This is a genomic window from Streptomyces sp. NPDC002306, assembly GCF_053593435.1.
Genome location: NZ_JBSFCK010000005.1, coordinates 114,601 through 227,983, shown reverse-complemented (window position 1 = coordinate 227,983; position 113,383 = coordinate 114,601). Strand labels below are relative to the sequence as shown.

Here is a 113,383-nt window from a genome sequence, read left to right as displayed (position 1 = left end):
CGGCCCGCCGGTCGGCCCGCCGGTCGGCCTGCCGCCCGGCCGCGACCGACCTGATCCGGACGAAGGGTCCTAACGGCGCTCGTCCGTGCCCGCCACCTTCGCCGTGGACAGGGCCACGCGGTTCCAGGTGTTGATGGCGAGGATCAGGGCCAGCAGGTGGGCCAGTTCGCGCTCGTCGAAGAGGGCCGCGGCCCGGGCGTAGACGGCGTCGGGGACACCGGCGTCGGCCACCAGGGTCACCGCCTCGGTCAGGGCGAGGGCCGCCTGCTCCTGCTCGGTGAAGAAGTGGCGGGCCTCGCGCCAGACGGCGACCATGTGCAGCCGGTCCTCGCTCTCGCCGGCCTTGCGGGCGTCGTTGGTGTGCATGTGGAGGCAGTACGCGCAGTGGTTGAGGTGCGAGGCGCGGATCTGCACGAGTTCGACGAGGGCCGGGTCGAGGCCGTCGCGGGCGGCGGCGTCGAAGCCGATGAGCGCGCGGAAGACCTTCGGAGCGGCCTTCGCGAGGTCGAGGCGGCTCATCGCGTCCGCGTGCGGGCCCACCATCGCGTCCGTGTGCGCGTTCGTGTGCGGGGCGGTGTTCGCGTTCGTGTGCGTCGTCATGTGCATCAACCTACGGCCCGGAAAGACCCCTAGTAGGGTGCATTTCCGTGACGGAATCGTGGGTCAATTCGGCGGAGCGGATCGGCAGTGACCTGCATCTGGAGCTGTCGCCGTCCGGCTCGGGCGGACGGCGGGCCGCACTCATCCGGGCGCTGCGCGAAGCCGTGCGCGACGGCCGGCTGGCGCCCGGCACGCGGCTGCCGCCGTACCGCTCGCTCGCGGCCGATCTCGGGGTCGCCCGCAACACGGTGGCGGACGCGTACGCGGAGCTCGTCGCGGAGGGCTGGCTGACCGCGCGCCAGGGCTCGGGCACGCGGGTGGCGGAGCGGGCCGAACCCCTGCGCCGGGCCGCGCGCGTGCCCAGGAAGGCACCGTCACGCGCGGGTGGTCCACGGCACGACCTGCGGCAGGGCGCTCCGGACGCGTCGTCGTTCCCGCGCGCGGCCTGGCTGGCCTCCTACCGGCGGGCCCTCCAGCAGGCGCCCAGCGAGGTGTTCGGGCCGGGCGACCCCGCCGGCCGCGGGGAACTGCGGGAGGCGCTCACCGAGTACCTGGCACGCGCGCGTGGCGTCCGTACGGAGCCGGGCCGGATCGTGATCTGCTCCGGCTTCGCGCACGCTCTGCGGCTGCTGTTCGGCCAGGGCGCGGGAGGCGTGTTGCGGGGGCCGCTGGCCGTCGAGGCGTACGGGCTGGGCTTCCACCGGGAGGTGCTCGCGGCGGCGGGCGTACGGACCGTGCCCCTGCCTCTGGACGAACACGGGGCGCGCGTGGAGGGGTTGGGGCGTGAGCGGGGCGTGCTCCTGACGCCGTCGCACCAGTTCCCGACGGGCGGGCCCCTGCACGCCGCGCGCCGGGCCGCGGTGATCGACTGGGCACGCGCGCGTGACGGCGTGATCGTCGAGGACGACTACGACGGGGAGTTCCGCTACGACCGCAAGCCGGTCGGCGCCGTCCAGGGCCTCGACCCCGACCGGGTGATCCACATCGGCTCGGTCAGCAAGAGCCTGTCGCCCGCGCTGCGGCTGGGGTGGATGGTCCTGCCGGAGCGTCATGTCGGCGCCGTTCTGGCCGCCAAGGGCGAACGTGAGGCGTGGGCGAGCGTGCCGGACCAGCTGAGTCTCGCCGACTTCATCGTCTCGGGGTCGTACGACCGTCATGTGCGGCGGATGCGGCAGCGTTACCGCAGCCGCCGCGACCGGCTCGTCGAGGCGCTGGCCGCGCGGGCCCCGCAGGTCGAGGTCACCGGGGTCGCGGCCGGTCTGCACGCGGTGCTCCGGCTGCCGCCGGGCACCGAGCGGTCCGCCGTGAAGGCGGCCGCCTGGCAGGGCGTCGCGCTGGACGGCCTCGCCGCGTTCCGGCACCCGGAGACGGACATGACGGCGCCGGACGGGCTGGTGGTGGGGTACGCGACTCCGTCGGACCACACGTACGGGGCGGCGGTCGAGGCCCTGTGCGAGGTACTGCCCCCACCGTGAGCCCGGGGCCCCGCCCCCGGCCCGCCGTGTCCTCCGCCACCGCCACCGCCACCGCGCCCGTGCCCGCGTCCGTACGCCCCTACGCCCCTACGCCTTGCGTCCCACCGCCCCGTACCCGGGGATGATCCCGTCCTCCTGTCCCGGAACCGGGTCGCCCAGTTCCGGGTGCCACTCGGGCACGACCGAGACGCCGGGTTCGACCAGTTCCAGACCGTCGAAGAACCGGCCGAACTCGTCGCGGGAGCGGAGCGCCAGGGTGACGCCCGCCGCGCGGAGCTTCTCGGTCGCCGCCGCCGACTCCTCGGGGGTGAAGTCGGCGGTGGCGTGGGTCATCATCAGGTAGCTGCCGGCGGGGAGTTCGGCCAGCAGCCGGTCGACCAGTTCGTGCGCGCCGTCCGCGTCGGAGATGAAGTGCAGCAGCGCGACGAGGGAGAGCGCGATCGGCCGGTCGAAGTCGAGGATCTTCGCGGCCCCCTCGACGATGGCCGCCGGGTCCCGCACGTCGGCCTGGAGGTACTCGGTCACGCCCTCGGGCGTGCTGCGCAGCAGGGCCGCCGCGTGGGCCAGCACGATCGGGTCGTTGTCGCAGTAGACGACGCGGGCGTCGGGCGCGACGCCCTGGGCGATCTGGTGGAGGTTCGGCTCGGTCGGGATACCGGTGCCGATGTCCAGGAACTGCCGTACTCCGTGCTCGGCCAGCCAGCGGGTGGCGCGGTGCATGAAGGCGCGGTTGACGCGCGCCATGACCGGCACGCGCGGGTCGAGGGCGAGCATCTGCCGGCCCATCGCCTCGTCGACGGGGTAGTTGTCCTTGCCGCCGAGGTACCAGTCGTACATCCGTGCGGGGTGAGGTCGGCTGGTGTCTATCTGGACGGCGCCCGTGGGGTGGTCCTGTCCGGTCATGCGGCACTCCGTAAGAGTCGAACGTGGTAGTGGTCGGTGATCAATTCATAGCCAAAACAAGGTAGTCGGGTCGAACATCCGCTCGGCGGAAGGGGTCGGTCGGCGCGCAACAAGCCAGGTCGTTCAGGACAGCAGGAAGTCCGCCTCACCCGCCTTCGCGCCCTCGATGAAGGCGGTCATCTCGTCGGACGTGTAGATCAACGCGGGGCCGTCGGGGTCGGTGGACTGCCGGACGGCGATCCGGCCGTCCGCGAGCTTCATGGCTTCCAGGCAGTTGCCCCCGTTGCCGCCGCTCCAGGGCTTGTGCCAGCCCTCGCTGCCCAGCTCCGTCGCGGGCATCCCGTTGTAGATCCGTTCGGTGCGGACCCTCGCCTTGGCGTGGGACTTGATGCGATCCATTCACAGCTCCTTGCGGAGATCCCGGAGGATCTCCTTCGTGCGATGTGCAGTAGCGGCCTGCGCCGCCATGCGGTCCATGACCTCGAGGTGGGCCGCCACCTCGGTACGCGCGTCGAGGTAGACGGCGCCGGTCAGGTACTCGCTGTAGACCATGTCCGGAAGTTCGGGCATGGCGAATCGGAACAGCACGAAGGGCCCGTAGGTGCCGGGATGCGGCCCGTTCGCGAACGGGGCGATCTGGAGCGTCACGTTGGGCAGCTTCGTGGCGTCGAGCAGTTTGTCGATCTGGGCCCGCATCACCTCCGCGTCGCCGACCGGGCGGCGCAGCACGGTCTCGTCCATGACGACCCACAGCCGGGGCGCGTCCTCACGGGTGAGCAGCCCCTGGCGCTGCATGCGCAGCGAGACATGGCGCTCGATGTCGTCGGGACTCGTCTGGCCGACGGCGCCCGATTTCAGCACCCCGCGCGCGTAGTCCTCGCTCTGGAGCAGTCCGGGCACGAAGTGCGGCTCGTACTGGCGGATGAGGCCGGCCGCGCCCTCCAGGCTGACGTGCATGGAGAACCAGCCGGGCAGGATGTCGTGGAAGCGTTGCCACCAGCCGGGCTGGTTCGCCTCCTCGGCCAGTTGCACGAAACCCTCGGCCTCGCCGTCGGTGACGCCGTAGGCCTTCAGGAGCAGTTGGAGGTACGGGATCTTGAGCGTGACCTCGGCCATCTCCATGCGGCGCACCGTGGCGGGGGCGACGCGCAGGATGCGGGCGGCCTCCTCGCGCTTGAGCCCGGCGCGTTCCCGCAGATCCAACAGGCGGCGGCCGAGGACGACTTGTCCCACGGTCGGCGCGGACCGCGGTTCGCTCACGCTCCACCTCCACGAAGAGCCCTCACCGGCCGGCCGGTCGCACAGCGCGCCGGCGGCCCGGCCGGTCCGGTGACAAAGGAACGACAAAAGAATCCTGACAGCCCTACGGCGCCATTCGAAGACCCATTCGAAGATCTGGACGGATCTTCGGTGATCCCAACTGGCGCCGCTCGACGTGCTGTTGCGAGCAGTCTGCCACGCCCTTCCACTTCGTCACACAGCACTCTGCATTTTTCAGAGTGACACTTGCCAAGTGTTCACGGCGGGGCGATAGTGGCAAGCGTGATTCCGTCCGCGCCCTTAGGAACAGACGCAGCCGCAGGCCGCCCCCTCGGTCTCGGCGCCACGGTGACAGGACCCGTCAGGGCCGCCACCGAGCGCCGGTTCCGTTTCGAGCTGGCCGCACATCCGGGTTCCCCCGCCCAGGCCAGACGTCTGACCCGGGCCCGGCTGACCGGTTGGTCGGTGTGCGAGGACACCTGCGACACCGCGGCCCTGGTCATATCCGAACTGGTCACCAACGCGATCGTGCACACCGCGAGCAGTCGTGTCGTGTGCGAGCTGTACGACGGCGACGAACGCGTGCGGATAGCCGTGCGCGACGAGGGCTGCACACCGGGTGAGCCCCACCCGTCCCCGCAGCGGCCCGAGGAGGAGCACGGCCGGGGGCTGCTGCTGATAGAGGCCCTGTGTCACTCCTGGGGTGCCCAGGAGCACGGCACCGGCCTGCTGGTCTGGGCCGAGCTCCGCCGCCTGACGGAACCCTCGCACGACCACGCCCGACCCCACGGCGAGCCCCGCCACGAGTCCCACGGCGAGCCTCACCACGAGTCACCCGAGTCACCCGTGTCTCCCGACGAGTCCCGCCACGTCCCGCACGACGAGCCCCGCGGCGACCTCGGCTGGGGCACCCGCCCGAAGCCCGGTGCGCCCGGTGTCCCGGGTGACGAGGACGAGCCGCGGCAGCGGTGGCACGCACCGAGGACCCTGGGCGTCGTACCGCACCAACGAGACCAGGACCGGAGCGACGCGTGAGCGCTGTGCCCGGCCCCGGCCAACTGCTCACCCTGGACACGCTGGTACGGCTGCGGCGCGGCACGCGGAGCTCGCCCGTCCCGCGCCGGCTCGCCGTCCCCGACGGCATGGCCACCCCGCTGGGCTGGGACGCGGTGGCGGTGCCCGCCCGCTTCGGGCCGCAGGTGCTGCCCCGGCTGCCGCGCGTGGGATGCGTCTACGCCGACGGGACGCACTGGTGGTGGATCGTCCCGTCCGACTCCGACCACGCGCTGGAGTGGCCCGCCCCCGCGCACTACGCGACCGGCGCCGTCCTCCCGGACGCCACGCACTCCCCGGTGCTCGTCCACCGGCCGGACGACTCGGTTCCGTACACCCCGCCGATCCCCCTCTACCTGACCCTGTGCCGGCTGACGGGGACCGCACCTGCCTGGTCACGGCCGATCAGCGCGTGAAGCCTCGCGGTCGGCGCCCGCGCGGCCGGTCCCGGGCGGCCCCCGCCTGTCTCCGCACCCTCAACCGCGCTCATCCGGACCGCCGATGCCACCCACCCCACCGGCGTCCCGAGGATGCCGCCGGCGCCGCCCCCCGCGTACGCCCGCGCGCTCCCGCCTCAGGGATGTGCGCCCTGCCCTGAAGAGACACCTCCCGCCATAGTGGCCGTTTGTCCACGTCCGGGGGAGGTCGACGGTGGCAAAGCGGCAGGGCACGGGCCAACCCGAGGTGTCCGAGTCGGAACGACTGCTCTTCGGCGGCGCCCTGCGCTACGACATGGGCTGGAACCAGCACGCGAACGCCTTCCTCGAACTGAACTTCCGCGCCATGCTGACCCGGCTGCCCGCGCTGCTCGCCTCCAGCTTCCGGCTGGCCCGGCAGGCCGACCCCGCCGCCGCGCGGACCGTGCTGGCCGCGGAGGCGGCCCGGGGGCTGGCGCAGGCGGTGGGCCTGCTCGCGGTCAACAGCGTGCTGGGGCGGCTGATGACCTCCGGCCCGATCGAGGACCGGCTGCGCGGCGCCGTCCCCGCCCTGGTCACCATGGCCGCCGTGCTGCTGGTCGGAGCGCTGCTGCGGGCCGCGTCGACGTACGCCACCGGCCGGCTGGAGCCCAAGGTGGAGCGGGTGGCGACCGAGCAGTACCTGGAGCGGGCGGCGTCCGTGGAACTGGCCGCGATCGAGGACCACGCCTTCCACAAGCTGCTGGACACCGCGCAGTACGGCGCTTCCTCCGCCCGTCGGATGATCATGTACGGCACGCGCGTGGTGAACGCGATGATCTCGCTCGTCACCGCGGCCGGTGTGCTGACCGTGCTGCACCCGGCGCTGCTCCCGCTGCTGGTGACGATGACGCTGCCGAGCGCCTGGAGCGCGCTGGTCAACGCCCGGCGCCGCTACGAGTCCTTCCACACCTGGGTGCAGCACGCCCGCGCCGGACAGCTCATCAGCAGTCTGCTCACCGAGCCGGCGGCGGCGCCGGAGATCCGGGTGCACGGGGTCGGCCCGTTCCTGCTGCGCCACTTCCGCGCGATGTCGGAGGCCGCGGAGGCGGAGCAGGCCCGGCTGGCCCGGCTGTCGGCGCGCACCGGCCTGATCGCGGCGGCCTGGACGGGCCTCGCGACGGTGGGGACGTACGCGACGCTCGGCGGGCTGCTGGTCACCGGCACGATGGCGCTGTCCGTGGCGGGCACGGCCGTGATCGCGATCCGCACCGGCTCCGCGAGCCTGGACACGCTGGTCCTGGAGGTGAACGCGCTGCACGAGGAGGCCCTGTTCGTGGGCGACCTGGAGCGCCTGTACGTCGAGGCGGCCGAGCGGGCCATCCCGGCCGGGGGTGCCGCGCTGCCGGAGGATCCGCGGGAGATCAGGTTCGAGAACGTCACGTTCAGCTATCCGGGCGAGTCCGCCCGTCCCGCGCTGGACGACGTCAGCCTCACCGTCCCGATGGGCCGGATCGTCGCGCTCGTCGGCGAGAACGGTTCGGGCAAGACGACTCTGGTGAAGCTGCTCGCGGGGCTCTACAAACCGGATCGGGGGCGGATCCTGTGGGACGGCGTCGACGCGGCGACCGCGGACCGGCACCGGCTGGCCGAGCGGATCGCGATGCTGGCGCAGGACTTCAAGCGGTGGCCGTTCACGGCCCGGGTCAATGTCGCCGTCGGCCGTTCCTCCGCGTCCCCGACCGAGGAGCGGCTGACCACGTCGATCGCCGAGGCGGGCGCCGAGGAGGTGGTCGCCGATCTGCCCCGGGGTCTGGACACCCTGCTGGCCCGCAACTTCAGCGGCGGTCACGAGCTGTCGGGCGGTCAGTGGCAGCGGCTCGGCATCGCGCGGGCCGCCTTCCGGCGTGGCCGCATCCTGATCGTGGACGAGCCGACGGCGGCTCTGGACGCCCGGGCCGAGCTGGAGGTCTTCGAGAAGATCCGGGCGCTGGCCGGCACCGGGCAGACGGTCGTCCTCATCACGCACCGGCTGGCGTCCGTGCGCCACGCGGACCTGGTGCACGTGCTCGACCAGGGCCGGCTGGTGGAGTCGGGCACCCCCGACGAACTGATCACCAGCGGCGGGATCTACGCCGAGCTGTACGCGCTCCAGGCCGAGCAGTTCACGACGAAGCTGCCCGCCCCGAAGGCGGGCTGAGCCGCCTCACTCCGTGTCACCCGCGCGCAGCACCACCAGGAACGTGTCCGTCGCGAGGTCCATGACCACCTCGGCGGGCACGCCCTCCTGACGCCGCGCGTGCGCGAACTCCTCCGCGGGCCACGAACCGCGCGGCCCACCCGCGGGAAAGCGTTCGAGCACTGTTCGCCCGTTCACCACCCTGCACCTCCAGAAAGCGTCGTACGTGTAGGAGTTAACGCTTTCCAGGGGTCGAACGGCTCGCTCGGTGACGGGACTGAGACGTAGCTGACACGCGACCACCGCGGAGTGTGAGGGTCCGGTCACTTGGTGAACGGTTGGACACCGTTCGTGTCAGTCCTCGTACTCGTCGTGATAGAGAACGCGCTCACTGCCCGCGGGAGCGCCGAGAGCCGACGCGCGTCCGGCGGGCTCCTCCCACTCCTCCTGCCGTCCCAGCGCCGTCAGGTCCAGCAGGCTGGTGGTCGAGCCGAGTCCGTCCAGACCGCGTTCATAGGTCGAGTACGTGTGCAGGACCCGGTCACGGTCGCGCAGGAAGCAACTGATGCCCGGCCGCTCGAAGAGCTCCCCGTCGCGCTCCAGGGTCACCTCGAAGTCGTGGTTGAAGTCACCGGGGGCCGCGGAGTACCAGGGCAGGGTCCAGCCCATCCGCGCCTTGAACGGCAGGATGGTGGTGTACGGCGCCCGGGACACGGCCGCGAACGTCGTGCCGCGGGCCCGCAGATGCGCGAGGTGGCCGATCTGGTCGAGGAACGCCGAGCAACTGCGGCAGCCGGCGTCCCACTCGGGCGCGAACATGAAGTGGTAGACCACGAGTTGCTGTCGTCCCTCGAAGAGGTCGAGGAGGGTGGCCTTGCCGTCGCCGCCCTCGAAGACGTACTCCTTGTCGATCTCCACCATCGGCAGCCGGCGCCGCTCGGCGTTGAGCGCGTCCCGCGCGCGTGTCACCACCTTCTCCTTGACCAGCAGTTCCTCGCGTGCCGCCTGCCACTGCGCGCGCGAGACGATCTCCGGAAGCGACATGACTCCTCCTGTGCGACGGTCCGTTCCCAGGGGTGACCGTCGAAGGAAGCGGAACTCATCGCGGCGCCGGAGGTTTTTTCCGCGGCGGCTCAGGACGATCACGGCGCCCTCGCCCGCGCGACGGGCGGGAGCGGAGCCGGTTCCCGCCGCGACGGGAGACGGCGTCATCACGCCGGCGTAGGACCGTGTCGTGCCCGCGCGTGAGCCGGACCGCGCATCCCGCCTCGGCCCTGTCGCGGGCGCCGCCGGCCGGGGCACGCTGGCCTCACCACGCCTCGCCCCGGCCGCTGGAAGGAACCCGGCATGATCGTCGGCACCTGGAACCTGGAGAACCTCTACCGGCCCGCCGGCCCGTCCGGCCCGCGGGACAAGGCGGCGTACGAGACGAAGCTCGCCGCCCTCGCCGCCGTGATCACGGAACTCGACCCGGCGCTGCTCGGCGTGCAGGAGGTCGGCGAGCCGGAGGCGCTGGAGGACCTGGTCGCGATGATGGGCGGCGACCGGCACATCGCCCTCAGCACGCTGCCGGACGGCCGGGGCATCCGCGTCGGCTTCCTCAGCCGTACGCCCCTGACCGTGCTGGCCGACACCGACGCGTTCCCGGCGGGGCTGGGCCCGGTGCAGACGGACGACTCGGGCCTGACCGTGACACGGACGGGACGCGGCTTCCTGGCGGTGCGGACCACGACGGAGGCCGGACCGCTGCGGGCTGCGGTCGCCCACCTCAAGTCCAAGCTGCTGTCGTACCCGGACAATCGATTCTTCCCCCACGACGAGGGTGAACGGGCCCGCTACGGCGCCTACGCCCTCTACCGGCGCGCCGCGGAGGCGACGGCACTGCGCGCGCTGGCGGACGAACTCCTCGCGGACGACGGCCGGACCCACGACGTACTGGTGCTGGGCGACCTCAACGACGAGGTGGGGGCGGCGACCACACAGATCTTGCTCGGCCCGCCCGGCTCCGAGATCGGCACCACCGGCTACGGCAAGCCCGACAAGGGCGACGCGGGCCGCCTGTGGGACGTGGCCCCGCTCATCCCCGCCGACCGGCGCTACTCGCGCGTCGACTCCGGTCGCCGCGAACTCATCGACCACATCCTCGCGAGTCACCGTCTGGTCCACCGGGTGACGGCGGCCGGGACCGGGCTCCCGGACCGGGCCGCGCCGCACCTGCCCTCGATCGGGCCGGACCCGGCGGAGCGACGCGGGGCACCGGGGTCGGACCACGCGCCGGTCTGGGCACGGGTGGACTGAGGCCGGTCGCGGACATGCGAGCGGGTCCGGAGGCGTAGCCTGCCCCCGGACCCTGTGGATGCCGCCCATACGGCACGCCGGCACGCTTGAGGACCCAGGTCAGTCGTTATGTCGCCGCGTCCTGCCTTTGGACCACCACGCATCGAGCTGCGCGGACCGGACTTGAACCGGCATCTCGACGTACTGGGGCCTGGGCCCGGTCGATCCGGCGATCGGCGGCGAATGCTGAGTCTGGAGCAAGAGTCTGAGATTGACGCGGCCGGCTCGATGTCCGGCCGCCACATCACGACAAGCTTCAGCTTCAGCTTGCGCTCCTCGCGCGCCCCGGCCGTGGTGCGTGGTGACCGGGGAGATCTGGAGGCTACCCGAAGAGGTAGCCGAACACGGCGTCGCCGACGCGCTCGTCGACGACTTCGGTGCCGTTCGCCTCCTCGCGGGCGAACTTCACGGCCTGCTGCAACTTCTCGACCCGGGCGAGCAGTTCGTTGACGCGTCGCGCCGGGAGCGCCCCCGAGAACTTCACGGTCGTCCAGTACCCGACCGGGATGTCCTCGTAGTAGACCTCGACCTGCGCCGGATGCTTGTCGGTCGCCTCGGCCTTCACATGGTTGCGGGGCACCTTCTTGGTCCGCAGCGTCCGCACCGGCTCGGTCTTCCAGGCGTCGGTGGAGGGGTCCTGCACCCAGGACTCGGAGGCGTCGAGGACGGGCAGCTTCCGTACGAAGGTGTTGAGATCGACGAGCTGCTTCTCGAGGAAGAGCAGGTAGGACACGGGAACGTCCGCGACGAGCACGCGCCCGTCCACGGCCACGTCCGCACGGGCGGCGCAGTTGGCCCAGTCCTTCGTGGCGGTCACGTCGAACAGCCGGGTCAGGGTGGCCGCGGTGTCCCGCAGCACGTTCTCGGCCTGCACCTGCACCCGGGTCGACTCGGGCGGCAACTGCTCGCCCTCCTCGTCCTTCGGCTGGTACGTACGCGAGATGCCGGCCAGCAACGCGGGCTTCTGCAGGCCGTGATGGGCCGCCGTCAGGTCCTGGTGCGCCTTGGACTTGATGCCCTTCTCGACCGCGATGATCTGATTGAGTTTCGCCACGAGAGGGACCGTAGCAGCGGCAACTCCCGCCTCTCGAATGATTATTCGCCCGCACAGCGGCCGGGGGGGCGCCGCGCGGGCCATGACCGCCGCGAAATTCGGGTGCGGGCGGCGGCGCGGGCGTCGATGATCGGGAGGTTGCCCGTGGGCCGACGGGATCGGCCGGCGCGGGATCCGGAACATCGTCCGCCGCAGCCCTCGAGGAGCCCACATTGATCCGACGCACCACCGTCCCCGGTCTCTTTCCGCCCCCGGCCTACTCCCACGCCTCCGTCGTCGAGACCGGCGCCACACTGGCGTTCCTCGCCGGGTCCGTGCCGCTGGACGCGGACGGGAAGCTGGTCGGCGAGGGCGATCCCGTACGCCAGACCCGGCAGGTGATCGCCAACCTCGAGGCGCAACTGAGGGCCGTGGGCAGCGACTTGACGCATGTCGTGTCGACCGACGTGTACGTGGTGAGCGGTGAGACCGCGGTGCTGTCCGCCGTCTGGTCCGTCGTCGAGGCGTCCGGGCTCAGCGGCGGCCCGCATTCGTCGACGCTGGTCGGTGTGGCCTGTCTGGGGTACACGGGGCAACTCGTGGAGATCACGGCGACGGCCGTCGTGCCGGAGGAGCCGCGGGACCCGCAGGTGGGCCGTGTGCCGGCCGTCGTGCTGCGCCGGGCCGACGCGCGCGACGCCGCCGCGGCGGCCGACGTGTGGCTGCGGTCGTTCACGGCCGCGCTGCCCACGATCGTCAGGCCCCGGTCCGACGACGAGGTTCGCGGCTACTTCCGGGACGTGGTGGTGCCCTCGCGCGAGACCTGGGTGGCCGAGGCCGAGGACGGCATCGTGGGGGTCATGGTGATGGAGGGCGGGCTGCTGTCGCAGCTCTACCTCGACCCGAGGTGGCGCGGGCGCGGCCTCGGCGACCGGTTCGTCACGCTGGCCAAGGAGCGCAGCCCGCGGGGCCTGACCCTGTGGACCTTCCAGATCAACGAGCCCGCCCACCGCTTCTACGAGCGGCACGGCTTCGTGGCCGTCGAGCGCACGGACGGCGCCGACAACGAGGAGCGCGAGCCGGACGTGCGGTACGTGTGGCGGCCGTAGCCCCGCGCTCGCTTCCGTCCCGCCCCCGCGCCCGCGTCCCCGTCCGCCTGGTCGTACCCGCCTCACTCCGGCCGACGTCGGAGAACCGCGCGTGGTGGCCGGGCGCCGAGACCCGCCGCCTCCGCCGCCGTGCCCAGTACCTCGCGCAGCATCTCGGGAGTGAGCCGGCCGGTGAAGGTGTTGCGCTGGCTGACGTGGAAGCAGCCGAACAGCTCGAGACCGCCGAGCGGGACGCGGGCGCCGTGCGCGAAGGCCGGTCGTGGCCGGGGCACCGCCCAGCCCGCAGCGGCGAACGCCGGCAGCGCCGCCTGCCAGCCGAACGCGCCCAGGACGACCACGGCCCGCAGCGTCGGCCGCAGCAGCTCCAGCTCCTGGACCAGCCACGGCCGGCAGGTGTCGCGTTCCCCGGGCGTGGGCTTGTTGGCGGGCGGGGCGCAGTGCACGGGCGAGGTGATACGGACGCCGTACAGCTCCAGTCCGTCGTCGGCGGCGACGGAGGTGGGCTGCGAGGCGAGGCCCACGTCGTACAGCGCCTGGAACAGCACGTCCCCGGAGCGGTCGCCGGTGAACATCCGGCCCGTGCGGTTGCCGCCGTGGGCGGCGGGGGCCAGGCCGACGATCAGGAGCGAGGCGTCGGCGGGTCCGAAGCCGGGCACCGGGCGCCCCCAGTACGTCCGGTCGGCGAACGCGGCCCGCTTGGTACGGGCGACCTCCTCGCGCCAGGCCACGAGCCGGGGACACGCGGCACACCCGGTGATCCGGGTGTCCAGAGCGGCCAGGCTGTCCATGAGTCCACCGTAGACCCGCCCCGGTGGCCACCGGGCTCCACGGACCCGGGGTGACAGCCCCGCCGGGACCGCCGGAGGGCGAAAGAATCCCGGCGGACCGGCGAGGGCCCGGCGGCTAGAGTCGGGACCATGGTTTCTCAGGACTCGGGCCACGGGGCGGCCGACCCGCACGGGGCCGCGGACGCGAGCGGTACCGCGGGCGCGAACGGTGTCACGGACCCGCGGGGCGGCACGGAGGGTGCCGCCGGGGCCGGCGCCGACGCCGACGCGCCGGACCCGCAGGTCGCCGCCGCGATCGCCGCCGCCGAGGCCGCCGGGCCCGCGAGCGGCACGTCCGTGCGCCTCGACAGCTGGATCTGGTCCGTACGGCTGGTCAAGACCCGCTCCCAGGCCGCCACCGCCTGCCGGGGCGGACACGTGCGGGTGAACGGCGAGCGCGTCAAGCCCGCGCACGCGGTCCGCGTCGGCGACGAGGTACGCGTACGGCAGGAGGGCTGGGAGCGGGTCGTCGTCGTCAAGCGGCTGATCCGCAAGCGGGTGGGCGCTCCGGTGGCCGCCCAGTGCTACGTCGACAACAGCCCGCCGCCCCCGCCCCGCGAGGCCGTCGCCCCGGCCGGCGTCCGCGACCGGGGCACCGGGCGCCCCACCAAGCGGGACCGCCGCGAGACCGAACGCCTGCGTGCCCTGAACGGACTGCGTGGCTCGGGCGGCCGGGCCGAGGGACGGTGACCGGGGGCCACGAAGGTCACACCCGGTGCCGCCGTACCGGTCGCAGCAGGTCGGCGTTGTGCCCGCGCCGGGCCCAGGCGATCAGGGCGAGCGGCACGAGCAGGATGAGCGGTGTCGCCGCGTTCTGCCCGTCGAAGACGGTGAGCTGGACGACGAACGCCCCGATCATCAGCGCGCCCAGCGCGAGGGCGGCCACCGACTGCAGCACCGGCACCAACAGGGCGACCGCGCCCGCCAGTTCGAGCGCGCCGATGGTGTACATGCCCGCGCTGCCCCAGCCGATGCGGTCGAACGACTCGGCGGCCGAGGGGTGCGCGATCAGCTTCGGCAGCGCGCTCGCGATCCCGTAGAAGAGGGCGAGCAGCACCTGGAGGGCGCGCAGCGCGATCCGGGCGCGGCGGCCGCGGGCGGTCGCGGACTCGGCCACGACGGCGCGGTCCGGGACGGAGGCGGCGGCACTGGCGGCGGTCTCGGACATGAGGTCTCCTGTGTGAGGTGGTCCGTGGTGCTTTCACAGAGGTAGACCGGGGTGCGGCGCGGAACTCATCGCCGTACGGGACCTGTTGCGACGGCCGCCGGCAAGCAAGCGCTGCCCGGGCGGATGCCCGCGTGGAAGCCCGCACGGCCGACGGACCGGGCGGGCGCCTGTTACAGCGGGAACCAGCCGTAGGGGACGTACCAGTGGCCGCCCTCGCGCAGATGGTCCACGACGACCCGCTCCAGCCTGGTGCGGCGCGACAGTCGCTCCAACGGCACGTCCTCGGTGCCGAAGACGAAACGGACCGGCGTCAGGTCCTCGGGCTCCGTCGGCAGCGGGCCGAGCCGGAACCGCTCCTGGAAGCGCACGATGTTGGAACGCTCGGGCAGGTACGTCCTGAGCTGGGGGTCGAGCAGCCAGGAATCGCAGGTCACGACCTGGTAGGGCTCCTCCGGGTAGTGGCGGGCGAAGAAGTCCCGCGCCAGCGCGAGGGAGCGGTCGCAGGCCTGCGGTGTCAGCGGCCCCGAGAAGTCCGGGATGTGCAGGCCCAGCCCGAGGTCACCCGGCCCGAGGGGAAGTCCCCCCGCGGCGATCGAGTCGCCCGTCCACGAGCCGATCCGGCTCCGCTGGAACTGCAACCGCCCCAGTTGGTAGAGCTCGCCGCGGAAGTGCAGGGACAGCCAGCGGGGGCGCAGCATGCCGCCCGTGCCGTGCCGCCTGCGGTGCGCGGCGACGTTCCGGCCGGTGTCCGCCAGGGTGCGCCGGGCGACCTCGGCCGGGATGCCGCGGTCACGATGGTGGGCGCGCACCGACGGCAGCGCCGCCACCAGGACGAACAGGGGGAAGAACCGCTGGAGGGGGCCCGGCGCCCAGTCGAGGTCGGGCAGATCGGCACCGCCGTGGATCTCGCCCGTCCCCCGGACCAGTTCCTCGACGGACCGCTCCAGGAAGCCCCGCAGCTCCGGGTCGTCCACGACCCGTCGGCCGAGCCGGACCACGTCGTTGATGTCCTCGTGCGGTACGGCGAGGTCGGACAGCACTTCGGCGAGTTCGTCGGTATCGGGCAGCACGCGGTGGACCCCCTCTGCGGACCGCTTGGAGAACGTCCGCACCGAAGAGTACGTTGCAGGAAGGAGTGATGATCCGATGCGTACGGGAAGTGAGCCGACGACTGCGCGCAGTGCGCTGCGGTTGCGCCTGTGGCTGACCGTGTGGGGACTGGTCTGGACGGTCTTCGGGACCGTTGCCTTCACGCTCGCCGGCCGTCCCGGCTGGGCCGCCGCCTGTGGGGCGTTGTGGCTGGTCGTGACCGTCGACCTGGCGATGATCCTCAAGCACCTGCGGCAGGGGCCGCACTACCAGCCGGGCCGCGACATCCCGCCGTATCGGCCGCCGGAACACCGCCATCCCTGACCGCTCCCCGTGATCCGGCTCAGGAGTCGAACCGCGCCGCTTTGAGGTACTGCGGTTTCGGGTCCAGCGCGGCGGCCAGCCGGAAGTGGCGTTTGGCCTGGTCGTGCCGTCCCTGGCGCTCGTAGGTGCGGGCGAGCGCGAAGTGCGCGAACGCGTTGTCCGGTTCCCGCTCCAGGACGATCGTGAACTCCAGCTCGGCGGGCCGCAGTTGCGCGGAGGCGAAGAAGGCTCGCGCGCGCAGCAGCCGGGCGGCGGTGTTCTCCGGGTGCGCCGCGATGACGCCGTCGAGCAGCTTCACCGCGCCCCGCGGGTCCCGCGCGGCGAGCAGCCGCTCCGCGGCGCGGAAGTCGATGACATGCGTCTCCGGAGTACGTCCGGTCGAACCGCTGGTTTCGGGCACGCGAAATTCCTTCCCTCGCTGCCCGGTTTCAACGCCCGGAGCGCGTACCCCTATTCCCCGGCCGGCTCCGGTGCCGGCGCCGGTTCCGCGTGCGCCCCGCGCTCCAGATCCGCCCAGACCTCCCGCACGCGTCGTTCGAGGTCGGCGAGCGGCACGTCGTTGTCGATGACGACGTCGGCGATCGCCAGGCGCTGCTCGCGGGTCGCCTGCGCGGCCATCCGGGCCCGGGCGTCCGCCTCGGTCATGCCCCGCAGCCGGACGAGCCGGTCGAGCTGGGTCTCGGGGCTCGCGTCGACCACGATCACGAGGTCATAGAGACGCGCGAGGCCGTTCTCGGTGAGGAGCGGGACGTCGTGGACGACGACGGAGTCCTCGGCGGCGGCGCTCTCCAGCTCACGGGAGCGGGCGCCGACCAGGGGGTGCACGATCCCGTTCAGGACGGCGAGTTTCTGGGGGTCGGCGAAGACGACGGAGCCCAGTTTCGGCCGGTCGAGACTGCCGTCCTCGGTGAGGACCTCCTCGCCGAAGGCCTCCGCGACGGCCGCGAGTCCCGGGGTTCCGGGCGCGACAACCTCCCGTGCGATGCGGTCCGCGTCGATCAGCACCGCCCCGCACGCGACGAGCAGCCGCGACACCTCGCTCTTGCCGGCCCCGATGCCACCGGTCAGGCCCACTCTCAGCATGAGGCGAAGCTTAGGGCCAGAAGCCGACAGGGCGTCGGGCGGGCCTCAGCTGTCGCCCTCCCGCTCCGCGAGGAACTTCTCGAACTCGCGTCCGATCTCGTCCGCCGAGGGGATGTCGACCGCCTCGGCGAGCATGTTGCCCCGGCTGTCGGCACCGGCGGCCGCGTCGTACTGGTGCTCGAGACCCTGGACGAGGGCGGTGAGCTCCTCGTCGCCCTCCTGGACCTGGCGGTCGATCTCCGTCTGCGTCCGGTGCGCGTCCGTGCGCAGGGCGTGCGCGATGCCGGGCAGGACCAGGCCGGTGGCGGCCGTGACGGACTCCAGGACGGTGAGCGCGGCGTCCGGGTAGGCGGAGCGGGCGATGTAGTGGGGCACGTGCGCGGCGACGCCGAGGACGTCGTGGCCGCCCTCGATGAGCCGGTACTCGACGAGCGCGGCGGCGCTGCCCGGCACCTGAGCCTCGTCGAAGGCGCTGCGATGGCCCGGGATGAGGTCGGTGCGGTTGCCGTGCGGGGTGAGGCCCACGGGGCGGGTGTGCGGGACGCCCATGGGGATGCCGTGGAAGTTCACCGAGAGCCGCACTCCGAGCCGTTCCACGATCTGCTGGACGGCGGCGGCGAAGCGCTCCCACTCCACGTCCGGCTCGGGGCCGGAGAGCAGCAGGAAGGGGGCTCCGGTGGTGTCCTGGAGGAGCCGCACGTCGATGGCGGGCTCGTCGTAGTCCGTCCACTCGTCGCGGCGGAAGGTCAGCAGCGGGCGGCGCGCCCGGTAGTCCACGAGCCGGTCGTGGTCGAAGCGGGCCACGACCTGGTGGGGCAACGAGTCGAGGAGCCGGTCGACGATCTGGTCGCCGGTCTCGCCCGCGTCGATGTACCCGTCGAAGTGGTAGAGCATGACAAGTCCGGCCGACTCCTGGGCGAGCGCCATGTCGACGACGGCCAGGCCCTTCGGCTCCCATGCGTACAAACCCTGCGGATCAAGCACTTGGACCGCTCCTCCTCGTGTTCAAAGGAGTCCAACACCGCGAGCGGCACGGGCATTCCCGGCCTGCGCCCTTGATCAACCGGCTCTCCCCCGGCCCCTGACGCGTGAGTCCGGCGAGGCCGCGGACTCTGGATGTGTCCCGCACCGCAGCGGCGCCGACCGGCCGCCCACGGCGCCCGTCGCGACGGGCGTCCGGCGCGCGCGACACCGCTCGCGCTCGAAGCCCGGACGGGCCGAGGGCCGAACACCGGGCCGGATGGGCCGAGGGCCAAACACCCGGCCGGACGGACCGAACCGGACCGGACAGACCGAGAGCCGGACACCGGACCGGACGGACCGAGAGCCGGACACGGGGCCGGACGGACCGAGGGCCCGCACCCGGTGTGGGTGCGGGCCCTCGGTGAGAGCTACAGCTACTGCTCAGCGATCAGCTCTGGCCGCCGGCCAGCTTCTCGCGCAGCGCGGCAAGCGCCTCGTCCGAGGCCAGCGCGCCGGACGTGTCGGCACCCTCGGAGGAGTACGAACCGCCACCGCCACCGCCACCGGACGCGGACGGAGCGGCAGCCTCGCCACCCTCGGCGGCCGCGGCGGCGTCCGCCTCGCGGGACTTGATGACCTGAGCCTGGTGCTGCTCGAAGCGCTGCTGCGCCTCGGCGTACTGGTTCTCCCAGACCTCACGCTGCGACTCGAAGCCCTCGAGCCAGTCGTTGGTCTCGGGGTCGAAGCCCTCGGGGTAGATGTAGTTGCCCTGGTCGTCGTACGACGCGGCCATGCCGTACAGGGTCGGGTCGAACTCGACCGAGGCCGGGTCGGCACCGAAGGACTCGTTGGCCTGCTTCAGCGAGAGGCTGATGCGACGCCGCTCGAGGTCGATGTCGATGACCTTGACGAAGATCTCGTCGTTGACCTGGACGACCTGCTCCGGGATCTCCACGTGGCGCTCGGCCAGCTCGGAGATGTGGACCAGACCCTCGATGCCCTCGTCCACGCGGACGAACGCACCGAACGGAACCAGCTTCGTGACCTTGCCCGGGACGACCTGGCCGATCTGGTGCGTACGGGCGAACTGCTGCCACGGGTCTTCCTGGGTCGCCTTCAGCGACAGGGAGACACGCTCGCGGTCCATGTCGACGTCGAGGACCTCGACGGTGACTTCCTGGCCGACCTCGACCACCTCGGAGGGGTGGTCGATGTGCTTCCAGGACAGCTCGGAGACGTGAACCAGACCGTCGACGCCACCCAGGTCCACGAAGGCACCGAAGTTGACGATCGAGGACACGACGCCGGAGCGGACCTGACCCTTCTGGAGGGTCGTGAGGAACGTCTGGCGGACCTCGGACTGGGTCTGCTCCAGCCAGGCACGGCGGGACAGGACCACGTTGTTGCGGTTCTTGTCCAGCTCGATGATCTTGGCCTCGAGCTCCTTGCCCACGTAGGGCTGGAGGTCGCGGACACGGCGCATCTCGACGAGGGAGGCCGGCAGGAAGCCACGGAGGCCGATGTCGAGGATGAGACCACCCTTGACCACCTCGATGACGGTGCCGGTGACGATGCCGTCCTCTTCCTTGATCTTCTCGATCGTGCCCCAGGCGCGCTCGTACTGGGCGCGCTTCTTCGAGAGGATCAGGCGGCCTTCCTTGTCCTCCTTCTGGAGAACAAGGGCCTCGATCTCGTCGCCGACCTTGACGACCTCGTTCGGGTCGACGTCGTGCTTGATCGAGAGCTCGCGGCTCGGGATGACACCTTCGGTCTTGTAACCGATGTCGAGCAGGACCTCGTCCCGGTCGACCTTCACGATGACGCCGTCGACGATGTCGCCGTCGTTGAAGTACTTGATCGTCTCGTCGATCGCGGCGAGGAATGCTTCCTCGTTACCGATGTCGTTGACCGCAACCTGCGGGGTGGTGGCGGTGGTCTCGGTGCTGCTCGTCATGTGGGAAAGGGCTCCGGTACGGACATTGAAGTCGTAGGTACTGCTACGCCGGGAGCCCGTATCGCTCTGAAGACGCCGGACAGCCAAGGAAGCGCCACACCGACGAAACTCCGGTGGCGCCTCGAGAACCGAGGGGACATACAACAGATGCGAGCGCAACCTGCTAGGTCTGAGGTGCGCAGGCCCGCAGCGCAACTTGTAGCATACGGGGGCAGCCGGGCAGGGTCAATGCGCGAAGGCGCACACCCGGGGCAGAACGCCCCAATCCCGGCACAATATCCGTCCCACAAGGCCATGCAGGCCGAAAAGACCCCCCGAGTGACACACCCTCGGCGGGTCGCGCGGAAGTGGCCGCAGACTAATACGCGGGAGCCGATCATCCAAGAGCCCGAAGCCTTCGAAGCGGAAGCCACCCGACGCGACTCGGACGCCACGGAGAGCGTCCGGGCCAACCGGGGCTGGTGGGACCGCAACGCGGACGAGTACCAGGTCGAGCACGGCACCTTCCTCGGCGACGACCGCTTCGTCTGGGGCCCCGAGGGCCTGGACGAGGTGGAGGCGGAGCTGCTCGGCCCGCCCGAGGACCTCAAGGACAAGGACGTCCTGGAGATCGGCGCGGGTGCCGCGCAGTGCGCGCGCTGGCTGGCCGGCCAGGGTGCCCGCCCGGTCGCCCTGGACATCTCCCACCGCCAGCTCCAGCACGCGCTGCGCATCGGCGGATCGTTCCCTCTCGTGTGCGCGGACGCGGGCGCGCTCCCCTTCGCGGACGCCTCCTTCGACCTGGCGTGCTCGGCGTACGGCGCGCTGCCGTTCGTCGCGGACCCGGTGCGCGTGCTGCGCGAGGTGCACCGGGTGCTGCGGCCCGGCGGCCGCTTCGTCTTCTCGGTGACGCACCCGATCCGCTGGGCGTTCCCGGACGAGCCCGGCCCGGAGGGGCTGTCGGTGGCGGCCTCCTACTTCGACCGCACGCCGTACGTGGAGCAGGACGAGGAGGGCCGCGCGGTCTACGTGGAGCACCACCGGACCGTCGGCGACCGCGTCCGGGACGTCGTGGCGGCCGGTTTCCGCCTGGTCGACCTGGTCGAACCGGAGTGGCCGGCCTGGAACACCGCCGAGTGGGGCGGCTGGTCGCCGCTGCGCGGGAACCTGATCCCGGGGACGGCCGTCTTCGTGTGCGTACGAGACTGAGCGGGTGATCCGTTACGACGCCCTGGACGCGCTGCCGGTACGCGCCGCCCTGCCCGCCCTGGACGACGCCCTGGCGGGGCACGGCACGGCCGTCCTCGTGGCGCCGCCCGGCACCGGCAAGACGACGCTCGTCCCGCTCGCCCTGGCCGGTCTGACCGGCCGGGGCCCGGTGCGGCGGGTGGTCGTGGCGGAGCCCCGGCGGATCGCGGCGCGGGCCGCGGCCCGGCGGATGGCCTGGCTGCTGGGCGAGAAGGTCGGCGAGCGCGTCGGCTACACCGTGCGCGGGGAGCGGGTGGTGGGGCGGCACACGCGCGTGGAGGTCGTCACCACCGGCGTGCTGCTCCAGCGCCTCCAGCGGGACCAGGAGCTCGCGGGCGTCGACGTGGTGGTGCTCGACGAGTGCCACGAGCGGCATCTGGACGCGGACACGGTGGCGGCGTTCCTGTGGGACGTGCGCGAGACCCTGCGGCCCGAGCTGCGGCTGGTGGCCGCCTCGGCGACGACCGACTCGGCGGGCTGGGCCCGGCTGCTGGGCGGGGCCCCCGTGGTCGAGACGCGGGGCGCCGCCTACGAGGTCAAGGTGGTCTGGGCGCCCCCGGCCCGCCCGCTGCGGCCGCCGCACGGGATGCGGGTCGACCCGGCGCTGCCGGCGCACGTGGCGTCGGTGGTGCGGCGGGCGCTGGCCGAGCGGTCCGGGGACGTGCTCTGTTTCCTTCCGGGCGTGGGCGAGATCGCGCGGGTCGCGGGGCAGCTCGGGAATCTCGAAGAACACGGCGAGGGCATCGACGTGCTCCAGGTGCACGGGCGGGCGCCCGCGGCCGTACAGGACGCGGTGCTGGCGCCGGGCGCGCGGCGCCGGGTGGTCCTGGCGACGTCCGTGGCGGAGTCGTCGCTGACGGTGCCCGGGGTGCGGGTGGTCGTCGACTCGGGGCTGGCGCGGGAGCCGCGCGTCGACCACGCGCGCGGGCTGAGCGCGCTGGCGACCGTACGGGCGTCGCGGGCGGCGGCGCGGCAGCGGGCCGGGCGGGCCGGGCGTGAGGCGCCGGGCGCGGTGTACCGGTGCTGGTCGCAGGCGGAGGACACTCGGCTGCCGCCCTTCCCGGCGCCGGAGATCAAGGTGGCCGACCTGACCGCGTTCGCCCTCCAGACGGCTTGCTGGGGAGATCCGGAGGCCTCCGGGCTCGCGCTCCTCGATCCCCCGCCGGGCGGCGCGATGACGGCGGCGCGGTCCGTGCTGACGGCGATCGGGGCGGTCGACACCGCCGGCCGGGCCACCGCGCGCGGGATCCGGATGGCCCGGCTGGGTCTGCATCCACGGCTGGGGCGGGCGCTGCTGGACGCGGCAGCGTCGGTCGGCGCGGACCGGGCGGCCGAGGTGGTGGCGCTGCTGAGCGAGGAGCCGCCGCGGGAGTACGGCGACGATCTCGCGGCGGCGCTGCGCGCGGCCCGGCGCGGGGGCGACGCCTACGCGGGGCGGTGGCGGACGGAGGTACGGCGGCTGCGGTCCGCGGCCGGATCGGCCGACGGGCCCGCCGGTGGCTCCCCGGCGCCGGAGCGCTCCCCGGCGCCGGTGCGGGACGCCGAGGACCGTCCTGACGCCGGGGAGGACCGGCTCGTCGGACTGGTCGCGGCCCTCGCGTTCCCCGAGCGGGTCGCCACAGCGCACGGCGGGTCCTACCTCATGGTCTCCGGGACGCGGGCCGAGGTCCGGGAGGGCTCGCGGCTGGGCGGGGCGTCCTGGCTGGCGGTCGCGGTCGCGGACCGGCCGCTGGGCAAGGGGCACGCACGCGTGCAGCTCGCCGCGGTGGTGGACGAGGACGTGGCCCGGCGGGCCGCGGCGCCGCTGTACGGCGAGGGCCAGGAGGTGCGCTGGGCCGACGGTGATGTCGTCGCCCGGCGGGTGGAACGGCTCGGCGCGGTGGAGCTGGCCGTGTGGGCCCTGCCCGACGCCGACCCCGCTCTCGTCCGGGAGGCGCTGCTCGAAGGGATGCGGCAGGAGGGGTTCGGGCTGCTGCGGTGGACGCCGGACGCGGCCGTGCTGCGCCGACGGCTCGCCTTTCTCCGGCTGCGCCTGGGCGACCCGTGGCCGGACGTCGGCGACGACGCGCTCCACGCGCGCGTGGACGAGTGGCTGGAGCCGGAGCTCGGCCGGGCGCGGCGGCGCGCGGACCTGGGGCGGATCGACGCCGGGCAGGCGCTGGCCCGGCTGCTCCCCTGGGCCTCCGGGGAAGCCGCCCGCCTCGACGAGCTCGCCCCCGAACGGATCACCGTCCCCAGCGGGTCCAGGATCCGGATCGACTACGGCGATCCCGCGCGGCCCGTGCTCGCGGTGAAGCTGCAGGAGATGTTCGGGCTCCAGGAGTCGCCGGCCGTCGCGGGGGTGCCGCTGCTGGTCCATCTGCTCTCGCCCGCGGGCCGGCCCGCCGCCGTCACCGCCGACCTCGCCTCCTTCTGGCAGGACGGCTACAAGGGCGTACGGGCCGAACTGCGCGGCCGCTATCCGAAGCATCCGTGGCCCGAGGACCCCGCCGCGGCGGAGCCGACCAGGCACACGAGCGCCCGGCTCAGGCGATGAGCGGCTCGGGGGCCGGGCTCGGCTCCGGTGCGGGGCCGGCGGGGCGGCGCCCGCGTGCCTCCAGCCAGAGGGAGAGGGTCAGCAGCAGCGCGGCCAGGGCGAGGAAGCCCCAGGGCAGATAGGACGTCAGCAGCAGGACCAGGGTGCGGTTCGACTTGACCAGGGCGACCGTGTGCTCGATGTAGTCCTCGCGCATCTTCACGTGCCCGGCGAAAGCCGTGACCTTCTCGCGCCCGCCGAGCAGGGTGCCGCCGCGCAGTTCCTCCTGGTGGATCTCCTCGCCGTAGACGGGAGCGCCGGTGACCGGTTCGACCCAGAAGCGGCGGACCGTGGTGTACCAGCGGGTGGTGCCGGTCTTCGCGACCGATTCCGGGGTGACGCCCTGGACGGGCATGGTCTTCGGCAGCGGGACCCGGGTCCAGGGCACGGTCTGTTCGAAGTAGTAGACCTTCAGGCCGCGGAAGGTCCGGGTGCCCTGGTAGTGGATGGGGGCCGAGGTGCGGGTCTGGGCGTCGAAGTACTCGTAGTCCCGCTTCTCCGTCAGGAAGGGCCACTTGAACTCGATGCCCTCGCGCCTGACCGGATCGCCGTCGACCATCTCGCCGGTGGCGTGCACGGGTTCCTGGGTGTGGGCGTCGAAGATGTAGCGCTCCGGCAGCTTGGAGACCATCTTGCCGTCGGGGCCCTGGACGTAGGACAGACCGTCCCAGACCACGACGTCCCGGCCGGCGGTCCGCTCGATCCGCTCCGACGCGTCCACGTCGCCCTTCAGGGTCTGCACGATGGTGACCTCGGAGACCTTGCGGGAGCGCATCGTGCCGTAGTCGAGGAGGGTGGCGTCCTTGGCCTCCAGGACCATGTCCTGGTACTGGTTCGCCGGGATCTTGGCCAGGCGCGGGAAGGCGTACCAGCGCAGGAGCGGGGACAGCGCCGCGAAGAACACAGCGAGCGCGAGCAGGACCAGGCCGGACTTGCGGCGCATCTCGGCCTCCCTCCCGGGTGGACGGCTTCGGCGGACGGAGCACGGCGGACGGCGGACGGCGGACAGAGCACGGCGGACAGAGCACGGGACACGCGGACGCGGGTGTGGCGGCTACGGGTGCGCGGGCACCGTCGTCAGCATGGGTTTCGGGGAGGTGCTGCCGGACGGTGACCCGAGCGCGGTGACGGTGAGGACCAGGGCGAACGCGAGGGCGAGACCGGTCGCGGCGGCGATCAGTGCGCGCATGCGGAACCTCCCGGCGGACAGGATCTGATACCTCGTCAGATCGGGCACCGTAGCAACGGGTGGCCGAGATGAGAACACGTCGGGCACATGCAACAGGGCGCCCCGCCGCCGAAGCGGAGGGACGCCCTGGTCGTGCGCGGGTCAGGCCGAGGGGCTCTCGGAGGCGCTCGGCGACGGGCTCGGCGTCGTCTCGGGCGCCGTGACCGTCAGTTCGACGGTCAGCGTCGCGCCACCCGTGGTGGTGATGCGCAGCAGGAACGTGCCGGTGACGTCGTCCGCGTACAGCTTGGGCAGCTTCAGCAGACCGTTCGCGTCCGTCGTCAGGCCCGTGAGGGTGCGTACGGCCTTGCCGTCCGCGTCCTTGAAGGAGGGACCCTTGTCGTTCTCGGCCGGGTCGTCCGCCGACTTCACCAGCGTGGCGGTGGCCGCGACCTTGCCCGCGGCGGCACCGCCGTAGGTGGCCTTCACCTCGACCTGGTCCGCGAACTCCCCGCCCGAGGTGCAGGTCAGCGCGGTGTCGCTGGTGCGGGTGAGGGCGTCGGCGGCCCGCGCGGTGACGGTGGCCGGGTACTCGACGGCGGAGACCGTGCGGCCTATGAGGACGGCGCGGACGGTGAAGTCGCCCGTCTTCTCGCCCGCTTGGAGCCCGGGCGCGACCGCGAGGCCGACGCTGTTGGTCGCCACCGTGGCGACGCTCTCGCCGCCGGCGAAGGTGGTGTCGGTGTCGCCGACGATGGTGAAGCGGATCCTGACCTTGCCGACACCCTTGCCGGCCTTGGTCTCGGCCCGCGTGTTGATCTTCCTGTCGAACGCCTCGCCCGCCGTCGCGGTGAGCTTCAGCGTGCCGACGTCCTTCAGGTGGTCCACCGTGTCGGTGGGCGTCGGGGCCGGGGTGCCCGGCTTCGACGGGGCCGGGCTGCCGCTGGGAGGCGTGCCGGGCTTGGACGACGGGGGCGCGGTCGGGGCGTGGGTGCCCGGCCCGCTGCCGTGGTCGTCACTGCGGCTGGAGGGCACGATACCGGTGCCGTTCGGGATCTCGTGGGTGCCCTTGCGGTAGTACTCCAGCCACGACAGGACCGTGTTCAGGTAGTCCTGCGAGTTGTTGTAGCTGAGGATCGCGCGGTCGAGGTCGGCCTGGCCGGACAGGTCCCAGTCGTAGCGGCAGAGGTAGTGGCCCGCCGCGAGCGCCGCGTCGTAGATGTTGTTGGGGTTCTCGACCCCGTCACCGTTGCCGTCGCGGCCCGCCCACGCCCAGGTGGACGGGATGAACTGCATGGGGCCCACCGCCCGGTCGACGGTGCTGTCACCGTCGTACGCGCCGTGGTCGGTGTCCTTGATGTACGCGAAGCCGTCGCCGTTCAGCTTCGGGCCCAGGATCGGGCTGAGGGTGGTGCCGTTCGCGTCGACGTTGCCGCCGCGGGCCTGGCCCGACTCGACCTTGCCGATGGCGGCGAGGAGCTCCCAGGGCAGGTTGCAGCCGGCCTTGGACACGGCCAGCTCGGCCGCGGCCTTCTTGTAGGCGTCCAGGACGGTCGCGGGGATGCCCGCCTCGGCCGGGCCCGTGGCGGGGGCCCCGGCGCTGGGGCCGGTGCTCGCGCTCGGCGCGGGGCTCGGGCTGTTCAGCGGCGGCAGGTCCGTGTAGTACGGCGAGTTGCCGGTGGCCGCGCCGTCGTCGGCGGCGACCTCGGGCGAGGGCTGGCTGTCGGCGGCCGCCGTCTGCCTGCCCTGGTCGTCGACCGTCGCCCCCGGCGCCTGGGACGCGGAGAGTGCCGCGACCGCGGCCGCCGCCACGGTGGTGGCGAGCGCGCCCTTACGGAGTCTCCTGCCGAATTGCGCCGCCATAGAGTGCATCCCTCCCGTGGACGCGAAGTGCGTCCGACCGACCTGTTCCTGTGTTCCCGCTGGTGTTCCCGCCCTGGTGTGACGATCGACCCGCAGCGGGGGTTGCCCCCCTGGGCGTGTGACCCAGGCGACCCTACGACAACTTCTTTTCCTCGGGCACCCGTTCGTGCCCGATATTCACCAGTTGGCCAAGTTCGGTTCGCCGGGGTGATCGTCCCGCATACTGGACATCGATGATCACTTGGCCGACCGTTTCGGCCAATATCCGCCCCGGGGGGCCAGGTTGCCGTTCACCCTGAGTCATGCGGCAGCCGTGCTGCCCGCCATGCGCACCGACGGATCCGGCCGCGGTCCGCTGCTGCCGGCCGTACTCGTGGCCGGATCCTTCGCGCCCGACATGACCTACTACGCGGCGAGTGTCCTCTCGGGAGCGATGGAGTTCGGCGAGGTCACCCACTCCTTCCCGGGCGTCTTCACCGTCGACGTGCTCGTCGCCTGGGCCCTGGTGGGGCTGTGGCTGCTGGTGCGCGAGCCGCTGGTGGCGTTGCTGCCGGGCGCCCGGCAGGGGCGCTGGGCGTCGCTGCTGCGCTGCGGGGCCCCACGCGTGCGCGTGCGTCCGGCCTCGGTGGGGTGGTGGTACGTGTCGGCGGCGCTCGGCGCGCTGACCCACGTCGTGTGGGACGCGTTCACCCACCACGACCGCTGGGGGACGCGGCTGTTCCCCGTCCTGGGCCGGAGTGTGGCGGGCTCGCCGCTGTACTGGTACCTGCAGTACGGCAGCTCGGCCGTGGCCGCGGTCGTGATCATCACGTTCGTGGCGCTCGCGCTGCGACGGGCGGCGGTACGCGTACCGCGGTCGGCGGAGGCGGAAAATGCGGCGGTGGCCGGAGTGGCGACCGGTGTGCCCGTCCTGTCGGGGCGGGACCGGTGGTGGGCGGTCGCCGTGCTCGGTGGCTGCGCGCTGGCCGGGGCGGCGCACCGGGTGTCGCGGTGGTGGGCGTACCGGGGTGCGACGGCCAGACCGTGGGAGGTGATCCCGACCGTGTGCTTCGGCGCGGGCGCGGGGCTGCTCCTGGGGCTGCTGCTGTACGCCGTCGGCGTCCGGGTGTGGCGCCCGGCGGCGGGGGCCGCCGCCGGGGACCGGGTGAGGGTCAGCGTGGGGCGGGGCCGTCCGGAGGGCGACGGAGCTTGACGGGCGGCGCGACGAACACGGTGAGGGTGCCCGCCCTGCGCCGCCGCCTGGGCACCCGGGCGACGAGCAGATCCAGGTAGCCCCGGCCGGTCTCGGCCCACAGCCGCCACGCGGGCGTCTCGTGGGCCCGTACGAGGGCCGGTTCTCGGCGGGTGACCCCGCACCGGAGCCGCCGGGCCAGCTTCCTCAGGGCCATGGCCGTGGTGGTGGGGATGCGGACGGTGGCCGCCCCGGCGGCGAAGGCCGGGACCGCCGGAAGCCCGGCGCCGGTAACAGCCGTGCCCGTGCCACCAGCCTGCGCCGACGACTGTCCCTGGGGACGGGCCCGATCGGGTCCCGTCCGACGGTGGAGCATGCGTATACCCATGCCCGCATCCTTACGGGCCCGGGTACCGGCGGGCTCACTCGCGGGGTCCACGCGAGTGACGGGTTGCTGCGGTAGTGCGTCGGACACCGCCCGAACGGCCCGCGCCACCCCACCACCCGACCGCACCGGCCCCGACCACCCAAAACACCCGCCCCGACGCAAGCCCACGGCCCGGCCACACACCACCACCCGACCCCACCGCAGCAACCGACCTCACACACGCTCGACCACGCTCTACGACCGGCAGCGCATCGCTCGGCCGCGCATCGGTCAGCCGCACCTCGCCGACCGATCTCATCGCGCCGCACCGAACCGTTCGGGAATCCCGCCGCGCCGAACCGCTCGGGCGAATCCCGCCGCTCGTCGGCGTGGCGCGCGCCGCCGCCCGCCGACCTCACAGCTTCCGATCGCAGCGTCGGGACACCTTCCCGCCGCCGGGCCGCGTACGGCCACCCGGCCGCACAACACCACACCGCACCACACCGCCCGATCGCGTCGCGCCGGATCGGTCATGTCGCGCCGCTCGGCCGCGCCCCGCCGCCCCCGCGCGCCGCTCGAAGCTCGCGGCGGCCGACGACTGCCCGGCGACCGGGCGCCCGGGGCGAACGGCCGGACCAGCGGGCCGCCGGGCGGACAGCCCGGTAGCCGGACAGATCGTCGGGTGGCCCACGGCCCGGAGACCGCCGGATGGCCCGCGGTACGGACGGCAGCCGGACGCGCGGGCGACCTGATCGACGGTCCCTCGGACGGACGCGCGACGGACACCCGGTCCGACAGGCACCGGGTCCGACGGGCGCATGGCCCGACAGGCGTCCCGCCCGGCGGGACGCCCCCGCGTGTCCGTCTCGTTCCGCCCGGAGGAGGGCGGCCGGCGAGCCCGCGCCGAAACCCTCGGCCGGGGCCGAGCCCCGGCTAGTGCGCCGCCGACTCCCAGTCCGGCCCCACGCCCACCGACACGTCCAGCGGGGCGCGGAGGTGGACCGCGCCCGCCATCTCGCGGCGGACGATCTCCTCGGTCGCCGCGCGCTCGCCGGGGGCGATCTCCAGGACGATTTCGTCGTGCACCTGGAGGAGCATCCGGGACTTGAGGTCCGCCTCCCGCAACGCCCGGTCCACATGGAGCATGGCGATCTTGACGATGTCCGCCGCCGTGCCCTGGATGGGCGCGTTGAGGGCCATCCGCTCGGCCGTCTCACGGCGCTGCCGGTTGTCGCTGTTGAGGTCGGGCAGGTGACGGCGGCGGCCGAAGAGGGTCTCGGTGTAGCCCGTGGCCCGTGCCTCGTCCACGGCCCGGCGCAGATAGTCCCGGACCCCGCCGAAGCGCTCGAAGTAGGTGTCCATGAGCGCGCGGGCCTCGGCCGCCTCGATGTTCAGCTGCTGGGACAGGCCGAAGGCCGACAGGCCGTACGCCAGGCCGTACGACATCGCCTTGATCTTGCGGCGCATCTCCGCGTCGACGGCGGTGCGCTCGACCGAGAAGACCTGCGAGGCGACAGTGGTGTGCAGGTCCTCGCCGGAGGTGAACGCCTCGATCAGTCCCTCGTCCTCGGAGAGGTGGGCCATCACCCGCAGTTCGATCTGGCTGTAGTCCGCCGTCATGAGCGACTCGAAGCCCTCGCCGACGACGAAGCCGCGCCGGATCGCCCTGCCCTCGTCCGTGCGGACCGGGATGTTCTGCAGGTTCGGGTCCGTGGAGGACAGTCGGCCCGTCGCCGCCACCGTCTGGTTGAAGGTGGTGTGGATACGGCCGTCGCCCGCGATCGTCTTGATCAGGCCCTCGACGGTGACGCGCAGCTTCGCCTGCTCGCGGTGGCGGAGCATGATGACCGGCAGTTCGTTGTCGGTCTGGCCGGCCAGCCAGGCGAGGGCGTCGGCGTCGGTGGTGTAGCCGGTCTTCGTCTTCTTGGTCTTCGGCAGGGCCAGCTCACCGAACAGCACTTCCTGGAGCTGCTTGGGCGAGCCCAGGTTGAACTCGTGCCCGGCCGCCGCGTGCGCCTCCTTCACGGCCTGCTGCACCGCGCCCGCGAACATCTGCTCCATGGCCTCCAGGTGGGCCCGGTCCGCCGCGATGCCGTGCCGCTCCAGGCGCGCGAGGAGCGCGGAGGTGGGCAGCTCCATGTCCCGCAGGAGGTCCGCGGCACCGGCCTCCTCCAGCCGGCCCTCGAAGGCCTCGCCCAGGTCGAGGATCGCGCGGGCCTGCACCATCAGCGCCTCGGCCTCGGCTCCGTCGTCCGCGCCGAAGGCCAGCTGGCCGTCGGCCGCGGCGGCCGGGGCCAGCTCCCGGCCCAGGTACTCCAGGGACAGCGCGTCCAGGTCGAAGGAGCGCCGGCCCGGCTTGACGAGGTAGGCGGCGAGCGCGGTGTCCATGCGCACGCCCGCGACGCTCCAGCCGTGCTCGGCGAAGACCCGCATGGCGCCCTTGGCGTTGTGGAAGATCTTCGGGCTGCCGGCGTCGGCCAGCCAGGCCGCGAAGGCGTTCTCGTCGCCCTCGTCCAGCTCGGCCGGGTCGAACCAGGCGGCCGGTCCGCCGGCCGCGGCGAGGGCGACCTCGGAGACCGAGCCGGTGCCCAGCGCCCAGGTGCCGACGGTGGCGACGCCGAGGACCTCGGTGCCGTGCTCGCCGAGCCAGCCGGCCAGCTCGCCGGTGCCGAGCACCGTGCCGTCCAGCTCCACGCCCGGCGCGAGCACCACGGTCTCCTCGGCCTCCTCGGCGCCCGGGTCGACGGCGAGGAGCCGCTCGCGCAGCGAGGGGTTACGGATCTCCAGGGTGTCCAGGATCATCGCGAGGGTCTTGCGGTCGTACGGCGCGCGCTCCAGGTCGGCGACCGTCTTCGACAGCTCGACGTCCCGCACCATCTCGGTGAGCCGGCGGTTGAGCGTGACCGCGTCCAGGTGGTCGCGCAGGTTCTGCCCGGCCTTGCCCTTGACCTCGTCGACACGCTCGACCAGGTCCGCGAACGACCCGAACTGGTTGATCCACTTCGCGGCGGTCTTCTCGCCGACGCCGGGGATGCCGGGCAGGTTGTCGGACGGGTCGCCGCGCAGGGCCGCGAAGTCGGGGTACTGCGCGGGCGTCAATCCGTACTTCTCGAAAACCTTCTCCGGGGTGAAGCGGGTCAGCTCGGAGACGCCCTTCGTCGGATAGAGCACCGTCGTGTGCTCGGAGACCAGCTGGAAGGAGTCGCGGTCACCGGTGACGATCAGCACGTCGAAGCCGGCGGCCTCGGCCTGGGTGGCGAGCGTGGCGATGATGTCGTCGGCCTCGAAGCCGTCCACCGCGAACCGGGAGACGTGCATCGCGTCGAGGAGCTCGCCGATCAGCTCGACCTGGCCCTTGAACTCGTCCGGGGTCTTGGAACGGTTCGCCTTGTACTCCGTGAACTCCTCGGAGCGCCAGGTCTTGCGGGAGACGTCGAAGGCCACCGCGAAGTGCGTGGGCGCCTCGTCGCGCAGCGTGTTGGCCAGCATCGACGCGAAGCCGTAGATCGCGTTCGTCGGCTGCCCCGTCGCGGTCGTGAAATTCTCCGCGGGCAGCGCGAAGAACGCGCGGTAGGCCAGCGAGTGCCCGTCCATGAGCATCAGTCGCGGACGGCTCTCGCCGGGGGTACGGTCGGTCTTCTTCGCTGCTGTCTCTGCCACGTCCCCGATCCTGCCACGCCGCACTGACACTCGGCTCCGCCCACCGCACTCCCACCGCCGCCCCACCCCGGCCCGCCCCGACCGCGCGCCCCGAACCCGGCGGCGCCCCGGCAGGCACGGAAAGAGACGGAACGCGGCACAGTGGAAACAGAGCGCGGCACAGTAAACAGAGCGCGGCCCAGCAGAGACGGCCCCGGCACAGCGGAGACAGGGCGCGGCGGCACAGGGGAAGTGCGGTCGTCCGCTCTCACGCGATCATCGCTCCCGATCCCCGCGTGCCCGGCCGGAAGCGCTGTCACCGGTACGTGCGAGGATCGGAGGAGTCGGGGATCCGCGGGTCCGCGGTGGGACCGCGGCGGCACAGTCCCCGCAGACACAGCACCCGCGCAGCAGAAGGAGAGCGTGCGATGGCGACGAAGCCGCCCAAGGCAGATCCGGTCCAGGACGCGCCGCAGGTCGCGGAGCCGAAGCACGCGGCCGCGGGATTGCCGGCCGTCGGGCACTCCCTGCGCATGGCCCAGCAGCAGATGGGTGTGCGGCGCACCGCCCTGACCCTGCTGCGTGTGAACCAGAAGGACGGCTTCGACTGCCCGGGCTGCGCCTGGCCGGAGCCGGACCACCGGCACGCGGCGGAGTTCTGCGAGAACGGCGCGAAGGCGGTCGCCGAGGAGGCCACCCTGCGCCGGGTCACCCCGGAGTTCTTCGCCGCGCACTCCGTGCCGGACCTCAACGGACGCAGCGGCTACTGGCTGGGGCAGCAGGGACGCCTCACGCACCCCATGTACCTCCCCGAAGGGGCGGAGCACTACGAGCCGGTCAGCTGGGAGCGCGCCTTCGACATAGTCGCCGAGGAGATCGCCGCGCTCGGCTCGCCCGACGAGGCCCTCTTCTACACCTCGGGCCGCACCAGCAACGAGGCCGCGTTCCTCTACCAGCTCTTCGCGCGCGAGCTGGGCACCAACAACCTGCCGGACTGCTCGAACATGTGCCACGAGTCGTCGGGCTCGGCACTGAACGAGACGATCGGCATCGGCAAGGGAAGCGTCCTGCTGGAGGACCTCTACCAGGCCGATCTGATCATCGTCGCCGGCCAGAACCCGGGCACCAACCACCCGCGGATGCTGTCCGCGCTGGAGAAGGCCAAGGCGAACGGCGCGCGGATCATCAGCGTCAACCCGCTGCCCGAAGCGGGCCTGGAGCGCTTCAAGAATCCGCAGACCCCCCAGGGCATGCTCAAGGGCGCCGCGCTCAACGACTTGTTCCTCCAGATCCGCATCGGCGGCGACCAGGCCCTCTTCCGCCTCCTGAACCGGCTGATCCTGGAGACGGACGGCGCCGTCGACCAGGCCTTCGTCGACGAACACACCCATGGCTACGAGGAGTTCGCCGCGGCCGCCCGCGCCGCCGACTGGGACGAGACGCTCGCGGCGACCGGCCTCACCCGCGAGGAGATCGAGAAGGCGCTGCGGATGGTGCTCGCCTCCGAGCGCACCATCGTGTGCTGGGCCATGGGCCTCACCCAGCACAAGCACTCCGTCCCGACCATCCGCGAAGTGGTCAACTTCCTGCTGCTGCGCGGCAACATCGGCCGTCCGGGCGCGGGCGTCTGCCCGGTGCGCGGCCACTCCAACGTGCAGGGCGACCGCACGATGGGCATCTTCGAGCGGCCCGCCCCCGCCTTCCTGGACGCCCTGGAGAAGGAGTTCGGGTTCGCGCCGCCGCGCGAGCACGGCTACGACGTCGTACGGGCCATCCGCGCGCTGCGCGACGGCGAGGCGAAGGTCTTCTTCGCCATGGGCGGCAACTTCGTCTCCGCCTCCCCCGACACGGACGTCACCGAGGCGGCCATGCGGCGCGCGAAGCTGACGGTGCACGTGTCCACGAAGCTCAACCGCTCGCACGTCGTCACCGGCGCGCGGGCGCTGATCCTGCCGACCCTCGGCCGCACCGAACGGGACGTCCAGGGCGGCGGCGAGCAGTTCGTCACGGTCGAGGACTCGATGGGCATGGTGCACGCCTCCCGCGGCCGGCTCGCGCCGGCGAGCACGCACCTGCTGAGCGAACCCGCCATCGTGGCCCGGCTCGCCCGCCGGGTGCTCGGCGCGGACAGCGCCACTCCCTGGGAGGAGTTCGAGAAGGACTATGCGACGATCCGCGACCGCATCGCCCGCGTGATCCCGGGCTTCGAGGACTTCAACGCGCGCGTCGCCGACCCCGGCGGCTTCGCCCTCCCCCACGCCCCGCGTGACGAGCGCCGCTTCCCGACGGCCACCGGCAAGGCCAACTTCACCGCCGCGCCGGTCGAGTTCCCCGAACTGCCCGAGGGCCGGCTGCTGCTCCAGACGCTGCGCTCGCACGACCAGTACAACACCACGATCTACGGCCTCGACGACCGCTACCGGGGCATCAGGAACGGCCGGCGGGTCGTGCTCGTCAACGCCGAGGACGCCCGGGCGCTGGGGGTGGCCGACGGCTCGTACGTCGACCTGGTGGGCGAGTGGAAGGACGGCGTGGAGCGGCGGGCTCCCGGCTTCCGGGTGGTGCTCTATCCGACGGCGCGGGGCTGCGCGGCCGCCTACTACCCGGAGACCAATGTCCTGGTCCCGCTGGACGCCACCGCGGACACCAGCAACACCCCGGCCAGCAAGTCCGTCGTCGTGCGTCTGGAACAATCGGCCACCGACTGAGCGTTTGCTCAGGGACCGTGCCGAGCGGAAACGGCACGGCACCGCCGTACAGATCACGACGAACGGAGCCGGACCCATGGGCGAGCAGCAGCACGTGAAGTTCCCGCAGGAGGTCCTCGACGAGTACGCCGCGCTCGGGGTCGACCTGCCCGCCCTGTTCTCCGCCGGCCACCTCGGCAACCGGATGGGCGTCCAGATCGTGGAGGCGTCCGCCGACCGCGTCGTCGGCACCATGCCGGTCGAGGGCAACACCCAGCCGTACGGCCTGCTGCACGGCGGCGCCTCCGCCGTGCTCGCCGAGACCCTCGGCTCGGTCGGCTCCATGCTGCACGGCGGCAGCACCAAGATCGCCGTCGGTGTCGACCTCAACTGCACCCACCACCGCGGCGCCCGCTCCGGCCTGGTGACCGGGGTCGCCACACCCGTGCACCGCGGACGCACCACCGCCACGTACGAGATCGTGATCAGCGACGAAGAGGACCGGCGGGTCTGCACGGCGCGGCTGACCTGTCTGCTGCGTGACGTGAACCCGAGCGACCAGGCTCGCGTGCACGCGGCGGGCTGAGCACCCGGGGCACGTCGCGGCGTGTGCGGGGCCGTTGCCCCGCGCCGCCGGGCGCCCTAGCGTCGGGGCATGGCAACGGGAGGCCTCTTTTCTCGGCCCGCGGCGGCGCGACTGCTCGGACTCGCGCTCCTGACGGGCACCCTGACGACCGGCTGCGGCGGCCCGGGCGACACGAACGCGACGGGCCAAGCGAGCGGAACGGGCGCCGCCGCCGGCACGGCCGACGCGAAGAGAACGGCCGACACGAACAGAACGGCCGGCGCCAACAGAACGGGCGAAGCAGACAGAACGGGCGAAGCGGCCGGAACGGGCGACGCCGGCGGCACGAGCGGTGCGAGCGGCACCCCCTCCCCCTCACCCACCCCGCCCGAAGACCTGTGCACGCGCATCGTCACCTACTGGGCGCGCGAGGTCCTGGACTCCCCTACCTACGGTGACTACCAGTCGATGGGCCTGTCCAACGGCCAGTACGAGATCCTGCGGACCGTCGTGAACGCCGCGCGAACCGAGAAGAAACGCCAAGGAGCCGACGCTGCAGCCGAGTTGATCGATCGCGAGGCACGCACGGGCTGCGCCGACTGGTACCGCTCCGGCGGCCCCGGCAAGGGTCCCTGGCAGTGAGCGGCGTCGGCCCCGTCGAACCCGGAACGGGCACGCACGCGCAGGAAGAGCCCCCGGCGCCGCCCGCGAAACCGCGTGGCCGGGCCGCCCGCCTCTACGCCGAGCACCGCCGGGCCGCGCTCGCCACCCTGACCGCCGTGGCCCTGCTCGCGGGCAGCGGCTATCTCTGCGACACCCGGCGGACCGAGCGTCAACACCCGTCCCCCGCACCGCCGTTCCCGGCTCAGACGGTGGAGATCACCTATCTCGGCGGCCTCGCCCCGGCGCCCGGGGCGCCACCGAAAAGCTTCGGTTTCGAGGTGCTCCTGAGCGTCGTCGATCCGGGGCCGCCCGTCACCGTGACCCGCGTGACGCAGCCCTACGCCGGACTCGCCCTGACATCGGCCCCGCTGGCCCCTTTTCGGACAGAATCTGGATCCGCCCGCACGATCGCGATCACCATGCATGTCACGGGATGCGGAAAAGTGCCGAGGAACGCCGGACTCCCTTTCCTGGATGTAACTCTACGTAATGTGCGTGCAATACAAGTCCAGAGCTTCATCCTCGGCCCACGGTATGCACACGACCTCTCCGAAGCCCTACAAGTCGCCTGCAGCAACGAATCCGCGTAATCACCAAAACACCTGACACGCCTGAACTCCCCTGGCCCGTCCTGCGAGTTCTCACCATGCGGACAGGGCGAATCGGCTGGAATTCCACTGTTCCACCCTCGGGGTACCGCTCTGCATTACCTCGTGTCATAACAAGAGCGTCACAGCCTTGGTCAGACTCTCCTCCATGTTCTCGCCCCGGCTTAGAGTCACGGCCAGTCACCGCGGCCGGAATATCACTTCGGCCGGCGTTCGACTCGGCCTCTTCCAGGGGGGAGGGCCGCCCAGGGAAAGGACTGGAACGTGCGTCAACGTTCGCTCATCGCCATCACCGCCGCGCTTTCCGCGGGAGCACTCACCCTCACCGCCTGCGGCTCGCGGGACAGCGGCGACAAGAGCTCCGACAGCGGCGGCACCGTCGTCACCATCGGCGTCGACGCCCCGCTCACCGGCGACCTGTCCGCGCTGGGCCTCGGCATCCGCAACTCCGTCGACCTCGCCGCCAAGACCGCCAACGACAAGAAGTACGTCGAAGGCGTCACCTTCAAGGTCGTCTCCAAGGACGACCAGGCGCAGCCCTCCGCGGGCCAGCAGAACGCCACCGCGCTCGTCGCCGACAAGAGCGTCATCGGCGTCGTCGGCCCGCTGAACTCCTCCGTCGCCGAGTCGATGCAGAAGGTCTTCGACGACGCCAAGCTGGTCGAGGTCTCCCCGGCCAACACCAACCCGGCGCTCACCCAGGGCACCAACTGGGCCACCAGCAAGGCCCGCACGTACAAGTCGTACTTCCGTACCGCGACCACGGACGCCATCCAGGGCCCGTTCGCCGCCCAGTACGTCTACAACGACGCCAAGAAGAAGAAGGTCTTCGTCATCGACGACAAGAAGACCTACGGCGCCGGCCTCGCGGGCACCTTCACCGAGGAGTTCAAGAAGCTCGGCGGCACCGTCGTCGGCACCCAGCACATCAACCCCGAGTCCAAGGACTTCTCCGCCGTCGCCACCGAGGTGAAGAACTCCGGCGCCGAAGCCGTCTACTACGGCGGCGAGTACCCGCAGGCCGGCCCGCTCAGCAAGCAGATCAAGGCCTCCGGCGCCAAGATCCCGCTCATCGGCGGCGACGGCATCTACGCCGACGACTACATCAAGCTCGCCGGCGCCTCCGCCACCGGCGACCTCTCCACCTCCGTCGGCGCCCCCGTCGAAACCCTCGACTCCGCCAAGGAGTTCGTCGCCAACTACGCCAAGGGCGGCTACAAGGAGGCCTACGGCGCCTACGGCGGCTACTCCTACGACTCCGCCTGGTCCATCATCGAGGCCGTCAAGAAGGTCGTCGACGACAACGGCGGCAAGCTGCCCGACGACGCCCGCGCCAAGGTCACCGCCGCCGTCCAGAACGTCTCCTTCGAGGGCGTGACCGGCAAGGTCTCCTTCGACGAGTTCGGCGACGCCACCAACAAGCAGCTCACCGTCTACGCCGTCGAGAACGGCGCGTGGAAGGCCGTCAAGTCCGGTACCTACTCCGGCTGACACCACCCGCACCACACCTGAGCCGCGCGGGGCGCTGTTTCCACTGGCGCCCCGCGCGCACTCACATCCGGCCCCACTCGTCGTAACATCCGAACCGTCTCGGAGGACATGCGGTGAACGAACTGCCGCAGCAGCTGGTCAACGGCCTGCTACTGGGATCCATGTACGGCCTTGTCGCCATCGGCTACACAATGGTCTATGGCATTGTCCAGCTCATCAACTTCGCCCACGGCGAGATCTTCATGACCGGAGCCTTCGGCGCTCTCACGGTCTGGCTCTGGCTTCCCGGCGGCACCACGATGTGGCTCGCACTGCCCCTCATGCTCGTGGGCGCCATCGTCGTCTCCGTCACCATCGCCGTGGGAGCGGAACGGTTCGCCTACCGCCCGCTGCGAGGCGCACCACGCCTCGCACCCCTCATCACCGCCATCGGCCTCTCCCTCGCCCTCCAGCAGGCCGTCTGGGCCTGGTACCCCGAGGCCAAGTCCGCCCGCACCTTCCCCGAAATCCCGGGCGGACCCTTCGACATCGGCAACATCACCATCCAGACCGGCGACGTCTTCCTCCTCGTCGCGGCCCCCCTCAGCATGGCCTTCCTCGGCTACTTCGTGATGAAGACCCGCACCGGACGCGGCATGCAGGCCACCGCCCAGGACCCGGACACCGCCAAGCTCATGGGCGTCAACACCGACCGCATCATCGTGATCGCCTTCGCCCTCGGCGCCACCTTCGCCGCCGTCGGAGCCGTCGCCTACGGCCTGAAGTACGGTCAGATCGACTTCAAGATGGGCTTCCTGCTCGGCCTCAAGGCCTTCACCGCGGCCGTCCTCGGCGGCATCGGCAACATCTACGGAGCCATGATCGGCGGCATCGTCCTCGGCGTCGCCGAGACCCTGGCCACCGCCTACATCGCCGACATCCCCGGTATGGACAAGTTCGGCAGCAACGCCTGGGCCGACGTCTGGGCCTTCGTACTCCTCATCCTCGTGCTGCTGTTCCGGCCCCAGGGCCTGCTCGGCGAGCGCGTCGCCGACAGGGCGTGACACCGATGACCACACAGACCACCACAGCCGAAACCCCCAGCGCGCCCGCGACCGCGCAGTCCGGCCTCATCGGCATCCCGCCGCACATCGGCCGCCTCCTCGCCACCGGCGGCGCCGCCCTCACCGTCATCTCCACCTTCCTCGCCTGGACCTGGACCTCCGAGTTCCCCGGCGACCTGACCGTCTACGGCTACCCGGGCGGCCTCCAGGTCCTCGTCCTCATCGGGGCGCTCCTCACCACCCTCTTCGCCCTCGCCTCCCACGGCGTCAAGGGCCTCGGCTGGCTCATCCCCGCCGGCGCCGACGGCGCCATCAAGTTCGCCGCCCTCGCCACCTTCGCCACCAGCTGGTACGCGGTCCTCGCGATCAGCACCACCCTCGGCGGCGTCGTCAACCTCGAACCCGGCGGCTACCTCGTCGCGCTCGGCAGCCTCACCGCCTTCATCGGCGCGCTCTCCCTGCCCTTCGAGCACCCCGAGGCCGACCCGATCGACCCCGACGACACGGCGCGCGAGCACTTCAAGCACAAAGCCGCCCACCAGTGGACCACCGTCAAGGCCGCCTTCGCCTCCGGCACGGCCCGCCCGGTCGGCAAGCTCTCCTCGTACGTCGAGATCCTCATCATCGTCGCCGTCCTCGCCCTCGGCCTCCTCGTCTTCACCTACGGCATCGGCACCGAGTACGACGAACTGTTCATCGGCTTCCTCATCACCGCTGGCTTCGGCTTCGCCGCCCTCAACAAGTCCGGCCTGATCGCCCAGGCGTCCCAGATCACCGCCCGGCACCAGAACATCACCGTCTGCGGCGCCTTCGTCGCCGCCGCGGCGTTCCCCTTCACCCAGACCGACGACCAGTACGCGACCCTCGGCGTCTACATCCTCATCTTCGCCACCGTCGCCCTCGGCCTGAACATCGTCGTCGGCCTCGCCGGCCTCCTCGACCTCGGTTACGTCGCCTTCCTCGGCGTCGGCGCCTACGCCGCCGCCATGGTCTCCGGCTCCCCCAGCTCCCCCTTCGACGTGCACTTCCCCTTCTGGGCGGCCGCCCTCGTCGGCGCCGGCGCATCCCTCGTCTTCGGCGTCCTCATCGGCGCCCCGACCCTGCGACTGCGCGGCGACTACCTCGCCATCGTCACCCTCGGCTTCGGAGAGATCTTCCGGATCACCGCCAACAACCTCGACGGCACCTCCGGCCCCGACATCACCAACGGCTCCAACGGCATCGCCTCCATCCCGAACCTCAACATCCTCGGGTTCGACTTCGGAGCCGTCCACAACATCCTCGGCATCGACATCGGCCGCTTCGCCAACTACTTCTTCCTGATGCTGATCATCACCGCCGTCGTCGTGACCGTGTTCCGACGCAGCGGAGACTCCCGCATCGGCCGCGCCTGGGTCGCCATCCGCGAGGACGAGACCGCCGCCCTCGCCATGGGCATCAACGGCTTCCGCGTCAAGCTCATCGCCTTCGCCGTCGGCGCCTCCCTCGCCGGCCTCGCCGGCACCGTCCAGGCCCACGTCACCTACACCGTCACCCCCGAGCAGTACCTCTTCGCCGGCCCGATCCCGCCCAACTCCGCCTTCCTCCTCGCCGCCGTGGTCCTCGGCGGCATGGGCACCATCAGCGGACCCCTCATCGGCGCCTCCCTGCTCTTCCTCATCCCCAACAAGCTCCAGTTCCTCGGCGACTACCAGCTCTTCGCCTTCGGCCTCGCACTCATCCTGCTGATGCGCTTCCGTCCTGAGGGCCTCATCCCCAACCGACGCCGCCAGCTCGAATTCCACGAAGAAGCGGAAGCGCCCACCGTCCTCACCAAGGCAGGGGCCTGACCACCATGACCACCGACACCACCACCAAGGACACCGCCCCCGGCACCCCCGCCACCGGGGAGACCGTCCTCGACGCCCGCGGCGTCACCATGCGCTTCGGCGGCCTCACCGCCGTCCGCGACGTCGACCTCACCGTCAACAGCGGCGAGATCGTCGGCCTCATCGGCCCCAACGGCGCCGGCAAGACCACCTTCTTCAACTGCCTCACCGGCCTCTACATCCCCACCGAAGGCGAAGTCCGCTACAAGGGCACCGTCCTGCCGCCCAAATCCTTCAAGGTCACCGCCGCCGGCGTCGCCCGCACCTTCCAGAACATCCGCCTGTTCGCCAACATGACGGTCCTGGAAAACGTCCTCGTCGGCCGCCACACCCGCACCAAAGAAGGCTTCTGGTCCGCCGTCCTGCGCCTCCCCAGCTTCCACCGCGCCGAAGCCGCCTCACGCGAACGCGCCATGGAACTCCTGGAGTTCGTGGGCCTCGCAGCCAAGGCCGACCACCTCGCACGCAATCTCCCCTACGGCGAACAGCGCAAGCTGGAGATCGCCCGCGCCCTCGCCAGCGAACCGGGTCTGCTCCTCCTGGACGAGCCCACCGCCGGCATGAACCCGCAGGAGACGCGGGCGACCGAGGAACTGGTCTTCGCCATCCGCGACAAGGGCATCGCCGTCCTCGTCATCGAGCACGACATGCGCTTCATCTTCAACCTCTGCGACCGCGTCGCCGTCCTCGTCCAGGGCGAAAAGCTCGTCGAAGGCGACAGCGCCACCGTCCAGGCCGACGAACGCGTCATCGCCGCCTACCTCGGCGAACCCTTCGAGAACGCCCCCGGCGACGAAGAGATCGCCGAAGTCGAGGCCGCCGAAGCCAGCGCCGGCACCACGACGGACCCCGGCACCACGACGGACGCCGAGACCCCGACGGACGCCGACAGCACGACGGACGCCGCGCCCGGCAAGGAGAACGACCGATGACCGCACTGCTCGAAGTCGAGGACCTCCGCGTCGCCTACGGCAAGATCGAAGCCGTCAAAGGCATCTCGTTCAAGGTCGAGGCCGGCGAAGTCGTCACCCTCATCGGCACCAACGGCGCCGGCAAGACCACCACCCTGCGCACCCTCTCCGGCCTCCTCAAGCCCGTCGGCGGCCAGATCAAGTTCAACGGCAAGTCCCTCAAGAAGACCCCCGCACACCAGGTCGTCTCCCTGGGACTCGCCCACTCCCCCGAGGGCCGGCACATCTTCCCGCGCATGACCATCGAGGACAACCTCCGCCTCGGCGCCTTCCTGCGCAGCGACAAGCCCGGCATCGACAAGGACATCCAGCGCGCCTACGACCTCTTCCCCATCCTGGGCGAACGTCGCAAGCAGGCCGCGGGCACCCTCTCCGGCGGCGAACAGCAGATGCTCGCCATGGGCCGCGCCCTCATGTCCCAGCCCAAACTGCTCATGCTCGACGAACCCTCCATGGGTCTCTCCCCGATCATGATGCAGAAGATCATGGCGACGATCGCCGAACTCAAGTCCCAGGGCATGACCATCCTGCTCATCGAGCAGAACGCCCAGGCGGCCCTCTCGCTCGCCGACCACGGCCACGTCATGGAGGTCGGCAGCATCGTCCTCTCCGGCACCGGCCAGGACCTGCTCCACGACGAGTCCGTCCGCAAGGCGTACCTCGGCGAGGACTGACCCTCCCCGACACGCATACGACGAGGCCCGCGCCCCCATATGAGGGACGCGGGCCTCGTCGTACGCACCCGGGCGGCCAGACTCAGCCCTTCCCGGCCTTCTTCTCCTCGGCATCCGCGATGACCGCCTCGGCGACCTGCTGCATCGACATCCGCCGGTCCATCGACGTCTTCTGGATCCACCGGAACGCGGCCGGCTCCGTCAGCCCGTACTGCGTCTGCAGCACCGACTTCGCCCGGTCCACCAGCTTCCGCGTCTCCAGCCGCTGACTGAGGTCGGCGACCTCCCGCTCCAGCTCCTTCAGCTCCGTGAAGCGCGACACCGCCATCTCGATGGCCGGCACCACATCGCTCTTGCTGAAGGGCTTCACGAGGTACGCCATGGCCCCCGCGTCCCTCGCCCGCTCGACGAGGTCGCGCTGCGAGAACGCGGTCAGCATCAGCACCGGGGCGATCCGCTCCTCGGCGATCTTCTCCGCCGCCGAGATGCCGTCCAGCTTGGGCATCTTCACATCGAGGATGACGAGGTCCGGCTTGTGCTCACGGGCGAGCTCGACGGCCTGCTCACCGTCACCCGCCTCACCGACCACGGCATAGCCCTCCTCCTCCAGCATCTCTTTGAGATCGAGCCGGATCAGGGCCTCGTCCTCGGCGATGACGACACGGGTCGTCAGCGGAGGCACGTGCGACTTGTCGTCGTCGGGCGCGTCTACGGGCTGGGGCGACTCGGGGGCGGTCACGGGGGCTCCTCGTTCAGGGGCGGGGGTACTGCTGACAAGAGCGTACCTAGCTGCGGTAAGCTGAGCGCACGGTGGGTGGTTGCCTGCCTTCGTTTTAGAGGAAGCCTCGGTAGTCCAGCGGTAGAGACACGGTGCTCAAACCACCGACAGCGTGGGTTCGAATCCCACCCGGGGCACTTTTCCTTCGCTTCCAAGATTGATCTCGGAAAGCGGATGTTCCCCTTCACGTGAACATCCGCTTTTCGCCGTATGCGGGCGCGATCACTCCTCCAGAGTATTCACATGTACGACGTGAGCACGCGCAAACAAGCACTGGCGTTGGCCGCACAGGGACGCAGCCTGAACTCGGTGAGTCGCGAGACGGGTATTTCACGCTCCGCGATGCGCTCCTGGCTGGTGCGGCTCGAACCCCTGCCCCGCATGACACCTCCGCCTCCGCGCCCACCGACTGACGAGGCTTCATACGCCTATCTGCTCGGCCTCTACCTGGGCGACGGCTGCATCAGCGCTCACCCACGCGGCACGGGCCATTACCTCCGTATCGCGTGTGCCGATGCGTGGCCGGGACTCATCGACGCCTGCGAGGCCGCCGTGCGCGCGGTCAACCCCGCACACAACGCCTACCGGGTGCGGGCCCAGGGCTATGTCTCCGTGGTCGGCTACTACGCGCACTGGCCCCGCCTCTTCCCTCAGCACGGCCCCGGCAAGAAGCACGAACGCCGGATCGCTCTCGAACCGTGGCAGCAGCGCATCGTCGACGCCCGCCCGTGGGAATTCATTCGCGGCCTCATTCATTCCGACGGTTGCCGGGTCACCAACTGGACGACTCGCCTCGTCGCCGGTGAGCACAAGCGCTATGAATATCCCCGGTACTTCTTCACCAACCTGTCGGGCGACATCACCCGCCTCTTCACAGCCGCGCTGGACCTCGTGGGTGTCGACTGGAAAGTGGCGAACGCGGCGAACATCTCCATCGCCCGCAAAGCCTCCGTAGCCCTGCTCGACGCTCATGTCGGTGCCAAGCACTGACCCGTCAGCTCGGGTTGTCGTCCTCGCCGATGTGGTGGATGCGGACCAGGTTCGTCGTGCCGGCCACCCCGGGGGGTGAGCCCGCCGTGATGACCACGACGTCACCCTTCTGGCAGCGCCCGTACCGGAGCAACAGCTCGTCCACCTGGTCGACCATCGCGTCGGTGGAGTCGACGTGCGGCCCCAGGAACGTTTCGACACCCCAGGTGAGGTTCAGCTGGGAGCGGGTCGCCTGCTCGGGGGTGAAGGCGAGGAGCGGGATCGGGGAGCGGTAGCGGGACAGGCGGCGGGCGGTGTCGCCGGACTGGGTGAAGGCGACGAGGAACTTCGCGCCGAGGAAGTCGCCGATCTCCGCCGCCGCGCGGGCGACGGCGCCGCCCTGGGTGCGGGGCTTGTTGCTTTCGGTGAGGTCCGGCAGTCCCTTGGCGAGGATGTCCTCCTCGGCCGCTTCGACGATCTTCGCCATGGTGCGGACCGTGGCGGTGGGGTATTTGCCGACGCTGGTCTCGCCGGAGAGCATCACCGCGTCGGTGCCGTCGAGGATCGCGTTGGCGACGTCGGAGGCTTCCGCGCGGGTGGGGCGGGAGTTCTCGATCATGGAGTCGAGCATCTGGGTGGCGACGATGACCGGCTTGGCGTTGCGCTTGGCGAGTTTGACGGCGCGCTTCTGGACGATCGGGACCTGTTCGAGGGGCATTTCGACGCCGAGGTCGCCGCGGGCGACCATGATGCCGTCGAAGCAGGCGACGATGTCCTCGATGTTGTCGACGGCCTGGGGTTTTTCGACCTTGGCGATGACGGGGAGGCGGCGGCCTTCCTCGTCCATGATGCGGTGGACGTCCTCGATGTCCTTGCCGCTGCGGACGAAGGAGAGGGCGATGACGTCGAAGCCGGTGCGCAGGGCCCAGCGGAGGTCGGCTTCGTCCTTGTCGGAGAGGGCGGGGACGGAGACGGCGACGCCGGGGAGGTTGAGGCCCTTGTGGTCGGAGACCATGCCGCCTTCGATGACGGTGGTGTGGACGCGGGGGCCGTCGACGGAGGTGACTTCGAGGCAGACCTTGCCGTCGTCGACGAGGATGCGTTCGCCGGGTGTGACGTCGGTGGCGAGGCCCTGGTAGGTGGTTCCGCAGCTGTGGCGGTCGCCTTCGGCGTCTTGTTCGACGGTGATGGTGAAGGTGTCTCCGCGTTCAAGGAGTACGGGGCCTTCGGTGAAGCGGCCGAGTCGGATCTTCGGGCCCTGAAGGTCGGCGAGGAGGCCGACGCTGTGGCCGGTCTCGTCGGAGGCCTTTCGTACGCGCTGGTATCGCTCCTCGTGTTCGGCGTGCTCGCCGTGGCTGAGGTTGAAGCGGGCGACGTCCATTCCGGCCTCGACCAGGGCTTTGATCTGGTCGTACGAGTCGGTCGCGGGGCCCAGGGTGCAGACGATTTTTGCTCGGCGCATGTTTCGAGCCTAGGCCTTACCGGCGGGTAGAGAATTGGCGTGGCATGACTACTCAACAACCTTTGCGTGAAGGGCTATTGACAACTGTTGAAGTGTGCGCCCTCGCGCTCCGATGAGCAGGTGATCGGTTCAGAGGCGGGGTGGGTGCATGGTGAAGCGGGCGTTGACCTGGGCGTGCAGGTGTTGGCGCTGGGGTTCGAGGTCGAGGGGTGCGGCGGTGGTGTCCTCGGCTGTGTCGGCGAAGGCCATGGAGCGCATGCGGGTGGGGGGCTGGGGGTAGGGCGGCGGGGTGTTCTCGGCGCCGATGTCGGCGATCTCGACGAGTGCGGCGAGGGTGGTGTCGAGGGCTTCGGCGTATTCGCGGGCGCGTTGGACGGCTTCTCGTACGGCTTGCCGGCGTACGTGGCTGTAGGCCGGGGAGTCGGGGCGCAGGGCCCACCAGGGTCCGTCGACGCTGGTGAGGTCGAGGTCGGCCAGGCGGGTGATGAGTTCGCCCAGGGCGGTGAAGTCGGTGAGTTCGGCAGTGACGTAGACGTTGCCGTGGTAGGTGCGGACGCGTTCGCCGCGGCCGTGGCGGGTGAGTTCGGGGGTGATGGAGAGGGCGCCGGTCTCCAGGCGTTCGACGGCGTCTCCGTAGGTCTTGACGAGGTCGAGGACGGTGGTGTTGCGGCGGGTGAGGTCGTCGAGGGCGGTGCGCCGGTCTTTGCCGCGGGCGCCGACGGTGACGGTGATGCGGGCGGTTTCGGGGTCGACTTCGAGGCGGGCTTCGCCGCGTACGGCGATGCGGGGGGCGTCGGGGGTGCCGTAGGGGAGGGCGGGTGGTGGGGTGTCGGGGGTGGTGGTCATACGCCCAACTCTGTCACTGGTTGGTGGATTTCGGGTGCTGGATTCACAGGCCAGGTCATCCGATCGCAACCTGCTGGACCTGTTGCGGTCCGTCATGCACGGGTCAGAATCTACGCGCGTTGTTGACCGTTCCCGGAGGAGAACCCGATATGCCGTTGAATCGCCGGAAGTTCCTGAAGAAGTCCGCCGTGACCGGGGCGGGGGTGGCGGTCGCCGGTGCGGCGGCGGCTCCCGCGGCCGAGGCCGCGGAGTCGGGGAAGCCGGGCAGGCCGCCCAAGCCCGCGAAGCGGTACGCGCTGACGGTGATGGGCACGACGGACCTGCACGGCAACGTCTTCAACTGGGACTACTTCAAGAACACGGCGTACGCGGACGCCAAGGGCAACTCGGTGGGCCTGGCCCGGATCTCGACGCTGGTGAACAAGATCCGCAAGGAGCGGGGCCACTGCAACACGCTGCTGCTCGACGCGGGTGACACGATCCAGGGCACGCCGCTGACGTACTACTACGCGAAGGTCGACCCGATCACCGCCAAGGGTGGTCCGGTGCACCCGATGGCGCAGGCGATGAACGCGATGGGTTACGACGCGGCCGCGCTGGGCAACCACGAGTTCAACTACGGCATCGAGACGCTGCGCAAGTTCGAGCACCAGCTCGATTTCCCGCTGCTCGGCGCGAACGCGGTGGACGCGAAGACGCTGAAGCCCGCCTTCCCGCCGTACTTCATCAAGCACTTCCATGTGCCGGGCGCGCCGCCGGTGAAGGTGGCCGTACTCGGTCTGACCAACCCGGGCATCGCAATCTGGGACAAGGCGTATGTGCAGGGCAAGCTGGCGTTCCCGGGTCTGGAGGAGCAGGCCGCGAAGTGGGTGCCGAAGCTGCGGTCGATGGGCGCGGACGTGGTGATCGTCTCGGCGCACTCGGGTTCGTCGGGCACGTCGTCGTACGGTGACCAGTTGCCGTACGTGGAGAACGCGGCGGCCAATGTGGCCAGGCAGGTGCCGGGCATCGACGCGATTCTCGTGGGGCACGCGCATGTGGAGATCCCGGAGCTGAAGGTCACCAACGAGGCGACGGGCCGGACGGTCGTGCTGTCGGAGCCGTTGTGCTGGGGAGAGCGCCTCACCCTGTTCGACGTCGAGCTGGTGTTCGCGAAGGGCAAGTGGGAGGTCGAGTCGGTGGCGGCGTCGCTGCTGAACTCGAACACGGTCGCCGACGACCCGAAGATCACCCGGTTGCTGCGCGACGAGCACGCCAAGGTCGTCGAGTACGTCAACCAGGTCGTCGGCACCGCGACGGCCACGCTGACGACGGTGGACGCCCGTTACAAGGACGCGCCGATCATCGACCTGATCACCAAGGTCCAGGAGGACGTGGTGAAGGCGGCGCTGGCGGGTACGGCGTACGCGTCGGTGCCGGTCATCGCGCAGGCGTCGCCGTTCTCGCGGACGTCGCAGATCCCGGCGGGCCAGGTGACGATCCGGGATCTGTCGAGCCTGTACGTGTACGACAACACGCTGGTCGCGAAGTTGATGACGGGTGCGCAGGTGCGGGCGTACCTGGAGTACTCGGCGGAGTACTTCGTGCGGACGGCGGCGGACGCGGTGGTCGACACGGAGAAGCTGACGAACGCGAACGGCCGTCCGGACTACAACTACGACTATGTGTCGGGTCTGGTGTACGACATCGACGTGGCGCAGGCGGCGGGGTCGCGGATCAAGAACCTGACCTACAACGGTGCCGCGCTGGACGACGCCCAGCAGTTCGTGCTGGCGGTGAACAACTACCGTGCCAATGGCGGCGGTGCGTTCCCGCACGTGGCGTCGGCGACGGAGCTGTGGTCGGAGTCGACGGAGATCCGGACGCGGATCGCGGAGTGGGTGACCGCGAAGGGTGTGCTGGACCCGAAGGACTTCGCGTCGGTGGACTGGAAGCTCACGCGCGACGGTACGCCGGTGTTCTAGAGGCCCGGCAGGCGTGTGGCGGGGTTGTTCCGCTCGTGGATCCGGTCGGGTGCGGCCGGATCCGCGGCGGGTGGGGGCGTCGCCGCCGGTGGTGGGGTGGGCGTCGCCGGTCTCGTCGTCAGCGGCCTTCGACGAGGGGGGTGAGGACCGCCTGTGGCTGTCGGGTCTGCGGGATCCGTGGCTGTGGGGCGAGTCCGAAGGTGGTGAAGGCGGTGCGGGTGGGCAGCGGGTAGGTCTCCTTCCCGGTCAGGGAGTTGAGGATGGTGGCGCTGCGCCAGGCGGCGAGGCCGAGGTCGGGGCTGCCTACGCCGTGGGTGTGGGATGTGGCGTTCTGGACGTGTACGCGGCCGCTGACGGCGGGGTCGAGGACGAGCCGGAAGTGTTCGTCGACGCGGGGGCGGTCGCGGCTGTCGCGGCGCAGGTAGGGGTCGAGGCCGGCGAGGATGCGGTCCAGGGGGCGTTCGCGGTGGCCGGTGGCGAGGATGACGGCGTCGGTGGTGAGGCGGCTGCGGCTGCCCTGCTGGACGTGTTCCAGGTGTAGTTCGATCTTGGTGGTGGCGATGCGGCCGGCGGTGCGGACGCGGACGCCGGGGGTGAGGACGGCTTCGGGCCAGCCGCCGTGGAGGGTGCGGCGGTAGAGCTCGTCGTGGATGGCGGCGATGGTGTCGCCGTCGATGCCCTTGTGGAGTTGCCACTGGGTGGTGACGAGCCGGTCGCGGGTGGATTCGCCCAGGGTGTGGAAGTAGCGGGTGTAGTCGGGGGTGAAGTGCTCCAGGCCGAGTTTGGAGTACTCCATGGGGGCGAAGGCCTCGGTGCGGCCGATCCAGTGGATGCGGTCGCGGCCGGGCGGGCGGTGGCGCAGGAGGTCGAGGAAGACCTCGGCGCCGGACTGTCCGGAGCCGACGACGGTGACGTGTTCGGCGGCGACGAAGGTCTCGCGGTGGGCGAGGTAGTCGGCGGCGTGGACGACGGGTACGCCGGGGGCGTCGACGAGGGGTTTGAGGGGGTCGGGCACGTAGGGCTCGGTGCCGACGCCGAGGACGACGTTGTGGGTGTAGGTGCGGCCGAGGGCTTCGGCTTCGCCGTCGGCGTCCAGGTGGGTGAAGTCGACTTCGAAGACGTCGCGTTCGTGGTTCCAGCGGACGGCGTCGACCTGGTGGCGGAAGTGCAGTCCGGGGAGGCTCTCGGCGACCCAGCGGCAGTACGCGTCGTACTCGGCGCGCTGGATGTGGAAGCGCTCGGCGAAGTAGAAGGGGAAGAGCCGGTCGCGGGCCCTGAGGTAGTTGAGGAAGGTCCAGGGGCTGGCGGGGTCGGCGAGGGTGACGAGGTCGGCGAGGAACGGCACCTGGATGGTGGCGCCGTCGATGAGCAGGCCGGGGTGCCAGTCGAAGCCGGGGCGTTGTTCGTAGAAGACGGCGTCGAGTTCGGCGAGGGGGTGGGCGAGGGCGGCGAGGGAGAGGTTGAGGGGGCCGATGCCGATGCCGACCAGGTCGCGGGGTGCTTCGGGCTCGTGGTGTGGGGGGTGGTTCATCGGGGGGTGGTTCCTTCCACGAGTTTCAGGAGCCCGGCCAGGTCGTCGGGCCGGATGTGGGGGTTGAGGAGGGTGGCCTTGAGCCAGAGCCGGCCGTCGAGGCGGGCTCGGCCGAGGACGGCGCGGCCTTCGTGCAGGAGGCGTCGGCGCAGTTCGGCGACGGTGTCGTCGGTGGCTTCGGCGGGCCGGAAGAGGACCGTGCTGATGGTGGGGCGGTCGTAGAGCTCGAAGTGGGGGTGGGCTTCGAGGAGTTCGGCGAGTCGGTCGGCGTGGGCGCAGACCTGGTCGACGAGGGCCGCGATGCCTGTCGTGCCGAGGGTCTTGAGGGTGACGGCGATCTTGAGGACGTCGGGGCGTCGGGTGGTGCGCAGGGATCGGCCGAGGAGGTCGGGCAGGCCGGCGTCGGTGTCGTCGTCGGCGTTGAGGTAGTCGGCGTGTTGGTGCAGGACGGTGAGGTCGTGGGCGTCCCGTACGGCGAGGAGGCCGGCGGCGACCGGTTGCCAGCCGAGTTTGTGCAGGTCGAGGGTGACGGTGTGGGCGGCGTCGAGGCCGGTGAGCGCGGGGCGGTGGCGGTCGCTGAAGAGGAGGCCTCCGCCGTAGGCGGCGTCGATGTGCAGGCGGGCGCCGTGAGCGGCGCAGCGGGCGGCGATCTCGGGCAGCGGGTCGATGAGGCCGGCGTCGGTGGTGCCCGCGGTGGCGGCGACGAGCAGGGGGCCGTGCAGTTCGGTGAGGGCTTCGTCGAGGGCGGCGGGGTCGAGGGTGCCGGCGGGGGCGGGGACGACGACGGGTTCGGGAAGTCCGAGGAGCCAGGCGGCGCGGGGCAGGGAGTGGTGGGCGTTGGCGCCGTGCACGAGGCGGACGCTGCCGCCGTGTGCTTCCCGGGCGAGCAGCAGGGCGAGTTGGTTGGACTCGGTGCCGCCGGTGGTGACGAGGGCGTCGGCGAGTCCGGCGAGCCGGGCGATCGCGCCGGTCACGAGGGTTTCGAGTGCGGAGGCGGCCGGTGCCTGGTCCCAGGAGTCCAGGGACGGGTTGAGGACGCTGACGGCGAGGTCGGCGGCGGTGGCGACGGCGAGGGGCGGGCAGTGCAGGTGGGCGGCGCACAGGGGGTCGGCGGGGTCGGCGGCGCCTTCGGTGAGGGCGTGGACGAGGGTGCGCAGGGCGTCGGGGTCGCCGTGCTCGGGCAGTACGTCTCCGACGGCGGTCCTGAGGCGGGCGGTGACCGTGTCCGGTCCGCCTGCGGGCAGGGGTCCGCCGCGTGCCCGGCGGCCGTCGCGCAGGGCGTCCAGCACGGTGTCGAGCAGGGGGCGCAGGGCGCTGGAGCCTTCGGGACCTGAGGCGAGCGGCGGCGTGCTCATGGGCTCCTCCGGGGCGCGGGGCGGGGGGAGTTGCGGTGGGTACGCGGATGCGACGGCTCACCCCGAAAGCCCAACGAGCGGGACCGGGGCGGGGGTACTCCCGTGCGGGGAAAACGTGTCGGGAGGTGCGGGTGCGGCGGTGCGGCCGCGGTGTGCCCGGCGCTGTCGGCCACTCCGCCGCCCGGCGCGCCTGCCGTCGGCGGCGGCCCGTTTCGGTTGCGGCCCGTTTCGGCGGCACGGCTCCCGTTTCGGCGGCGCCACGGCGCCCTGCCCCCGGAGAAGGCCCCCGGAGGGGACACACCTCCGGGGGCCACCGGCCCGCGTCCTCCGGGGCCACCGAGCCCCCGGGACCGCCCCGCAGACCCCCTCCGTGGCCCCCTCCCCCGGGCGGGGTTACGCCTCCCTGACCCGCAGGGCCCGCTTCAGGTCGTCGAGTTGGTCGGTGAGCTTGCGGCGGAGAGCGGGGGTCGGGGCGGCGTCGCTCAGGCACTCCTCGCCCAGGCGCAGTGTCTCGGGGTCGACGGCGCAGGCGGGGAACGCCCAGCGGCCGGCGGCCTCGGCGATGGCGGGGCCGCGGCGGGCGGCGACGGCGACCGCGTCCTGGAAGTAGCGCGGCACGTAGTCCCGTACCAGAGCGGTCTGTTCGGGCTGCCAGAAGCCCTGCGCGGTGGCCGTGAAGAGGTAGTTGGAGAGGTCGTCGGTGGCGAACATCGCCTCCCAGGCCAGGCGCTTGGCCTCCGGGTCGGGCAGTGCGGCCCGGCAGCGGGCGGCGCCCTCCTGGCCGGTGGCGCTGGGGTCCTGGACGAGTTCGGCCTCGATGACGGCGTCGTCGATCGCGCCGAGGACGGCGAGCCGGCCGAGGATGCGCCAGCGCAGTTCGGGGTCGAGTTCGGGGCCGCCGGGGACGGTGCCCTCGGAGAACCAGGCGCTGATGGTGTCCGGCCGCGCGGCGACGTCGATGTAGTGGCGTACGGCGGTCAGCCGCAGGCCGGGGTTGTCGCCGTCCTCGGTGCGGCGGATGAGGTCGCGGCACAGGCCGGTGAGGGTGGCGAGGGCGTCGGGGCGGTCCTCGGGGCTGAGGTAGCGGTCGGTGACGTGGGCGGAGGCGAAGGCGAGGACGCCTTGGACGAGCGCGAGGTCGGTCTCGCGCGGGAGGTGGGCGCGGGCGGCCTCCAGGTAGGCGGCGGGCGGGAGTTCGCCGTCGCGTACGGCGTCGCGCAGGGCGTTCCAGACGACCGCGCGGGTCAGCGGTTCGGGCAGGCCGGACAGGCTCCTGAGGACGGTCTCGAAGGACTCGGGGTCGAAGCGGACCTTGGCGTAGGTCAGGTCGCCGTCGTTGAGCAGCAGCAGTGCGGGACGCTTGCCGATGGGCTGCGGGGCGGTGCCGGGGACGTCGAGGTCGAGGCGTTCGCGCAGGGTGAGGCGGCCCGCGTCGGTGAGGTCCTGGTCGTAGAGGCCGACGGCGATGCGGTGCGGGCGGCTGCCGGCGCGTTCGACGGTCAGGGTGCGGGTGCCGTCGTCGCCCGCGGTGACGACCGGGGTGAGGGTGTCGACGCCGGTGGTGCGCAGCCAGGCGTCGGCCCAGGCGTGGACGTCGCGGTCGGTGGCGGCGGCGAGGGAGTCGATGAAGTCGGCGAGGGTGGCGTTGGCGAACCGGTGGCGGGCGAAGTGGGTGTTGATGCCGGCCAGGAAGTCCTTGTCGCCGAGCCAGGCCACCAGTTGGCGCAGCGCGGAGGCGCCCTTGGCGTAGGAGATGCCGTCGAAGTTGAGGAGTGCGGAGGCGGTGTCCTCGACGGCGTCGGGGGCGACGGGGTGGGTGGAGGGGCGCTGGTCGGCGTCGTAGCCCCAGGGCTTGCGCACGACGCCGAAGTCGGTCCAGGTGTCGGTGAAGCGGGTGGCCTCGGTGAGGGTCTGGTAGCCCATGTACTCGGCGAAGGACTCGTTCAGCCAGATGTCGTCCCACCACCTGAGGGTGACGAGGTCGCCGAACCACATGTGGGCCATCTCGTGGGCGATGACCATGGCGCGGGTCTGGCGCTCGGTGTCGGTGACGGCGGAGCGGTAGACGAACTCGTCGCGGAAGGTGACGAGGCCGGGGTTCTCCATGGCGCCGGCGTTGAACTCGGGGACGAAGGCCTGGTCGTAGGAGTCGAAGGGGTAGGGCTCCTCGAACTTCTCGTGGTAGCGGTCGAAGCACTGCCGGGTGATCTCGAGGAGTTCCTCGGCGTCCGCGTCGAGGTGGGGGGCGAGGGAGCGGCGGCAGTGGATGCCGAAGGGCAGGCCGCGGTGTTCGGTGCGCACGGAGTGCCAGGGGCCGGCGGCGACGGCGACGAGGTAGGTGGAGATGAGCGGGGTGGGTGCGGCCCGCCAGTGGCCTTCGCCCAGGTGTTCGGTGACGCCGTTGGCGAGGACGGTCCAGTCCTCGGGGGCCCGCACGGACAGGTCGAAGACGGCCTTGAGGTCGGGCTGGTCGAAGGCGGCGAAGACGCGCTGCACGTCGTCCATGAACAGCTGGGTGTAGAGGTACGTCTCGCCGTCGGTGGGGTCGGTGAAGCGGTGCATGCCCTCGCCGGTGCGGGAGTAGCGCATGACGGCGTCGACGCGCAGTTCGTGCTCGCCGCTGGTGAGGTTCTTCAGCGGCAGCCGGTTGCCGTCGAGGGTGTCGGGGTCGAGGGGCTGTCCGTCGAGGGTGGCGGAGCGCAGCTCGGCGGGCTTGAGTTCGACGAAGGTGTCCGCGTCCGAGCGAGTGGTGAATCCGATGACGGTCACGGACCCGAAGGTGTCGTCTCCGGTGGTCAGATCGAGCTCGATCGTGTAGCGGTGGACGTCGAGGAGCTGGGCACGGGTCTGCGCTTCGTCGCGCGTCAGTACGGACATGAACGACATGCTGCCTGATGGCGTCGTCGAGGCACAGAGGCGGTTCGGTACGCGCCTTATGTCCCTTCTCGCGCCGGAGCCGCCCGGGGGATGTCGCGCTGTGGCGGAACGAGGGCGTCCGTGCGGGGCGGGCCGGTGCGCGGGGGGCGTCGGGTGGCGTCGGGGAGGTCTTTGACGAGGGCGCGCAGTTCGCGTACTTCCTCTTCGAGGGCCTGTCGGCGCTGGTGGGCGTCGTAGAGGAAGCGGATCTTGGTGCGCAGGACCCAGGGGTCGACGGGTTTCATGACCAGGTCGGCGACGCCGAGGCCGAAGGCGGCGGAGGTCAGTTCGTGGTCGGGGCCGAAGCCGGTGAGCAGGACGACGGGGATGTGCTGGGTCTGTTCCACGCGTCGCATGTAGCGCACGACCTCCAGCCCGCTGACGCCGGGCATGCGCACGTCGAGCAGGAGGAGGCCGACGCGTCCGCGCAGTACCTGCTTGAGTGCCTCGTCGCCGCTGGTGGCCCGGCTGACTCGGTAGCCGAGCGGGGCCAGGGCGCTTTCCAGGGCGTACAGCGTGTCCTCGTGGTCGTCGACTATGAGGATCGTGGCATCCGACGGCATGGCCCGACGTCCCTCCCACGGTGGGACCACCAGCTTACGTCCGGGGTGCTGACGCGCAGTGCCCGCCGGTTGACGAGCAGTGCACAGCGCAGCATGCCCCGGACGCGTCCCGGTGTCACTCCCCGGGGGCGTACACCGACGTCAATCGGCCGTCGCGGCGGAGGCGTTCGCCGTGCTGTCGGCGATGTGCTCGTGGTGGCGGATCACCTCGGCGATGATGAAATTGAGGAACTTCTCAGCGAAGGCCGGGTCGAGCTTGGCGCTTTCGGCGAGGGCGCGCAGGCGGGCGATCTGCCGGGCCTCGCGGTCCTGGTCGGCGGGCGGCAGGTGGTGCGCGGCCTTGAGGTGGCCGACCTGCTGGGTGCATTTGAAGCGTTCGGCGAGCATGTGGACGACGGCCGCGTCGATGTTGTCGATGCTGTCGCGCAGCCGGGCGAGTTCCTCGCGGACGGCGGGGTCGACGTCCGCGGTACCGGTGTTGCTGGTGGTCATGAGCGTTCACCCTACGCGGCGCCGGCGGCGGGTGATCCGACGGCCGGGGGCGCGAGGCGGCCGGGCGGCGCCGGGGGCTTCGTCGGCGTCGGCGTCGGGGAAATTCGGTGCGTGTCCTCGTACAGTGGAATCGGGTTCAGGCGTCTTGGGGGTGCGGGCGTGGCGAACGGCGGACCGGTCGAGCACGGCTACCCGCATCTGGAGACGGTGCGGGCCGCCGTCACGGCGTTGTACAAGCGGCTGTCGTACGACACCGTGCGGACGTTCGCGAGCAGTGTGGCGCCGGTCGACGTGGCGTTCTGCGACACCGACGACCTTCATCTGGGCGCTCAGCGGGTCGCGCGGGAGCTGGTGCGGCACTACCGGCTGCCGGACGCGCGCCTGATCGTCGGGTTCCGGGAGATGGAGCACGCGGCGCACATCGAACTCGCGGCGGGCCCGGAGTACTTCGTGGAGCTGAACGACCGGTTCCGTACGCATCGCCGGGACATCGGCGCGGCTCTGGCGCACGAGATCATGCATGTCTATCTGCACCGGCTGGATCTGGCGTTCCCGGGGACGCGCGACAACGAGATCCTCACGGACACGGCGACCACGTATCTGGGTGCGGGCTGGCTGCTTCTGGACGCGTTCCGGGAGGACGCGGTGTCGTCGCAGAAGCTGGGCTATCTGACGCCGGAGGAGTTCGGGTACGTCCTGGCGAAGCGTGCGCTGGTGTTCGGCGAGGATCCGTCGGTGTGGTTCACCAGTCCGCAGGCGTACGAGGCCTATGGGAAGGGGCTGTCCCTGGCGCGCAGTGACGAGCAGCAGCCGCCGCTGCGGGCGGCGGGCTGGGCGGGGCGGCGGCGTTACGCGCGGGACCGCCGTCATGCGCAGGACCAGGTCCCGGAGCATGTGCGGGGTGCCGCGCCGGGTACGCCGTACGCCTTCAGTCCGGACGTCCGGGGTCCGCTTCGGGTGTCGTTCCCGTGTCCGACCTGTCATCAGCGGATCAGGGTGCCGGTGCGGGGGCGGGTACGGGCGCGGTGCGCGTTGTGCCGGACGGTGCTGGAGTGCGACACGTGAGCGGTGGGGGCGGACACGCGGGTGGTGGGCGGCTCCGCCGGGCCGGACCTGGGCGGGGGGACCCCTGGGTGGCGTGACCCGCTGGGCCGACCTCGGGCGGGCGAACCCCTGGGCGCCGTGACCCGGCTGACCGCGAGCCCCCGGGCCCCGTGGCCCGCCGGGCGGCCCTACGTTCCGTACACCGCTTGGCCGGGCGGCCCTACGTTCCGTACACCGCGCCCGGTGGCTCCGCCTCCGCGAGGAGTTCGCGTACGGCGGCTCCGGCTTCCTCGGGTCGCCTGCGTGCCTCCTTGGCCGCCGTGGGTCCCGGCCGCCATCCCTCCATGACGGTGATACGGCCGCCCTCCGTCTCGAAGACGCGTCCGGTGACGCCCGCGCTGTCGGCCGAGCCCAGCCAGACGACCAGCGGCGAGACGTTCTCCGGGGCCATCGCGTCGAACCCGTCGTCCGGAGCCGCCATCGCCGCGGCGAACGCCCGTTCGGTCATCCTCGTCCGTGCCGCGGGCGCGATCGCGTTGACCTGGACCCCGTACCGCCCCAGTTCGGCCGCGGCGACGAGCGTCAGCCCGAGGATCCCGGCCTTCGCCGCGCTGTAGTTGCCCTGTCCGAGTGATCCCAGCAGCCCCGCGCCGCTGCTGGTGTTGACGATCCGCGCCTCGGGCCGGCGTCCGGCCCTGGTCTCCTGCCGCCAGTACGCGGCCGCGTGCCGCAGCGGCAGGAAGTGCCCGGTGAGGTGGACGCGGACGACGGCGTCCCAGTCGTCCGCGTCGAGGTTGACCAGCATCCGGTCGCGCAGGAACCCCGCGTTGTTGACGAGTGTGTCGAGCCGGCCGTACGTCTCCAGCGCGGCCCGGACCAGCGAGGCGGCGCCCTCGCCCGTGGCGACGTCCGCCGTGTGGGCGACGGCTTCGCCGCCGGCCGCCCTGATCTCGTCCACGACCCGTGCGGCGGGGCTGTCGGGTCCCGGCGTGCCGTCCAGTCCCACGCCGAGGTCGTTGACGACGACCCGCGCTCCCGCCGCGGCGAAGGCGAGCGCGTGTGCGCGGCCGAGGCCGCGTCCGGCGCCGGTGACGGCGACGACCCGCTCCGCGCAGATCCCGTTCTTCCCGGTGCTCATTCAGTCCCCCTTGTCGACGGTCGCGGCGTCCACGGCGTCCAGGAAGGCGGGCCGCTCCCCGCCCCCGTGCACGAGCAGGCTCGCCCCGCTGATGTAGGCGGCGGTGTCGGAGGCGAGGAAGAGCGCGGCGGCGCCGATGTCGGCGGGGGTGGCCAGCCGTCCGAGCGGGACGGTGCGGCCGACCGCCTCGATGCCGTCGTCGCCGCCGTAGTGGAGGTGGGACAGCTCGGTGCGGACCATGCCGACGACGAGGGTGTTGACGCGGACCTCCGGTGCCCATTCGACCGCCATGGAACGGGCCAGGTTCTCCAGTCCCGCCTTGGCCGCCCCGTACGCCGCCGACCCCGGCGAGGGCCGGCCGCCGCTGACGCTGCCGATCATGACGACGGCGCCCCGGGCCCGTCGGAGGTGCTCGTAGGCGGCGAGGGAGGCCGTGAGCGGGGTGACCAGGTTGAGCTCGATGACCCGTGCGTGCCGCTCGGCGTCGGTGCCCGCCAGCGGCCGGTGGGGCGTGCCGCCCGCGTTGTTGACGAGCACGTCGAGTCGGGGCAGCGCGTCGAAGAAGTCCCGTACGGCGGGCGGGTCGCGCAGGTCCAGCGGGGCGAACTCGACGCCCGCCGGGAGCCGTTCGGGCGGTGGTCTGCGGGCGCAGGCGACGACCCGTGCCCCCGCCGCCGCGAACGCCCGGGCGATGCCCGCTCCCACGCCCCGGGTGCCGCCGGTCACCACCACCGTCCTGCCGTCCAGGTGCGAGGGGTGCGAGTTGTCCACAGGGCCTCCCGCTGCGATCCGCCGACTGCTAGCTTCGAAGCCTCGCACCTAACAAATGTTTGGTGGAATAGCGGCTGGGTGGAAAGGTAGCTGATGCGTCGATGGGTGTCTCCACCTCGTCCCCGGAAAAGGGGATTTCCGTCGTCACGGTCGACTTCCCGCCGGTGAACGCGGTGCCGGTGGCCGGCTGGTTCGCCCTGGCCGACGCCGTGCGCGCGGCGGGCCGCGATCCGGGGGTCCGGTGCGTGGTGCTGACCGCCGAGGGACGCGGTTTCAACGCGGGCGTGGACATCAAGGAGATACAGGCGCGGGGCCGTTCCGCACTGGTCGGCGCCAACCGCGGCTGCTTCGAGGCGTTCGCGGCGGTGTACGAGTGCGAGGTGCCGGTGGTGGCGGCGGTGCAGGGGTTCTGCCTGGGCGGCGGCATAGGCCTCGTGGGGAACGCGGACGTGATCGTGGCGGGCGACGACGCCGTCTTCGGCCTGCCCGAACTCGACCGCGGGGCCCTGGGCGCGGCCACGCATCTGGCGCGGCTGGTCCCCGCGCACCTGATGCGCGCGCTGTACTTCACCTCGCGCACGGCGAGCGCGGCCGAGCTGCACGCGTACGGCTCGGTGTGGCGGGTGGTGCCGGCTCACGGGCTGCGGGCCGCCGCGCTGGAGCTGGCACGGGAGATCGCCGCCAAGGACGGCGAACTGCTGCGGCTGGCCAAGTCCGCCATCAACGGCATCGATCCCGTCGACGTGCGCCGCAGCTACCGCTTCGAGCAGGGCTTCACGTTCGAGGCGGACGTCAGCGGCGTGGCCGGCCGGGTCCGGGACACCTTCGGCAAGGAGGGGGCACAGGTGGGTGACGCGGATGGGTGACAAGACGATGACCGCCGACGAGGCGGTCTCCCGGCTGGCGAGCGGCATGACCGTCGGCATCGGCGGCTGGGGCTCACGCCGCAAGCCGATGGCCCTGGTGAGAGCACTGCTGCGGACCGGCGTCACCGATCTCACCGTCGTCTCGTACGGCGGCCCGGACGTCGGCATGCTGGCCGCCGCCGGACGGATCCGGAAGCTGGTCGCCGCTTTCACCACCCTGGACTCGATCCCGCTCGAACCGCACTACCGCGCCGCTCGCGAGCGCGGGGCGTTCGAGCTGATGGAGATCGACGAGGCGATGTTCCTGTGGGGGCTGCGCGCGGCCGCGAGCCGGTTGCCGTTCCTGCCGGTGCGGGCCGGCATCGGCTCGGACGTGATGCGGATCAACCCCGCCCTGCGGACCGTCGACTCCCCCTACGAGGACGGGGAGACGTTCGTGGCGATGCCCGCGCTGTGCCTGGACGCGGCGCTGGTGCACGTCAACCGCGCGGACCGCCGGGGCAACGGCCAGTACCTGGGCCCGGACCCGTACTTCGACGACCTGTTCTGCGCGGCGGCGGACGCGGCCTATGTCTCGTGCGAGCGGATCGTGGACACCGCGGAGCTGACCGAGGGGGCCGGTGCGGGCCCGCAGTCGCTGCTGCTCAAGCGGCACACGGTGACGGGCGTGGTCGAGGCGCCGAACGGCGCGCACTTCACGTCCTGCGCGCCCGACTACGGACGGGACGAGGAGTTCCAGCGGCAGTACGCGGGCACGCCCTGGCCGGAGTTCGCGACCCGGTTCCTGGGCGGGGACGAGCACACCTACGGCTCGGCGGTGCGGACCTGGCGGGAGGGGGAGCAGGTGCGGGGGCAGGTGCAGGAACAGAAGCGGGGACGGGAGCAAGGGCGAGAGGAAGGGCGGGAACGGGAGCAGGGGCGGGAACGGGAGCAGGGGCGGGAACGGGAGCAGGGGCGAGGACAGGAGCAGGGGCGAGGACAGGAGCAGGGGAAGGAGCGGGAGATATGAGCGCCCCTGACGGTGGCCCCGCTTCCGCGCCCACCCGTGCCGAGTACTGCGTGATCGCCTGTGCCGAGGCGTGGCGCGGAGCGGGCGAGATCCTGGCGAGCCCGATGGGCGGGGTGATCCCGTCCGTGGGCGCGCGGCTCGCCCGGCGCACCTTCGCGCCGGATCTGCTGCTGACCGACGGCGAGGCGATGCTCGTGGACCTCGACGGCACCCCCGAGGGCTGGCTGCCCTACGGCCAGCATCTGGACCTGGTAAGCGGCGGCCGGCGGCACGTGATGATGGGCGCGAGCCAGATCGACCGGTTCGGCAACCAGAACATCTCCTGCATCGGCGACTGGACCGCGCCGAGCCGGCAGTTGCTCGGCGTCCGAGGCGCCCCGGTCAACACCTTGAACAACCCGACGAGTTACTGGGTCCCGAGGCACTCACGGCGGGTCTTCGTGGCGCGGGTCGACCTGGTGTGCGGGGTGGGGTACGACCGGGCCGCCCGCCATCCGCGCACGGCCCGCTTCCACCGGATCCCGCGTGTCGTCTCCGATCTCGGCGTCTTCGACTTCGCCACGCCCGAGCACGTCATGCGGCTGGCGTCGCTGCATCCGGGGGTGAGCGTCGAGCAGGTGCGGGAGGCGACGGCGTTCCCGCTCGCCGTCCCGGCGCGGGTGCCGTACACCCGGGAGCCCACCGCCGAGGAACTGCGGCTGATCCGGGAGGTGATCGACCCGGCGAACACCCGCGACCGGGAGGTCCCGGAGCGGGCGGTGGGGTGATGGAGACGGCGTTCACCCGGCTGGTCGGGGTGCGGCACCCGATCGTGCAGCCGGGCATGGGATGGGTGGCGGGTCCGCGGCTGGTCGCGGCGGCGGCGAACGCGGGCGCGCTGGGTGTGCTGGGCTCCGCGACGATGACCCTCGACCAGCTGCGGGCGGCGATCCGGGAGGTCGCCTCGCGGACGGACGCGCCGTTCGGGGTGAACCTGCGCGCGGACGCGGGCGACGCGGGCGAGCGGGTGCGCGTGATCGTCGAGGAGGGGGTGCGGGTCGCGTCGTTCGCCCTGGCCCCGTCCCGCGAGCTGATCGCCGGACTCAAGGAGGCGGGGGTGGTCGTCATCCCGTCCGTCGGCGCCTGCCGGCATGCCGAGAAGGTCGCGGCGTGGGGTGCGGACGCGGTGGTCGTGCAGGGCGGCGAGGGTGGCGGCCACACCGGCGAGGTGGCGACGACGGTGCTGCTGCCGCAGGTCGTGGACGCCGTGGACATACCGGTCGTGGCGGCGGGCGGCTTCTTCGACGGGCGGGGCCTGGTGGCGGCGCTGGCGTACGGCGCGGCGGGCGTGGCCATGGGCACCCGTTTCCTGCTGACGTCGGACTCGGCGGTCCCGGACGCGGTGAAGGCGCGGTATCTGGCGGCGACCGTGCGGGACGTGACGGTGACGCGCGCGGTGGACGGTCTGCCGCACCGCATGCTGCGTACGGACCTGGTCGACGCGCTGGAGGAGGCCGGCCGGGTGCGGGCGCTGGCGCAGGCCGTGCGCAGGGCGGCGGGCTTCCGGCGGCTGTCCGGGCTGACCTGGCGGCGGATGGTCCGGGACGGTCTGGCCCTGCGGCACGGCAAGGACCTCACCTGGAGTCAGGTCCTGCTCGCCGCGAACACGCCGATGCTGCTGAAGGCCGCGATGGTGGACGGGCGTACGGACCTGGGGGTGATGGCGGCCGGGCAGGTCGCCGGAGTGATCGACGACCTGCCGTCCTGCGCGGAACTGGTGGAGCGGATCATGAAGGAGGCGGCGGAGGTGCGGGAGCGGCTCACAGCCTCTCGATGACCGTCACGTTCGCCTGGCCGCCGCCCTCGCACATGGTCTGGAGGCCGAAGCGGGCGCCGGTGCGCTCCAGTTCGTGCAGGAGCGTGGTCATCAGCTTGGCGCCGCTGGCGCCGAGCGGGTGTCCCAGGGCTATGGCGCCGCCGTTGACGTTGACCTTCGCCGGGTCGGCGCCGGTCTCCTTCAGCCAGGCGAGGACGACCGGGGCGAAGGCCTCGTTGATCTCCACGAGGTCGATGTCGTGGATCGACAGCCCGGTCTTCTTCAGGGCGTGGGCGGTGGCCGGGATCGGCGCGGTGAGCATGCGGATGGGGTCCTCGCCGCGCACGGAGAGATGGTGCACGCGGGCCCGGGGCCGCAGCCCGTGCTCGTGCACCGCGGCCTCCGAGGCCAGCAGCAGGGCCGCGGCGCCGTCGGAGACCTGCGAGGAGCAGGCGGCGGTGACGGTGCCGCCGTCGATCACGGGCTTGAGCGCGGCCATCTTCTCCAGGGAGGTGTCCCGGCGCGGTCCCTCGTCGACGGCGGCCGGGCCGTAGCGGACGATCTCGCGTTCGAAGCGGCCCTCGTCGATGGCCCGCAGCGCCCGCCGGTGGGAGCGCAGCGCGAACTCCTCCTGGTCCTGGCGGCTGATCCCCCACTTCGCGGCGATCATCTCGGCGCCGGCGAACTGGTTCACCGGCCGGTCCCCGTACCGTGCCCGCCAGCCCTCGCTGCCGGCGAAGGGGCCCTGAGTGAAGCCGAGCGGTTCGGCGGCCTGCCGGGTGGCGAAGGCGATGGGGATCTGGGACATGTTCTGCACCCCGCCCGCGACCACCAGGTCCTGGGTGCCGGAGAGCACGGCCTGGGCCGCGAAGTGCACGGCCTGCTGCGAGGAGCCGCACTGCCGGTCCACGGTCACACCCGGCACCTCCTCCGGCAGCCCGGCCGCCAGCCAGGCGGTCCGGGCGATGTCGCCGGCCTGCGGCCCCACCGCGTCCAGGCAGCCGAAGACGACGTCCTCGACCGCGGCCGGGTCGACGTCGGCGCGGGCGAGGAGTTCCTTCAGCACGTGCGCGCCCAGATCGGCCGGGTGCACCCGGCTGAGCCCTCCCCCCCGCCGCCCCACGGGCGTACGGACCGCTTCGACGATGTAGGCCTCGGCCATGGCGACTCCCCAGTGATTGCGCGTGAGTGACGTGCTGAGCCGTGTGCTGAGCTACGTGCAGGGCCGTGCTGGGTCGTGCTGGGTCGTACGGGCCGCGCTGTGCAGAGCCGTGCCGGGTCGTACGGGGCGCCAGGTCGTACAGGGCTGTACAGGGGCGCCGGGTCGTAAAAGGCTTCGCTGTGCTGGTTCCTGTGCTGGTCTGTCTAGGCGCGTACGGCGATCCCGTCCAGCACCATCGACAGGTACTGCCGGGCGATCTCCTCCGGGCTGTGCTGTCCGCCCGGGCGGTACCAGGACGCGGCGACCCACACCGTGTCGCGGACGAAGCGGTAGGTGAGCCGGACGTCGAGGTCGTCGCGGAAGACCCGGGCGGTGACCCCGCGCTCCAGCGTGGACAGCCATGCCCGCTCGAACCTGCGCTGCGAGTCGGCGAGGAACGCGAACCGTTCCTGCGCCACCAGTTGGCGGGACTCCTTCTGGTAGATCGCGACGGCGGCGCGGTGCCGGTCGATCTCCCGGAACGACTCGGTGACCAGGGCCTCCAGGGTCTCGCGCGGGCCCAGTCCGGCGCTCAGGACGGCGTCGTAGCCGCCCCAGAGCTCGTCGAGGAAGGTGCGCAGGATCTCTTCGAGCATCGACTCCTTGGAGTCGAAGTGGTAGTAGAGGCTGCCCGCGAGCATGCCCGCGTGGTCCGCGATCTTTCGCACGGTGGTGGCGTTGTAGCCCTGCTCGGCGAAGACCTCGGCGGCGGTGTTGAGGAGTTCGCCGCGGCGGGCGGGCGCTGCGGTCACCTGGGGCTTCTTCTTGGTCGGCACGGGTCCATTGTGGTCGGTGCTCCTAGGGGTGCTGACTGCTGACGGAGACGACCTCCCCGGTCAGGTACGAGGAGTAGCCGGACGCGAGGAACACGATGACGTTGGCCACCTCCCAGGGTTCGGCGTACCGGCCGAAGGCCTCGCGGGCGGTGAGCTCCGCGAGCAGTTCGGGGGTCGTCACCCGGGCCAGGTGGGGGTGCATGGCGAGGCTCGGCGCGACGGCGTTCACCCTGACCCCGTACTGTGCCGCCTCGATCGCCGCGCACCGGGTCAGCGCCATCACGCCCGCCTTGGCGGCGGCGTAGTGCGCCTGTCCGGCCTGGGCGCGCCAGCCGGCGACGGAGGCGTTGTTGACGATCACTCCGCCGTCGCCCGCCCGCATCGCGCGCAGGGCCGCCCGGGTGCAGCGGAAGGTGCCGTTCAGGGTCACGTCCAGCACCCGGGACCACTGTTCGTCGGTCATGTCGACGAGGGTCGACGTGCCGCCGAGTCCGGCGTTGTTGATGACGATGTCCAGCCGTCCGTGCCGTGTCGCGGCGGCGTCGAACAGGGCCCGCACCTGCGTCTCGTCGGTGACGTCGCAGGGCAGGGCGGTGACCGCCTCGGCGCCGAACTCGGCGGCGAGCGCGGCCTCGTGCTCCTTCAGCCGCCGGGTGTGGGCGTCGCTGAGGAACACGCGCGCGCCCTCCTCCAGGAACCGGCGGGCGGTCGCGCCACCGATCCCGGCGCCCGCCGCCGCGGTGATGACGGCGGTGCGTCCGCGCAGCAGTCCGTGCCCGGGCGGGCAGGCCGGACTCTCGACGTCTGTCATGGGCCCACGCTAACCTACCAAACACTTGTTAGGGAAGATTCGAGGGAGGGAACGGCGACCGTGGACCTCACCCACTCCCCCGCCGACGAGGCCTTCCGCGCCGAGGCCCGCGCCTGGCTCGACGCCCGTGTGCCGCGTCCGCCGCTGCCCTCGCTGGAGACCGCGGAGGGCTTCGCGGCGCACCGCGCCTGGGAGGCCGAACTGGCCGCGGACCGCTGGTCGGTGGTCGACTGGCCGGAGCGGTACGGCGGCCGGGACGCCGGGCTGATCCGCTGGCTGGTCTTCGAGGAGGAGTACTACGCGGCGGGCGGTCCGGGCCGCGTCGGCCAGAACGGCGTCGGTCTGCTCGCTCCCGCTCTCTTCGCGCACGGCACCGAGGAGCAGCGGGCCCGCGTGCTGCCGCCCATGGCGAGCGGGAAGGTGGTCTGGGCGCAGGCGTGGTCGGAGCCGGAGGCGGGCTCGGACCTGGCGTCGCTGCGCGCGAAGGCGGTGCGCGCGGACGGCGGCTGGCTGCTGAGCGGGCAGAAGGCGTGGTCGTCGCGGGCCGCCTTCGCGGACCGGGCGTTCGGCCTGTTCCGCAGCGAGCCGGACCGGCCGCGACCGCACCAGGGCCTGACCTACCTGATGTTCGACCTGCGTGCCCCCGGTGTCACGGTCCGTCCCGTCGGCCGCCTCGACGGCAGACCGGCGTTCGCTCAGCTGTTCCTGGACGAGGTGTTCGTGCCGGACGAGGACGTCGTCGGTGAGCCGGGGGCGGGCTGGCGGGTCGCGATGTCCACGGCCGCCGACGAGCGCGGGCTCACCCTGCGCTCCCCGGGCCGTTTCCTCGCCTCCGCCGACCGTCTGCTGCGTCTGTGGCGGGCGCGGGGCAGCCCCGAGTGGGCCCGGGAGCGGGTCGCGGACGCGCTGGCCGGCGCCCGCGCCTATCAGCTGTTCACCTACGCGGCCGCGTCCCGCTTCCTGGCGGGTGAGCCGGTCGGCCCGGAGGCCAGCCTGAACAAGGTCTTCTGGTCGGAGTACGACCTCGCGCTGCACGAGACGGCGCTGGACCTCCTCGGGCCCGAGGGCGAACTGGCCGACTCCGACTGGGCCGAGCGCTATGTCTTCTCCCTCGCGGGCCCGATCTACGCGGGCACGAACGAGATCCAGCGCGACATCGTCGCCGAGCGGCTGCTCGGCCTGCCGAAGGGACGGCGCTGATGCGTTTCCTGGTCGACGCCGAGCAGCGGGAGTTCACGCGGTCGCTGGACGCGATGCTGACGGCCGCCGGGACGCCCGCGGTCGTACGGGCCTGGAGCCGCGGTGACCACGCGCCCGGCCGGGCGCTGTGGTCGCGGATCGGCAAGGCGGGGGTGTTCGCGCTGGCGGTCGCGCCGGAGTACGAGGGGCTGGGCCCGCGTCCCGTGGAACTCGCGCTGGCGTTCGTGGAGTTGGGCCGGCACGCGGCGCCGGGGCCGCTGGCGGAGACGGTCGCGGCGGCCGTGCTCCTCGCCGGTGCCGCGCGGCCGGGCCCGGCGCGGCGCTTCCTGCCGTCGCTGGCCTCGGGCGCGACGATGGCGACGCTGGCGGCCGGCCGGGACGCGTACGCGCTGGACGGTGACGCGGCCGGCCTCCGTCTCTCCCTCACGCCCGACGGTCTGTGGCTGGCTCCCGGGGCCGGCCCCGTACGCGCCTCCCTGGACCCGGCCCGCCGTCTCACCCCGCTGCTGCCCGGCGGCGAACCGCTCGGCCCCGGACCGTCCTCGGCGGCGGTGCTGTGGGCCCGGCTCGCCACGGCCGCGCAGGCCCTCGGGGTCGGCCTCGCGCTGCTCGACCGGACGGTCGCCTATGTCGGGCAGCGCGTCCAGTTCGGTGTCCCGGTCGGCTCGTTCCAGGCGGTCAAGCACCGGCTGGCCGACGCGCGGATCGCTCTGGAGTTCGCCCGCCCCCTGGTGCTGGGCGCCGCGCTGACCATGGATCCGGCGGACGTGGCCGCCGCCAAGGTGAGCGCCTGCGAGGCGGCGTACACGACGGCCCGTACGGCGCTCCAACTGCACGGCGCGATCGGGTACACGGCGGAGTACGACCTGTCGCTCTGGCTGACCAAGGCCCGCGCGCTGCGCACGGCCTGGGGCACGCCGGACGAGTGCCGGGAGCTGGTCCTCAGTGGTGGTGATCGCCGCCGCTGATCTCCCGGTACTCCGCTTCGGTGGGCTTGGGGATGTGCGTGTCGGGCCCGAACATCGCCCGGGCCAGCCGCTCCCGTACCCGCTGGGAGAGGGTGACGGGCCGTCGCACCCCGCCCGCGTCGACGCGCGGACCGATCTCGTAGGGCGGGTTCTGCTCGTGCTGGGTGAGGGTGAACAGCCGGGCGGGCGAGAGGGGTTCGTGGACCTCGACGTACTCGCCGTGCGGCAGCCTTCTGATGGTGCCGGTCTCCCTGCCGTGCAGTACGTCGTCCCGGTCGCGGCGCTGGAGGCCGAGGCAGATCCGCTTGGTGACCGTGAAGGTGAGGACGGGCACGACGAAGACACCGATCCGCACGAACCAGGTGATCGCGTTGATGGACAGGTGCAGATGCGTGGCCACGATGTCGTTGCCGCCGCCGATCAGCAGCACGACGTACAGGCTGAGCCAGGCGGCGCCCAGGCCGGTGCGCACGGGGACGTTGCGCGGCCGGTCCAGGATGTGGTGCTCGCGCCGGTCGCCGGTGATCCACGCCTCGACGAAGGGGTAGACGCCGAGGGCGAGCAGGATCAGCGGGAAGAGCGAGAACGGGATGAGGACGCCCGGCACCAGGGTGTGACCCCAGAGGCTGATCTCCCAGCCCGGCATCACCCGGATCAGGCCCTCGGAGAAGCCGAGGTACCAGTCGGGCTGGGCGCCGGTCGTGACCAGGTCCGGCCGGTACGGCCCGAAGGCCCACACCGGGTTGATGCCGGCGATCGCGCCCATGATGGTCAGCACGCCGAAGGTGAGGAAGAAGAAGCCGCCCGCCTTGGCCATGTAGACCGGCAGGAAGGGCATGCCGACGACCGACTTCTGGTCGCGGCCGGGGCCCGGGTACTGGGTGTGCTTGTGGTAGAAGACCAGGATCAGATGGGCCACCACCAGCCCGAGCATGATCCCGGGCAGCAGCAGCACATGGACCGGGAACAGCCTGGAGATGATGTCGTGGCCCGGGAACTCCCCGCCGAAGAGGAAGAAGGAGAGGTACGTTCCCACGATCGGGATCGACAGGATCGCGCCGTCGGCGAACCGGATGCCGGTGCCGGAGAGCAGGTCGTCGGGAAGCGAGTAGCCGGTCAGGCCGGTGAGGATGCCGAGCATCAACAGGGTCCAGCCGAACACCCAGTTGACCTCGCGGGGCTTGCGGAACGCCCCGGTGAAGAACACCCGCATCATGTGCACGAGCATGCCGGTGACGAAGACCAGCGCCGCCCAGTGGTGGATCTGCCGGATCAGCAGGCCGCCGCGTACGTCGAAGCTGATGTCGAGCGTCGACTCGTAGGCCTTGGTCATCAGCACGCCGTTGAGCGGCGCGTACGAGCCGTGGTAGGCGACCTCGGCGCCGCTCGGTTCGAAGAACAGGGTGAGGTAGACGCCGGTGAGGATCAGGATGAGGAAGCTGTAGAGACAGATCTCGCCCAGCATGAAGGACCAGTGGTCCGGGAACACCTTGCGCATGTTGGCCTTGGCCAGCGCGTAGAGCCCGAGCCGTCCGTCGGCCCAGTCGGCGAGCTTCTCCCCCTTGCCGGGCTCCGGCCGCCGGGACGGACTCGCCCCGCGCGCGCCCTCGTTCGCCGATCGTGCGCCGTCCATACGCGGCCTCCCCCTCGGATCGACCTCAGGGTGGCACGACGGCCCGCGCAAGCCAACGGGGCGGACGGCCGTGTGAGCAACTCGCCCCGCGCGAAAGGCCGGTGCCTCCCGGTCCCACGCTACGGCGTGAGTCCGACGACCGCCGTCGGTACGGGCGCGTGCAGCGTCGCGTCCTGCCCGCTCAGCAGGAGGGCGTCATGGCGGCCGAGCCGCAGCCCGGCCACCTCCGCGCCCTCGCCGAGGGCGACGACCAGTGCCCGCGCCGCCCCCAGCCGGAGCCGGCCGCGCACGACCGCGACGGTCGGGGCCGTCGAGCCCCTGCGCCACATCACGTTGAGGTTGACGACGGGTCCGCCGAGCAGCCGGCAGTCGGTGGGCACGTCACCGGGGAACTCCTGGGGCACGTACCGCGTGTCGACACGTCGCCGCCGCCCGCCCACGGTCAGGTCCATGCCCGCGCCCTCGACCAGGGTGAGGGTCCGCTCCACCGCGGGGAACGCCGAGAACGGGCCGTCCGCGGCGACCTCGGCGAGGCTGACCCGCCAGGTGAAGGTGTCCATGCCCGCGCCCGGCGGGAAGGCGGCGATCTCACGGGTCACCCCGCCGCCGTTCTTCCAGGCCACGGCCGGGCGTCCGGCGGCGGGCAGCGGCACGCTCACCGTACGATCCCCCGCGTCCGGGCCGCCACCAGCCACTTGGGGAACTCGCCCAGCAGCCGGTCGTACAGCTCGGCGTCGGACACCTCGCGGGGGTCGGCGCCCGCGTGGAAGAAGCCGGCGTTGTCGACCACCCGTTTCTGCGGCACGGCCAGCTCGTCGAGCTTGCGCAGGAACTCGAACTGCCGGCTCTCCGGATCGCCGAAGCCGACGAACTGCCAGAACAGCGGCAGCGTGGCCGCCTTGCACAGGTACCGTTCCGCGGCGAGCTTGTTGATCGGGCCGCCGTCGGTCTGGAAGACCACCAGGGCGGGGGCGGTGGACCCGCTGTCGAGGTAGTGGTCGATCACGGCGTCCATCGCCAGGTGATAGGCGGTCTTGCCCATGTGGCCGAGCCCGGCCACGATCCGCTCGATCCGCCCCTGGTGGTCGGCGAGCGCGATGTCGGTCTCGGCGTCGACGTCGGTGGAGAAGAACACCACCGGGACGCGGCCGTCGTCGTCGAGATGCGCGGACAGCCCGAGCACCCGGTCCGCGAGCGCCTGGACGCTGCCGTCCTTGTAGTACGGCTTCATCGAGCCGGAGTAGTCCACCACCAGGTAGACCGCGGCCCGCTGTCCGTCCAGGCCGTGCCGGTCGAGCGAGTCCCCGGCCCGTTTGTACAGGCTGACCAGCGCGGGAGCGGTCTCCTCCACCTTGCTGAGACTGATCGCGGCCACGCCGGCTCCCCCTTCGGTCACCCCACTGCGTGCGAGGTTACGGCACGACCGCCCCACCCTCACCGCGTCCACCGGTGTTCGATATTTTGTTCGCCGCCGACCCCACCGGCTCATTGCCTTCGACGTACTTCCCACCCCTTTTCGAGGAGCCGGCCGTGGAGTCCGAGTCCACCGTCACCACCTGCTACCGCCACCCCAAGGTGGAGTCCCACGTCCGCTGCACCCGTTGCGACCGGTACATCTGCCCGAACTGCATGCGCGAGGCCGCCGTCGGCCACCAGTGCGTGGAGTGCGTCAAGGAGGGCGCCCGTTCGGTGCGCCAGGCCCGCACGGCGTTCGGCGGCCGTATCACGGCGGTGCCTCTGGTGACGTACGTCCTGATCGTGCTCAACGTGCTGTTCTACCTCGCCGAGTTGGCGCGTCCGGACTTCGTGGACCGGTTCGGCATGCTGGGTGCGGGGCTCCGGGGCGAGGACGGCGCGCACTACCTGTGGCAGCAGCCCTACCCCGCGGACCTGCACCCGGAGGGTCTCGCGGGCGGCGAGTGGTACCGGCTGCTGACCGGCGCGTTCCTGCACCTCCCGGTCACCGACGGCTCGTTCGGGCTGCTGCACATCGTGATGAACATGACGTCGCTGTGGAGCCTGGGCCGGGTGGTGGAGGGTCAGCTGGGCCGCGTCCGCTACCTCGCGCTGTACCTGCTGTCGGCGCTCGGCGGCTCGGTCCTGGTGCTGCTGATCGCGCCGTACGACCTCACCGTCGGCGCGTCCGGCGCGATCTTCGGCCTGGGCACCGCCTACTACGTCATGGCCCGCCGGCTGGGCGTCGACATGAACACCGTCAACCGGCTCATGACGGGCCTGCTGCTGTGGATGGTGCTCTCCGCCTCCTTCACCTCCTGGGAGGGGCACCTCGGCGGCCTGCTCACGGGCTGCGTGGTGGCACTGGCCTACGCGTACGCGCCCCGGGGCGACCGGCGCACGCTGATCCAGGCGGGGGTGTGCGTGGCGCTGTTCCTGGTACTGGCGCTGGCGGCGTGGGGGAAGGTCAGCGCGCTGACGGGAACGGTCTGAGGCGGCGGAAACGGCCTGAGGCGGCGGGAGGCCGTCGCGGACATGCGGCGGCGCCTGCCCATTCGTCCGGTCGGGGAGTCGGGCAGGCGCCGTCCGGGGGTCTGGGGTGTCCCCCAGACGGCCCGCCCGTACCCCTTTGTACGGGACGTCTCTGGAAACCGTCAGACCATCAGGGACCGGTCCGTCGGGCGGATCGGGGCCGGCAGGTCGCTGGCCCCGGTCAGGAAGCGGTCGACGCCCTTGGCCGCGGAGCGGCCCTCCGCGATCGCCCACACGATGAGGGACTGGCCGCGTCCGGCGTCACCGGCGACGAACACGCCGGGCACGTTGGTCTGGAAGTCGGCGTCGCGGGCGACGTTGCCACGCTCGTCGAGGTCCAGGCCGAACTGCTCGACCATGCCGTTCTCGCGGTCCGTGCCCGTGAAGCCCATCGCCAGCGTCACCAGCTGAGCGGGGATCCGGCGCTCGGTGCCCGGCTTCTGGGTCAGCTTGCCGTCGACGAACTCCACCTCGGCGAGGTGCAGCCACTGGACCTTGCCGTCCTCGTCGCCCTCGAAGTGGGTGGTCGAGACGGAGTAGACGCGCTCGCCGCCCTCCTCGTGCGCGGAGGTGACCTTGTACAGCATGGGGAAGGTCGGCCACGGCTGGGCGACCGGGTTCCGCTCGTCGTCCGGGCGGGGCATGATCTCCAGCTGCGTGACGGAGGCCGCGCCCTGGCGGTGCGCGGTGCCCACGCAGTCGGCGCCGGTGTCGCCACCGCCGATGACCACGACGTGCTTGCCCTCGGCCGAGATCGGCGGGGCCACGAAGTCGCCCTCCTGGACCTTGTTGGACAGCGGCAGGTACTCCATCGCCTGGTGGACACCGTCGAGCTCGCGGCCGGGGACCGGGAGGTCACGGGCGGTGGTGGCACCGGCGGCGATGACGACCGCGTCGTAACGCTTGCGCAGGTCCGTCGCCTTGAGGTCGCGGCCGACCTCGACACCGGTACGGAAGCGGGTGCCCTCCGCGCGCATCTGCTCGATACGGCGGTTGATGTGCCGCTTCTCCATCTTGAACTCGGGGATGCCGTAGCGCAGCAGGCCGCCGACGCGGTCGGCGCGCTCGTACACCGCGACGGTGTGGCCGGCCCGGGTGAGCTGCTGGGCGGCGGCCAGGCCCGCCGGGCCCGAACCGATCACCGCGACCGTCTTGCCGGACAGCCGCTCCGGGGCCTGCGGGGCGACGTCACCGGTGTCCCACGCCTTGTCGATGATCGAGACCTCGACGTTCTTGATGGTGACCGCCGACTGGTTGATGCCGAGCACGCACGCCGACTCGCAGGGCGCGGGGCACAGGCGGCCCGTGAACTCCGGGAAGTTGTTCGTGGCGTGCAGCCGCTCGGAGGCGGCGGCCCAGTCCTCGCGGTAGGCGTAGTCGTTCCACTCCGGGATCAGGTTCCCGAGCGGACAGCCGTTGTGACAGAACGGGATGCCGCAGTCCATGCAGCGGCTGGCCTGCTTGCTGATGATCGGCAGCAGGGAGCCGGGGACGTAGACCTCGTTCCAGTCCTTGAGGCGCACGTCGACGGGGCGGGACCTGGCGACCTCGCGGCCGTGGGTGAGAAAGCCCTTCGGGTCAGCCATTGACCGCCGCCTCCATCATCTTCTCGGTGATCTCGGTCTCGGACAGACCGTCTCGCTCGGCGGCGTCCTTGGCGGCGAGCACTGCCTTGTACGTGCTGGGGATGATCTTGCTGAAGCGCTCCACCGACACGGGCCACTCGGCGATCAGCTTCTCGGCGACCGTCGAGCCGGTCTCCTCGGCGTGGCGGCGCACCACGTCGTGCAGCCACTGCCTGTCGGTGTCGTCGAGTTCCTCGACGGCGCCGATGTTGCCGGGGTTGACGTTGTCGCGGTCGAGGTCGATGACGTACGCGATGCCTCCGGACATGCCGGCCGCGAAGTTGCGGCCCGTCTCGCCGAGGACCACCGCCCGGCCGCCGGTCATGTACTCGCAGCCGTGGTCGCCCACGCCCTCGGACACGACCGTCGCGCCGGAGTTGCGGACGCAGAACCGCTCGCCCGTACGACCGCGCAGGAACAGCTCGCCGCCGGTCGCGCCGTAGGCGATGGTGTTGCCCGCGATCGTGGAGTACTCGGCGAGGTGGTCGGCGCCCCGGTCCGGGCGGACGATCACCCGGCCGCCGGAGAGGCCCTTGCCGACGTAGTCGTTGGCGTCGCCCTCCAGGCGCAGCGTGACACCACGCGGCAGGAAGGCGCCGAAGGACTGACCCGCCGAGCCGGTGAAGGTGATGTCGATCGTGTCCTCGGGCAGCCCGGCGCCGCCGAACTTCTTCGTCACCTCGTGGCCGAGCATGGTGCCGACCGTGCGGTTGATGTTGCGGATCTCGACCTGGGCGCGCACCGGCTGGGCTTCGGTCGCGGAGTTCGCGGCCAGCGCGTCGGCGGCGAGCTTGATCAGCTCGTTGTCGAGCGCCTTCTCCAGGCCGTGGTCCTGCGCGACGACCTGGTGCAGCGCGGCGCCCTCGGGCAGCTCGGGCACGTAGAACAGCGGGGCCAGGTCAAGGCCCTGGGCCTTCCAGTGGTCGACGGCACGGGTGACGTCGAGCGTCCCGGCGTGCCCGACGGCCTCCTCGATGGAGCGGAAGCCCAGCTCGGCGAGAATCTCGCGGACCTCCTCGGCGATGAACCGGAAGAAGTTCACGACGTGCTCGGCCTTGCCGGCGAACCTCTCGCGCAGCTCCGGGTTCTGCGTGGCGATGCCGACCGGGCAGGTGTCCAGGTGGCAGACGCGCATCATGATGCAGCCGGAGACGACGAGCGGCGCGGTCGCGAAACCGAACTCCTCGGCGCCCAGCAGCGCGGCGATGACGACGTCACGGCCGGTCTTCAGCTGACCGTCCGTCTGGACGACGATCCGGTCCCGCAACCCGTTGAGCAGCAGCGTCTGCTGGGTCTCGGCGAGGCCGAGCTCCCAGGGGCCGCCCGCGTGCTTCAGCGACGTCAGCGGGGAGGCGCCGGTGCCGCCGTCGTGGCCGGAGATGAGGACGACGTCCGCGTGGGCCTTCGACACACCCGCGGCGACCGTGCCGACGCCGACCTCCGAGACCAGCTTCACGTGGATCCGCGCCTGCGGGTTCGCGTTCTTCAGGTCGTGGATCAGCTGGGCGAGGTCCTCGATGGAGTAGATGTCGTGGTGCGGCGGCGGGGAGATCAGGCCGACGCCGGGGGTGCTGTGCCGGGTCTTGGCCACCCACGGGTAGACCTTGTGGCCGGGCAGCTGGCCGCCCTCGCCGGGCTTGGCGCCCTGGGCCATCTTGATCTGGATGTCGTCGGCGTTGACGAGGTACTCGGACGTGACACCGAAGCGGCCGGAGGCGACCTGCTTGATGCTGGACCGGCGGGCCGGGTCGTACAGCCGGTCCGCGTCCTCGCCGCCCTCACCGGTGTTGGACTTCCCGCCCAGCTGGTTCATGGCGATGGCGAGGGTCTCGTGCGCCTCCTGGGAGATGGAGCCGTACGACATGGCGCCGGTGGAGAAGCGCTTGACGATCTCGCTGACCGGCTCGACCTCGTCGAGGGGGATCGACGCGCGGTCGGAGGTGAAGCCGAACAGGCCGCGCAGCGTCATCAGGCGCTCGGACTGCTCGTTCACGCGGTCCGTGTACTTCTTGAAGATGTCGTAGCGGGCCGTGCGCGTGGAGTGCTGGAGGCGGAAGATCGTCTCCGGGTCGAACAGGTGCGGTTCGCCCTCGCGGCGCCACTGGTACTCGCCGCCGATGTCCAGGGCCCGGTGGGCGGGCGCGATGCCGCTGGCCGGGTACGCCTTGGCGTGCCGGGCGGCGACCTCCTTGGCGACGACGTCGATGCCGACGCCGCCGATCTTGGTGGCCGTGCCGTTGAAGTACTTGGCGACGAAGGCGGTGTCGAGGCCGACAGCCTCGAAGACCTGCGCGCCGCGGTAGGAGGCGACGGTGGAGATGCCCATCTTGGACATGACCTTGAGGACGCCCTTGCCGAGCGCGTAGATCAGGTTGCGGATGGCCTGCTCGGCCTCGATGTCCGAGAGGAAGGTGCCCGCGCGGACCAGGTCCTCGACGGACTCCATCGCCAGGTACGGGTTGACGGCCGCGGCGCCGAAGCCGATGAGCAGGGCGACGTGGTGGACCTCGCGGACGTCGCCGGCCTCGACCAGCAGTCCCACCTGGGTGCGCTGCTTGGTGCGGATGAGGTGGTGGTGGACGGCCGCGGTGAGCAGCAGCGAGGGGATCGGCGCGTGCTCGGCGTCGGAGTGGCGGTCGGACAGGACGATCAGCCGGGCGCCGTTCTCGATGGCCGCGTCGGCCTCGGCGCAGATCTCGTCGATGCGCGCGGCGAGGGCGTCGCCGCCGCCGTGCACCCGGTACAGACCGGAGAGGGTCGCGGCCTTGAAGCCCGGCATGTCGCCGTCGGCGTTGACGTGGATGAGCTTGGCCAGCTCGTCGTTGTCGATCACCGGGAAGGGCAGGGTGACCGAGCGGCACGAGGCGGCGGTCGGCTCCAGGAGGTTGCTCGCGGGGCCCAGGGACGAACGCAGCGAGGTCACGAGCTCTTCGCGGATCGCGTCCAGCGGCGGGTTGGTGACCTGCGCGAACAGCTGGGTGAAGTAGTCGAAGAGCAGCCGCGGGCGGGCGGACAGCGCGGCGATCGGCGAGTCGGTGCCCATGGAACCGATCGGCTCGGCACCGGCCTTGGCCATCGGCGCCAGGATGACGCGCAGCTCTTCCTCGGTGTAGCCGAAGGTCTGCTGGCGGCGGGTGACCGAGGCGTGGGTGTGCACGATGTGCTCGCGCTCGGGCAGGTCGGAGAGCTCGATCTCGCCGGCCTCCAGCCACTCCGCGTAGGGCTTCTCGGCGGCGAGGGCGGCCTTGATCTCGTCGTCCTCGATGATGCGGTGCTCGGCGGTGTCGACGAGGAACATCCTGCCGGGCTGGAGGCGGCCCTTGCGGACGACCCTGGCGGGGTCGATGTCGAGGACGCCGACCTCGGAGCCGAGCACGACGAGACCGTCGTCGGTGACCCAGTAGCGGCCCGGACGCAGTCCGTTGCGGTCGAGGACCGCGCCGACCTGGGTGCCGTCGGTGAAGGTGACACAGGCCGGGCCGTCCCAGGGCTCCATCATCGTGGAGTGGAACTGGTAGAAGGCGCGCCGGGCCGGGTCCATGGAGTCGTGGTTCTCCCACGCCTCCGGGATCATCATCAGCACGGAGTGCGGCAGCGAGCGGCCGCCCAGGTGCAGGAGTTCGAGCACCTCGTCGAAGGACGCCGAGTCGGAGGCGTCCGGCGTACAGATCGGGAAGACGCGGTCGAGGCCCTTGCCGCCGTGCCCGTCGGCGGAGCCGAACAGGCCGGAGACGAGCTGCGACTCGCGGGCCTGCATCCAGTTGCGGTTGCCCTTGACGGTGTTGATCTCACCGTTGTGCGCGACGAAGCGGTACGGGTGCGCGAGGGGCCACGACGGGAAGGTGTTCGTGGAGAAGCGCGAGTGGACGAGCGCGATCGCGGAGCCGAAGCGGCGGTCGGACAGGTCCGGGAAGAAGGGTTCGAGCTGGCCGGTGGTCAGCATGCCCTTGTACACGATCGTGCGGGCGGAGAGGGACGGGAAGTACACGCCCGCCTCACGCTCGGCGCGCTTGCGCAGCACGAAGGCCTTGCGGTCGAGGGCGATGCCCTCACTGGCGCCGTCGGTGACGAAGATCTGCCGGAACGCTGGCATCGTCGAGCGGGCGGTGGCGCCCAGCAGTTCGGGGGCGACGGGGACCTCGCGCCAGCCGAGGACGGTCAGGCCCTCCTCGCCGGCGATCGTCTCGATCCGTGAGACGGCGTCCTGGGTGCCGTCCTCGGGCAGGAAGGCGATACCGACGGCGTATCCGCCGGCCGCGGGCAGCTCGAAGCCGGTCACCTCGCGGAAGAAGGCGTCCGGGACCTGGGAGAGGATGCCCGCGCCGTCGCCGGAGTCGGGCTCGGAGCCGGTGGCGCCGCGGTGCTCCAGGTTACGCAGAACCGTGAGCGCCTGCTCGACCAGCGCGTGGCTCGCCTCGCCGGTGAGGGTGGCCACGAAGCCGACGCCACAGGCGTCGTGCTCGTTGCGGGGGTCGTACATACCCTGTGCAGCAGGGCGAGCATCCATGAAAGACCAGTTCTGGCCATTCGTGGAGTGCTGGGACGGCTGGCGCGGCGTACGCATCGGCTCTCCCGTCGTCGTCAAGTGGCATATGCAGGTACCGAGGGACGACGTTGGCCCTCTGCGGGGGTGCAAAATTTCGTGCAGGTTACATGATGGAACGGTTCCCGGGAACCGGATACTCCGTTCCAGCATGCGGACGCCAGGGGGTGCGGCGGGGGTACCACGCGGGGTGGCCGAAAGTGTGTGGTGGCCGCGGACAGATCGGTGTCCGTCGACCCAGGGGGCGGAGAGGACGTCGTCGCCCGCCCCGCCGGCGCACCACGGGCTTCGTTGCCCGCGGCGCTTACGGCTCATGCCCAGTGGTTAAGCGTTCGAAACCAGCGGGTAACGGTTACTTATGCGGCCCCTCGCATAAGTTCCATTCGGACTATCCTACGGCCGTCCCGAACAGACTGCCCAGGGCGTACGTCACACCGGCCGCCGCGCCGCCCAGCGCGAGCTGCCGCAGCCCGCTGTACCACCAGGTCCGCGCGGTCACCCTGGCCACCACGGCACCGCAGGCGAAGAGTCCCGACAGGGCGAGCAGCACCGCGGGCCACAGCACGGTGGCGCCCAGCAGGTACGGCAGCAGGGGCAGCAGCGCGCCCAGCGCGAAGGAGCCGAAGCTCGACACGGCGGCGACCAGCGGCGACGGCAGATCGCCGGGGTCGATGCCCAGCTCCTCGCGGGCGTGTATCTCCAGCGCCTGCTCCGGGTCGCGCGAGAGCTGCCGGGCCACCTCGCGGGCCAGTTCCGGTTCGACGCCGCGCGTGCGGTAGAGCGCCGCGAGCTCGGCCTCCTCGTCCTGCGGGTGCTTGCGAAGCTCCCGCCGCTCGACGTCCAGCTCGGCCTCGACCAGCTCGCGCTGCGAGGCCACGGAGGTGTACTCGCCGGCCGCCATGGAGAAGGCGCCGGCGGCCAGGCCCGCCAGCCCGGTCAGCACGAGGGTGTGCTGACCCACCGCGCCGCCCGCGACACCGGTCATCAGCGCCAGGTTCGAGACCAGACCGTCCATCGCGCCGAACACGGCGGGGCGCAGCCAGCCGCCGTTCACGTCCCGGTGCGTGTGGTTGTCGCGGTGCGCCTCGTGCAGCGTCGCCTCGGTGTCGAGGATGGCCATGGAGTTCCCCCAGGAAAGCGTAGGCAAAGCTAACTTTAGATAGCTTCCACTTTTTGACAACGACCACACTAGGTCACCGAATTCCTGGCCGCCAGCAAGGAGAGGCTGGGCTAACCTGCGGCTTTACCGCCATATGCTCATCCGTGTAGAGCTATGCACAGATGTCGACCGGGTGATGCTGAGGCCCCGGACGCTCTGCCTGACCGCTCCGGTGGGACACATCCGCAAAGGGTTCCGCGCCCTGGTCGGAGCCCCCGGAGGAGAGGCCGCGTATGGCATCGACCGCCTGCATTCCCCCGGTCCCGGCAGCCGGCGACGCCGCCGGACTGCGCGACCGGGCCCGCGGCGCACTGCTGGGCCTGGCCGTCGGCGACGCCCTCGGCGCACCGGCCGAGAACATGAAGCCGTCCGAGATCCGCGCCCGCTGGGGCCGCATCAAGGGCTACGTCGCCGAGAAGCCGGCCGGTACGGACGACACCGAGTACGCGATCTTCTCCGGTCTGCTGCTGGCCCGGCACGGCTCCGCGCTCACCCCGGCCCATGTGGAGGCGGCCTGGCACGAGTGGATCGCCGACCGGCACGAGGGGCCCTTCCGGGGCGCGGGCTTCAGCGAGCGCGGCACGCTGGAGAACCTCCGCCGCGGCCTTGCCGCCCCCATCTCCGCCCAGCACCGCCACGCCTGGAGCGACGGCCTGGCCATGCGGGCGGCGCCCTTCGGGGTGTTCGCCGCGGGGCGGCCCGCCGAGGCGGCCCGGCTGGTGGCGATCGACGGCTCGGTCAGCCACGACGGCGAGGGCATCTACGGCGGCCAGGCGGTCGCGGCCGGGGTCGCCGCGGCCATGGCGGGCGCCCCGCCGATCGCCGTCGTCGCCGCGGCCCTCGCCGTCGTCCCCGACGACTCCTGGACGGCCCGCTCCCTGCGCCGCGCCGTGGCCGTGGCCCACCGCGGCGAACGCGCGGTCCGCTCCGCCGTCGTGATCGGCGGCTACCCCTGGACCGACCTGGCCCCCGAGGCGGTGGCCCTGGCCTTCGGCGCGTACGCGGCGGCCGACGGCGACTTCCGGGACGCCGTCCTGACCGCGGTCAACATGGGCCGCGACGCCGACACCACGGCCGCGGTGGCGGGCGCGCTCGCGGGCGCGACCCAGGGCGCGTCCGCCATCCCGGCGGAGTGGGCGGCGGCGATCGGCCCGGCCCGCGGGAGCTGCCTGCCGTCGATGGCCGGGCACCACGTCCTGGACGTGGCGGAACTGCTCACCGCGAGCGAGGGCGGCAAATGGGGCACGACGAGACCGGCCCCCGGAGCAACACCACCGGATCCCGCACACGGCCCGAACCCCACGGACGATCCCGTACGCGCCCCAGACCTCACCGACGATCTTGTACGCGGCCCTGGTCGCACCGAAGACCCCGTACGCGGCCCGGGCCCCACCGACGATCCCGTACATCGTCCGAGACCTGCCGACCCCCTCGTACGGCGGGAGATCTGGCGGACGCCGAGCCCGAACAACACCATGCCACCGACTCCGGCACCGGCACCGGCACCGGCCCTGAGCACGGCCAGCTCGCCGGTGGCGATGGCGGGCACCCTCACCTCGCCCGGGGCGACGCCGGGCGGCAGCATGCCGACACGGAGTCCGGGCAACGTATCGCCGACTCCGGCCTGCGCCCCGGGCCCGAGTGACGCGGTGCCGACGGTGGCCCCGAGGACCCCCACCCCGCCGGTGGTGAGCCCTGGCACCTCCACGCCGGTGACGACCGCCGCGAATGCCACGCCCACCCCGGCTCGGAGCAACACCCTGCGGGCGGCGACCCCGAACACCTCGCCGGTGGCGACCCCCGGCACCCCCACGCCCGTGGCGACCCCGGGCGGCGCCACCCCGGCGGCGCCCCCTCGCACCCCCGCCCCGCCCGCGTCCGCGCCGTGCTCCCCCGCCCCCGCCACCGGGGCCGGCCAGGCGCAGGTGGGGTCGTGACGCCGCCGGGGCCGTGGGACGACGGCGCGGACGTCCGGGTCGCGACCGCGGCCTCGACCGCCGACGACGCCCGCACCGCGCCGGACGCGGTCACGCTCGCCCCCGTCGCCGACACCCGCCCCCGGCGCATCGAGGGCCTGCTCCTCGGGCTCGCCGCCGGTGACGCGGCCGGCTGGCCCGCCGCTCGGCACCGCGCGGCCCGGATGCCGGAGTGGACCCGTCGGCTCACCCGCGAGCTGGACACCTTCGCCGAGCAGAACGCGACGACCACGCTCCCCGTCCCCATCGCCCTCAACCAGCCGCCGGAGCCCCTGTGCCTGGGCCCCTCCGACGACGCGGAGTGGGCGGTGTTCGCGGCCGAGGCGGTGCTGCGCGCCGGGGACGACAGCGTCCTCGGCGACCTCAGCCGGGAGCGCCGCACACGGGCCGCGATCGACCTGACCTGGAACGCCGTGGCCAGCGAGGTCGCGGCGGCGGCCGAACGCGCCCCGGAGATCGAGTCGGCGGTGCTCCCGCTGCGCGCCCGTATCTCCGTGCGGGCCGGACTCGGCAACCTCGCCGCCGGTCTGCGGCCGCCCGCCACCGGCCACGACAACCCGCACTACTTCGACGACGCGGCCTGCGTACGGGCCTGTGTGCTCGCGGTGGCCCACCCGGGTGACCCCCGGCTCGCCGCGGCGCTGGCCGAGTTCGACGCCCGCTACACCCAGGACGGCGACGGCGTGCACGGCGCCAGGGCTATGGCGGCGGCCCTCGCCCTGGCGCTCTCCGGCGCGGGAGTGGAGTCCTGCGTGGCGGCGGCCCTCGCCGAACTCCCCGAGGAGACCGAGATCGGCCGCAACGCCCGGCACGCGCTGCGCCTCGCGCACGACGCCGAGAGCGCCTTCGCCCTGATCCCCCTGCTCGAACACCAGATCGTCGACCACGTCTACAGCTACGGCATCGCCGCCGCCGAGACGGTCCCGGTCGCCCTGGCCCTGGCCGTCGCGGCGCACGGCCGGATCGCGGAGGCCGTCCCCGCGGCGGCCTGTCTGTCCCGGGTCGCGGACTCCGCCCCGGCCCTGGCCGGGGCCCTGACCGGCGCGCTGGGCGGCGGCGCGGCGATCCCGGCGTCCTGGCGCGACACCTGCCGCACCCTCTCCGGCTGTGCCCTGCCCCGTCTCACCGGCACCGATCTGGTGGAACTCGCCGAACTCCTGGAAGCCGCACAACCGGCCCCACCAGGAGGATGATTCGGGGCATGACGCCCAAAGGAGAAGAAAGCCACGCGGCGGCCCTCGACGAGCGGATCACCGGGGCCCTCGTCGGAGCCGCCGTCGGCGACGCCCTCGGCGGCCCGGTCGAGGGCTACTCCCCCGACCAGATCCTCGAACGCCACGGCGGCCGCGTGCACGGCGTGGTCGGCCCCTGGAACGGCGACGCCTGGCGCACCGCCCGCCCCATCGCCCCGTACCACAAGGGCGACGGCCACGTCACCGACGACACCCTGATGACCCATGCGCTGATCCGGGTCTACGCCACGGTCCGCGACCACCTGGACGCGTACGCGATCGCCGAGCACCTGGTCCCTGACCTGATGACCAACCCCCGGTGGATCCCGGAACTGGAGGCGCAGGCGCTCCCGCTCCAGCGGGTGTTCCTCGCGGAGAAGTGGCTGGTGGCACGGCTGCACTACGGCCACGTCGACCCCCGGGAGGCGGGCGTCGGCAACATCGTCAACTGCGGCGCGGCGATGTACATGGCGCCGGTCGGCCTGGTCAACGCGGCCAACCCGGCGGCCGCGTACGCGGAGGCGCTGGAGATCGCCGGCCCGCACCAGTCGTCGTACGGGCGGGAGGCGGCGGGCGTCTTCGCGGCGGCCGTGGCGGCGGCGACCGCCCCGGACGCGACCCCGGACTCGGTCGTGACCGCCTGCCTCGGCCTGGCGAAGGACGGCACGCGCGCGGCGATCGAGGCGGTCTGCGAAACAGCCGCCCGGTACACGGACTTCGAGTCGGCGCTCGTCCCGCTGCGGGCGGCGGTGGCCCCGTTCGACACCGTGGGCGACGACTACCGGGCCCCGTCCCTGGGCGCCCGCCGCCCGTCCCGGCTGCACGCGATCGAGGAGCTCCCCGTCGCTCTGGGGATGCTGCTGCTGTCGGCCGGCGACTACCGCGCGTCGGTCCTCGGCTCGGTGAACTACGGCCGCGACTGCGACTCGATCGCGACGATGGCGGGCGCGCTGGCCGGAGCCCTCGGCTCCCCCGTGCCGGAGGACTGGTCGAAGACCGTCGCGGACGCCAGCCGTCTGGACCTGTGGGAACCGGCCCGCGCCCTCACCGAGGTGACGCGGGAGGTCTTCGCGCGGGACGTACAGCGCCGCCGGGCCCACGAGGCGGCCTTCGCCACGATCGGAGGCCCGAGTTGCTCCGACTGACCTGGGTCCAGCCGGAGGACCTGGTGGGGCACGAACTGCGCCAGGCGACCCAGGACGGACGTGAACCCTCGGCGATCGCCGAACGGTGGCAGGCGGCGGGCGGCCACGAGGCACCCCTGCGGTCGGGAGCGTCGGCGCGGCCCGCGTCGCGCTATCTGCGGACGCTGGCGGAGGACCTGCTGGACGAGCTGGCCGACCTGCCGAGCAAGCTGGCGGACGAGGAACCGACCGACCTGGAGCGGATCAGGGCGAGCTGTCCGGACTGGCCCACGCCCCCCGCGCCCGGCCGCCCGCGGGCCGGGTGCGACCCGCTCCGCCTGGAGGCGGCCTGGCTCGGCCGGGCGGCCGGCTGCCTGCTGGGCAAACCCGTCGAGAAACTCCCCCTCGGCGCCATCCGCCGACTCGCCCGGTCCGCCGGCAACTGGCCCCTGACCACCTGGTTCACCGCCAAGGGCGTCCCCGAGGAACTCCTGCTCGCCCACCCCTGGAACCGCCGCTCGGCCCTCACCTCGCTGGCCGAGAACATCGACGGCATGCCCGAGGACGACGACCTCAACTACCCCCTGCTCAACCTGCTGGTGCTGCGCCGCCACGGAAGGGCCTTCAGCACCGCCGACGTGGCCGCCGTCTGGCTGGACGAACTCCCCGCCGGCCGCACCTTCACCGCCGAACGCGTCGCCTACCGCAACCTGCTCAGCGGCATCGAACCCCCGCACACCGCCCGCCACCGCAACCCCTTCCGCGAATGGATCGGCGCGCTGATCCGCGCCGACGTGCACGGCTGGACCAACCCCGGCGACCCCGGGGCCGCCGCCGAGCAGGCCCACCGCGACGCCACGCTCACCCACACCGCCAACGGCGTCTACGCGGCGATGTTCACGGCGGCCGTCATCGCGACCGCCTCCGGCGACGCCGCTGTCGGTACCGGTACGAACGGGGTCGACATCCACGCCTGCCTGCGCGCCGGACTGTCGGTCGTCCCGCCCCGCTCCCGCCTCGCGGCGGCGATCACCCACGCCGTCCGGCTGGCCCGGGAGCAGCCCGACTTCGACACGGTCGTGGACGAACTCCACGCCCTGTACTCCCCCACCCACCACTGGGTCCACGCCATCCCCAACACGGCCCTCGTCGTCGCCGCCCTCACCCACGCGGACGGCGACTTCACCGGCTCCGTCTGCCGTGCCGTCTCCGGCGGCTGGGACACCGACTCCAACGGCGCGACCGCCGGCAGCGTCGCCGGCCTCCTCGCGGGCACCCCCGCCGGCCTGCCCGACCGCTGGACCACCCCCCTCAAGAACCGCCTCGCCACCTCCGTCGCCGACTTCGACGGCACCGGCTTCGACACCCTGGCCCACTTCGCCCATGTGGAGGCATCTCGCCCATGACCCACATCGTCGTGCTCGGCAGCACGAACATGGACCTCCTCGCCTACGTAGAGAAGGCCCCGCAGCGCGGGGAGACCGTGACCGGACGGGAGTTCCGTACGATCCCCGGCGGCAAGGGCGCCAACCAGGCGGTCGCCGCCGCCCGCGCCGGCGCCACCGTGTCGATGATCGGCGCGGTCGGCAACGACTCCTTCGGCACCCGGTTGCGCTCCACCCTGGAACGCGCCGGCGTCGACACCGGCCCGCTGCGCACCGCCGAGGGCCCGTCCGGCACCGCGCACATCGTCGTCGACGACGAGGGCGGCAACGCGATCGTCGTGGTCCCCGGCGCGAACGGCACCGTCGACCGCCTCACCCCCGGCGACGAGGGCGTGATCGCCTCCGCCGACGCGCTGCTGCTCCAGCTGGAGATCCCGCTGCGGACCGTGGTCGCGGGAGCGCGCACGGCCCGCGCCCACGGCGTGCGGACCATCCTCACCCCCGCCCCCGCCCAGCCGCTGCCGCCCGAACTCCTCGCCGCCACCGACCTGTTGGTGCCCAACGAGCACGAGGCCGCCGCCCTCACCGGCCGCACCGACCCACGTGAGGCGGCCGCCGCCCTGCTCGACCAGGTGCCGCAGGTGGTCATCACGCTGGGCGCCGCGGGCAGCCTGTACGCGGCCCGGGGCGCCGAACCGCTCACCGTCCCGGCACCGCGGGTGACCGCCGTGGACTCGACCGGAGCGGGCGACACCTTCGTCGGCGCGCTCGCGACGGCCCTCGGCGAGGCGCGGCCCGTACGGGAGGCCGTGGCGTGGGCGGCCGCGGCCGCCGCGCTGTCCGTGCAGCGGGAAGGGGCGTCGGCGTCGATGCCCTGCCGCGCCGAGATCGAGGCACGGTACGGCTCATGACCGACGCCCCGCTGACCGGCCTGCGCGTCCTCGACCTCGCGACCCTCTTCGCCGGGCCCATCGCCGCCACCATGCTGGGCGACTTCGGCGCGGAGGTCGTCAAGGTCGAACACCCGGCAAAGCCCGACCCCTCCCGGGGCCACGGCCCGTCGAAGGACGGCGTGGGCCTGTGGTGGAAGCTGCTCGCCCGTAACAAGCGCACGATCACCCTCGACCTGTCGAAGCCCGGCGGTCGGGAGACCCTGCTCCGCCTCGCCGCCACGACCGACGTGATCATCGAGAACTTCCGTCCCGGCACGCTGGAGAAGTGGGATCTGGGCTGGGAGGAGCTGTCGGCGGTCAACCCCCGGCTGATCCTCACCCGGGTCACCGGCTTCGGCCAGTTCGGCCCCTACGCGCATCGCCCCGGCTTCGGCACCCTCGCCGAGGCGATGAGCGGCTTCGCCGCGATCACCGGCGAACCGGACTCGCCCCCGACGCTGCCCCCGTTCGGCCTGGCCGACTCGATCGCGGGGCTGGCCACGGCCTACGCGGTGATGACGGCGCTGGCCGCCCGGGACCGTACGGGTGAGGGGCAGGTCGTCGACATGGCGATCATCGAGCCGATCCTGACGGTCCTCGGCCCGCAGCCCCTCTGGTACGACCAGCTCGGCCATGTCCAGCCGCGCACCGGCAACCGCTCCCAGAACAACGCCCCGCGCGGCACCTACCGCACGGCGGACGGCACCTGGGTCGCCGTCTCCACCTCCGCCCAGTCGATCGCCGAACGGCTGATGCACCTGGTGGGCCGCCCGGAGCTGATCGACGAACCGTGGTTCGCGACGGGCGCCGACCGGGCCCGGCACGCCGACGTCCTCGACGAGGCGGTCGGCTCCTGGATCGCCGAGCGCTCCCGGGAGGAGGTCCTGCTGGCCTTCGACAAGGCGGAGGCCGCGGTCGCCCCCATCCAGGACGTACGGGACGTGATGACGGACCCCCAGTACGCGGCCCTCGACACCATCACCACCGTCGACGACCCCGAGCTGGGCCCCCTGCGCATGCAGAACGTCCTGTTCCGGCTCTCCGCCACCCCCGGCGCGATCCGCTGGGCGGGCCGCCCGCACGGCGCGGACACCGAGGCGGTGCTGACCGAGCTGGGCCTGTCCCCGGCCCGGCTCGCGGCCCTGCGCGCGGAGGGCGCCGTATGAAAGCGACCCCTCTGACCTGGCTCTACGTTCCCGGTGACCGTCCGCGGGTGGTCGCCAAGGCGCTCGTCTCGGGCGCCGACATCGTCGTGGTCGACCTAGAGGACGCGGTCGCGCCGGACCGCAAGGAGTACGCCCGCGCGGCCACCGCGGAGCTGCTCGCCGACCCGCAGCCGGTCCCGGTGCACGTCCGGATCAACGCCCTGGACGGCCCGCTGGCCCCGGCCGACCTGCGGGCGGTGGGCGCGCTGCCGGGGGTGACCGGTCTGCGGCTGCCGAAGGTGACCTCGCCGGAGCAGGTCACCGGCATCGCGGACCGCACGGCCCGGGCCGGCGGCGGTGCCCCGCCGCTGCACGCCCTGCTGGAAACGGCCCTGGGCATCGAACACGCCTACGAGATCGCCCGGGCCCACCCGGCCCTGCGCGGCGTCTCCCTCGGCGAGGCGGACCTCCGCGCCGACCTGGGCGTACGGGGTGACGCGGGCCTCGACTGGTGCCGCGCCCGGGTGATCGTCGCCGCGCGGGCGGCGGGCCTGCCGCCGCCGCCCCAGTCGGTGCACCCGGACATCCGGGACCTGGACGGCCTGACCGCGACCTGCGCCCATGGGCGCGCCCTCGGCTTCCTGGGCCGCGCGGCCATCCACCCGCGCCAGCTGCCGGTCATCGAGCGCGCCTATCTCCCCACCCAGGAGGAGCTCGAACGGGCGGAGGCGGTGGTGAAGGCGGCGGCTCGGGAGCAGGGCGCCCAGGCGCTGCCGGACGGGACGTTCATCGACCTGGCGGTGGTGGCGACGGCCCAGCGGACGCTGTCGCTGGCCCACCGGCGCTGACCGTCGCGGGGCGGCGGAACGACGACGAGGGCGCCCGGGCCGTGCGGCCCGGGCGCCCTCGTCGTCGTGCGAAAGCGGGTCAGCTCTTCTTGGCCGACCCGGCCTCGTCCTTCACGTCCGCCGCCGAGGCGTCCGTGGAGTCGTGCGCCGAGTCGGGCGCGGAGTCGTCAGCGGCTTCGCGCGCGGGGTCCTCCGCGGGCTCGTCCGCCGACCCGGCGGGGTCCTTCGTCGCGTCCTCGGCCCGGTCCTTGTCCCGGTCCTCGTCCTCGGCCTCGTCCGTCGCCCCGGACTTGTCCGCCGCCTCGGGCTCGTCCTCCGTGCCGGGGTCGGCGTCGGTCCCGGCGCCGCGTTCGACCACCGCTTCCCGGCCGGGGCGCTTCTTCGCCGACAGCACGAAGTAGACGACCGCGAGCAGGAACACGACCAGCGCGGTCCAGTCGTTCAGACGCAGCCCCAGGATGTGGTGGGCGTCGTCCACCCGCATGTACTCGATCCAGCCGCGGCCCACGCAGTACGCGGCGACGTACAGGGCGAACGCCCGGCCGTGGCCGAGGCGGAAGCGGCGGTCGGCCCAGATGACCAGGACGGCGACGCCCACGCACCACAGGGACTCGTACAGGAAGGTCGGGTGGTAGGTGCCCGGGACCCGGCCGTCCGTCGACGAGGTGATCTTCAGCGCCCAGGGCAGGTCGGTCGGCCGCCCGTACAGCTCCTGGTTGAACCAGTTGCCCCAGCGCCCGATCGCCTGCGCGAGGGCGATGCCCGGGGCGATGGCGTCGGCGTAGGCGGGCAGCGGGATGCCGCGGCGACGGCAGCCGATCCACGCGCCCACCGCGCCGAGCGCGATGGCGCCCCAGATGCCGAGGCCGCCCTCCCAGACCTTGAAGGCGTCCACCCAGTCACGGCCCTCGCTGAAGTACAGCTCGTAGTCCGTGATCACGTGGTAGAGCCGGCCGCCGACGAGGCCGAAGGGCACGGCCCAGACCGCGATGTCGGCCACCGTGCCGGCCCGGCCGCCGCGGGCGATCCAGCGTTTGTTGCCGAGCCAGACGGCTACGAAGACGCCGATGATGATGCAGAACGCGTAGCCGCGCAGCGGAACGGGGCCGAGGTGCAGCACTCCGCGTGACGGACTGGGAATGTAGGCGATATCCATGGCAGGGTCGACGCTACCGTGCCGGACCGGGCCCACGGCGGGCAGCCCGGCTACGGCTCCATAACAGGGCGGTGAGAAACCCTCACCCCTTGGCCTCCTCCTGCACCATCTGCTTCAGCTTCTGCGGCGTCATCGTCTGGTCCTGGTAGATGTTCTTGCCGTTGAGCAACACGGTCGGCGTGCCGCCGAAATCGCCCGCCTGGAAGGCCTGGTTCGACTTCTCGACCCAGCTGTTGTGCGTGCCGTCCTTCACACAGCGGCGGAACTCGGGCGTGTCGAGACCGTCGACCTTCCCCGCGAGCTCGATCAGCCGGGCGTTGTCGGCGTAGGCGTCGTCGGTCTCCTCGGGCTGGTTCTCGTACAGCACGTCGTGGTAGGCGGGGAACTTCCCGGCGTCCTGGGCGCAGGCCGCGGCGTTGGCCGCGTTGCGGGAGCCGCTGCCGCGCAGGTTGCCGTCGATGAGGGTGGCCAGGTGGTACTCCACTCTCAGCTGGCCCGCGTCGGTCAGCTCGTGGATGGTCGGGCGGTACGCCGCCTCGAAGGCCTTGCAGGCCGGGCAGCGGAAGTCCTCCCAGACGGTGAGCGTCGACTTGGCGCTCTCCTTGCCGACCGGGATGGCGAGGCCGTCCTTGCCCTGCGCCCCCGAGGGCGCCACGGCCGGGCCCGCGGCGTCACCCCCGGTGTCCTTGCCCGCGTTCGCGGCGACGACGCCGATCACCGCCGCCAGACCCAGGACGCACAGGACGCTCACGCCCACGATCAGGGTCCGTCGGCGTTTCTCCGAGGCCTTGTGTTTCTCGCGCTCGACCGCCAGCCGCTCACGTGCGGTGCGCTTTCCCTCACGGTTGTTCTCGCTCACACCCGCAGAACGAACCGGGGAGGCGCAGCGCGCCTCCCCGGTGCCAGGACCACCCGTTCGAGTGACTCGTACGGAATGTCCCTTACCTCACGCCTGTCCGCGCACGCCCTTCGCCAGGTCGCCAGCGAGCGCGCGGACGGCGTCGAGGCCGGCCGCGTGGTCCGGGGCGTCCAGCATCCGCTTGACGAAGGCCGAGCCGACGATCACTCCGTCGGCGAAGGCGGCCACCTCGGCGGCCTGCTCCGCGTTGGACACGCCGAGGCCGACGCAGACCGGCAGGTCCGTGCCGGTCGCCCGGGTGCGTGCGACCAGGTTCTCGGCCTGGGCGCCCACCGAGGCGCGGGTGCCGGTGACACCCATCAGCGAGGCGGCGTAGACGAAGCCGCTGCCCGCCGCGGTGATCTCGGCGAGCCGCGCGTCCTTGCTGCTGGGGGCCACCACGAAGACGGTCGCGAGGCCGTGCTTCTCGGCGTGCTCGCGCCACAGCGCCGACTCCTGCACCGGCAGGTCGGGCAGGATCGCCCCGGCCCCGCCGGCCTCCGCGAGCTCGGCGGTGAAGCGCTCGACGCCGTAGCGGTCGATCGGGTTCCAGTACGTCATGACGAGGACGGGCTTGCCGGTCGCCTCGTGCGCCTCGCGCACCGTGCGCATCACGTCGGCGATCCTGACGCCGCCGCGCAGGGCGATGTCGTCGGCGGTCTGGATGACGGGGCCGTCGAGGACCGGGTCGCTGTGCGGCAGGCCCACCTCCACGATGTCGGCGCCGCCGTCGAAGACGGCCTTGATCGCCTCGATGCCGCCGTCCACGGTGGGGAACCCGGCCGGGAGGTAGGCGATGAGGGCCGCACGGCCCTCCGCCTTGGCGGCGGCGAGGGCGTCGGTCAGCAGCCGGCCCTTTCCGCCCGTCGGTGCGAAGGTGCTCACTTGGCGTCCCCCTCGATCTCGGCGACGTCCGCGTCGGCGTCCGCGGCCACGTCGGCGTCGGTGTCGTACAGGCCGAAGTACCGCGCGGCCGTGTCCATGTCCTTGTCGCCGCGGCCGGACAGGTTGATCACGATCAGTCCGTCCGGGCCGAGCTCCTTGCCGACCTCCAGGGCGCCGGCGAGGGCGTGGGCGCTCTCGATGGCCGGGATGATGCCCTCGGTCCGCGACAGCAGGCGCAGCGCCCGCATGGCCTCGTCGTCGGTGACCGCGCGGTACTCGGCGCGGCCGCTGTCCTTGAGGTAGGAGTGCTCGGGGCCGATGCCCGGGTAGTCCAGGCCGGCCGAGATCGAGTACGGCTCGGTGATCTGGCCCTCGTCGTCCTGGAGGACATAGGAGCGCGAACCGTGCAGGATGCCGGGCTCGCCCGCGGTCAGGGTCGCCGCGTGCTCGCCGGTCTCGACTCCGTGCCCGGCGGGCTCGCAGCCCACCAGGCGGACGCCCGCGTCCGGGATGAAGGCGTGGAAGAGGCCGATGGCGTTGGAGCCGCCGCCGACGCAGGCGACGGCCGCGTCGGGCAGCCGGCCCGCGCGCTCCAGGATCTGACGCCGGGCCTCGACTCCGATGACCCGGTGGAAGTCGCGGACCATGGCCGGGAAGGGGTGGGGTCCGGCGACGGTCCCGAACAGGTAGTGGGTGCGGTCGACGTTGGCGACCCAGTCCCGGAAGGCCTCGTTGATGGCGTCCTTCAGGGTCCGGCTGCCGGACTTGACCGCGACGACCTCGGCACCGAGCATGCGCATCCGGGCCACGTTGAGGGCCTGGCGCTGCGTGTCGATCTCGCCCATGTAGATGGTGCATTCGAGACCGAACAGCGCGCACGCGGTGGCGGTCGCGACGCCGTGCTGGCCGGCGCCGGTCTCGGCGATGACCCGGGTCTTGCCCATCCGCTTGGTGAGCAGGGCCTGGCCCAGCACGTTGTTGATCTTGTGGGAGCCGGTGTGGTTCAGGTCCTCGCGCTTGAGGAAGACCCGGGCGCCACCGGCGTGCCCGGCGAACCGGGGCACCTCGGTGAGGGCGCTGGGCCGGCCGGTGTAGTGGACGAGGAGGTCGTCGAGCTCGCGCGCGAACTCGGGGTCGGCCTTCGCCTTGTCGTACTCGACGGCGACCTCGTCCACGGCGGCGACGAGCGCCTCCGGGATGAACTTGCCGCCGAACGCGCCGAAGTACCCCTCGGCGCTGGGGACTCGACCCTCCGGGTCGGGGAAGAAGTAATCGCTGGGCATGCCGGTACCTCACGGTGAGTGTGCGGAAAAGACACTGATCGCCGTGGGGGGCGGGGATGGTCGGTCGACTGCGGGCCGTCAGTGATGTGTCGCGCCCGCGCGGCGGTGGCCGCGCATTCAGTACTGCCCCGCGCCCCTCAGGCCGGCCGCTGCCATCGCATGCCGTTCACTTGCCCCGGTTCGTCCCCGATGACGTAACGGACCCTGCGGCCGTGGACCCGGCGGGCGGGAGCGCGGCAGCCACGCGGGCGGCAGCCGCGCGCGAGGCGGGCGTACCGGTCCGCGGTCGTGGCGGGGGTCGTGGGCGTCATCGGGGTCAACCCTACCGGGGTGTCAGTCCCGCCCGTGCCGCAGCGCGGGGTGCTCGCCCGCGGCCACCAGGTCGGAGACCGCGGCCCTCGGGTCGCGGCCGGTGACCAGGGACTCGCCGACCAGGACCGCGTCGGCGCCCGCGTTGGCGTACGCGATGAGGTCGTGCGGGCCGCGGACACCGGACTCGGCGATCTTGACGATGTGGGGCGGGATCTCGGGGGCGACCCGCTCGAACGTCGAGCGGTCGACCTCCAGGGTCTTCAGGTCGCGCGCGTTGATGCCGATGACCTTGGCGCCCGCGTCCACCGCGCGCTCGACCTCGTCCTCGTCGTGCACCTCGACCAGGGGCGTGAGCCCGATGGACTCGGCGCGCTCGACCAGGGACTCCAGGGCCGGCTGGTCGAGGGCCGCGACGATCAGGAGGGCGAGGTCGGCGCCGTACGCGCGCGCCTCCCACAGCTGGTACGCCGTGACGATGAAGTCCTTGCGCAGCACGGGGATGTCCACCCGGGCGCGGACCGCTTCCAGGTCGGCCAGGGAGCCGCCGAAGCGGCGCTGTTCGGTCAGGACGGAGATGACGGCCGCGCCGCCCGCCTCGTAGTCGGCGGCCAGGGCCGCCGGGTCGGCGATCGCGGCCAGCGCGCCCTTGGACGGGCTGGATCGCTTGACCTCGCAGATCACCTTGACGCCCTCGCCGCGCAGCGCGGCCACGCCGTCCTTGGCGGCACGGGCCTTGGCCGCGCGCTCCTTGAGCTCGTCGAGGCTGACGCGCGCCTGCCGCTCCGCGAGGTCGGCACGGACTCCGTCGATGATCTCGTCGAGCACACTCACGCGAGCGGCCCCCTTCCTGACGGTTGACTCTTCAAGCGGTGGGGGCTTGTGCCCCGACCCGCCGCTCGAACGGTCGCGGTGGGCGAAACCCATGGTCACTGCGATGGTATCCGGAGGAAGGCGTAGGCCTCACATCCGGTTGACGCCGGTCCCACTACCTGGACGTTCACCGAACGATCAAGGATGAAGCCGGTCTCCGAACGGCAGGTTCCGGACAATGGTGAAGACCAGCAGCAACGCGCCCAGCGTCCACAGCTGGGCCGGCCCGAGGTCGATCCGCAGCGGCCGGCCGCGCGCCGCGCGGACCACCCAGACGGTCCACAGCACGGCGAACCCCAGATAGCCGAGCACGGCCGCCGCGTTGTCCTGGAGCGCCGCCAGGAGGTCCCCGTGGACGAAGGCGTGGGCGCTGCGCAGGCCGCCGCAGCCGGGGCAGTAGACACCGGTCAGGCGCAGCAGCGGGCAGACGGGGTAGTGGCCGGGCTCGTTGGGATCGACGGCGCCGACGTAGGCGAAGGCGCCCACGACGGCCGCGAGGACCCCGGCGGGCACGGCCAGCCGTCCCGCCGTGCTTCCCGGACGAGCGCTCCGCGTCGGCTGGCTGTCGGCGTTCACGCCTCGCATTCTGCCCCGCGCGGGCCGTGGACGCGCGTGAGGGGCGGATCCGCGCCCGTCGGCGCCGGATCCGCCCCTCCACGGGTACCGGGTGGTGCGGCGCTCAGCTCTCGACGCCGGCCGGCCGGCGGGTCGTGGACTGGACCACGAGGGGGACCGCCTTCGGCTGACCCATGCCCATGGCGCGCATCGCACCGCCGACGACACCGCCGAAGGCGATGATCGCCATGCCGGCCCAGAAGCCCGCCGGCTGCGCCATCACCATGAAGGCGCCGGCGACGCAGAAACCGATGAAGGCGATGATGACACCGGTCCAGGCGGCCGGGGTGTGACCGTGGCTGCTGCCCGCCATGACTTGCTCCTCGTTGCTGTGTACGTGGTTGTGTACGTGTCGTACGTGTCGTACGTGTCCGACGTGTGTCCGAGCCGGACGCTCGTGGTCCATTGTTCCGTACCCGCACGTCCGCCGTGAGCGGGGGTGGCTCCCCGTCCCCGTAATGATTCACCACTTCGCGGCCGGGGGCCGTTCCAGGCCGGGGGGCCGGGAGCGGGAACCGCGAGCGGGAGCGCGCGGCCGCCCGCCCGGCGCGGGCCGGTGCTAGGCGGGCCCCGCGCCGGTCGGGTCCTCGCCCCGGTCCAGCGCCTTCCAGAGGTCCTCCGGCCGGTCGGGATCGACGGCGGGCGCGGCGCGGCGCGGCCGGGGGGTGCCGTCGCGCTCGTAGCGGCCGGACATCACGGGCCACAGCGGGCCGTAGCGCAGGGCCAGCAGTCCGGCGAGGAGGATCAGGGCGCCGCCCGCGGCGGCGACGTAGGGCCACGCGGTGTGGGTGAAGGCGTCCACGGCGGCCGAGGTGTCGCCGGAGGCCTCGGCGGCCTTCTCGTCGAGCGCGGAGCCGTCGGAGGCGCCGAGCAGGGCCGCGGCGACGATGCCGGCGCCGGAGAGCGCGAGCAGTCCGGAGACCAGCAGCCGTCCTCCCTTGCGGACGGCGAAGACGGCGACGAGCGCGGCGAGGCCGACTATCGCCAGCGCCGCGGGAACGCCGGTGATGTCGCTGCCCCGCACGGTCAGCGGGAACTCACCGCCGGCGACCGTCGCGGTGCCCTGCGACCAGCGCTGCCGCGTGGCCAGCAGGGCCACGGCGGCGCCGAGCGCTCCGCTCAGCAGGGCGACGGCGAGGCTCCGGCGGCCGGACCGGGCGGGGGCGGCGGCTTGGGCACGGGGGTGAGGGACAGCAGTCACGTAGTCCACTATCGCCTGAACCCCGGGCGAACCGTCACCCGGGGCTCACGTGATCCGCGCCCTACTCGCCCAGCCGGTTCGCGGTGTGCACGGCACGCAGCACCGCCGCCGCCTTGTTGCGGCACTCGGTGTCCTCGGCGACCGGGTCGGAGTCGGCGACGATGCCGGCCCCGGCCTGGACGTAGGCGGTGCCGTCGCGCAGCAGGGCCGTACGGATGGCGATGGCGGTGTCGGAGTCGCCCGCGAAGTCGAGGTAGCCGACGCAGCCGCCGTACAGGCCCCGCCTGGACGGTTCGAGTTCGTCGATGATCTGCATCGCGCGCGGCTTGGGCGCGCCGGACAGGGTGCCCGCCGGGAAGCAGGCGGTGAGCACGTCGAAGGCGGTACGGCCGGCCGCGACCCGCCCGGTGACCGTCGAGACGATGTGCATCACGTGCGAGTACCGCTCGACGGACATGAAGTCGACGACCTCGACCGAACCGGGCTCGCAGACCCGGCCGAGGTCGTTGCGTCCGAGGTCGACGAGCATGAGGTGCTCGGCGCGTTCCTTGGGGTCGGCGAGCAGTTCGTCGGCGAGGGCCTGGTCCTCGCGCGGGGTCGCCCCGCGGTGCCGGGTGCCGGCGATGGGGTGGACCATGGCCCGCCCGTCCTCGACCTTGACCAGGGCCTCGGGAGAGGAGCCGACGACGTCGAACCCGTCGAAGCGGAACAGGTACATGTACGGCGAGGGGTTGGTGGCCCGCAGGACCCGGTAGACGTCCAACGCGCTGGCCGTGCACGGCGTTTCGAAGCGCTGCGAGGGGACCACCTGGAAGGCCTCGCCGGCCCGGATGCGCTCCTTGACGTCCTCGACGGCGCGCTGGAAGTCCTCGCCGCCCCACAGGGCGCTGTACTCGGGCAGTTCCGACGGCGGGAGCACGGCGGGCGGCTGGACGACCGCGCGGGAGAGGTCCGCCTCCATGGCGTCCAGCCGGGCCACGGCGTCGGCGTGGGCGTCGTCGACCCCGGTGTCGAGGTCGTTGTGGTTGATCGCGTTGGCGATCAGCAGGACGGAGCCCTCCCAGTGGTCCATGACGGCGAGATCGCTGGTCAGGAGCATGGTCAGCTCGGGCAGCCGGAGATCGTCGCGCTCGCCGGGGCCGATCTTCTCCAGGCGGCGGACGATGTCGTAGCCGAGGTAGCCGACCATGCCGCCGGTGAAGGGCGGCAGGTCGTCCTGGCCGGGGGTGTGCAGGGTCTCGATGGTGGCGCGCAGCGCGGCGAGCGGGTCGCCGTCGACGGGGACGCCGACGGGCGGCGTGCCGAGCCAGTGGGCCTCGCCGTCGCGCGTGGTGAGCGTGGCGGAGCTGCGGACGCCGACGAAGGAGTAGCGGGACCAGGACCGTCCGTTCTCCGCGGACTCCAGCAGGAAGGTGCCGGGACGTTCGGCGGCGAGCTTGCGGTACAGCGCGACCGGGGTGTCGCCGTCGGCGAGGAGCTTGCGGGTGACCGGGATGACACGGCGGTCGGTGGCCAGCTTGCGGAAGGTCTCGAGGTCCATGGCGGCTGACCCTACTGATCCGCGGCCCGTACGCCGGAATCGGCGTCCGCGACCAGTACGTCCTCGTCGAAACAGGTCCGTGCCCCGGTGTGGCAGGCGGCGCCGACCTGGTCCACCTTGACCAGGACGGTGTCGGCGTCGCAGTCGAGGGCGACGGACCTGACCCACTGGAAGTGGCCGGAGGTGTCGCCCTTGACCCAGTACTCCTGGCGGCTGCGGGACCAGTACGTGCAGCGTCCGGTGGTCAGGGTGCGGTGCAGCGCCTCGTCGTCCATCCAGCCGAGCATGAGCACCTCTCCGGTGTCGTACTGCTGGGCGATGGCGGGCACGAGTCCGTCGGCGGCGCGCTTGAGACGGGCGGCGATCGCGGGGTCGAGGCTGCTGGGCGGCGGCGTACTGGTCATGCCTGCCATTGTGCCGCGCGGCGGGGCGCACCCGGAGCGGCGTCCACCGACCGGAAGGGCGGCGGAAACGGGCCCGTGGTGGGCGGCGGACCGGCACGTGGTGGGCGGTGCCGGACGGGCGGTGGGCGGTGACGGGTGGGCGGACCGGGCGGGCGGTCGTAGGCTGACGGTATGTCGACCTTTGCCAAGCGTGAACGGCTTCTGCTCGCCGACCTCTTGGAGACCGCCGGTCCCGAGGCCCCCACCCTGTGCGAGGGCTGGGTGACCCGTGATCTGGCCGCGCATGTGGTGGTCCGCGAGCGCCGCCCCGACGCCGCGGGCGGCATCCTCGTCAAGCAGCTCGCGTCCCGGCTGGAGCGGACGATGGAGGAGTACGCGGCCAAGCCGTACGAGGAACTGATCCAGCTGATCCGGACCGGGCCGCCGCGCTTCTCGCCGTTCGCGCTGAAGCAGCTCGACGAGGCGTCGAACACGGTCGAGTTCTACGTCCACACGGAGGACGTCCGCCGTGCCCAGCCCGACTGGGCCCGCCGCGAACTCGACCCGGTGTTCCAGGACGCCCTGTGGTCCCGGCTGGAGCGGGCGGCCCGGCTGATGGGCCGCGGGGCGCCGACCGGCCTGGTGCTGCGCCGCCCGGACGGCCGGACGGTGGTCGCGCACAAGGGCGCGCCGGTGGTGACGGTGACCGGCGAACCCTCGGAGCTGCTGCTGTTCGCGCACGGCCGGCAGGACGCGGCCGACGTGGAGCTGGAGGGCGACAAGGACGCGATCACCCGACTGCACGAGTCGCGGGCGCTGGGTCTGTGAGACGTGCGCCCGGTGCGCGGGGCGGCTCGCCGAGCCGCCCCGCGCACCGGGCCCGTGCAGGGTCTCACTGCTTGTGCGTGTCCAGGTACTCCTGTTCCGCGGGCAGGGCGCGGGCTTCCTCGACCTGCACGGTGCCGCCGGTGGCCTGTGCGTCCGGCTTGGTCACGTAGACGGCAGTGGCCGCCGGGCGTGAGGCGTCGGAGAAGTCCAGCGGGGTGCCGAGGCCGTTGTCCACCGCCTTCTGCGCGCGGTGCGCCTTCACCAGGCCCTCCCGGCTCAGGTCCTTGGCCTTGCAGGCGGCCGCCAGGTCGCGGCCCATCAGTACGGCCGCGTTGTAGCCGGAGAGGGTGCCCGCGTCGACGAGCTCACCGGGGTACTTCTTCTGGTACGAGGCAACCATCTTCGTGACGGCCGGGAGATCGGAGCTGACCGGCGGGGCGGCACTGACGATGTGCAGCATGGCGAGCAGCGCGGGTGCCGCCGGTGTCTTGAGCAGCTGCGGCGCGAAGCCGGGGGCGCTGGTGATGACCGGGACCTTCAGCCCGCGCGAGGCGGCGACGCCCACCAGGGAGGCGGTCTGGCTGGGGCCCGCGCTGATCAGGATCGCCTTGACCCCGGCCTTGCGCAGGGCGGTGACCTGCGCGGACAGATCGGTGTCGGTGGCCTTGATCTTCTGTCCGACGACCGTGAGGCCGGCCTGCTCGGCCGCCCAGGTGGACCCCGCAAGGGCGTTGCTGCCGTAGTCGCCCTCGAAGTAGACGTGGCCGATCTTGTCGCCCTTGCGCACCCCCTGCACGCGGGTGAGGAAGTCGACGGCGCGCACCATGTCGATGTCGTACGTGGTGCCGAGCACCTGGACGGACTCCTTGCCGAGCAGGGAGGCGGCCCAGGCCTGCGGGAAGGTGAGCATGTGGTCGCGTTCCACGTCGTCGAGCAGGGCGGCGACCACCGGCGAGCCGATGACCTGGGGCAGCGCCAGGACGTTCGGGGAGATCTCGGTGTAGGCGGCCACGGCCTTCTGCACGTCGTAGCCGTGGTCGCGGACGACGATCTCGACCTTGCGCCCGCAGACCCCGCCGCTCTTGTTGGTCTCGTCGGCCCACATCTGCTGGGCCTGCACGATGCTCTTGCCGAGGGTGGCGTAGGGGCCGCTGAGGTCGGTGAGCGCGCCCAGTTTGATGGTGTCGGCGCTGACGCCGGGGCCGGTCTTCACCCCGTCCGCGGCGGCCTTCCCGCCGGAGTCGGCGGCCTTGCCGCTGCATCCGACACCGGCCAGCAGCAGGGCGGCGAGGGTCGTGGCGAGTGCTGTGCGTCCCGTGCTGTTCACGAGGTGCGCTCCTTGGGTCGTTGATCCGGTGCGGACGCGGCCCCGGGTGAGGAGGCCGGGGAGGAGGGGTCGGCGGAGCCGGGCCGGGCGGCGGCGTCGGACGGGGAGGCCGGGGGGCCGGCGCGACGGCGTCGGACCAGCGCGCCGGCGCGCCGGGCGAGTCCGCCGAGTCCGTCGGGGGCGAAGAGCAGGACGAGGACGACGGCGGCGCCGTACAGATAGCGCGAGGCCTCGGTGGGGCCCACCGCGTGGCCCGGCGCGCCGGGCGCCGCGACGAGCGGCAACTGGTCGGCGTACCGGGCCATGAGCAGCGGCAGCGCGGTGACGAAGACGGCTCCCGCGGCGGCGCCCGCCACCGAACCGAGGCCGCCGATGACGATCATCGCGAGGTAGTCGATGGACAGGGCGAGGCCGAAGTAGTCGGGCACGATCCGGCGGAAGACCAGCGCGAGCAGGACCCCGGCCAGGCCCGCGTACATGGAGGAGACCACGAAGGCGGCCGAGCGCCGGCGGGCGACCGGGACACCCAGCACGGCCGCGGCGGTCTCGCTGTCGCGCAGCGCGGTCAGGGCCTGGCCGGGACGGCCGTTCAACAGGTTGCGGGCGGCGAACCAGCCGAGGCCCAACAGCGCCAGCGCCAGGTACCACAGGCGCTCCTCGGCGCCGAACGGGATGCCCAGGAGCGTCAGTTGGGGGTCGGTCGCGGTGAAGGTGAAGCCGCCGACGGACAGGGGCGGCACGGAGCGCCCGTTGAAGCCGCCGGTGAGGGAGTCGGCGTTGAGCATCACGTGGTGGCCGAGGAAGACCAGGGCGAGGGTCGCCACCCCGAGGTAGACCCCGCGCACCCGGCCGGCGACCGGGCTGAACAGTCCGCCCACGGCGCCGCTCAGACACACCGCCAGGACCAGGGCGAGCAGGGGCGGCAGGCCCGGTCCGGGTTCACCGGCCAGCCACACGTAGCCGTAGGCGCCGACGGCGAGGAAGAAGGCGTGGCCGAGGGAGAGCTGGCCCGCGGTGCCGGTGAGCAGGGTGAGTCCGACGGCGCCGAGCGCGGCGGCCATCGAGAACAGGCCGACCTGGAGCCAGAACGCGTCCAGGTAGAAGGGCAGGACGCAGAGCAGGAGGACGGCCGCGCCGGCCGCGCCGGCACGCCTAGACACGGGCCGCCTCCCGGGTTCCGAAGAGACCGGCGGGCCGGACGAGGAGCACCAGCACCATCACGGCGTACGGCACCACGTCGCCGAAGCCTTCGCCGAGCGCGGAGAGTTCGGACTGGTAGCCGGCCACCAGCGCCTCGGTGACGCCGATCAGCAGGCTGCCGGCGAGCGCGCCGGGGGGTGAGGTCATGCCGCCGAGGATCGCGGCGGGGAAGGCGTTCAGCGCGATCTGTCCGGTGGTGCGTTCCAGGCCGGGTGCCGGGAAGGCGGCCAGGAAGACGGCGGCGAGCGCGGCGAGCGCGCCCGCCAGGCACCAGGCGAGGGTACGGATCCGGGCGAGCCTGATGCCCATCAGCGCGGCGGCCTCGTGGTCCTCGGCGGCGGCGCGCAGGGACAGGCCCCACCGGGTGAACCGGAACACGGCGAAGACGGCGGCGATGACGACCAGGGACACCAGGATCGAGGCGATCCGGCTGTCGGCGACGGTCACGGGGCCGATCTCGGTCACGTCCGATCCCCAGGGGTCGCCGAGGCCCAGCAGATCGCCGCCGATCCGGCGGGTGAGGTCCGTCATCAGCAGGATGTCGACGCCGATGGTGACGATGGTCAGCACGTGCGCGGCGCTCGGGTCGACGCGGCGCAGCAGCAGCCAGTCGATCAGTCCGGCGGCGGCCGCGGTGGCGAGCACCGCGAGGGCGAGGGCGCCCGCGAAGCCGAGCCGGTCGTGCAGCACGGCGGTCAGATAGCCGCCGAGCAGCAGCAGGGAGCCGTGCGCGAAGTTCATCACCGCCGACGCCTTGAAGATGATGACGAAACCGAGGGCGACCAGGGCGTAGACCGAGCCGAGGGCGAGCCCGTTCAGCGCGGTGTCCAGGGCGGTGCTCATGCGATGTGCTCCTGGGGGGTGGTCGGGGTGCCGAGGTAGGCGCGGCGCACCTCGGGGTCCTGGCGGACCTGGTCCGGGGTGCCGGCGGCGATCCGGCGGCCGAAGTCGAGGACGGTGACCTCGTCGGCCAGCCGCATGACGAGGCCCATGTCGTGCTCCACCAGCAGGACGGACAGGCCCAGTTCGGCGCGGACCGTGCGCACCACCTCGACGGTGCGGGCGCGTTCGCCGGAGTTCATGCCGGCCACCGGTTCGTCGAGCAGCAGCACCCGTGGCTCCAGGCACAGGGCGCGGGCGAGTTCGACCCGTTTGCGGTCGCCGTAGGAGAGCAGGGCGACCGGGGTGTCGAACAGGGCTCCCAGGCCGACGAGTTCGGCGATCTCGCGGGCTCGGGCGCGGTGCTCGCGCTGCTCGCGCACGGTGCTCGGCAGGCGGAGGGCGGTCGCCGTGAAGCCCGCCCGGCACAGGGCCTGGCGGCCGAGCATCAGGTTGTCGCCGACGGTGCCCGCCGTGGTGACGATGTTCTGGAAGGTACGGGCGATGCCGAGCAGGGCGATCCGGTGCGGGGGCAGCCGGGTGAGTTCCCGGTCACCGAGCCGGACGCCGCCGTGCGCGGGCCGGCAGAGCCCCGACACGACGTTGAAACAGGTCGACTTGCCAGCTCCGTTGGGCCCGATCAGCGCGTGCACGCTGCCGGGCGCGACGGTGAAGCCGACCGAGTCCAGCGCGACCAGCCCGGCGAACCTGACGGTGACGTCGTCCACGTGGAGGGGCGGGGGCGGGGTGCTCATACGGCGCCCTGCCCGTGCGCCGGGGTGTCCCGCTCGTCGGCGGGAGCGGGCGGGGGTCCGGGGTCCGCCGGCCGCGGGGCCGCGTCCTCCCCCAGGTACAGGCGGCGCACGGCGTCGGTCGCGGCCAGTTCGGCGGCCGGGCCGCTGAGGCGCACCTCGCCCACTTCGAGGACGTACGCGTGCTCGCAGAGCGCCAGTGCCATCGCGGCGTTCTGTTCCACGAGCAGGATCGAGGTGCCCTGGCCGTTGATCTCCCGGATCACCTCGGCGATGCGCTCGACCATCAGCGGGGCCAGGCCGAGTGACGGCTCGTCCAGGAGCAGCAGCCGGGGCGCGGCCATCAGGGCCCGCCCGATGGCGAGCATCTGCTGCTCGCCGCCGGACAGCAGTCCGGCGCGCTGCCCACGGCGTTCCGCGAGCCGGGGGAACAGGCCGAAGACCCGGTCGCGGGCGGCCCCTACGACCGCCGGGGCACGGCGGCCGAGGCCCAGCCCCCCGGCGCGCAGGTTCTCGTCCACCGTGAGTCCGGCGAACACCCTGCGGCCTTCGGGAACCTGGACGACACCGGCGCGTACGGCGGCCACCGGGTCCTGTCCGCTCAGGCGCAGGCCGCCGTAGTGGACGCTGCCCGCGGTGATCGCGCCGCGGTGCAGCCGCAGGGTGCCGGAGATCGAGCGCAACAGGGTGCTCTTGCCCGCGCCGTTGGCGCCGAGCAGGGCGACGGCGCCGCCCGCGGGCACGTCCAGGCGGACACCGCGCAACGCGGTCAGGGCGCGCCCGTAGGCCACGTCGAGATCGCGCACGCGCAGCACCGGCGACCCGTCCGGGGGCGGGTCGCCGGGGGACGGCCGACCGGGCAGGGGGGTGTCCTGCCGGGCGCCGTCCGATGACAGAGAGGGCATCACGACTCCTCGTTCCGCACGACGCGGACATACGGGGGAAGTGGCCCTACGAGAGCACGCGCGCCGCATCGCGTACAGCGCGCGACGACGGCACAGGACCCGCTCCCAGCCACAAGTGCCCAGCCTTGTGCCGCTGCCCAGCTCCCCGTCCTTGACGCGGCAGCCGGGGGTCCGCTTGTGCGGCGGGGGAGACGGGAGGGAGCGGGGAAACGGGGAGGGGGCGAGGGACACGGGGTCCGGGGGCGTGGGGCGGGGCCCGGGACATCGGCGGCCGGGCGTCGGGACGCCGGAGGCCCGAGCCGGGTTCGGGGCGCCGGAGGCCGGGACGCTGGGCGCCGGAGGCCGGGGCGCGGGACACCGCGTTCGAGGGCGCCCGAGGCCGGACGCGTAACGCCGCGAGCCGGAAGTGGGGTGCGCGGCGCCGGGCGCCCGGCGCCGGAGGCGAAGCGTGGGGCGCCGGGGCTGGGGCGCCGGGGGTATCGGTCGCGTGCTTCGTGTGGCGGTCGTAGCGCGCCGTGGGGGCGACCTGTGCCGCCGGCTCGCGGATCCCGCCCCGCCCGGCCGTCCCCGCGTCGGCTGCGGCGGCCGAGGCGGGGACGACAGTGGGCGGGGCGGAAGGGGCGGGGCGGACGGGCGTCCGGGGCCAGGCGCTGTCGAGCGCCTCGGCCGGGGGGTGCGGTCAGGTGCCGAGGAGGCGGCGGGCGGTCAGGGCGAGGGAGGTGTCGACGACGTCCGCGGGCCGGGTGAGGCAGCGGCCGGTGAGCTGTTCGAAGCGCCGCAGCCGGTTGAGGACCGTGTTGCGGTGGCAGTACAGCCGGGTCGCCGCGCGCTGGGCGGAGCCGTCGCTGTCGAGCCAGGCGCTGACGGTGTCCAGCAGCAGGTCCCGGTCGCCCGGATCGAGGCTCAGCAACGGTCCCAGGACCCGGTGGACGAGCGCCGCGCCGAGGGCGGGCGCGGACACCAGCAGCGCCGCCGGCAGATGCTCGTCGAGCAGGACGGTGCCGCCGCTCTCCGGGCAGGCCCGCAGCGCGGTCTCGGAGAACCGGCGGGCGTCACCGACCGCCGCGAGGCCGTCCACGGCGCGGCTGATGCCGACCCGGGACCCGACGGGCACGGTCACCCGCTCGACCAGGTCGGCCGGCTCGCTCTCGCCGAGATGGACGATGCCGTGTTCCGCGTCCGCGCCGGTGTGCCAGTGCACCCGCATGCCGGGCGGCACGGACAGCAACCGGATGCCGGTGTGGGCGGCCGGGTGGGCGGCGGCCACGCTCACCACCGCGTACCTGCCGTGCTCCGGCAGATCCAGCGCGGCGGCGACATCCGGCAGGTCGGCGATGCGGGTCGTGCCGTCGAGCAGGGCGGTGGTCATCAGCCGCAGCCGGTTCTCGCGGCGCCAGGCCAGCTGCCGTTCCACCTGCCGGTAGGCGTCGGCCACCAGGGTGCTGTGTTCGTCGACGAAGTTCCACACGTCGGAGGCCACGTGCACGAGCAGGCGTACGTCGTCCGGGTCGCGCCGCGCGGCCTCCTCGACGAGGCCGCGCCACACCAGGGCTCCGCCGAGCCGGAAGGCGTGCAGCAGCGCGTCCAACGGCAGTCCCTGCTCAGCCCGTTCGGCGCCGATCCGCCAGGAACAGCGCCGGGCGGCGTCCCGGGACTCTCTGGGGCGCAGCAGCGAGCCGACGTTGTGGCGCAGCGAGCGGTGCACCTCCTGCCACAGGCCCGAGGGGTCGGCTTCGAGGGCCGCGCGGTAGGCCGGTTCCTGCTCCTGGAGCACGGCGACCAGCCGGTCGGTGAGTTCGGGGAGGTCGTCCATCAGGACGGCGGCCGCGCGGTGCAGCACGGCGAGGGCTTCCGCGTCGACGGAGGAGCGCAGGGGCACAGAGGGGGGCGGCAGCTCGGGCACCACCCGGACACGGGCTCGTACGGTGTTCGGCATCGCGGTCCTCCACCGGGTCGGTTCGCACCGGTGCGCGGCGCGGCGTTCGTCCTCCGCCGGCGGCTCCGGAGCAGTCCTTGGTCCCGAAGGATGGCATACCGTCCGGTCGGTCCCCAGGGTGCGGGCCAAATTCCCCCCGGCCGCCCGTCGCCCGGTTCCCCGCGCACCTCGCTCCCCGGCTGTCCGGTTCAGTCCGGCAGCGGGACCTCGCGCCGGGCCGGGCCGGGCTCCCGGGGAGGCGCGGCGGGCGCGTCCGCGCGGTCGACGAGCCGGGCCAGTTCCATGCGCGAGCGCACCCCGAGGAGGGCGAACACATTGCGCAGATGGTGGTCCACGGTGCGCGGGCTCACCGACAGCCGCATCGCCACCTCGCGGTTGGTCGCGCCCTCGGCGACGAACCGGGCGATCCGCTGCTGCTGCGGGGTCAGCCGGGTCAGCGGCCCGCCGGAGTCGGCCGCCGCCGGGGCCTCACCGGTGGCACGCAGTTCGGCGCGGGCCTGCTGGGCCCAGGCACGGGCTCCGCAGCGTTCGAACCCGACCAGGGCGTCGCGCAGCCGGCCCCGGGCCTCGCCCGGCCGTCGCCTGCGCCGCAGCCACTTGCCGAACAGCAGCTGGGTGCGGGCGCGTTCGAAGTCGCCGCCCACCAGGTCGTGTCGGGCCAGCGCCTCGGCGTAGCAGGCCTCCGCCGGGTGGCTGCCGGTGTGGTCGTCGTCGCCGGGTTCGGCCCGGCCCTCGACGGTCCACAGCAGGGCGCGGCAGCGCGCGAGCAGGGCCGGGGCGGCGGCGTCGATGTGCTGGCGCGCCCAGCCGGCGTAGGCGTCGACGGCCGCGGGAGCGGCCTCCGGCGCACCGGCCAGCACGGCCGCCTCGACGTAACAGGGCACGGCGAGCATCCGTACCGCGAAGTGGCCTGCGCCCGGACCGGGCCGCACCACGGGACCGAGCCGGGCCGCGGCCTCGGGGGCACGGCCGCGGCTCAGGTCGGTCCGGGCGAGGGCCCACTGGGCGAGTGTGGCGGCCAGCGCGAGGCCGTGCGCGTCGGCGATGGCCGAGCAGGCGGCGGCGTGCTCGGCCACGGTGTCGGCGTCGCCCTCCAGGGACGCGACCAGCGCGAGGACGGCGTGCTGGTGCGCGGCGATGTTGCGCTGTCCCGTGCGCAGGGCGGCGCGCAGTCCTTCCTCGGCGTGCACCCGGGCCCGGAGGTGCCGTCCGGCCCGTAACTCGCCGTACGCCAAACGCTCCAGGGCCACCGGTACGAGCGTGGCGTGGCCATGGGCCCGCGCGACGGCGAGCGCCCGCGCGTGCACCCGGCACGCGGCCGCGAGGTCGCCCACGACCAGCGCCGCGCCGCCGGCGCACACCAGCAGCCCGGGGTCGCCCGCGTGCTCCCCCCGCGCCACGAGCCGGCCGAGCACGTGCCTGCCCCGCGCGGTCCGTCCGCTGAGCAGGTCCGCCATGGCGCCGCGGTACTCCTCCACGAACATCCGCGCCGGTACGACCACTTCGTCCCCCGGGGCCCCGCCCAGGAGGGCGTCCCCGACCCCACCGGCCGATGAGGAACCCGGCACCGAAGAGGCGGACACACCACGCGGACCGACGGCGGCGGACCGGCCCCCGGGACCGGACACTCCGACGGAACCGGACAGCCCGACGGGTCCGGACAGTCCGACGGGTCCGGCAGCATCCGACAGGCCCACCAACCCGAACCGGTCGGACCGACGGACGGACCCGTCGGGCCCCCCGGGACTCCCAAGGCTCCCCGGCCCGATGGCACCTTCAGCACCCGACAGGCCGACCCCACCGGACGGGCCGACGAAACCGCCGACACCAGCAACACCAGCGGGACCAGCAACACCAGCGGGACCAGCAGGACCAGCAGGACCGGCAGAACGAGCCCGGCCGGCCGGACCTGACCGGTCAGCCGGGCCCGTGGGAGCCGGCCGGTCGGCGGGGGCCGGAGTGCGGGCCGGGCCCGGCCACGTGGTGATCCGTAGATAGGTCTCCGCGTCGCCCGCCGCCCAGGCCGCCTCCATGCCGGCGAGCAACGCCGCGTCGGTGCGTGACGGGTCGTAGGGGGCCATCAGTTCCGCCGCCAGCCGCAGCGCCTCGCAGGCGTCGGCCACCGGGCCGTCCTGCAGTTCGAGCAGCCCGCGGACGAGTTCGGCCCGGCCGCGCACCGCGTCGTGGGCCGGCCACGGCCGGGCCGCGGTCAGCAGCTCGCGCGCCCGGACCGGGCGGCCGGCCAGCCGGGCGTGGTCCGCGGCGGCGGCGAGCCGCGCGACCCGGGCTCCGTCGTGTTCCGTGAGGGCGGCCGCGTGTTCCAGGGCCACGGACCGTTCGGCGTGGGTCCGGCCCGGGTCGTCCTCCGCGCTGGACGCGAGCTCGGCGGCCAGGCGCGGGTCGGGTCCCGGCGCGGCCAGCGCCCGGTGCACCAGGCGCGGCAGCCGGCGGCGGTCACCGGCGAGCGCGAGCGCCAGCAGGGTGTGCGCCTGCCGGCGCCGGGAGCGTGAGACCCCGTCATGGACCGCCCGGCGCAACGGCTCACCGGTGAACACCAGGCGCTCCCCCGCGACCCGCAGCAGCCCGGCGTCCTCGGCCTCGCCGAGTTGCGCGCGGCCGACCCCGGCGGCACCGGCCGCCCGCAGCACGAGGACGAGGTCCGCTCCGTGGCCGTACGGGTCCTGTTCCTGCGCGGCCGCGGCCAGCAGCAGGAGCAGCCGGGTGCCGGGCGGCAGGTCGCCGGGGCCCGCCCCGCAGGCCCGGACCAAGACCTCGGGGGCGACCAGCGGACTCGGCAGCGGCACCTCGCCGCCGAGCTGGCGGGGGCTCAGCCCGTTCAGTACGTCGCTCAGCAGCCGCGGGTTGCCGGCCGTCGCGCGGACCAGTTCCCGGCGTACGGCGGGATCGAGGACGCGCGGAGCGAGCTCGTCCGCGAGGGCGTGCGCCGCGGCGGGGTCGAGCGGGCCGAGCCGTACCAGGGGCAGGCCGGCGAGTTCGCCGTCCGGGCCGCCGCGGGCCGCCACGGACAGCAGCAGCCCGATGGGGCGCACCGTGTCCAGCCGCCGGGCGACGAATCCGAGGGCCGCGCGCGACGGCCCGTCCCACAGGTGTACGTCGTCCACGCACAGGAGCAGCGGGCGCCCGGCGGCCCGCTCGCCCAGCAGTTCCAGCAGCGCGGCCGGTTCGAGACCGGCCCCGAGCACCCGCAGGGCCCGCAGCGGCAGGCCCGCGGCCCCGGTGCTGAGCAGGGCGTGCAGTCCGCCGTACGGGATGCGGCGTTCGGCCGGGGTCGCCCGGGTGTGCCATACGGTGCCGTCGTCGAAACCGCGGCTGACCTGGGCCAGCAGCGCGGTGCGGCCGAGGCCGGGGGTGCCGCTGAGGACGAGGGCGCCGCCGCGGTGCGCCCGCAGTCGGGCCAACAGCGCCTCTACGGCTTCCAGTTCCGCGCTCCGGCCGTGGAGTCTGGGCGGGCGGAGCGGACGTGGGGGGATCTGCTGTCCGGTCACGGCGGTCAGGTTACGACCGCGTAACCGACGGCGGAACCGGCGCCCGGGAGCCCCGTACGGGCCTCCGTGGGCCCTGCGACCTCGGGAAACGGGCCCGCCGGACGAGGTCCGCGCTGGGCACGCTCCTACCGGGCGCGAGCCATCCTTGTGCGCCCGCACACGCGACGGCGGCGGCCGCGAGGACGCGGCCGCCGCCGTGCGGGATGCCTGGACGCACGGTGACGAGCGGGGGCCAGTGGTGATCAGTGCCGGGTGACGGCGACCGTGACCGTGACCAAAACCGTGGCGAACGGTCAGGAGGTGTGGGGGCAGTTGCCCCGGTACTCCTCGATCGTGCTGCTCGCCCGCGGCAGCGGGCAGAGGAACTGCTCATAGCGGGTGTCGTTGTCGATGAACCGCTTGAGCCAGGAAATGCTGTACTTCGCGATGGTGGTGTTCGACGAGTTCGGCGTGAAGTGCGTCGCGTTGTTCAGCTTCAGATACGCCTTGTCCAGGGAGCCGGGCAAGCTCTGGTAGAACGGTTCGGCGTGCTGGCCGACGGGCGCGACGGTGTCACCGTCCGCGCCGAAGACGAGCGTCGGGGTCCGCACCTCGGGCCAGGTCTTGTCGAGGTTCCACGGCGTCAGCGGGATCGCCGCCTGGAGCGAGGGCCGGCTCTTGGCGGCTTCGAGTGAGCCGCCGCCGCCCATGGAGTGTCCGATCACGCCCAGCCGGCTGCTGTCGATCCGGGTGCGCACGGAGCTGCGCTGCGTCAGATAGTCGAGGGCGGCGAGGAGTTGGCGGCCTCGGCTGTCCGGCTGGTCGAGGGTGCTGAGGGTGTCGATGGTGAAGACCACGAAGCCCTGCGAGGCCAGGCGCGGTCCGAGCCAGGAGATCGACGACTGCGTTCCGGTGTAGCCGGGCGAGACGGCCACCGCGCCGAAGGTACCGTCGCCGGTGGACGTGGGGTAGTAGATGGTGCCCCCGCCGAAGTCGGTGACGCTGACGGACGACACGGTCGAGCGCGACACCGCGTACGGCCCGGTCGCCGCCTCGATGCTCGACTGCGTCGGCGCCGGCCCGCGTTCGTAGGGGTTGTCGGCGGCCTGCGCGCCGACGGTCTGAGCGGTGAGCAGACCGGCCGCGGCGAGCAGGGTCGCGAGCACCGCCCGGGTCGCTCGCGCTCCGGTGCGGCTCACCCGCGGCCCGCCCGGGGCCGGTCCGCTGTGCAGCTGTGCCATGTGGGGCTCCTCGAGTGGAGGGCGCGGCGACGGCCGTGCGGCGGGCCGCGCCTGGTTCGGCTGACAGCGGCAACTGTGCGGCGCGGCTTGGGAGTCACGCATCGGCAGAACCACCGGTTCCGGCGTAGCACGGGGTCAGCCCCGCCCTCACGCGCCCTCAGCCCGCAGTCACGCGCGGCGCAGCACAACACGACCACACCACCGAGACCGCAAACCCCCGCACTGACGACAAAGACGGGCCCAGCACCCCGTACCAGCCGCCGCACTCACCTACATGCCGAGCGGCCCCGCGCTCACCCCCGGCGCGGAATCACCGCACCGGGTGGCCCGCCTCGCGCAGTGCCTGCTTCACCTCGGCGATCCGCAGGTCGCCGAAGTGGAAGACGGAGGCCGCCAGCACCGCGTCCGCCCCCGCCCCGACGGCCGGCGCGAAGTCGGCGAGCCGGCCGGCGCCGCCGGAGGCGATCACCGGGACCGTCACGTGCCCCCGGACGGCCGCGATCATCTCCAGGTCGTAGCCGTCCTTCGTGCCGTCCGCGTCCATCGAGTTCAGCAGGATCTCCCCGGCGCCCAGCTCGGCGGCCCGGTGCGCCCACTCGACGGCGTCGATGCCGGTGCCCTTGCGGCCGCCGTGCGTCGTCACCTCGAAGCCGCCCGACGGCGTCCGCCGGGCGTCGACCGACAGCACCAGGACCTGCCGGCCGAACCGCTCCGCGATCTCCCGGATCAGGTCGGGCCGAGCGATCGCGGCCGTGTTCACCCCGACCTTGTCGGCACCGGCCCGCAGCAGCTTGTCCACGTCCTCGGCCGTCCGCACCCCGCCGCCGACCGTGAGCGGGATGAACACCTGCTCGGCCGTGCGGCGCACCACGTCGTACGTGGTCTCGCGGTCGCCCGAGGACGCGGTGATGTCCAGGAAGGTCAGCTCGTCGGCGCCCTCGGCGTCGTAGACCTTCGCCATCTCGACGGGGTCGCCCGCGTCGCGCAGGTTCTGGAAGTTGACGCCCTTGACGACCCGGCCGTTGTCCACGTCCAGGCAGGGGATGACTCGGACCGCCAGGGTCATGAATCCACGGCTCCTCGGTATGCTTCCAGTTCCACCTCGACCAGGATGCGCGGGTCGACGAATCCCGCCACGACCAGCATCGTGGAGACCGGGCGCACCTGATCGAAGAACTCCTTGTGGGCCCGCCCCACCGCGTCCACGTCCCGCGCGTGGGTCAGGTACATCCGGGTACGGACCACGGACCCGGCGTCCAGCCCGAACGCGCCGATCGCCTCGATCGCGCCGGCGAAGGCCACCTTGGCCTGCTCGTAGGGGTCGCCCTCCCCGTACAGCACGCTGCCCTTGAAGGACGTCGTGCCCGCCACCAGCACGCGCTCGCCCGCCGCGACGGCACGCGCGTAACCGAAGGACTCCTCCCAGGGACTTCCGCTCTGCACCCGCCGTACGGCATCGGACGTCATCGGGACACCGCCTCCAGGGCCTCTTCCAGGGTGAACGCCTTCGCGTACAGGGCCTTGCCGACGATGGAGCCCTCGACGCCGAGGGGTACCAGTTCGGCGATGGCGCGCAGGTCGTCCAGCGACGACACGCCGCCGGAGGCCACGACCGGCCGGTCCGTCGCGGCGCAGACGTTCCTCAGCAGCTCCAGGTTGGGGCCCTGGAGCGTGCCGTCCTTGGCGATGTCGGTGACGACGTACCGCGCGCAGCCCTCCTTGTCCAGGCGGTCCAGCGTCTCGTACAGATCGCCGCCGTCACGGGTCCAGCCACGCCCGCGCAGCGTCGTCCCGCGTACGTCGAGGCCGACCGCGATCTGGTCGCCGTGCTCGGCGATGACCTCGGCGACCCACTCCGGCGTCTCCAGCGCGGCCGTGCCGAGGTTGACCCGGGTGCAGCCGGTGGCGAGCGCGGCGGCGAGGGTGTCGTCGTCGCGGATGCCGCCGGACAGCTCCACCTTGATGTCCATCGCCCCGGCGACCTCGGCGATCAGGGCCCGGTTGTCGCCGGTGCCGAACGCCGCGTCCAGGTCGACCAGGTGCAGCCATTCGGCGCCCGCGCGCTGCCAGGCGAGGGCGGCCTCCAGCGGAGAGCCGTACGAGGTCTCCGTGCCGGACTCCCCGTGCACGAGGCGGACGGCCTGGCCGTCGCGGACGTCGACGGCGGGCAGGAGTTCGAGCTTCGAAGCCATCAGAGGGTTCCGATCCAGTTGTTCAGCAGCTGCGCTCCGGCGTCGCCGGACTTCTCGGGGTGGAACTGCGTGGCCCACAGGGCGCCGTTCTCCACGGCCGCCACGAAGGGCTTGCCGTACGTCGACCAGGTCACCCGGGGGGCCGTCATGGTCGGGTTGTGCGTTTCGAGGGCCCAGTCCTGGACGGCGTAGGAGTGCACGAAGTAGTAGCGCGCGTCCGCGTCCAGGCCGGCGAACAGCCGGGAGTCGGCGGGCGCGTCGACGGTGTTCCAGCCCATGTGGGGCACGACCTCGGCCTGGAGCGGTTCGACGGAGCCGGGCCACTCGTCGAGGCCCTCGGTCTCCACGCCGTGCTCGATGCCCCGCGCGAACAGGATCTGCATGCCGACGCAGATGCCCAGCACCGGGCGCCCGCCGGAGAGCCGGCGGTCGATGATCCAGTCGCCGCGCGCGTCGCGCAGGCCCTTCATGCAGGCGGCGAACGCGCCGACGCCCGGCACCAGCAGGCCGTCCGCGTTCATGGCCCGGTCGAAGTCACGCGTGATCTCGACCTCGGCACCGGCGCGCGCGAGGGCGCGCTCGGCGGAGCGGACGTTGCCGAAGCCGTAGTCGAAGACGACGACCTTCCTGGGGTCGCTCAATTCCACACCTCCAGCCGCACGACTCCGGCCACGAGACACATGGCGGCGGCGATGGACAGCAGCACGATGAGGCTCCTGGGCATCTCCTGCTTGACGAACGAGTAGATACCGCCGGCGAGGAAGAGCCCCACGACGATCAGGATGGCGGACAGACCGGTCATGGGTTAGAGCGCGCCCTTCGTGGAGGGGAGGATGCCGACCGCGCGCGGGTCGCGCTCGCTCGCGTAGCGCAGCGCCCGGGCCAGCGCCTTGAACTGGCACTCCACGATGTGGTGGGCGTTGCGCCCGTACGGCACGTGCACGTGCAGAGCTATCTGCGCCTGGGCCACGAAGGACTCCAGGATGTGCCGGGTCATCGTGGTGTCGTACTCGCCGATCATCGGCGCCATCTTCTCCGGCTCGGTGTGCACCAGGTACGGGCGGCCGGAGAGGTCGACGGTGACCTGGGCGAGGGACTCGTCCAGCGGGACCGTGCAGTTGCCGAAGCGGTAGATGCCCACCTTGTCGCCGAGCGCCTGCTTGAAGGCGGCGCCGAGCGCGAGGGCGGAGTCCTCGATGGTGTGGTGCGAGTCGATGTGCAGGTCGCCCTCGGTCTTCACGGTCAGGTCGAACAGACCGTGCCGGCCGAGCTGGTCGAGCATGTGGTCGTAGAAGCCGACGCCGGTGGAGATGTCCGTCCTGCCGGTCCCGTCGAGGTCGATCTCGACCAGGACCGAGGTCTCCTTGGTGGTCCGCTCCACGCGTCCAACGCGGTTCATGCGCTCTGCTCCTTCGGGGATGCGGGAGTCTCCCCCGCAGAGCCCATTAGTTCACGTACCGCGTCGAGGAACGCGTCGTTCTCTTCGGGGGTTCCGGCGGTGACCCGCAGCCAGCCGGGCACGCCGTTGTCCCGTACCAGGACACCCTGGTCGAGGATCTTCCGCCAGGCGGTCCGGGAGTCCTCGAACCGCCCGAACTGTACGAAGTTGGCGTCGGACTCGGTGACCTCGCAGCCGAGCGAGCGCAGTTCGGTGACCAGCCGGTCCCGCTCCGCCTTCAGTTGCTCGACGTACTTCAGCAGGGTGTCGGTGTGCTCCAGGGCGGCCAGCGCGGTCGCCTGCGCGACGGCCGACAGGTGGTACGGCAGCCGGACGAGCTGGACGGCGTCCACCACCGCCGGGTGCGCGGCGAGGTATCCCAGACGCAGCCCGGCCGCGCCGAAGGCCTTGGACATCGTGCGCGAGACGACGAGATTCGGCCGTCCTTCGATGAGCGGCAGCAGCGAGTCGCCGTGGCTGAACTCCACGTACGCCTCGTCGACGATCACCATCGACGGCCTGGCGGCCTGGGCGGCCTCGTACAGCGCGAGGACCGTCTCGCGCGGGACCGCGTTGCCCGTGGGGTTGTTGGGCGTGGTGATGAAGACGACGTCCGGCCGGTGGGCGGCGACGGCCCGCTCGGCGGCGGCGAGGTCGATCGTGAAGTCCTCGCGGCGCGGTCCGGAGATCCAGCCGGTGCCGGTGCCGCGCGCGATGAGCGCGTGCATCGAGTACGACGGCTCGAAGCCGATCGCCGTGCGGCCCGGTCCGCCGAAGGTCTGGAGCAGTTGCTGGATGACCTCGTTGGAGCCGTTGGCGGCCCAGACGTTCGCGAGGCCCACCCGGTGGCCTGAGGTGTCGGTCAGGTAGCGGGCGAGCTGTGTGCGCAGCTCCACGGCGTCCCGGTCCGGGTAGCGGTTGAGGTGCCGGGCCGCCTCGCGCACCCGCTCGGCGATCCGCTCGACCAGCGCTTCGGGCAGCGGGTAGGGGTTCTCGTTGGTGTTCAGCCGGACGGGGACGTCCAGCTGAGGGGCGCCGTAGGGGGACTTGCCGCGCAGTTCCTCCCGCACGGGAAGGTCGTCGATGCCGGTCACGTGCTCGGTCACTTGCCCTCGGGGACCTTCCATCCGAACCTCGCCCTGACCGCCGCGCCGTGCGCCGGCAGGTCCTCGGCGTCCGCC

101 protein-coding genes, 1 tRNA gene and 3 pseudogenes (1 of these 105 cut by a window edge) are annotated in these 113,383 nt (G+C 72.5%); 40 read left to right on the top strand and 65 right to left on the bottom strand.

Annotated features, from left to right (window positions below):
• Positions 1-69: 69 nt before the first annotated feature.
• Entirely contained in the window at positions 70-606 is a 537-nt protein-coding gene (locus ACWCQK_RS13035) for a carboxymuconolactone decarboxylase family protein (RefSeq protein ID WP_451155020.1), read from the bottom strand.
• A 41-nt stretch (positions 607-647) separates the two neighbouring features.
• On the opposite strand from ACWCQK_RS13035, the gene pdxR reads away from it, so the two are divergent.
• On the top strand, positions 648-2,075 hold the full coding sequence (pdxR, locus tag ACWCQK_RS13030; RefSeq protein WP_451155018.1) for a MocR-like pyridoxine biosynthesis transcription factor PdxR: 1,428 nt from the start codon (positions 648-650) through the stop codon (positions 2,073-2,075).
• A gap of 87 nt (positions 2,076-2,162) precedes the next feature.
• On the opposite strand, the gene ACWCQK_RS13025 is transcribed toward pdxR, so the two are convergent.
• From ACWCQK_RS13025 to ACWCQK_RS13015, 3 genes are all read right to left on the bottom strand, one after another.
• Complete coding sequence (locus tag ACWCQK_RS13025) at positions 2,163-2,978, bottom strand: SAM-dependent methyltransferase (protein ID WP_451155016.1); 816 nt, start codon at positions 2,976-2,978, stop codon at positions 2,163-2,165.
• Between the two features lie 123 nt (positions 2,979-3,101).
• Positions 3,102-3,377, bottom strand: a complete 276-nt coding sequence (locus ACWCQK_RS13020; protein WP_451155014.1) for a DUF397 domain-containing protein — start codon at positions 3,375-3,377, stop codon at positions 3,102-3,104.
• Positions 3,378-4,238 (bottom strand): helix-turn-helix domain-containing protein, encoded by an 861-nt coding sequence (locus tag ACWCQK_RS13015; protein ID WP_451155012.1) that lies wholly within the window; start codon positions 4,236-4,238, stop codon positions 3,378-3,380. It lies immediately after the preceding gene.
• 246 nt (positions 4,239-4,484) lie between these two features.
• Between ACWCQK_RS13015 and ACWCQK_RS13010 the strand changes: the two genes are divergently transcribed.
• The 3 genes from ACWCQK_RS13010 to ACWCQK_RS13000 all read left to right on the top strand — a co-directional run bounded on the left by ACWCQK_RS13010 (position 4,485) and on the right by ACWCQK_RS13000 (position 7,886).
• Positions 4,485-5,273, top strand: coding sequence for an ATP-binding protein (locus ACWCQK_RS13010; protein WP_451155010.1), 789 nt, complete (start codon positions 4,485-4,487; stop codon positions 5,271-5,273).
• The gene (locus tag ACWCQK_RS13005) at positions 5,270-5,707 is read left to right on the top strand and encodes a hypothetical protein (protein WP_451155008.1); all 438 of its coding nucleotides are present in this window, start codon (positions 5,270-5,272) and stop codon (positions 5,705-5,707) included. Before ACWCQK_RS13010 ends, ACWCQK_RS13005 begins: the two co-directional genes overlap by 4 nt.
• A gap of 316 nt (positions 5,708-6,023) precedes the next feature.
• Positions 6,024-7,886, top strand: coding sequence for an ABC transporter ATP-binding protein (locus tag ACWCQK_RS13000; RefSeq protein ID WP_451155351.1), 1,863 nt, complete (start codon positions 6,024-6,026; stop codon positions 7,884-7,886).
• A gap of 6 nt (positions 7,887-7,892) precedes the next feature.
• On the opposite strand, the gene ACWCQK_RS12995 is transcribed toward ACWCQK_RS13000, so the two are convergent.
• Both ACWCQK_RS12995 and ACWCQK_RS12990 read right to left on the bottom strand, forming a co-directional pair.
• A complete protein-coding gene (locus tag ACWCQK_RS12995) occupies positions 7,893-8,063 on the bottom strand; it encodes a hypothetical protein (protein WP_451155006.1) in 171 nt (56 codons plus the stop codon).
• A 156-nt stretch (positions 8,064-8,219) separates the two neighbouring features.
• Positions 8,220-8,909 carry a DUF899 domain-containing protein gene (locus tag ACWCQK_RS12990; protein ID WP_451155004.1) on the bottom strand — a complete coding sequence of 230 codons (690 nt, stop codon included), beginning with the start codon at positions 8,907-8,909 and terminating at the stop codon, positions 8,220-8,222.
• A gap of 303 nt (positions 8,910-9,212) precedes the next feature.
• Here ACWCQK_RS12990 and ACWCQK_RS12985 point away from each other — a divergent pair, with 303 nt between their 5' ends.
• The gene (locus tag ACWCQK_RS12985; RefSeq protein ID WP_451155002.1) at positions 9,213-10,163 is read left to right on the top strand and encodes an endonuclease/exonuclease/phosphatase family protein; all 951 of its coding nucleotides are present in this window, start codon (positions 9,213-9,215) and stop codon (positions 10,161-10,163) included.
• A 361-nt stretch (positions 10,164-10,524) separates the two neighbouring features.
• On the opposite strand, the gene ACWCQK_RS12980 is transcribed toward ACWCQK_RS12985, so the two are convergent.
• Positions 10,525-11,256 carry a DUF7873 family protein gene (locus ACWCQK_RS12980; RefSeq protein ID WP_451155000.1) on the bottom strand — a complete coding sequence of 244 codons (732 nt, stop codon included), beginning with the start codon at positions 11,254-11,256 and terminating at the stop codon, positions 10,525-10,527.
• Between the two features lie 314 nt (positions 11,257-11,570).
• On the opposite strand from ACWCQK_RS12980, the pseudogene ACWCQK_RS12975 reads away from it, so the two are divergent.
• Positions 11,571-11,801, top strand: a pseudogene (locus tag ACWCQK_RS12975) (RidA family protein); the annotation flags it as partial.
• A gap of 93 nt (positions 11,802-11,894) precedes the next feature.
• Entirely contained in the window at positions 11,895-12,344 is a 450-nt protein-coding gene (locus ACWCQK_RS12970; RefSeq protein WP_451155350.1) for an N-acetyltransferase family protein, read from the top strand.
• A 62-nt stretch (positions 12,345-12,406) separates the two neighbouring features.
• Here the strand turns inward: ACWCQK_RS12970 and ACWCQK_RS12965 are convergent, their stop codons facing one another.
• Complete coding sequence (locus tag ACWCQK_RS12965) at positions 12,407-13,132, bottom strand: uracil-DNA glycosylase (RefSeq protein ID WP_451154998.1); 726 nt, start codon at positions 13,130-13,132, stop codon at positions 12,407-12,409.
• Positions 13,133-13,261: 129 nt separating this feature from the next.
• Between ACWCQK_RS12965 and ACWCQK_RS12960 the strand changes: the two genes are divergently transcribed.
• On the top strand, positions 13,262-13,861 hold the full coding sequence (locus ACWCQK_RS12960; RefSeq protein WP_451154996.1) for an RNA-binding S4 domain-containing protein: 600 nt from the start codon (positions 13,262-13,264) through the stop codon (positions 13,859-13,861).
• A gap of 16 nt (positions 13,862-13,877) precedes the next feature.
• Here ACWCQK_RS12960 and ACWCQK_RS12955 read toward each other — a convergent pair whose 3' ends face one another.
• Both ACWCQK_RS12955 and ACWCQK_RS12950 read right to left on the bottom strand, forming a co-directional pair.
• Positions 13,878-14,339 carry a DoxX family protein gene (locus ACWCQK_RS12955; protein ID WP_451154994.1) on the bottom strand — a complete coding sequence of 154 codons (462 nt, stop codon included), beginning with the start codon at positions 14,337-14,339 and terminating at the stop codon, positions 13,878-13,880.
• 170 nt (positions 14,340-14,509) lie between these two features.
• Positions 14,510-15,409: an acyltransferase domain-containing protein gene (locus tag ACWCQK_RS12950; RefSeq protein ID WP_451154992.1), complete on the bottom strand. Its 900-nt coding sequence runs from the start codon at positions 15,407-15,409 to the stop codon at positions 14,510-14,512.
• A gap of 76 nt (positions 15,410-15,485) precedes the next feature.
• Between ACWCQK_RS12950 and ACWCQK_RS12945 the strand changes: the two genes are divergently transcribed.
• Positions 15,486-15,752: a DUF6343 family protein gene (locus ACWCQK_RS12945; protein ID WP_451154990.1), complete on the top strand. Its 267-nt coding sequence runs from the start codon at positions 15,486-15,488 to the stop codon at positions 15,750-15,752.
• Positions 15,753-15,771: 19 nt separating this feature from the next.
• Here ACWCQK_RS12945 and ACWCQK_RS12940 read toward each other — a convergent pair whose 3' ends face one another.
• The 4 genes from ACWCQK_RS12940 to rpsA form a co-directional block, all read right to left on the bottom strand.
• Entirely contained in the window at positions 15,772-16,152 is a 381-nt protein-coding gene (locus tag ACWCQK_RS12940; RefSeq protein ID WP_451154988.1) for a tetratricopeptide repeat protein, read from the bottom strand.
• Between the two features lie 50 nt (positions 16,153-16,202).
• Positions 16,203-16,835, bottom strand: coding sequence for a dephospho-CoA kinase (gene coaE / locus ACWCQK_RS12935; protein WP_451154986.1), 633 nt, complete (start codon positions 16,833-16,835; stop codon positions 16,203-16,205).
• Between the two features lie 45 nt (positions 16,836-16,880).
• Positions 16,881-17,819: a PAC2 family protein gene (locus tag ACWCQK_RS12930; RefSeq protein WP_451154984.1), complete on the bottom strand. Its 939-nt coding sequence runs from the start codon at positions 17,817-17,819 to the stop codon at positions 16,881-16,883.
• Positions 17,820-18,246: 427 nt separating this feature from the next.
• Positions 18,247-19,752: a 30S ribosomal protein S1 gene (gene rpsA, locus ACWCQK_RS12925; protein WP_385783477.1), complete on the bottom strand. Its 1,506-nt coding sequence runs from the start codon at positions 19,750-19,752 to the stop codon at positions 18,247-18,249.
• Positions 19,753-19,980: 228 nt separating this feature from the next.
• Between rpsA and ACWCQK_RS12920 the strand changes: the two genes are divergently transcribed.
• Entirely contained in the window at positions 19,981-20,940 is a 960-nt protein-coding gene (locus ACWCQK_RS12920; RefSeq protein WP_451154982.1) for a class I SAM-dependent methyltransferase, read from the top strand.
• Between the two features lie 4 nt (positions 20,941-20,944).
• The gene (gene hrpB / locus ACWCQK_RS12915; RefSeq protein ID WP_451154980.1) at positions 20,945-23,515 is read left to right on the top strand and encodes an ATP-dependent helicase HrpB; all 2,571 of its coding nucleotides are present in this window, start codon (positions 20,945-20,947) and stop codon (positions 23,513-23,515) included.
• Here the strand turns inward: hrpB and ACWCQK_RS12910 are convergent.
• The 3 genes from ACWCQK_RS12910 to ACWCQK_RS12900 form a co-directional block, all read right to left on the bottom strand.
• Entirely contained in the window at positions 23,505-24,497 is a 993-nt protein-coding gene (locus tag ACWCQK_RS12910; protein WP_451154978.1) for a DUF3068 domain-containing protein, read from the bottom strand. The genes hrpB and ACWCQK_RS12910 overlap by 11 nt on opposite strands.
• 111 nt (positions 24,498-24,608) lie before the next feature.
• Positions 24,609-24,743, bottom strand: coding sequence for an SPW_0924 family protein (locus ACWCQK_RS12905; RefSeq protein WP_451154976.1), 135 nt, complete (start codon positions 24,741-24,743; stop codon positions 24,609-24,611).
• Positions 24,744-24,884: 141 nt separating this feature from the next.
• Positions 24,885-26,585, bottom strand: a complete 1,701-nt coding sequence (locus ACWCQK_RS12900; protein WP_451154974.1) for a lytic murein transglycosylase — start codon at positions 26,583-26,585, stop codon at positions 24,885-24,887.
• Between the two features lie 283 nt (positions 26,586-26,868).
• Here ACWCQK_RS12900 and ACWCQK_RS12895 point away from each other — a divergent pair, with 283 nt between their 5' ends.
• Positions 26,869-27,777, top strand: a complete 909-nt coding sequence (locus ACWCQK_RS12895; RefSeq protein WP_451154972.1) for a DUF4184 family protein — start codon at positions 26,869-26,871, stop codon at positions 27,775-27,777.
• Here ACWCQK_RS12895 and ACWCQK_RS12890 read toward each other — a convergent pair.
• Positions 27,737-28,144, bottom strand: a complete 408-nt coding sequence (locus ACWCQK_RS12890; RefSeq protein ID WP_451154970.1) for a hypothetical protein — start codon at positions 28,142-28,144, stop codon at positions 27,737-27,739. The genes ACWCQK_RS12895 and ACWCQK_RS12890 overlap by 41 nt on opposite strands.
• Before the next feature lie 912 nt (positions 28,145-29,056).
• Positions 29,057-31,783: a DNA polymerase I gene (gene polA, locus ACWCQK_RS12885; RefSeq protein ID WP_451154968.1), complete on the bottom strand. Its 2,727-nt coding sequence runs from the start codon at positions 31,781-31,783 to the stop codon at positions 29,057-29,059.
• A 407-nt stretch (positions 31,784-32,190) separates the two neighbouring features.
• Here polA and ACWCQK_RS12880 point away from each other — a divergent pair, with 407 nt between their 5' ends.
• The 9 genes from ACWCQK_RS12880 (at position 32,191) to ACWCQK_RS12840 (ending at position 42,332) form a co-directional block, all read left to right on the top strand.
• Positions 32,191-34,470 carry an FdhF/YdeP family oxidoreductase gene (locus ACWCQK_RS12880; RefSeq protein WP_451154966.1) on the top strand — a complete coding sequence of 760 codons (2,280 nt, stop codon included), beginning with the start codon at positions 32,191-32,193 and terminating at the stop codon, positions 34,468-34,470.
• Positions 34,471-34,546: 76 nt separating this feature from the next.
• On the top strand, positions 34,547-35,035 hold the full coding sequence (locus tag ACWCQK_RS12875) for a PaaI family thioesterase (RefSeq protein WP_451154964.1): 489 nt from the start codon (positions 34,547-34,549) through the stop codon (positions 35,033-35,035).
• 69 nt (positions 35,036-35,104) lie between these two features.
• Positions 35,105-35,656: a hypothetical protein gene (locus ACWCQK_RS12870; protein WP_451154962.1), complete on the top strand. Its 552-nt coding sequence runs from the start codon at positions 35,105-35,107 to the stop codon at positions 35,654-35,656.
• Entirely contained in the window at positions 35,653-36,267 is a 615-nt protein-coding gene (locus tag ACWCQK_RS12865) for a Tat pathway signal sequence domain protein (protein WP_451154960.1), read from the top strand. The genes ACWCQK_RS12870 and ACWCQK_RS12865 overlap by 4 nt, the downstream gene beginning before the upstream one ends.
• Positions 36,268-36,549: 282 nt before the next feature.
• The gene (locus ACWCQK_RS12860; protein WP_451154958.1) at positions 36,550-37,776 is read left to right on the top strand and encodes a branched-chain amino acid ABC transporter substrate-binding protein; all 1,227 of its coding nucleotides are present in this window, start codon (positions 36,550-36,552) and stop codon (positions 37,774-37,776) included.
• Positions 37,777-37,889: 113 nt separating this feature from the next.
• Positions 37,890-38,819, top strand: a complete 930-nt coding sequence (locus ACWCQK_RS12855; protein ID WP_451154956.1) for a branched-chain amino acid ABC transporter permease — start codon at positions 37,890-37,892, stop codon at positions 38,817-38,819.
• A 5-nt stretch (positions 38,820-38,824) separates the two neighbouring features.
• Positions 38,825-40,648: a branched-chain amino acid ABC transporter permease gene (locus ACWCQK_RS12850; RefSeq protein ID WP_451154954.1), complete on the top strand. Its 1,824-nt coding sequence runs from the start codon at positions 38,825-38,827 to the stop codon at positions 40,646-40,648.
• Between the two features lie 5 nt (positions 40,649-40,653).
• Complete coding sequence (locus ACWCQK_RS12845) at positions 40,654-41,619, top strand: ABC transporter ATP-binding protein (protein ID WP_451154952.1); 966 nt, start codon at positions 40,654-40,656, stop codon at positions 41,617-41,619.
• Positions 41,616-42,332: an ABC transporter ATP-binding protein gene (locus ACWCQK_RS12840; protein ID WP_451154950.1), complete on the top strand. Its 717-nt coding sequence runs from the start codon at positions 41,616-41,618 to the stop codon at positions 42,330-42,332. The genes ACWCQK_RS12845 and ACWCQK_RS12840 overlap by 4 nt, the downstream gene beginning before the upstream one ends.
• Positions 42,333-42,414: 82 nt before the next feature.
• On the opposite strand, the gene ACWCQK_RS12835 is transcribed toward ACWCQK_RS12840, so the two are convergent.
• Positions 42,415-43,071 carry an ANTAR domain-containing response regulator gene (locus ACWCQK_RS12835; protein ID WP_451154948.1) on the bottom strand — a complete coding sequence of 219 codons (657 nt, stop codon included), beginning with the start codon at positions 43,069-43,071 and terminating at the stop codon, positions 42,415-42,417.
• A 103-nt stretch (positions 43,072-43,174) separates the two neighbouring features.
• Here ACWCQK_RS12835 and ACWCQK_RS12830 point away from each other — a divergent pair.
• Positions 43,175-43,247 (top strand) — tRNA-Leu (locus ACWCQK_RS12830).
• Between the two features lie 106 nt (positions 43,248-43,353).
• Positions 43,354-44,100, top strand: coding sequence for a transcriptional regulator (locus ACWCQK_RS12825; protein WP_451154946.1), 747 nt, complete (start codon positions 43,354-43,356; stop codon positions 44,098-44,100).
• A 4-nt stretch (positions 44,101-44,104) separates the two neighbouring features.
• Here the strand turns inward: ACWCQK_RS12825 and pyk are convergent, their stop codons facing one another.
• Both pyk and ACWCQK_RS12815 read right to left on the bottom strand, forming a co-directional pair.
• A complete protein-coding gene (gene pyk, locus ACWCQK_RS12820) occupies positions 44,105-45,541 on the bottom strand; it encodes a pyruvate kinase (protein WP_451154944.1) in 1,437 nt (478 codons plus the stop codon).
• Between the two features lie 129 nt (positions 45,542-45,670).
• Positions 45,671-46,387, bottom strand: coding sequence for an SIMPL domain-containing protein (locus tag ACWCQK_RS12815; RefSeq protein ID WP_451154942.1), 717 nt, complete (start codon positions 46,385-46,387; stop codon positions 45,671-45,673).
• Between the two features lie 149 nt (positions 46,388-46,536).
• On the opposite strand from ACWCQK_RS12815, the gene ACWCQK_RS12810 reads away from it, so the two are divergent.
• Positions 46,537-48,351: a bifunctional metallophosphatase/5'-nucleotidase gene (locus tag ACWCQK_RS12810; RefSeq protein ID WP_451154940.1), complete on the top strand. Its 1,815-nt coding sequence runs from the start codon at positions 46,537-46,539 to the stop codon at positions 48,349-48,351.
• Positions 48,352-48,469: 118 nt separating this feature from the next.
• Here the strand turns inward: ACWCQK_RS12810 and ACWCQK_RS12805 are convergent, their stop codons facing one another.
• The 5 genes from ACWCQK_RS12805 to ACWCQK_RS12785 all read right to left on the bottom strand — a co-directional run bounded on the left by ACWCQK_RS12805 (position 48,470) and on the right by ACWCQK_RS12785 (position 55,208).
• Positions 48,470-49,882 carry a lysine N(6)-hydroxylase/L-ornithine N(5)-oxygenase family protein gene (locus ACWCQK_RS12805; protein WP_451154938.1) on the bottom strand — a complete coding sequence of 471 codons (1,413 nt, stop codon included), beginning with the start codon at positions 49,880-49,882 and terminating at the stop codon, positions 48,470-48,472.
• On the bottom strand, positions 49,879-51,237 hold the full coding sequence (locus ACWCQK_RS12800) for a pyridoxal phosphate-dependent decarboxylase family protein (protein WP_451154936.1): 1,359 nt from the start codon (positions 51,235-51,237) through the stop codon (positions 49,879-49,881). Before ACWCQK_RS12800 ends, ACWCQK_RS12805 begins: the two co-directional genes overlap by 4 nt.
• A gap of 393 nt (positions 51,238-51,630) precedes the next feature.
• Positions 51,631-54,114, bottom strand: a complete 2,484-nt coding sequence (gene pepN / locus ACWCQK_RS12795; RefSeq protein ID WP_451154934.1) for an aminopeptidase N — start codon at positions 54,112-54,114, stop codon at positions 51,631-51,633.
• Between the two features lie 56 nt (positions 54,115-54,170).
• Complete coding sequence (locus ACWCQK_RS12790) at positions 54,171-54,716, bottom strand: response regulator (protein WP_451154932.1); 546 nt, start codon at positions 54,714-54,716, stop codon at positions 54,171-54,173.
• Positions 54,717-54,857: 141 nt separating this feature from the next.
• Positions 54,858-55,208 (bottom strand): chorismate mutase, encoded by a 351-nt coding sequence (locus ACWCQK_RS12785; RefSeq protein WP_451154930.1) that lies wholly within the window; start codon positions 55,206-55,208, stop codon positions 54,858-54,860.
• Between the two features lie 159 nt (positions 55,209-55,367).
• On the opposite strand from ACWCQK_RS12785, the gene ACWCQK_RS12780 reads away from it, so the two are divergent.
• The gene (locus ACWCQK_RS12780) at positions 55,368-56,273 is read left to right on the top strand and encodes a hypothetical protein (RefSeq protein WP_451154928.1); all 906 of its coding nucleotides are present in this window, start codon (positions 55,368-55,370) and stop codon (positions 56,271-56,273) included.
• 199 nt (positions 56,274-56,472) lie between these two features.
• Here ACWCQK_RS12780 and ACWCQK_RS12775 read toward each other — a convergent pair whose 3' ends face one another.
• Both ACWCQK_RS12775 and ACWCQK_RS12770 read right to left on the bottom strand, forming a co-directional pair.
• The gene (locus tag ACWCQK_RS12775; protein WP_451154926.1) at positions 56,473-57,390 is read right to left on the bottom strand and encodes an SDR family oxidoreductase; all 918 of its coding nucleotides are present in this window, start codon (positions 57,388-57,390) and stop codon (positions 56,473-56,475) included.
• On the bottom strand, positions 57,391-58,161 hold the full coding sequence (locus ACWCQK_RS12770; RefSeq protein WP_451154924.1) for an SDR family oxidoreductase: 771 nt from the start codon (positions 58,159-58,161) through the stop codon (positions 57,391-57,393).
• Between the two features lie 101 nt (positions 58,162-58,262).
• Between ACWCQK_RS12770 and ACWCQK_RS12765 the strand changes: the two genes are divergently transcribed.
• The 4 genes and pseudogenes from ACWCQK_RS12765 to ACWCQK_RS12750 all read left to right on the top strand — a co-directional run bounded on the left by ACWCQK_RS12765 (position 58,263) and on the right by ACWCQK_RS12750 (position 61,852).
• Positions 58,263-59,027: an enoyl-CoA hydratase family protein gene (locus ACWCQK_RS12765; RefSeq protein ID WP_451154922.1), complete on the top strand. Its 765-nt coding sequence runs from the start codon at positions 58,263-58,265 to the stop codon at positions 59,025-59,027.
• A pseudogene (locus ACWCQK_RS12760) lies at positions 59,020-59,856 on the top strand (CoA transferase subunit A); the annotation flags it as partial. The gene ACWCQK_RS12765 and the pseudogene ACWCQK_RS12760, both read left to right, overlap by 8 nt.
• 176 nt (positions 59,857-60,032) lie before the next feature.
• A complete protein-coding gene (locus ACWCQK_RS12755; protein ID WP_451154920.1) occupies positions 60,033-60,803 on the top strand; it encodes a CoA-transferase subunit beta in 771 nt (256 codons plus the stop codon).
• Entirely contained in the window at positions 60,803-61,852 is a 1,050-nt protein-coding gene (locus ACWCQK_RS12750) for an NAD(P)H-dependent flavin oxidoreductase (RefSeq protein WP_451154918.1), read from the top strand. Before ACWCQK_RS12755 ends, ACWCQK_RS12750 begins: the two co-directional genes overlap by 1 nt.
• Here ACWCQK_RS12750 and ACWCQK_RS12745 read toward each other — a convergent pair.
• From ACWCQK_RS12745 to ACWCQK_RS12735, 3 genes are all read right to left on the bottom strand, one after another.
• Positions 61,836-62,993 (bottom strand): acetyl-CoA C-acetyltransferase, encoded by a 1,158-nt coding sequence (locus tag ACWCQK_RS12745; protein WP_451154916.1) that lies wholly within the window; start codon positions 62,991-62,993, stop codon positions 61,836-61,838. The genes ACWCQK_RS12750 and ACWCQK_RS12745 overlap by 17 nt on opposite strands.
• Before the next feature lie 203 nt (positions 62,994-63,196).
• Complete coding sequence (locus ACWCQK_RS12740) at positions 63,197-63,808, bottom strand: TetR/AcrR family transcriptional regulator (protein ID WP_451154914.1); 612 nt, start codon at positions 63,806-63,808, stop codon at positions 63,197-63,199.
• 22 nt (positions 63,809-63,830) lie between these two features.
• Positions 63,831-64,619 carry an SDR family oxidoreductase gene (locus tag ACWCQK_RS12735; protein WP_451154912.1) on the bottom strand — a complete coding sequence of 263 codons (789 nt, stop codon included), beginning with the start codon at positions 64,617-64,619 and terminating at the stop codon, positions 63,831-63,833.
• A 60-nt stretch (positions 64,620-64,679) separates the two neighbouring features.
• Between ACWCQK_RS12735 and ACWCQK_RS12730 the strand changes: the two genes are divergently transcribed.
• Positions 64,680-65,819, top strand: a complete 1,140-nt coding sequence (locus ACWCQK_RS12730) for an acyl-CoA dehydrogenase family protein (protein WP_451154910.1) — start codon at positions 64,680-64,682, stop codon at positions 65,817-65,819.
• Entirely contained in the window at positions 65,819-66,787 is a 969-nt protein-coding gene (locus tag ACWCQK_RS12725) for an acyl-CoA dehydrogenase family protein (RefSeq protein WP_451154908.1), read from the top strand. Before ACWCQK_RS12730 ends, ACWCQK_RS12725 begins: the two co-directional genes overlap by 1 nt.
• Here ACWCQK_RS12725 and qcrB read toward each other — a convergent pair.
• From qcrB to ACWCQK_RS12710, 3 genes are all read right to left on the bottom strand, one after another.
• A complete protein-coding gene (qcrB, locus tag ACWCQK_RS12720; RefSeq protein ID WP_451154906.1) occupies positions 66,762-68,420 on the bottom strand; it encodes a cytochrome bc1 complex cytochrome b subunit in 1,659 nt (552 codons plus the stop codon). The two genes, ACWCQK_RS12725 and qcrB, sit on opposite strands and share 26 nt — an antisense overlap.
• 119 nt (positions 68,421-68,539) lie before the next feature.
• Positions 68,540-69,079, bottom strand: a complete 540-nt coding sequence (locus ACWCQK_RS12715; protein WP_451154904.1) for a HutD/Ves family protein — start codon at positions 69,077-69,079, stop codon at positions 68,540-68,542.
• On the bottom strand, positions 69,076-69,795 hold the full coding sequence (locus ACWCQK_RS12710) for a vWA domain-containing protein (RefSeq protein ID WP_451154902.1): 720 nt from the start codon (positions 69,793-69,795) through the stop codon (positions 69,076-69,078). The genes ACWCQK_RS12715 and ACWCQK_RS12710 overlap by 4 nt, the downstream gene beginning before the upstream one ends.
• A 155-nt stretch (positions 69,796-69,950) precedes the next feature.
• Between ACWCQK_RS12710 and ACWCQK_RS12705 the strand changes: the two genes are divergently transcribed.
• Complete coding sequence (locus tag ACWCQK_RS12705) at positions 69,951-70,868, top strand: rhomboid family intramembrane serine protease (RefSeq protein ID WP_451154900.1); 918 nt, start codon at positions 69,951-69,953, stop codon at positions 70,866-70,868.
• Between the two features lie 161 nt (positions 70,869-71,029).
• Here the strand turns inward: ACWCQK_RS12705 and ACWCQK_RS12700 are convergent, their stop codons facing one another.
• The 3 genes from ACWCQK_RS12700 to ACWCQK_RS12690 form a co-directional block, all read right to left on the bottom strand.
• A complete protein-coding gene (locus tag ACWCQK_RS12700) occupies positions 71,030-72,493 on the bottom strand; it encodes a glutamate synthase subunit beta (protein WP_451154898.1) in 1,464 nt (487 codons plus the stop codon).
• Positions 72,486-77,096, bottom strand: coding sequence for a glutamate synthase large subunit (gltB, locus tag ACWCQK_RS12695; protein WP_451154896.1), 4,611 nt, complete (start codon positions 77,094-77,096; stop codon positions 72,486-72,488). The genes ACWCQK_RS12700 and gltB overlap by 8 nt, the downstream gene beginning before the upstream one ends.
• Before the next feature lie 367 nt (positions 77,097-77,463).
• Positions 77,464-78,195, bottom strand: a complete 732-nt coding sequence (locus ACWCQK_RS12690; protein ID WP_451154894.1) for a VIT1/CCC1 transporter family protein — start codon at positions 78,193-78,195, stop codon at positions 77,464-77,466.
• A gap of 272 nt (positions 78,196-78,467) precedes the next feature.
• On the opposite strand from ACWCQK_RS12690, the pseudogene ACWCQK_RS12685 reads away from it, so the two are divergent.
• From ACWCQK_RS12685 to ACWCQK_RS12655, 7 genes and pseudogenes are all read left to right on the top strand, one after another.
• Positions 78,468-79,508, top strand: a pseudogene (locus tag ACWCQK_RS12685) (ADP-ribosylglycohydrolase family protein); the annotation flags it as partial.
• 791 nt (positions 79,509-80,299) lie between these two features.
• Positions 80,300-81,403 (top strand): ADP-ribosylglycohydrolase family protein, encoded by a 1,104-nt coding sequence (locus ACWCQK_RS12680; RefSeq protein ID WP_451155349.1) that lies wholly within the window; start codon positions 80,300-80,302, stop codon positions 81,401-81,403.
• 8 nt (positions 81,404-81,411) lie between these two features.
• Positions 81,412-82,587, top strand: a complete 1,176-nt coding sequence (locus tag ACWCQK_RS12675; protein ID WP_451154892.1) for an ADP-ribosylglycohydrolase family protein — start codon at positions 81,412-81,414, stop codon at positions 82,585-82,587.
• Positions 82,575-83,972, top strand: coding sequence for an ADP-ribosylglycohydrolase family protein (locus ACWCQK_RS12670; RefSeq protein ID WP_451154890.1), 1,398 nt, complete (start codon positions 82,575-82,577; stop codon positions 83,970-83,972). Before ACWCQK_RS12675 ends, ACWCQK_RS12670 begins: the two co-directional genes overlap by 13 nt.
• Complete coding sequence (gene rbsK, locus ACWCQK_RS12665; protein WP_451154888.1) at positions 83,969-84,862, top strand: ribokinase; 894 nt, start codon at positions 83,969-83,971, stop codon at positions 84,860-84,862. Before ACWCQK_RS12670 ends, rbsK begins: the two co-directional genes overlap by 4 nt.
• Positions 84,859-86,049 (top strand): CaiB/BaiF CoA transferase family protein, encoded by a 1,191-nt coding sequence (locus ACWCQK_RS12660; protein WP_451154886.1) that lies wholly within the window; start codon positions 84,859-84,861, stop codon positions 86,047-86,049. The genes rbsK and ACWCQK_RS12660 overlap by 4 nt, the downstream gene beginning before the upstream one ends.
• Positions 86,046-86,876, top strand: coding sequence for an HpcH/HpaI aldolase/citrate lyase family protein (locus ACWCQK_RS12655; protein ID WP_451154884.1), 831 nt, complete (start codon positions 86,046-86,048; stop codon positions 86,874-86,876). Before ACWCQK_RS12660 ends, ACWCQK_RS12655 begins: the two co-directional genes overlap by 4 nt.
• A 79-nt stretch (positions 86,877-86,955) precedes the next feature.
• On the opposite strand, the gene lgt is transcribed toward ACWCQK_RS12655, so the two are convergent.
• From lgt to hisI, 11 genes are all read right to left on the bottom strand, one after another.
• Entirely contained in the window at positions 86,956-88,032 is a 1,077-nt protein-coding gene (gene lgt / locus ACWCQK_RS12650; RefSeq protein WP_451154882.1) for a prolipoprotein diacylglyceryl transferase, read from the bottom strand.
• A gap of 82 nt (positions 88,033-88,114) precedes the next feature.
• Positions 88,115-88,891, bottom strand: coding sequence for a DsbA family protein (locus ACWCQK_RS12645; protein WP_451154880.1), 777 nt, complete (start codon positions 88,889-88,891; stop codon positions 88,115-88,117).
• Positions 88,892-88,978: 87 nt separating this feature from the next.
• Positions 88,979-89,815, bottom strand: coding sequence for a tryptophan synthase subunit alpha (gene trpA, locus ACWCQK_RS12640; protein ID WP_451154878.1), 837 nt, complete (start codon positions 89,813-89,815; stop codon positions 88,979-88,981).
• Entirely contained in the window at positions 89,812-91,098 is a 1,287-nt protein-coding gene (gene trpB / locus ACWCQK_RS12635; protein ID WP_451154876.1) for a tryptophan synthase subunit beta, read from the bottom strand. Before trpB ends, trpA begins: the two co-directional genes overlap by 4 nt.
• 137 nt (positions 91,099-91,235) lie before the next feature.
• On the bottom strand, positions 91,236-91,409 hold the full coding sequence (gene trpM / locus ACWCQK_RS12630; protein WP_451154874.1) for a tryptophan biosynthesis modulator TrpM: 174 nt from the start codon (positions 91,407-91,409) through the stop codon (positions 91,236-91,238).
• 22 nt (positions 91,410-91,431) lie between these two features.
• Complete coding sequence (gene trpC / locus ACWCQK_RS12625; protein WP_451154872.1) at positions 91,432-92,241, bottom strand: indole-3-glycerol phosphate synthase TrpC; 810 nt, start codon at positions 92,239-92,241, stop codon at positions 91,432-91,434.
• A 177-nt stretch (positions 92,242-92,418) separates the two neighbouring features.
• The gene (locus ACWCQK_RS12620; protein WP_451154870.1) at positions 92,419-92,865 is read right to left on the bottom strand and encodes a DUF2752 domain-containing protein; all 447 of its coding nucleotides are present in this window, start codon (positions 92,863-92,865) and stop codon (positions 92,419-92,421) included.
• A 94-nt stretch (positions 92,866-92,959) separates the two neighbouring features.
• The gene (locus tag ACWCQK_RS12615; RefSeq protein WP_451154868.1) at positions 92,960-93,208 is read right to left on the bottom strand and encodes an HGxxPAAW family protein; all 249 of its coding nucleotides are present in this window, start codon (positions 93,206-93,208) and stop codon (positions 92,960-92,962) included.
• 246 nt (positions 93,209-93,454) lie between these two features.
• A complete protein-coding gene (locus ACWCQK_RS12610; protein ID WP_451154866.1) occupies positions 93,455-94,105 on the bottom strand; it encodes a TIGR02234 family membrane protein in 651 nt (216 codons plus the stop codon).
• A 52-nt stretch (positions 94,106-94,157) separates the two neighbouring features.
• The gene (locus ACWCQK_RS12605) at positions 94,158-95,636 is read right to left on the bottom strand and encodes an anthranilate synthase component I (protein WP_451154864.1); all 1,479 of its coding nucleotides are present in this window, start codon (positions 95,634-95,636) and stop codon (positions 94,158-94,160) included.
• Positions 95,637-95,647: 11 nt separating this feature from the next.
• Positions 95,648-96,040, bottom strand: a complete 393-nt coding sequence (gene hisI / locus ACWCQK_RS12600) for a phosphoribosyl-AMP cyclohydrolase (protein WP_451154862.1) — start codon at positions 96,038-96,040, stop codon at positions 95,648-95,650.
• Positions 96,041-96,211: 171 nt separating this feature from the next.
• On the opposite strand from hisI, the gene ACWCQK_RS12595 reads away from it, so the two are divergent.
• Positions 96,212-96,847: a TIGR03085 family metal-binding protein gene (locus ACWCQK_RS12595; protein ID WP_451154860.1), complete on the top strand. Its 636-nt coding sequence runs from the start codon at positions 96,212-96,214 to the stop codon at positions 96,845-96,847.
• Between the two features lie 64 nt (positions 96,848-96,911).
• Here ACWCQK_RS12595 and ACWCQK_RS12590 read toward each other — a convergent pair whose 3' ends face one another.
• The 16 genes from ACWCQK_RS12590 to hisD all read right to left on the bottom strand — a co-directional run.
• Positions 96,912-98,174, bottom strand: coding sequence for an ABC transporter substrate-binding protein (locus tag ACWCQK_RS12590; protein WP_451154858.1), 1,263 nt, complete (start codon positions 98,172-98,174; stop codon positions 96,912-96,914).
• Complete coding sequence (locus ACWCQK_RS12585) at positions 98,171-99,334, bottom strand: branched-chain amino acid ABC transporter permease (RefSeq protein ID WP_451154856.1); 1,164 nt, start codon at positions 99,332-99,334, stop codon at positions 98,171-98,173. The genes ACWCQK_RS12590 and ACWCQK_RS12585 overlap by 4 nt, the downstream gene beginning before the upstream one ends.
• Positions 99,327-100,217 (bottom strand): branched-chain amino acid ABC transporter permease, encoded by an 891-nt coding sequence (locus ACWCQK_RS12580; RefSeq protein ID WP_451154854.1) that lies wholly within the window; start codon positions 100,215-100,217, stop codon positions 99,327-99,329. The genes ACWCQK_RS12585 and ACWCQK_RS12580 overlap by 8 nt, the downstream gene beginning before the upstream one ends.
• Complete coding sequence (locus ACWCQK_RS12575; protein WP_451154852.1) at positions 100,214-101,008, bottom strand: ABC transporter ATP-binding protein; 795 nt, start codon at positions 101,006-101,008, stop codon at positions 100,214-100,216. The genes ACWCQK_RS12580 and ACWCQK_RS12575 overlap by 4 nt, the downstream gene beginning before the upstream one ends.
• Complete coding sequence (locus ACWCQK_RS12570; protein WP_451154850.1) at positions 101,005-101,910, bottom strand: ABC transporter ATP-binding protein; 906 nt, start codon at positions 101,908-101,910, stop codon at positions 101,005-101,007. The genes ACWCQK_RS12575 and ACWCQK_RS12570 overlap by 4 nt, the downstream gene beginning before the upstream one ends.
• Positions 101,911-102,589: 679 nt before the next feature.
• Entirely contained in the window at positions 102,590-103,846 is a 1,257-nt protein-coding gene (locus tag ACWCQK_RS12565; protein WP_451154848.1) for a PucR family transcriptional regulator, read from the bottom strand.
• Positions 103,847-104,034: 188 nt separating this feature from the next.
• Complete coding sequence (locus tag ACWCQK_RS12560; protein ID WP_451154846.1) at positions 104,035-107,352, bottom strand: LuxR C-terminal-related transcriptional regulator; 3,318 nt, start codon at positions 107,350-107,352, stop codon at positions 104,035-104,037.
• A gap of 293 nt (positions 107,353-107,645) precedes the next feature.
• On the bottom strand, positions 107,646-108,572 hold the full coding sequence (bdeA, locus tag ACWCQK_RS12555) for a bis(hydroxyethyl) terephthalate hydrolase (RefSeq protein WP_451154844.1): 927 nt from the start codon (positions 108,570-108,572) through the stop codon (positions 107,646-107,648).
• Between the two features lie 310 nt (positions 108,573-108,882).
• On the bottom strand, positions 108,883-109,638 hold the full coding sequence (gene hisF / locus ACWCQK_RS12550; protein ID WP_451154842.1) for an imidazole glycerol phosphate synthase subunit HisF: 756 nt from the start codon (positions 109,636-109,638) through the stop codon (positions 108,883-108,885).
• Complete coding sequence (locus ACWCQK_RS12545) at positions 109,635-110,039, bottom strand: RidA family protein (protein ID WP_451154840.1); 405 nt, start codon at positions 110,037-110,039, stop codon at positions 109,635-109,637. The genes hisF and ACWCQK_RS12545 overlap by 4 nt, the downstream gene beginning before the upstream one ends.
• On the bottom strand, positions 110,036-110,764 hold the full coding sequence (gene priA, locus ACWCQK_RS12540; RefSeq protein WP_451154838.1) for a bifunctional 1-(5-phosphoribosyl)-5-((5-phosphoribosylamino)methylideneamino)imidazole-4-carboxamide isomerase/phosphoribosylanthranilate isomerase PriA: 729 nt from the start codon (positions 110,762-110,764) through the stop codon (positions 110,036-110,038). Before priA ends, ACWCQK_RS12545 begins: the two co-directional genes overlap by 4 nt.
• Positions 110,764-111,405: an imidazole glycerol phosphate synthase subunit HisH gene (gene hisH, locus ACWCQK_RS12535; protein WP_451154836.1), complete on the bottom strand. Its 642-nt coding sequence runs from the start codon at positions 111,403-111,405 to the stop codon at positions 110,764-110,766. Before hisH ends, priA begins: the two co-directional genes overlap by 1 nt.
• A complete protein-coding gene (locus ACWCQK_RS12530; RefSeq protein ID WP_385788177.1) occupies positions 111,402-111,566 on the bottom strand; it encodes a hypothetical protein in 165 nt (54 codons plus the stop codon). Before ACWCQK_RS12530 ends, hisH begins: the two co-directional genes overlap by 4 nt.
• Positions 111,567-111,569: 3 nt before the next feature.
• Positions 111,570-112,163 carry an imidazoleglycerol-phosphate dehydratase HisB gene (gene hisB / locus ACWCQK_RS12525; RefSeq protein ID WP_451154834.1) on the bottom strand — a complete coding sequence of 198 codons (594 nt, stop codon included), beginning with the start codon at positions 112,161-112,163 and terminating at the stop codon, positions 111,570-111,572.
• A complete protein-coding gene (locus tag ACWCQK_RS12520; protein ID WP_451155348.1) occupies positions 112,160-113,296 on the bottom strand; it encodes a histidinol-phosphate transaminase in 1,137 nt (378 codons plus the stop codon). Before ACWCQK_RS12520 ends, hisB begins: the two co-directional genes overlap by 4 nt.
• An 8-nt stretch (positions 113,297-113,304) precedes the next feature.
• Positions 113,305-113,383 carry the 3' end of a histidinol dehydrogenase gene (gene hisD, locus ACWCQK_RS12515; RefSeq protein ID WP_451154832.1) on the bottom strand. 1,247 nt of this gene lie beyond the right edge of the window, so the window shows 79 of its 1,326 coding nt (coding positions 1,248-1,326); its start codon lies beyond the right edge, outside the window — the gene reads right to left on this strand; the stop codon is at positions 113,305-113,307.

Bases quoted from the DNA above. Each gene is read 5' to 3' on its own strand.
- ACWCQK_RS13035 (WP_451155020.1), bottom strand. From the start codon at position 606: ATGCACATGACGACGCACACGAACGCGAACACCGCCCCGCACACGAAC.
- ACWCQK_RS13025 (WP_451155016.1), bottom strand. From the start codon at position 2,978: ATGACCGGACAGGACCACCCCACGGGCGCCGTCCAGATAGACACCAGC.
- ACWCQK_RS13020 (WP_451155014.1), bottom strand. From the start codon at position 3,377: ATGGATCGCATCAAGTCCCACGCCAAGGCGAGGGTCCGCACCGAACGG.
- ACWCQK_RS13000 (WP_451155351.1), top strand. From the start codon at position 6,024: ATGGGCTGGAACCAGCACGCGAACGCCTTCCTCGAACTGAACTTCCGC.
- ACWCQK_RS12990 (WP_451155004.1), bottom strand. From the start codon at position 8,909: ATGTCGCTTCCGGAGATCGTCTCGCGCGCGCAGTGGCAGGCGGCACGC.
- ACWCQK_RS12985 (WP_451155002.1), top strand. From the start codon at position 9,213: ATGATCGTCGGCACCTGGAACCTGGAGAACCTCTACCGGCCCGCCGGC.
- ACWCQK_RS12965 (WP_451154998.1), bottom strand. From the start codon at position 13,132: ATGGACAGCCTGGCCGCTCTGGACACCCGGATCACCGGGTGTGCCGCG.
- ACWCQK_RS12960 (WP_451154996.1), top strand. From the start codon at position 13,262: ATGGTTTCTCAGGACTCGGGCCACGGGGCGGCCGACCCGCACGGGGCC.
- ACWCQK_RS12955 (WP_451154994.1), bottom strand. From the start codon at position 14,339: ATGTCCGAGACCGCCGCCAGTGCCGCCGCCTCCGTCCCGGACCGCGCC.
- ACWCQK_RS12945 (WP_451154990.1), top strand. From the start codon at position 15,486: ATGCGTACGGGAAGTGAGCCGACGACTGCGCGCAGTGCGCTGCGGTTG.
- coaE (WP_451154986.1), bottom strand. From the start codon at position 16,835: ATGCTGAGAGTGGGCCTGACCGGTGGCATCGGGGCCGGCAAGAGCGAG.
- rpsA (WP_385783477.1), bottom strand. From the start codon at position 19,752: ATGACGAGCAGCACCGAGACCACCGCCACCACCCCGCAGGTTGCGGTC.
- ACWCQK_RS12920 (WP_451154982.1), top strand. From the start codon at position 19,981: ATGCGCGAAGGCGCACACCCGGGGCAGAACGCCCCAATCCCGGCACAA.
- ACWCQK_RS12910 (WP_451154978.1), bottom strand. From the start codon at position 24,497: ATGCGCCGCAAGTCCGGCCTGGTCCTGCTCGCGCTCGCTGTGTTCTTC.
- ACWCQK_RS12905 (WP_451154976.1), bottom strand. From the start codon at position 24,743: ATGCGCGCACTGATCGCCGCCGCGACCGGTCTCGCCCTCGCGTTCGCC.
- ACWCQK_RS12900 (WP_451154974.1), bottom strand. From the start codon at position 26,585: ATGGCGGCGCAATTCGGCAGGAGACTCCGTAAGGGCGCGCTCGCCACC.
- ACWCQK_RS12890 (WP_451154970.1), bottom strand. From the start codon at position 28,144: ATGGGTATACGCATGCTCCACCGTCGGACGGGACCCGATCGGGCCCGT.
- ACWCQK_RS12880 (WP_451154966.1), top strand. From the start codon at position 32,191: ATGGCGACGAAGCCGCCCAAGGCAGATCCGGTCCAGGACGCGCCGCAG.
- ACWCQK_RS12875 (WP_451154964.1), top strand. From the start codon at position 34,547: ATGGGCGAGCAGCAGCACGTGAAGTTCCCGCAGGAGGTCCTCGACGAG.
- ACWCQK_RS12870 (WP_451154962.1), top strand. From the start codon at position 35,105: ATGGCAACGGGAGGCCTCTTTTCTCGGCCCGCGGCGGCGCGACTGCTC.
- ACWCQK_RS12850 (WP_451154954.1), top strand. From the start codon at position 38,825: ATGACCACACAGACCACCACAGCCGAAACCCCCAGCGCGCCCGCGACC.
- ACWCQK_RS12845 (WP_451154952.1), top strand. From the start codon at position 40,654: ATGACCACCGACACCACCACCAAGGACACCGCCCCCGGCACCCCCGCC.
- ACWCQK_RS12840 (WP_451154950.1), top strand. From the start codon at position 41,616: ATGACCGCACTGCTCGAAGTCGAGGACCTCCGCGTCGCCTACGGCAAG.
- ACWCQK_RS12825 (WP_451154946.1), top strand. From the start codon at position 43,354: ATGTACGACGTGAGCACGCGCAAACAAGCACTGGCGTTGGCCGCACAG.
- pyk (WP_451154944.1), bottom strand. From the start codon at position 45,541: ATGCGCCGAGCAAAAATCGTCTGCACCCTGGGCCCCGCGACCGACTCG.
- ACWCQK_RS12815 (WP_451154942.1), bottom strand. From the start codon at position 46,387: ATGACCACCACCCCCGACACCCCACCACCCGCCCTCCCCTACGGCACC.
- ACWCQK_RS12810 (WP_451154940.1), top strand. From the start codon at position 46,537: ATGCCGTTGAATCGCCGGAAGTTCCTGAAGAAGTCCGCCGTGACCGGG.
- ACWCQK_RS12805 (WP_451154938.1), bottom strand. From the start codon at position 49,882: ATGAACCACCCCCCACACCACGAGCCCGAAGCACCCCGCGACCTGGTC.
- ACWCQK_RS12800 (WP_451154936.1), bottom strand. From the start codon at position 51,237: ATGAGCACGCCGCCGCTCGCCTCAGGTCCCGAAGGCTCCAGCGCCCTG.
- pepN (WP_451154934.1), bottom strand. From the start codon at position 54,114: ATGTCCGTACTGACGCGCGACGAAGCGCAGACCCGTGCCCAGCTCCTC.
- ACWCQK_RS12790 (WP_451154932.1), bottom strand. From the start codon at position 54,716: ATGCCGTCGGATGCCACGATCCTCATAGTCGACGACCACGAGGACACG.
- ACWCQK_RS12785 (WP_451154930.1), bottom strand. From the start codon at position 55,208: ATGACCACCAGCAACACCGGTACCGCGGACGTCGACCCCGCCGTCCGC.
- ACWCQK_RS12775 (WP_451154926.1), bottom strand. From the start codon at position 57,390: ATGAGCACCGGGAAGAACGGGATCTGCGCGGAGCGGGTCGTCGCCGTC.
- ACWCQK_RS12765 (WP_451154922.1), top strand. From the start codon at position 58,263: ATGGGTGTCTCCACCTCGTCCCCGGAAAAGGGGATTTCCGTCGTCACG.
- ACWCQK_RS12755 (WP_451154920.1), top strand. From the start codon at position 60,033: ATGAGCGCCCCTGACGGTGGCCCCGCTTCCGCGCCCACCCGTGCCGAG.
- ACWCQK_RS12750 (WP_451154918.1), top strand. From the start codon at position 60,803: ATGGAGACGGCGTTCACCCGGCTGGTCGGGGTGCGGCACCCGATCGTG.
- ACWCQK_RS12745 (WP_451154916.1), bottom strand. From the start codon at position 62,993: ATGGCCGAGGCCTACATCGTCGAAGCGGTCCGTACGCCCGTGGGGCGG.
- ACWCQK_RS12735 (WP_451154912.1), bottom strand. From the start codon at position 64,619: ATGACAGACGTCGAGAGTCCGGCCTGCCCGCCCGGGCACGGACTGCTG.
- ACWCQK_RS12725 (WP_451154908.1), top strand. From the start codon at position 65,819: ATGCGTTTCCTGGTCGACGCCGAGCAGCGGGAGTTCACGCGGTCGCTG.
- qcrB (WP_451154906.1), bottom strand. From the start codon at position 68,420: ATGGACGGCGCACGATCGGCGAACGAGGGCGCGCGCGGGGCGAGTCCG.
- ACWCQK_RS12700 (WP_451154898.1), bottom strand. From the start codon at position 72,493: ATGGCTGACCCGAAGGGCTTTCTCACCCACGGCCGCGAGGTCGCCAGG.
- gltB (WP_451154896.1), bottom strand. From the start codon at position 77,096: ATGCGTACGCCGCGCCAGCCGTCCCAGCACTCCACGAATGGCCAGAAC.
- ACWCQK_RS12690 (WP_451154894.1), bottom strand. From the start codon at position 78,195: ATGGCCATCCTCGACACCGAGGCGACGCTGCACGAGGCGCACCGCGAC.
- ACWCQK_RS12675 (WP_451154892.1), top strand. From the start codon at position 81,412: ATGACGCCCAAAGGAGAAGAAAGCCACGCGGCGGCCCTCGACGAGCGG.
- rbsK (WP_451154888.1), top strand. From the start codon at position 83,969: ATGACCCACATCGTCGTGCTCGGCAGCACGAACATGGACCTCCTCGCC.
- ACWCQK_RS12660 (WP_451154886.1), top strand. From the start codon at position 84,859: ATGACCGACGCCCCGCTGACCGGCCTGCGCGTCCTCGACCTCGCGACC.
- ACWCQK_RS12655 (WP_451154884.1), top strand. From the start codon at position 86,046: ATGAAAGCGACCCCTCTGACCTGGCTCTACGTTCCCGGTGACCGTCCG.
- lgt (WP_451154882.1), bottom strand. From the start codon at position 88,032: ATGGATATCGCCTACATTCCCAGTCCGTCACGCGGAGTGCTGCACCTC.
- trpB (WP_451154876.1), bottom strand. From the start codon at position 91,098: ATGCCCAGCGATTACTTCTTCCCCGACCCGGAGGGTCGAGTCCCCAGC.
- trpM (WP_451154874.1), bottom strand. From the start codon at position 91,409: ATGACGCCCACGACCCCCGCCACGACCGCGGACCGGTACGCCCGCCTC.
- ACWCQK_RS12620 (WP_451154870.1), bottom strand. From the start codon at position 92,865: ATGCGAGGCGTGAACGCCGACAGCCAGCCGACGCGGAGCGCTCGTCCG.
- ACWCQK_RS12615 (WP_451154868.1), bottom strand. From the start codon at position 93,208: ATGGCGGGCAGCAGCCACGGTCACACCCCGGCCGCCTGGACCGGTGTC.
- ACWCQK_RS12605 (WP_451154864.1), bottom strand. From the start codon at position 95,636: ATGGACCTCGAGACCTTCCGCAAGCTGGCCACCGACCGCCGTGTCATC.
- hisI (WP_451154862.1), bottom strand. From the start codon at position 96,040: ATGACCAGTACGCCGCCGCCCAGCAGCCTCGACCCCGCGATCGCCGCC.
- ACWCQK_RS12595 (WP_451154860.1), top strand. From the start codon at position 96,212: ATGTCGACCTTTGCCAAGCGTGAACGGCTTCTGCTCGCCGACCTCTTG.
- ACWCQK_RS12580 (WP_451154854.1), bottom strand. From the start codon at position 100,217: ATGAGCACCGCCCTGGACACCGCGCTGAACGGGCTCGCCCTCGGCTCG.
- ACWCQK_RS12575 (WP_451154852.1), bottom strand. From the start codon at position 101,008: ATGAGCACCCCGCCCCCGCCCCTCCACGTGGACGACGTCACCGTCAGG.
- ACWCQK_RS12570 (WP_451154850.1), bottom strand. From the start codon at position 101,910: ATGCCCTCTCTGTCATCGGACGGCGCCCGGCAGGACACCCCCCTGCCC.
- ACWCQK_RS12565 (WP_451154848.1), bottom strand. From the start codon at position 103,846: ATGCCGAACACCGTACGAGCCCGTGTCCGGGTGGTGCCCGAGCTGCCG.
- bdeA (WP_451154844.1), bottom strand. From the start codon at position 108,572: ATGGCACAGCTGCACAGCGGACCGGCCCCGGGCGGGCCGCGGGTGAGC.
- hisF (WP_451154842.1), bottom strand. From the start codon at position 109,638: ATGACCCTGGCGGTCCGAGTCATCCCCTGCCTGGACGTGGACAACGGC.
- ACWCQK_RS12545 (WP_451154840.1), bottom strand. From the start codon at position 110,039: ATGACGTCCGATGCCGTACGGCGGGTGCAGAGCGGAAGTCCCTGGGAG.
- priA (WP_451154838.1), bottom strand. From the start codon at position 110,764: ATGGCTTCGAAGCTCGAACTCCTGCCCGCCGTCGACGTCCGCGACGGC.
- ACWCQK_RS12530 (WP_385788177.1), bottom strand. From the start codon at position 111,566: ATGACCGGTCTGTCCGCCATCCTGATCGTCGTGGGGCTCTTCCTCGCC.
- hisB (WP_451154834.1), bottom strand. From the start codon at position 112,163: ATGAACCGCGTTGGACGCGTGGAGCGGACCACCAAGGAGACCTCGGTC.